A 111,513-nucleotide genomic window follows, 5' to 3' on the forward strand; every position below is an offset into this window, starting at 1 on the left:
TTCTTTCTCACTTTTCCTCACGAGTGCCCCCCCGGGCCGGCGTGCCGCCCCCCGCCCCGCCGGGGCCCGCGCCCCCTGCTGGAGGTGCCGGCCCCCCCCCGCCCCCCCCCCCACGACCAGCGACAGCAACTGGTACTCGTTCGGGGTGGCCGCCGGCTAAAGGGCGCAACTCCGTGCCCGCGCACGGCGCGGCGTCTCCGTCACTCGTCAACCCCGAGGATCGGAACGTCGTAGACGGACATGTCCCGGCGAACCCGAACGTGTTGGACGGGATGGCGATAGCGGCCACCCTCGACGGCGGTGTCCACCAGCACTTCGGCGACGACGTTCGGTTCGACCTGGACATACCGCAGGGGCTCGGGTCGTTGCCAGGACCCGGACCACGACGCCGGCAAGGGTTGTGGCCACGGATGTCGCAGCGGCACGCCGCGGCGCTGTGCGGCCGGCCGGGCCAGCAGCGGGGCGAGCTCGTCGCGTTGCTCGGCGGTCAGCGGTGTCGATCTGCCGCTGTAGCGCAGGCTGCCACGCGAGTCGAACCGGCCGATCAACACGGTCTGCGGTGCGCCCACCCAGCCGGTGACTCCGCCGACGATGGCCTCGGCGGTGGTCCGGACCCGCAGCTTGCGCCACCCGGCGCGACCAGCCTGATACCGCTGGTCCCGCCGTTTCGCCACCACACCTTCGATGCCGGTGGCGACCCAGCTGTCGATCCACTCGCGCGCGACTGCGGGGCTCGTGCTGTGCGGGCACAGCACGAGTTGGGTCGGGATATTGGCAAGCAGGTCCTCGAGCAGCCGCCGGCGTTCGGCAAGCGGCGCCGGCAGCAACGACTCGTCGGCGGTGGCCAGCACATCGAAGACGACGAAGTGTGCGGGAAACTGGCGCGCGAGGCGAAGTGCCTGCCTGCCGGCCGCCGCGCGGCGTTGCAGCAGCGAGAAGCTGGACCGTTCGCGGGCCTCGTCCCAGACGATCAGTTCCCCGTCGAGTACGAGCCCGGGCGGCAATGGCCGCAGCGCGCGGGTGATGTCAGGGAACTGAAGCCCGAGCGGATGACCGTTTCGGGTCTGGAGCTGAACCCGGTTCGCCCGGATCCAGGCCACCTGCCGCCACCCGTCCCACTTCGGCTCGTACGCCCAGTCAGGTCCGACCGGAAGTTCGCGCACCGACGTGGCGAGCATCGGCGCGACGGGATATCGCAGACCCGCCCGGTCGCGACCCGGCTGCGTCACCCCTTGATCGTTGGCTGGCTGACGTCGGGTCGCAGCCAGATTCAGCAGGACGAATACGCTAGCCGAGTGGCGTGAGACCCGAGTGGCTCCTGAGACCGCGCGGGCCGCAGGCTTGTCACACGAGCAGCGCCTCGAGTTCCGGAAGGCGGCCGAACATGTCAGGGAGGCCGCGCACCCCGTTGCGCACGGACTCGTGCGACAGCGCGAGGTCGGGGCCGGTGCTCGCCTCGACACCGGCAAGGCAGCGCAGGATGTTCCATCTCGTGAACTCCAGCCAGCCGCCGATTATGAAAACGAACCAACTGGGCCCTGACGGCGGCAGCGCTCCGCCGCCTGCGACATAGCCGTCAAGGACCGAGCGGAAGATGGCGGGTTGGATGTCGTCGAAGCCGGGCCCCTTCGCGAGGCTCAGCGCGGTCGACCCGAGCTCACCGGACAGGTCGAGCATCCCGGAGAGCTCCCAGTCGAGCACCACCGCCCGACCGTTTCGAGCGAGCAGGTTCCACGGCTTGATGTCCCGGTGGGTCAACACCACGGGACCCGGCCGTTCGCAGGTGTCGACGAAGCGGGCGATCGCGAGGAACGTCTCGACCTGGGAGGCGAGCTCGTCGGCCCACGGCTGCCCGGTCGCCGCCGCCCGCGCGGCGAGTTCGGGCCAGTCCCGCGCCGTCGGGTCGTCGATCGACGCGTGGGTCCACTCGACGTCGAGCGCGTGGATGCGCGCGAGAATCTCACCGATCTCGAACGCGTACGCCGCCGACACCGGCGCTTCGGGCACCTTCTCTCCCTCCACCCACCGGTGGACGAGGGTGTGGTGGCTGGCCGAGATCGGCTCTGGCATCGGAACGCCGGCGGCGAAGGCCGCCCGCTCGAACCTGAACACGTCTTCGACGTGGTAGGTCCAGCCGCGGTCGGCGGCGTTCAATTCCTTCACCGCGAACGAACCCTGATCGGTGTCGAGGCGGTATGTCCGGTTGGCGAACCCGCCGTGGACCCGGATCATCGGACCGGTCGGCGCACCGAGATGCGAGAGGCCGGCGGGCATGTCGTCGTGCGTGCTCACGATACGAAACTAGGGCTCGCCGTTCGACGGCGCACCGGAATTCGGTCGACCGCAACGAGCATCGTGCCGGGGTGGCCGTGTCCAGAGTGGACTCCTGAATCGTCAATACGTGGCTTCGCCGGACCTGGCACACCCGCGGGCGTAGCGTCGGTCGGGGAACTGTTCACGGGGGAGGAACAGCGTGGTGTCTGGGATGTCCGGCATCTGGGCGAAAGTCGGAGTCGCCGTGGCCGGCGGTGCGCTTGTGGTCACGGGGCTGACGGCCGCGACCAGCGCGACCACGAACGCGTCGCGGGCCGCCCCGCCGGCGACCGTCCTCGTGCAGGTCACCGACGGCCATCTGGCCGACCAGACCGGCCGTTCGTTGTACCTGTTCGTCGCCGACACGTCCGGCACCTCGACCTGCAACGACGCGTGTGCGGCACAATGGCCGCCGCTGACCACGCAGGGCGCGGTGACGGCCGGCAGCGGCGTCGACGCGGCCAAGCTCAAGGCGTCGAATCGGCAGGACGGCTCCAAACAGGCGACGTACAACAGCCATCCGTTGTACTTCTTCAGCGCCGATACGGGACCGAACCAGATCAACGGCCAGGGCGTCAATGCCTTCGGCGCGCTCTGGTGGCTGGTCAACCCGAACGGCGACGCCATCACCACCGGCGCCTCGCCCGCACCGGGTGGCGCCGCGAGCTAGCGACCGCCCGGCCCGCCTCGGCGGAGCCGCGCTCCACGCGGCGGCCAACCCGCGGGAGATGCGCGCGACGCCCGAAGGGCTGCTGCGCGGCCGGATGAATGCGAACAAGGACCTCGACCTCGTACGGCAGCTTGGCACCCACCTCGCCGACGCGCCCGGCCGAACTACAATCAGTGCCGTGAAGCTCTTGCTCACCTCAGGCGGCGTCACGAACCCGAGCATCCACTCGGCTCTCGTGGAGCTTCTCGGCAGGCCGATCGCCGACTGCCACGCCCTCTGCATCCCGACGGCACAGTGGGGTCACCCGATGTGCGGTCCGGCTTCGGTACGCAGCTTCATCGCCGCCGAGCCTGAGCTCGACTGGCGATACCTGTCCGGCCTGGGCTGGGCGTCCCTCGGTGTCCTCGAGCTCACCGCACTGCCCACCGTCGGCGCGGAACGGTGGGTCCCCTGGGTCCGCGAAGCCGACGTGCTGCTGGTCGACGGCGGCGACGCGACCTACCTGTGCCACTGGATGCGCGAGTCCGGGTTGGCCGACCTGCTGTCTTCGTTGCCCGACACGGTCTGGGTGGGAGTAAGCGCCGGAAGCATGGTGATGACGCCCCGGATCGGAGACTACTTCGTGGAGTGGCCGTCGGCGCCGGACGACCGCACCCTAGGAGTCGTCGACTTCTCGATCTTCCCGCACCTGAACGCTTTCCCCACCAACACCCCGGCCGACGCGGAGCGGTGGGCGGCCAACATCGGCGTCCCGGCCTACGCCATCGACGAGCAGACGGCCATCAAAGTTGTCGACGGCTCCGTCGAGGTGGTCTCCGAAGGGGAATGGACGAAGTTCGGGTGATTGTCGCCCGGTCCGCGCGATCACCCCGCATGCTCCTGGATCCTTAGCAGCGCGAGCGCGGGCTCCGTGGCCGCGTACAACACGACGCGTCCGTTGGGGCTGCGGGTGAGTAGACCGGCGTTGTGTAGCGCGCGCAGATGTTGGGACACCGCGGCCGGTGACAGCGCGAGACGCCGGGCGAGTTCGGTCGTGGTCGCCGGACCCCGCAGCAGTTCGAGCAGGTGCGCGCGGGTGGCGCCGAGGACGGCGGCGAGTCCGCCCGACGTCGGCCTTGGCCGATCCCACAGGGTCGCCGCCGCCCGCGCGGGGTAGACCGCCACCGGGGCAGGGTCGGCGCGCACGTTCCATAGGACACGGCGGTCGACGAACGCGCTGGGGATCAGGGGTAGCCCGCGTCCGCGCAGATCCAGGTCGAGGTTCCAGGGATCGTCACACACGAGGCGGTCGTCGGCCCAACGCACGGTGGGGTGCAGGGTGTCGAACAACTGCCTGGCGCCACCCTCCACGAGCTGCCGTGAGCGGAAAGCGATGTCGGCCTCCAGCAGCGCCCTGATGCGTGGCCACTGGGGCTTGATGGCGGCGTCGTGCCAGGCGCGCGCGGCCTCGACGAGAGCCTCCAGCACGGCCTGCGGTTCGTGGAGAGCGGCGCGTGTCACCGCCGTTGTGCGACCGGCCGCGGTGGCGGCGAGATCCGCGACGACCTCCGGCGTCGGCGTCCTCAGCACGATCTCCAGCTCGTCCTCGAGTTCGACCAGCGGTCCGGCCGGTGGCGGAGTCAGGAAGTCGGGCATCCAGACGCCCGGTCGGGCGAAAGTCTTGAGCACGTCGACGTGGCCCAGCAGGGAACGCTCGCGAGCGAGCTGCCGCGCGCGACGGATCCACGGCAGATGGATGGCGTACCGCCCGGGATCGCCGAGGGCGTAGAGACTGCGCAGCGTTTCCCACAACGGCGAGATACCGAACCGGATGGCTGCGGCATCCTCGACGTTGAAACGCACCTGAGTTGCCAACGGAACCTCCCGACCGTTCGGCGAGAGCTTAATCCTGGGGTGCTATGGGCAGGTGCTGGTTGGGTCTGCCACATGACCACAACGTCACCCCCGCCGGTCGACCGCGACCTGCTGGACTTCGCTGTTTCCGTCGTGGCCGCCGCTGGAAGCCTGGCCGCCGACTGGTTCTTCCGTGGCGCCACGCGTCGGCGCAAGGACGACGGATCGGAGGTGACGGAGGCCGACCTCGCCGTAGAGGAGCTCATCCGCGGCGAGGTGGCTCGCCGCACACCGGACGACGGTGTGCTCGGCGAGGAGACCGGCGAGTCGCCGGGCCGCTCCGGCCGGCGGTGGGTGATCGATCCGATCTCCGGCACGGCGTACTTCAGCCGCCGGATGCCGCTGTTCGCCCAGCTGCTCGCGTACGAGGACGAATTCGGCTGCGCGCTCGGCATCATCGGCATGCCGGTCCAACGGGAGATCGTGTTCGCGGGGCGAGGACTGGGATGTTGGCTGCTGTCCGGCAGGGACACGCCGGTCGCTCAGGCACGGCGCACCTGGGTGAGCGACCGGCCCACGCTCGACGGTGCGTTGACGTTGACGTCCAACCAGCACACCTGGACCCATGAGCTGCTCGGCGCCCTGCACGGCCGGGTCACCTTGGCCGGCGCGGTCCATCACCACGTGCTGCACCTGGTCACCGGGCGCGTCGACATCGCGGTGGGCACTGCCCAGGCATACGACGACCTCGCGCCGCTGCCGGTCCTGGTGGCGGAGGCGGGAGGGGTGGTGACCGACCTGCTCGGCCATCCGGTCCCCAGCGGCGCGGGCACGATGCTGGCCGCCAATCCCGCCGTTCATCGCGAGGCGCTCGCTCTCGTCGCCGGCCTGCCGCACGCGTCCGGGCCAACGACATGACCGTCGACCACCTGCTGATGCGCGGACGCGCGCTGGAGTGGGCGACGCTCGGCTGGAACGTGGCCGGCGTCGCCGTCCTCGCCGCTGCCGCCTACACCGCCCGATCGGTGGCCCTGGCGGCGTTCGGCCTCGATTCGCTCATCGAGATCGGCGCGTCGGCAGTGGTGCTCTGGGAGTTGTCCGGTGTCGGCGAGCAACGACAACGCACCGCCCTGCGGCTGATCGGCGTCGCCTTCGCCGCACTCGCCGTTTACCTGGCCATCCAGTCCACCGTCGTTCTGGTTGCCGGCTACCACCCCCGACACAGCAGGATCGGCATCACCTGGACGGCCGCTACGGCAGCGGTGATGTTCGCCCTGGCGTCCGGAAAGCGGCGGACCGGGGTCGCGCTGGACAACCCCGTGCTGCGCGCCGAAGGCCGGGTAACCGCGGTAGACGCCATCCTGGCCACCGCGGTGTTGGCCGGGCTCGCCGCGAACGCCGTCGCCGGCTGGTGGTGGGCCGATCCACTCTGCGGCTATGTGCTGGTCTACTACGCCACACGAGAGGCCTGGATCAATGTGTCAAAACCCCGGTGAGGGGCTCGATGCCGCGAACGTCCAGGTCCACAGTGGGTGTTCGGTGTCGCTGGTGAGTGGGTCTGCTCCGGTGGGTTCGAAGCCGGTCGAGCGGGCGACTGCCGTGCTCGCGGCGTTGTTCGGGTCGATGCGGAGTATGACGTGGTCCATGGCGAGCTGTTGGTAGGCGTAATCGGTGATCAGGCGTACTGCCCGGCTGGTCAGTCCCTGTCGACGGTGTTGGGGGCCGACGGCGTACGCGAGTTCAGCGGTCGTCCCGTTTGGGTCGCGTCCTTGAGGGCCGGTCGGGAAGAGCAGGATCTCGCCGAGTGTGGCGTGGCCGTCGTTGGTGATGGCGAGTTGGAGGCTGTGTCCTTCGGCGCGCCGGATGCGGGCCTGGACGAGGTATTCGTGTGCGGCGGCCTCGTCGAATGGGGAGGGCAATGGTGTCCACCGGTCGACCTCGGCGTCGTCGAAGAGGTGCGGCATTGTCGCGAGGTCGGCGTCGGTCCATTCGCGAAGGGTGATACCGAGTCCGGAGAGGCGCACGGCGGGCGGGAAGCGGTTGGTCACGGGTTCTCCGGTGTGTGGTTGGAGGCTTGGCGCCAGGCGGCTTTGCGGAGCAGGCGTAGACCGTTGAGGGCGACGAGGATGGTCGAGCCTTCGTGTCCGGCGACGCCCAGGGGCAGGGGCAGTGTTCCGATCAGGTCCCAGGCGACGAGGGCGACGATGACGGTCGCGGCGATGACCAGGTTCGCGGTGACGACGCGGCGTGCGCGTCGGGCCAGGGCGATGACGGTGGGCAGGGTGGCCAGGTCGTCGTGGGTGATGACGGCGTCGGCGGTATCGAGGGCGAGGTCCGAGCCGCGGCGGCCCATGGCGACGCCGACGTGGGCGATAGCGAGGGCGGGCGCGTCGTTGACGCCGTCTCCGACGACGAGGGTCCGCGATCGGAGTGCCCGTACTGCGGTGACCTTGTCGTGGGGGAGCAGACCGGCGCGGATGTCGCTGATGCCGACGTCGGCGGCGAGTCGGGCCGCGATGGTCGGGTTGTCGCCGGTCAGCATCAGTGGCGGCTGACTGGTCAGGTCGGTGATCCGGGCGACGGCGTCGACGGCCCTGATCCGAATCTGGTCGGCCAGGCCGAGGACGCCCACGGGACGGTGGTCGAGGTGGACGACGACGGCGGTGCGGCCGGCCGTTTCGAGTTCGGAGACCGCTGCGCCCACCGTCGGGTCGCCACGGTCGTCATCGCTGGGGCGGGTCACGGCGACGTGGTGTCCAGCGACCCGGGCCGTGACGCCCACGCCGGGTGTCGAGGTGAACCGGTCGTGTGGTGGAAGGGTGGCCCAGCTCCGCCGGGCAGCGTCCACAATGGCGCGCGCGAGGGGGTGCTCGGACGGGCTTTCCGCGGCGGCCGCCAACGCGAGGACGCGGCTCTGGTCCACTCCGGCCGTGGCGAGGACGCGGACCTCGGTGAGCTGCGGGCTGCCGGTGGTCAGCGTGCCGGTCTTGTCGAACGCGACCTGGTCGACGGTGGCGAGACGTTCCAGGACGACAGCGGATTTGACGAGTACGCCGTGGCGGCCGGCGTTGGCGATCGCCGCTAGCAGTGGCGGCATCGTCGCGAGGACCACGGCACACGGCGAAGCGACGATCATGAAGGTCATCGCGCGCAGTAGTGTGAGTTGGAAGGCCGCGCCCAGGATCAGCGGCACGGCGACCAGGGCCACGGTGGCGGCGACCATCGCGGTGGAGTAGCGCTGTTCGACCTTCTCGATGAACAGCTGTACCCGGGCCTTGGTGGCGCTGGCCTCGGCGACCAACGCGACGATCCGGGCGATCACCGTGTCCGTCGGGGGTCGGGTGACCCGTACCGTCAGCGCGCCCGTGCCGTTGAGCGTCCCGGCGAAGACTTCGTCGCCGGGCCGTTTGTCGGCGGGCATCGACTCGCCGGTGATGGTGGCCTGGTCCACCGCGCTGGTGCCGTCGACGACCTGACCGTCGGCGCCTATCCGGTTGCCCGGCCGCACCAGGATGAGGTCGCCGACCCGGAGGTCGGCGGCGTCCACAGTAGCCTCGCCATCGCGGGTAAGACGATTCGCGGTCTGGGGGGCGAGATCCAGCAGGCTGTTGACGGAGTCCGCGGTGCGTTTGGTCGCGACCGCCTCCAGCGCACCCGAGGTGGCGAAGATGACGATCAGCAGCGCGCCGTCGAGGACCTGCCCGATCGCGGCGGCGCCGATCGCCGCCAGGACCATCAGCAGGTCGACGTCGAGACGTCGTTCCCGCACCGCCCGGATGCCCGCCCAGCCCGGCTCCCACCCGCCGGCGACGTAGCAGGCCAGATACAGCGTCCACGGCAGCACACTCGGCAGCCCGCCGAGGTCGCTCGCGAGTCCGAGCAGGAACAACACGGTCGCGGCGGCTGCCCAGCGGACTTCCGGGAGCGACCAGACGCTGGTCCGGCGCGGGCCGCCGCGCGCTGGGTGCGTCGCCGGCTGAGGTGGTGCGGATACGGTCGCGATCACGACGCCATCGTATATGCGCACTCATGCAGGTACGCAAGTAAGCAGGTAGCGGTATGCTCGGCGGCATGCATGACGAACTGCCCGACTTCGAGATGCCGAACGAGGAGCAGGTGCACCTGGCGGCCGAAACGTTCCGGCTGCTCGCTGACCCCACCCGGATCAAGGTCCTGTGGGCGCTGCTGCAGGGCGAGTCCTCGGTCGCCTGCCTGGCCGACCTCGCCGGCGCCGCCCCGACCGCCGTCAGCCAGCACCTCGCCAAGCTCCGCCTGGCGGGCCTGGTCAAGGGCCGCCGGGAAGGCACCTTCGTTTACTACTCAGCCGCCGACGAACACGTCCGCGGCCTGCTCCGACAGGCGCTGTTCCACGCCGACCACATCGATCGCGGCGGACCCGAGCCGCTGAGCGCGGGAGTTTCCGTGCCCCCGGCACAAGCCATCAAGGGTTGATGCAAGCGCGGGCGATCGCCGTTCACTGTCCGAGAGTGCGGTAGTGGAGGTGCACGACGCCGTTTCGGAAGCGGCGCTCGTCGAGGAGCTCGAGGTCGGTGCGCATGCCGGTCGGCAGTCCTGGCTTGCCCCCGCCGACGACGACGGGCCAGACGAACAGCCGGCACTCGTCGACCAGCCCGGCCTTGAAAGCCTGGGTCGCGAGGTCGGCACCTCCGACGGTGAGATCGCTGCTGGCTGTGGTCTTCAGTTCGTGGACCGCGGCGGGGTCGAAACGGCGTTCGATTCGGGTGTCGGCGGTTGACACCTCGGCGAGGGTCGTGGAGTAGACGACTTTGCTCGCCGCCTGCCAGGTACTCGCGAAGTCGGCCGTGAGGTCGGACTGCGCGGCCAGCGCCGCGTCGGTCTCCCAGACGGCCATCGACTCGTACAGCCGCCGCCCGTAGAGAAACGTGCCCACCGGCCGCAGGAGGTCGGTGCATAACGCGAAGACCTCGTCGTCCATCGGCAACCAGGCGAACGCGCCGCCTTCGTCTTCGATGTAGCCGTCAAGCGACACGTTCGTCACGTAAATCAGCTTGGCCATGCGTCTACCTCTCGATGGTTTGCTGCAACAGCCTGGATATTCATCAGCGCGGCGTCCAGCTTGGTGAATGCTTGGCGCCAGCCCTCCTCGCTGTGGTGCGCAAGGCGTTCGGGGAGCCACTGACGGATTTCGAGTCGCGTCCGTCCGTCGGCCTCGTCGTGGAACTCGATCCGCAGTCTCGTCTCGAACGGCTCAATGCCCTCCTGCAGCCGGCCGCTGACGTGCATGACGCCTTCGAGTAGTTCGCCGTCGGCGACGTCGGTGAGGTCGACGTGGACGTGCACGCGTAGGCCGGGTTCGGCCGCATTGACCTCCGTCCAACGTTGATAGCCGCCCGGGCGCACGTCGAACTCGATCTCGTCGCGCGGCAATGAGTTGCCGGTCGGGCCCCACCACGCCGCCAGGTGGTCGGGCTCGGTGAAGGCTCGGTAGACGAGCTTCCGCGGCGCGTCGAACGTGCGGGAAATGACGAGCTGCGCAGTTTCGGTGTTCATCGCAGATCCCTGGGGTCGTCGGCGATCCGGTCCGTTAGCTGTCCGGCGGCCTGCACCGCGGCGAGGTGGGCATCGAGGCGGGTGAGGGACGCGTCCCAGAACCGCCGGTAGCGCTCGATCCAGTCGGCCGCCTCGCGCAGCGGGGCTGCTTCGAGGTGGCTCGCGCGCCATTTGCCCGACCGCGACCGCGAGATGAGCGCGGCGCGCTCGAGCACCTTCAGGTGCCGTGACACCGCCGGCATCGAGATGGACAGCGGAGCGGTGAGCTCGGTGACCGTGGCGTCGCGTGCGGCCAACTCGGCGATGATCGCCCGTCGAGTCGGGTCGGCAAGCGCCGAGAACACCGCGCTGAGCTGATCGGCGCCAGCCATCGGAAGCTCCCTTCACTTAACCGACCTGTTAAGCGTATTGAGAAGCGAAAGACGTTGTCAACGAGTCGCAGGTGCTCCTGGCCTGAACGGGCTCGGCGACATGCGCCTTGCTTCTCGGATTAGATGCCGTGTAACTTAATGACACGACATCGATTCCGGCGTCGAAGCTCGGAAGGGGCACGTCATGAGTTCAGACCCGATCCACCGCGTATCCGTGGTCAGCACCGGCACCGTCGCCATTCACCCCGAGCACGTCGGCCCGACGCGGAAGCCCCTGTATTGGTGGCTGTTCACCTCGCGGCGGTGGACGCCGCCCCGGCCGATCAACGCCTACGTCATCGAGCACCGCGAGGGCCTCGTCCTGTTCGACACCGGCCAGGATCGGGCCTCGGTTACCGACCCCAACTACTTTCCCAAGGGATTCAACGGGCTCGTCTATGACCGCCTGGCGAGGTTCGCCATCGAACCCCACGAGACCCTCGGCGCCCGGCTCAACAGCCTCGGCCACGACATCGCCGACGTACACACGGCGGTGTTGTCCCACCTGCACCAGGACCACATCGGCGGCCTCCCCGAACTCGCCGGCGGGAACACCACCATCGTGACCTCGCCCGCGGAGTGGCAGGAGATGATGCGCCCGTCGCCGGAACCCCGAGGATTCCTGCGCTCGCACATCATGCTGCCCCGGCTGCGCTGGCAGCAGATCCAGCCCGAAGCGATCAACGACCTCGGCCCCTTCACCTCCGGGCACGACCTGTTCGGCGACGGCGCCATCGTGCTGCTCCCGACGCCCGGCCACACGCCGGGATCCCTGTCCATGCTGATCCGCCGGCCCGGGCGACCGCCGCTGCTGATGGTGGGCGACCTGACCTACGACGCCCGCCTCCTCGCGGCCGGTAACATCCCCGGCGCCGGCAACCGCCGGCAGATGCGTGACACCATCGGCATGGTCAACGCGCTGCGACAGCGACACCCCGACCTTGTCGTCCTCGCCGCACACGACCCCAACGCCGCCAACCTGCTCGCCGCTGCCCAGAAGGCCTCGCTACGACGATGACCCCGGCCGAGGAACTCCGATACCTGATCCTCGCGATCCAACGCGAGGGCAACCGCCTCTACGCCGCCGACCTCCGACCGCTGGACCTGACGCCGTCACAGGCCGAAGCGCTACGGGTGCTGGCCGATCATCAACCGCTGAGCATGAGCGGCCTGGGCGAGCTGCTGGTCTGCGAGACGGGCGACAACCCCAGCCGACTCGTCGACCGACTCGTCCGCACCGGGCTGATCAACCGCGAACCAGACCCGACCGACCGACGCCACGTCACTCTCACCCTCACCCCAGCCGGCGGCGAACTCGCCGCCCGGGTCGCCACCGTCGAGGAACGCCTGCACCACACCATCGAAACCCTCATCACCGGCCAACCCGTCGAGCAGACCCTCGCGCTACTGCGAACGTTCGCCAACGCCTTCCCGGCCGGCCAGGCCCTCGCCCGTCGACGGGAACACCGCAAGGGTCCGCCAGCGTGACCGCCCGACGCCCGGACGCGGCTGCTGCTGGATCGTGAGCGGGCAGCGCAGAACGCCAGCCGACCCATTTGTGGAGCCAAGGGACTCGAACCCCTGACCCCCACACTGCCAGAGGCGGACTCGCCGAAGCGCGGTTCCCGAGGTCGCCGTGACCAGGCACGTCGTGCCTGCTACCGGCTATCCGACGCCGTGAGTTCCGTGATTCCCCGCTGTATCTGGCACGTGCCTAGAGTTCCGCCTGCCAGTGCTCCGCGGTCTCGTAGACCGGCACGACGTTGATCGCCAGGGGTGCCTGCACGCCCTCGGAACGCCAGATTTCCAGCACCTTCTGCGGCTCGGCCTCAACGGGGAAGGCGCCAGCTTGGTGCACGATGTCCTCCTCGTCGGCCGCTAGTTGTACGGGCTCGTACATCAACCGCGGTTCAACACTCGGCGTCACCAGGCCAATGTGGACAAATGCGCGGGCCGTCACACGAGGTGCCCGCTTTGCGGGCCGCCCGCTCAGTCCGTGCCCGTACCCTCGCCTGCCCGACTTCGACCGCTGGAAGCGGGCGCTCGCCAACCCGGAATCCCCGCGTCCACGGATCTTCACCTTCACGATCTGCGACACGCTTGAAGCCGCTCGGAGCGGCGCGACCCTCGTCGAACTGAGGGAGAATCGGGCACTCGTCATCCCGCGCCGCCATGATCTACCAGCACACGACCGGTACCAGGCCATCGCCGACGCCCTGGACGCCTTGATCGACGCCGCGCGCGGACCAGCCGAAGACGCTTCTGGCCCGGATCGACCACGGACACAAACGACGAGCGACCGCCCTGACCTCGCGCGCATCGCGCACAGCGCCCACCGCACCGTAGGGTCCTTGGGTCGCCCCCGGAATAGGAATATGCGACACAAATGGGTCGGCTGGATTCCCCTCGCGAAGCGAGCAGAAATCCAGCCGACCCATTTGTGGACCTAATGTGGCGGCATCCGAACTGCGTACGCGCAGCTCAGGGGCCAATCGTGGTGGCACCACCAGTCCGTCGGCGCGCGATTGACGCCAACGACGGACCGCCGCCGGCCGCGGCGTGACCACTCGCGCGGCAGAGCTTTGCTGACCGTGGACGGGATCGGCTTTTCGGCCGATCTCAGGGCGCCTCGGCGGCCGTACCGTCGGGCGTCGTGATCAAGCTCAGAGTGGCCGCTGTCGTTCTGCTCGTCGCGAGCCTGGCCGGGTGTTCGACGGGGGATCCGGCGACATCGGCAGTCACGCCAGCGGCCAGCCCGGCTGACCCGCCGGCCGCCCTGGCTCAGAAGATCAATGTTGTGCTGACCGCCCAGAGCGCGGCGTTGACCGAGGGCGACGAGGCCGGTTTCCTGGCTCCGGCGAAAGGCAACGCCGAGGTCGAGGCGACGCTGAAGCGGCGGTTCGCCGGGCTGCGGGCGATGCGGGTCGGCGAGGTTCACCAGCAGGTCAGCTTCGGGCCCGAGCCGTCCGGCACACCGGGCCGCTGGAACGCGCAGATCCGCTTCGACTACTGCCTCGGCGGCACGGGTTGCGGTGTCGACGGGCCCCAGCTTCTCAGCTCGTGGGAGGAAACGCCCGAGGGCGTGCGGTTGGTCGATCTCGACCCCAGCTCGTACGGGCCGCGGCCGTGGGAGGTCGACGACCTGGCCGTGCAGGTCGGTGAGCGGGCCATCGTCGCCGCGCCCAAATCGCACGCCGCCGACCTTCGTGGGCTGCTGCCGATCGCGGACCGGGCGGCCGAGGTGGCTGACACGTTCGCGCTCGGCGGCAACAAACCATTCCGGTACGTCGTCTACCTCGCGCCCAAGGAACAGTGGAAAACCTGGTTCAGCAACAACATCCGGGAGGACCGGTACGCGGGTTATGCCCTGATCAGTCGCGAGGAGGGCACCGACCTCGTGCTGAACCTGGCCGACCTCTCGAGGGAGGACGCCGACAGTCTGCTTCGGCACGAGATGGCGCACCTCGCCACGATCACGCACGCCCCGCGCAGCGACACTGACGGCTCCGCGTGGTGGCTCGCCGAAGGGATCGCCGAGGTCGCCGGCGAGCAAGGCCAGGGTTCGGACGCGGACGACTACCGGGGCACCGACGTACGCGCGTTCCTGCGCGCCACCCCGTCCTACAAAGGCAATCTCGCGACCGTCGGCCCGGCCCAGAACGACACCGCCAGTCAAACCAGCGCCAGGTACGGCCTGGGCTACTACGCCAGCCGTTGCATCGACGAGAAGTACGGCCGCAAGAAGCTCCTCGCCCTCGCTGACGCCCTGTTGCGCAACGACAAGGAGGCCTCAGCGGTCAGCCCGGGCATCCTCGGCACGAAGTGGAAGACGGTCGAGTCCAACTGCTTCGCGTACACCCGCCGGGCAGTTGGGCTTTAGCCCATCGGTTGATCCAGATGGCGACAACTCCGTCCTCCGTCACTGCAACACCAGCGTGAGGCTGTGCGCATGGAGCTGGAAAAGGATCGCGTCGATGTCGATGGCGCCTGCCTGGCTGGGGGTGTGTGCCGAGCGCTTCGCGTGGCCGGGTAGCCGAGTTCTGGCACGGTTTAGGCACAGTGCGAGAACAGCCTTGAATCGAAGATCGCCTTGGTTTCGACCCTACGCATTCCGTGGGGGAGCGCCAATCACAGCGTGGGGTGGCTTGGTCCGTGTCATCGGGCCCAGATGCTCGTGACTCTTGAGCCCGCGTAGGGCGGATTTCCTTGATCAATATCGGTGACCTTGGGGTCCACCTCTGCGGGTCACGCGATGTCGCCGGGCATCGGTCTAGAAGGGCGGGTCGGCGTCCGGGCGGGCGAGAAGAGCGGTGGGCTTGGGTAGCGGCAGGGGTGGGATGTCGTGGCTGGTGAGGTGAGTCCAGGGCCCGATCGGTCGCCTGCGGGCAGCTGGCCTGCCACCTTCTGCGCCGGAGGCCGAACATGACAGGCGGTCGTCTTGCTCGCCAAAACGACCCGGGGTCGGAGGAAACCTTATACGGATGACGGTTGCGATTCTGGAAACCAGCTGGCAGAGTGGTTTCATGGCGGGGAAGGAAGTCGGGGCACGGATAGCCGAGCTGCGGGCGGCACGGGGGATGACTGGCACTCAGCTGGGTGTCGCACTCGGGTTGTCGAAGTCGCAAATGTCGAAGATCGAAAACGGCAGTCGCAAGTTGGACGTCGGTGAGCTCGCAGTTGTTGCTGATGTGCTCGAGGTGACGCTGGCCGAGATACTCGGGCTGAACCGGAAGGGTCCGCTCGCGCTGGCCGCGCGTGTTATGAACGCACCGACCACAGACGAGACCGCGCCGGCTCGACGCCGCGTCCGACAGGTTCTCGAGACTGAGGCGGCACTGGCGGATGCGACGGGGCTGCGTCCGTTGGAACCTTCAGCGGCAGGCCGGAGGGTTCTGGAGCTAGCCCGCGCTGAGTCCGTGACCACCGCCTCGTCACCCGAAGAAGGTGTCCGGCTGGCACAGATCGTGCGAGCCGAAATCGGGCTAGGGTTCGCACCCGTTGCCGATCTGGCGGCGCTCTGCGAGCGCCACTTCGGACTGAACGCGGTGACCTGGCCGATCGGGAAGACTGTCAGCGGGTTGTGCGCGCACGGAGCCGACATCGCTGTCGTGCTCGTGAGCTCCTCATATCCGCGTGGCCATCAGCGGTTCACCGCTGCCCATGAACTCGCCCACCACATCCTGGGCGACCCACGCGAGGTGATCGTCGAAAGCGACGTTTTCGCGGCCACCTCTCCTGTGGAACGGCGCGCCAACGCGTTCGCCGCGGCCTTGCTGATGCCAACCGAGGGCCTTCGCGCTGTCGTCGCTGGCCGGAAGATTGACGAGGGCGTGCTGACTGAACTCATGCACGAGTTCGAAGTCAGCTACACCGCGCTGCTCCACGGATTAGCCGACCGTCGGGTAGGGCTTTTGAGCGCTGCCGAGCGGGACGAGTGGAGAGCTCGGAGCGTGACCAGTGTGCTGCGGGTAGGTGGTGACACGAATCCACAGGCATGGACCGACGCATCCTGCGAGCGACGCATTCCACCGCGGTTGTGGGCCTCTGCGCAGCAGGGATACCGAAACGGCCGCGTGGGCCTCGGCGTCCTGAGCTCGCTATTCGACAAAGATGCCGATGAGCTTTACATCGAGTTGGTGGATGCGGAGATTCTGCCACCGGCGGTGCGAGACGACTTGGCCGACCTGTGATCCCCAGTTCTGACGCGTTGCTGTTGGACACGTGCGCGATCATCAACCTGTCGTACTGCTCACCGATCGCCACCATGTTCCGCGATCGCTACAAAGGTCGTGGCGGATGGGCCGAGGCGGTTCGTATCGAACTGACCAGGCAGCGGACACGGAAACCTCCGCATCCGCAGTCCGGGCGTGCGTGCAACTGGGCCACCTCCTGGCTCGGTGAGCCATTCCGGGTTATCGATCGACAAGGCCAAGCGGCCGTCGTCGAGATCCAGGAGTCGATCGCCATGGGCAGTGACGACGACAGCCTGGATCACCTTGGTGAGGCCGTCAGCATCTACCTGCTGTCACTTGCGGGCGGAGGTCGACTCATCAGCGACGATCACGGCGCCCGAGACGTTGCCCGCAGCCGCAGCGTCAGGGCGGCCTCCACCGTGGGTGTCTTAGCGGAGCTACTGAGTCGCGGCATGGTTTCCCGCGACGATGCTGGCACCTACCTCGACGTGCTGCGTGCCCAGAACCGGATGCGTGTCCCACTCACCACGGTCGACCTGCTCGGTCGTTCGCTGGCATCGTGGGCCTAGCTGCACAGAAGCGGCCGCAGCAGATAAGGAAGGCACGACGACCACCCGCCGCAGGCTCCGCCCAGGGTCTGAACCTCACCCGTCCCGGGAAGAGCGCCCACGACACCGTGGGGTCCGGGGGTCGCCCCCGGAATAGGAATAAGCGACACAAATGGTTCGGGTCGTTTCTCTCCGCGAGGCGGACAGAAACGACCCGAACGATTTGTGGAGCCGAGGGGACTCGAACCCCTGACCCCCACACTGCCAGTGTGGTGCGCTACCAGCTGCGCCACGGCCCCAAATCGCACCCGGTGTCCCGGGCACTCGCGCAATATTACACATGCCCCACGCCGGGGTCATCTTCCAGGGGTGGCCCTAGTTGAGGGCGACATCCGCCGGGAAGTGGGCGACCGCCGACAGGATGCCGCCCTGGCGGCGCAGGACCATCGGCCACAGGTCGTCGGGCCGGTCGACGAAGGCGTCACCCGGCAGGGCGTCGAAGACGAACCACGAGCCGCTGGCGATCTCTTCCTCCAGTTGGCCCGGCGACCAGCCCGAGTAGCCGGCGAAGACGCGTATGCAGGTCAGCTTCTCGCGCAGGGCGTCGGGGTCGATGGACAGGTCGAGCGTGCCGATCGAGCCGGAAACCGGATGGAAGCCCCGCATCCGCGGCCGCTGGGCGCGCATCCGGGCCAGGCAGATCGCCGACTCGGGCTGCACCGGGCCGCCCTCGAAGAGCACGGCCGGGTCGCGGGCCAGGGTGCCCCAGCTGCCCAGCACGTCGGAGACCGGCACCTCGGTCGCCCGGTTGAGGACGACGCCCAGGGCGCCGCCGGGCTCGTGGGCGACCAGCATGACCACCGTGCGGTCGAAGTTGGGGTCTTTGAGTGCCGGCGTGGCCACCAGGAGCCGACCGGTCATCGACTCCATCGATCGTCCCCCGATCGCCTGCCCTTCGCCGTGCACGCGCTACCCCCTGAACCCGCCGGAGGACGCCGACGGCCCACGGCCGCACGGGACTAGGACACCAAATGTGACCGTCCACGCGCAACACCACGTCCGAGCCGTCGTTGCCATGCCTCGCACCCTAGCCTGACCTACGGCCATGGTTAAGGCTGACAGCCTCGGCGAGAGGGATGAAAGTGACAGCACGTCCGGAGCTTGCGGTTATCGGCGGTTCGGGTTTGTACGCGCTCCTCGACAACGCCGTCGAGCACGACGTCGACACCCCGTACGGGAAGCCGTCCGACCCGATCACCGTGGCCACTGTCGGAGACCGGACCGTGGCGTTCCTGCCCCGGCACGGCCGCGACCACCGTTTTCCGCCGCACCGCATCCCCTACCGCGCCAACCTGTGGGCTTTGAGGGCGCTCGGCGTACGCCAGATCCTGGCACCCTGCGCCGTCGGTGGCCTGCGCCCCGAACTCGGTCCGGGCACGTTCGTGATCCCCGACCAGCTGATCGATCGCACCACCAGCCGCGTGCAGACCTACTACGACCAGGGCGCCGTACACGTCTCGTTCGCCGACCCCTACTGCCCGGTCGGCCGCGAAACGCTGGAGGCGGCCACGCGGAAATACGACATCACGCCAGCAAGCGGCACCATGGTCGTGATCGAAGGGCCCCGCTTCTCCACCCGCGCGGAATCCCGCTGGTTTACCAGCATCGGCGGCGCGGTGGTCAACATGACCGGCCACCCCGAAGCCGTCCTGGCCCGCGAACTCGCCCTCTGCTACACCGCGATCGCCCTGGTCACCGACCACGACGCGGGTGTCGACGGCGACCACGGCGTCACGCAGGAAGAGGTCTTCCGAGTGTTCGGCGAGAACACCGCCCGGCTACGCGGCGTGCTGATGGACGCGCTGGCGACCATCCCGCTCGACCGCGACTGCCCGTGCGGCCACGCCCTCGACGGCCTGAAACTCCCGATCGACCTCCCCTAGATCACCCCGACCGGCAACACGGTGCCGTTCAACCCGTCGAGCACCGGGCGGTCGCCGAGTGGCTCGGTCAGCGTGACGCTCACCGGTTCGAGCAGGAGTTGGTCGGTGCAGGTCTCGCCGGTCCGGGTGACCGCGCCGGTGACCACCACGGCGGTGGCGCGTTCGACGACGATCGGGGTGATGTCGCGGTCGCAGGCGCCGACGCCGAGCCGGTAACGCAACGTGAGCCCGTCCACGCCGGTCATGTCCTGGGTGCTGACCATCTCGGCCGGCGGCTTGCGGTCGGCCGGCGTCGCCGCGGGGGAGGGCACCGGTGCCGGGTCGGCGACCGCGTCGCGGATCACCGCGCGGCCGCCGGAGATCTCGAACCGCCACGCCGGCACGGTGGCGACGCCGCGGCTCGTCCGGATCTCCATGGTGGTCAGCGACGCCCCGGACGTGCTCATCGCCAGACAGTCGCCGCCGGCCGGTGCGGAGACCGAGCCGTCGGGGCCGGCGCTCGGGTCGGGCGACGGCGGCACGGTCGGGCCGGTGCAGGGCGGTGGATCACCAAGATCCATTTTCTGGTACGCCTCGGCGGCGCTCAACAACGGCATCGTCAACGACCCGTCGTGGAACAAGACCGTGCCGGGCTTCGGGCGGGTCGTGGACAGCGTGGTGTTGGCCTGCCAGTAGCCGGCGCCGAGCGCCCGCTTCTCCCCGTCGGTCAGGTCGCCGTCGATGCTCGTCGGCTCCTGCAGCGGCACGTAGCCCTGCCGCCAGGCATCACCGCTCGGCGCCCAGGCGTCGGCGACCTCTTCCGCCCAGCGCTCGACCGTCTGGTGGTCGCCGGCGGGCGGCGCGAGCCCGCCGCCGTCGCCGGCACCGCCGGGCGAGGCACACGCCGACAGCGCCACGACGACAGCACAGACAACGGCGGCGAGACGACCCGCCCGCGGAAGACTCATGGTGGTCAGACGACTACGCGGGCCGACCGGTTCCCGGAGATCACCCGATCAGGTCAGGTTTCGCCCCCGATGTCGGTCTCGTAGGCGTCGTAGACCACGTCGGCCCCGCGTTGCCGGTGGCGGGACAACGCCCGCAACACCTCCCCGCCGCACGCGCGGATCTCACCCGACCGGGTGGCGGGCACATCGGCGCGCCGCTGCAACGCCGAGAGCGCCACCGCGATCGCCGCGTGCTCGCGAATCAACCGCTTGACGCGGTGGGTCAACCGCGGCGCGTGCTCGAGCAACTCGGCATAGAGCCCGTCGTCGCCCTCGGTCACCACGATGTGTTCCGCGAACGCCGCCCGCAACGTGTGCAGCCGGGTGCTCACCCGCTCCCGCCAACCCGGCTCGGCCATCGGCGACGCGATCGCCTGCTCGAACATCTGGATGTCACGCAGCAACGCCGCCCGGTGCCGCCGAGCCACCTGCAACGGAACCGCATCGGTGAATATCGGTTGTGTGCCGCCCATCGCACACCTCCTGCCGGTCGCGATCCATGACCCGTCCTCAGCCGCCTTGCCACTTCGCGGCAACGCGCCTTGCGGTCGCGATCCATGACCCGTCCTCAGCCGCCTTGCCACTTCGCGGCAAAGCGCCTTGCGGTCATACCTCTGCACCGATGGTGACGGCGCCCACACCGCGCTGTAAAGGGCAATGGCGGAACCCGTTCGTACCACCGTGATCTTGCGACCCCAATCGCACCGCCCAACCCGCTAGCGTGGCTGACCATGACCCGCTACGGCGCGATGTACGGACCCGACATCACCTTCCTCGGCGTACCTCCGTGTGATCTGGAAACGCCCGCGGCCTGGACCGATGCCGACGTGGTCATCCTGGGTGCGCCGTTCGACGGCGGCACCTCGCACCGGCCCGGCACCCGGTTCGGCCCGTCGGCGATGCGCAAGGCCTGCTATCTGCCGCACGACGGGTCGCGACCGGCACTCGCGTTGCGCACCGACGGGCTCAAGGACATCACGGTGTACGACGCCGGCGACGTCGAATGCTTCTCCGGCGACATCGCGCGCAGTGTCCGGGTGATCGAGGAGGCCGTCGCGACGATCGCCGGCGCCGGCGCGATCCCGGTCGTGCTGGGCGGCGACCACACGATCACGCTGCCCGACGTCACCGGCGTCGCGCGCGCGAAGGGCTTCGGCCGCGTCTCGGTGGTCCACTTCGACGCGCACGCCGACACCGGCAACAGCGAGTTCGGCTCGCTGCTCGGCCACGGCCAGCCGATGCGCCGGCTGATCGAGTCGGGCGCGGCCCGCGGCGACCGGTTCCTGCAGATCGGGCTGCGCGGTTACTGGCCCGGCCCGGCAACGCTCGACTGGATGGCTTCGCAGGGCATGCGGGCGTACGAGATGAGCGAAATTGTCGCCCGCGGCCTGGACGCCTGCCTGACCGAGGCGTTCGCGACCGCGGTCGACGACTGCGACGGTGTGTTCCTGTCGGTCGACATCGACGTGGTCGACCCCGGGATGGCGCCGGGCACCGGCACGCCCGAGCCCGGCGGTCTCACGTCACGCCAACTGCTGGACGCGGTCCGCCGGGTCTGCCTGGAACTGCCGGTCGTCGGCGTCGACGTGGTCGAGGTGTCGCCGCCCTACGACCAGGCCGAGGTGACCGCGTTCCTGGCCAACCGGGTCGTGCTGGAGGCGCTGTCGGCGATCGCGTTCCGCCGCGGCGGCGGCGTCTGGGACCCGGCGCGACCGTTGCTCGACGGGCGGCGTACCGAATGAAATTGGTCACCGGCGATTGTCCTAAGCGGCCGCACGCGGTCTGATCGGTGGATGGTCGAGGTCACCGGCACCGCCCAACGGGCCGCGTGGCAGCGCAAGGTGCTGCCGCCGGTGGAGCAGGTGCGACCGGGCCTCTGGTCTATTCCGGTGCCGATGGCCGGCAGTCCACTGCGCTACGTGCTGGTCTACGCGCTGGCGCTGCCCGACGGCGTGGCCCTGGTCGACGCCGGCTGGCCCACCGACGATGCCTGGACGGCGCTGGTCGAGGGCCTGGCCACGTGCGGCTACGCGATGACCGACGTGCGGTCGGTGCTGATCACCCACTGGCACGCCGACCACCTGGGCCTGGCCGGGACGGTACGCGAGGCGTCCGGCGCCTGGGTCGGCATGCATCCGCTCGACGCCGCGGCCGTCAAGGGCCGTGGCGGCAACGACCGGCGGGCCTGGGTCGAGGGACTGAGCAGGTGGGTACGCGCCCGCGGCGGCGGCCCGGACGACGTGACCGAGACCGTCGTGACGGCCGGCGACTCCCGGGGCACGCGCGACCTCGCCGAGCCCGACCGGCTGATCGACGACGGCGACCACCCGCTCGGCCCCGACTCGGTCCGTGCCGTGTGGACACCCGGCCACACCGCCGGGCATCTCTGCTTCCTCGACGAGGGACAGCGGTTGCTGCTCGCCGGCGACCACGTGCTTCCCCGGATCAGCCCCAACATCACCCTCCACCCCGGACAGAGCAGCGACCCGCTGGGCGATTTCCTCGAGTCGTTGACGCGCACCGCCGCGCTCGACGTCGCCGAGGTGCTGCCGGCCCACGAATACCGCTTCGCCGGGCTACCCGATCGGGTGACCGCGCTGCACGAACACCACGCTCACCGGCTGGCCGAGGTGACTTCTCTGCTGGCCGCCAGCCCTGAGGCGACCACCTGGGAACTCGCGGCCCGGCTCACCTGGTCGCGCCCCTGGCCGCAGGTGCAGGGCATGATCCGGCGTTCCGCGGTCGGCGAGACCTACGCGCACCTGGCCCACCTGGCCCGGCGCGGCGGGGTCGTGCGGCTGGACGGCGAGGTCGACCACTGGCGGCTAGCCTGACCGGATGAACTGGACCCTCGAAGTCGTCGTTGTCCCGGTCTCCGATGTGGACCGCGCCAAAGAGTTCTACGCCGGCAGGCTCGGCTTCGTGGTCGACCACGACACGGTCGGCCCCAATTTCCGCATGGTGCAACTGACGCCGCCCGGCTCGGGCTGCTCGGTGGTCATCGGCATAGACAACGGAATGGCACCCGGTTCGCTCAAAGGCCTGCAGTTGGTCGTCAACGATCTCGACGCGGCCCGCGCCCAACTGGTCGCGCGCGGCGTCGAGGTCAGCGAGATCAGCGTGTACGGCGAATCCGGCCCCCGCCCCCGCCGGGACGACGACGACCTCAACAACGTCGGTTTCGTCTACTTCGACGATCCCGACGGCAACTCGTGGGCGGTGCAGCAGATCACGAGCCGGCCGTGACCGGCCGCCAGCCGCTGACCCGCACCAGTACGCCGGCCGAGGTGTGCACGAGCGGCTCGCCGGTCGGCGTGGGCAGGCCGGCCGCTTCGACCAGGTTCTGATCCAGTTCCTTGAGCGTGCCCCGCCGCAGCGGCCACGGACCGTGCTGTGCGTCCGCGGCCACCATGGTCTTGCCGCGCACGCTGTAGAGCCGGAAGCGCGCGGTGAGGAACAGGTCGTGCGGCGTCGGCTCGTCGATCGGTTGTCCGACTTCGACGGTCGCGTCACACACCTTGTCGCGGTCGGCGTGCCGTCGGCTGCGATAGGTGTGCAGCGGCCCGTCTATTCCCACCGACATGCGCGACCAGTGGTAGGGGAGCATGTAGGTGGTGCGGGCGACGACCACCGGCGCCAGGCGGTCGGCGTCGAGCGAGAAGAACCAGATGCCGGCCCGCCCGTCGGGCCCGCGCACATAGGTGCGCACGTTCGTCTCGGGAAAGCGCGAGAGCCAGGGGAGCGCGGGCACGAACGGCGCGCGTACGCCGGCCATCACGAACGGAATCAGCCCGACCCAGGCATCCCCGTCGTAGGTCTCGACGGTCAAGCCGGGCGGCAGCAACGCCTGCACGGCGGGCGCGGGATAGCGCCAGTGCAGAAACGTCAGATCACGCCAGGTCTGGAACATGACCGCACGCTCGACGACCGGCGATTCGCTCACCGCGCAAGCGTACGCGGCTGTTGGTCGACCGGGCGTTGCCGACGATGGCGCCGGCCCGGCGTTGTGGGTTGCGGTCGTTGCCGCGGGAGGATTTCGTCCTTATCTGATGCATGCGGATTACTCTCGAAAGGGATGGATCCGCGATATGGCATTGTCGGTCGACGCGCCGAGTGCGAGGTGCTCGACCAGGTTCTGACTGACGTCAACGCCGGTGAGCACGCGGTGTTGGTGTTGCGCGGGGAGGCCGGTGAGGGCAAGACGACCCTCCTCGACTATCTGGGCGAGAAGGCCGATGGCGTCAGCATCATTCGGGTTACCGGCGTCGAGTCCGAGATGCAGCTCCCGTACGCGGGTCTGCACCAACTGTGTGTGTCGATGCTCCACCGGGTGAACGACCTTCCCGATCCGCAACGTGATGCGCTCTGTGTCGCGTTCGGGCTCATCGAGGGCGATGGCACGCCCCCGGACCGGTTCCTGGTCGGGCTGGCGGCGCTGACACTGCTCTCGGAACAGGCGAGCAGTCAGCCGCTCGTCTGCATCGTCGACGACGTCCAATGGCTCGACATCCCCTCGGCCCAGGCCCTGGCCTTCGTGGCACGACGGTTGAGGGCCGACCCGGTCGCCCTGGTCTTCGCCCAGCTCGAGCCCAGCGACGACGACGAGCTGGTCGGGCTGCCGGAACTCGTGCTGACCGGACTCGGCGACCGGGACGCGCGGGCGCTGCTGGCATCGGCCGTTCCCGCATTGCGCGACGAGCGCGTGCGGGACCGGATCCTCGCCGAGGCGCGCGGGAATCCGCTGGCCCTGCTGGAGCTACCGGCCGAACTCACCTCGACGGAACTGGGCGGATGGACCGGGCTTGCGGAGCGGGACAGCCGCTCCGGTCCGGTGGAGCAGAGCTACGAGCGGCGGGTGTGCGCCCTGCCCGCACCGACCCAGCGGTTCCTGTTGCTGGCCGCGCTCGAACCCGTTGGTGATCCGACCGTGCTGTGGCGGGCCGCAGCGCGGTTGGGTCTCGACGAAGATGTCGCCGCGCCGGCGGAAGCCAGCGGGTTGATCAGCCTGGGTACCCGGGTCCGCTTCGCCCACCCGCTCGTCCGGTATGCCGTGCACCGGTCCGCAAGCCGTCGTGACCAGCAACAGGCGCACCGCGCGTTGGCCGACGTGACCGATCGGCGGGCCGACCCCGACCGGCGTGCTTGGCACCTGGCGGCCGCCGCGACGGCGCCGGACGAGGAACTGGCCGCGGAACTGGAGCGGTCCGCCGAACGGGCCCGGGCCCGTGGCGGTATGGCCGCCGCGGCGATCTTTCTGCGGCGAGCCACCGAACTCACGCCCGACCTGACCCGCCGCGGGCAACGAGCGCTGGCCGCGGCCGCGGTGGCGGTGGTCGCGGGCGCCCCCGACGAGGCGGAGGAGCTGCTCGCGACGGCGGAGATGGCCGACCTGAAAGGGCTGGAACTGGCGCAGCTGGAACGGCTGCACGCGGAGTTGGTGTTCGCCCGTAGCCGCGGCTCGGACGCACCGCGGATGTTACTCGAAGCGGCGCGGCGACTGACCCCGCTTGACGTTCCGATGGCCCGGGAGACCTACTTAGAAGCGTTGCTGGCGGCGATGTTCGCCGGCGCCGGGCGCCTGGAGCCCGAGGAGGGCATGCGCGCCGTGGCCGAGGCGGCCCGGTCGTTGCCTTACGATCCGGACTCACAAGATCTGGTCGAACTTCTTCTCGACGGCCTGTCCACCCAGTTCACGCAGGGGTACGCGGTCGCGGTAGCGACATTGCGGCGGGCGCTCGCCGTCAACCGGGCCCGCGACGGGGTTACCTTGATCTGCCTGACGTCGTCGCTGGTCGCGATGGAACTGTGGGAGGCGTCGGCGTGGCTCGATCTGCTGGGCCGGCATGTGCGCGGAGCACGCGAGACGGGAACGTTGAGCCTGCTGCCGATGGCGCTGGACTATCTGGCCAGCTTCTATGTCCAAGCTGGGGATTTCGCCACCGCCACCGCGCTGGACGAGGAGGCCGCCGCGCTCAACGCCGCCATCCACGTTGTGCCGCCGCCCTACACCCCCACAATGATGGCGGCATGGCGGGGTGATCGGACTAGCACCGGGAAACTCACCGAAGTCGGCATCAAGGACGCGTTCCCGCGCGGTGAGGGCAGTGCGTTGGTGCTGACGGAGTACGCCTCCGCGGTGCTCAACAACGGGCTGGGTAACTATGCCGAGGCGCTGGCCGCCGCACAGCGGGCCAGTGCCGGAGACCAGTTGGTGGCCAGATCGTGGGTGTTGCCCGAGCAGGTGGAGGCGGCGGCGCGGCTGGAGCTTTGGGACGTCGGTGAGCAGGCGCTGGCTGCGCTCGTCGAGCGGACGCGGGCGAGCGGAACGCCCTGGGCGATGGGCACCGAGGCACGGGCGCGGGCGCTGTTGAGCCGTGGACCGGAAGCCGACGGTCTCTACAACACGGCAATCGACCGGCTCCGGGAGAGCGGGATGCAAGCGCACCTGGCCCGGGCGCACCTGGCGTACGGCGAGTGGCTGCGCCGCAACAACCGCCGCGCGGACGCCCGCGACCAGTTGCGGCGCGCGCACGACCTGCTCTCGCACATGGGTGCGGATGCCTTCGCCGAGCGGGCCCGCAACGAGCTACTGGCGACCGGCGAGACAGTGCGCAAGCGCACCCCCGACACCGCACTCGATCTCACGCCTCAGGAGGCGCTGATCGCGTCGCTGGCCCGGGACGGGCAGACCAACCAGGAGATCGGCGCGGAACTGTTCATCAGCCCCCGTACGGTCGAATGGCATTTGCGGAAGGTCTTCGCGAAGCTCGCCATCGGCTCACGCCGGCAGCTCAGGGACGCACCGCTCGACGCGCGCATGGCCGCCGCTTGAGACGCCCTGGAATCGGACAGCCTTTGACCCCGTCGGCCGCTAGGTCCGATTCCGGGCGACCGGCGGCCACCCCCGTGGATCCTCGGTCCGATCCCCGGCATCCGGGAACCCGACCGGGGCCCTGGCGACCCGCGTTGTCGACAGGCCCGACGGGGGCCTCCCGAAACGACAGTGGTGGGGCACTGCACGACAGCCAAACCGCGAGGAGCCCCCCGGTGTCGACCGCGCTGCCCACGACCACGCCTGACTACAGCGTCGCCCAGGCCATCGCCCGCGACGAGTTGCGCCTGCGCTATCAGCCGATAGTGCGGACCGAGGACGGCGCGGTGGTGGCCGTCGAGGCCCTGGTGCGCTGGGAGCACCCGACCCTCGGGCTGCTCACCCCCGACCGTTTCCTGCACATGGTGCACCGCGACGGTCAGCTGCCGCTGCTGGACCGCTGGGTGCTGCACCGCGCCTGCCAGGACCTGGTCGACCTGGGCGCCGCGGCGCCCGAACACGTCAACGTGAACCTTTCACCGGCCACGCTGGCGACCGACTTCACCGAGTCGGTCACGACCGCGCTGGAGCGGACCGGTCTGGCCGCGCACCGGCTGCGGCTGGAACTCTCCGAAGGCGCCGACCTGAGCACCCTCACCCACGCCGGGAAACACCTGGAATGCCTGATCGAGCGCGGCGTCGGCGTAGCCCTGGACGACATGGGAGCCGGCGCGACCGACCTGCGCTACCTGTCCCGGCTGGCGTTGCACGGCATCAAGATCGACAAGCAGTTCGTCGCCGGAATGCTGACGGACCCGCGCGACCACGCCATCGTCAAGCTGCTCACCGACCTGGCCCACGGCCTACACCTGCACGTCACCGCCGAGGGCGTCGAAACCGCCGAGCAGCTGGGCGCCCTCACCCGCCTGGGCGTCTCCTACGCGCAGGGCTTCCATTTCGCCCCGGCGCTGACCCTGCCCGAGTTGACCACCATGCTCGCGGCGTGACGGCCGCGGCCAGCGCGATGGCGTGATGCTGGCGCTCTTTCTCCAGCGTGACCTTCTACCGCTCGATTTTCGTGCTGGGCCAGCAGTTCCTCGTGCCCTTGCCCTCGGCGGTTGATCCGTTGACGGTCCAGCCAACCCCGGGCCGTGACCGCGCCACCGTCCTTCCGGACCATCGTATTGATCTGCTCCTGAATCCGGGCGATCTGCGCCTGGTAGGCAACCGCGTCGGTCAACGGATGTCGATACTGGTAGACGCCGGCCTCCTGTAGAAACGCGGTCACCACGATCTCCCTGGACCGGCCAGTTCGGCGGTCACGCGTTCGTGGTCGCGGCGCGACGACTCGGTCGCGAGCAGCGCGTCGTGATCGAGGGCGGCTCGCTTGCGGAGGCGGCGCGATTCGAGGTCGGCCTGCTGGTCGGCGACCGCCTGAGCAAGGGCCATCCGTTGCTGCTCCAACTCATGGATCGGCAGCAGACCACGATGGTCCATTTCGGATCGTAGTGCCGCTAGCTCTCCGGCGAGTCGGTCGCGGTCGGCACGCAGCGATTCGCCGTCCCGCTGTAAGCAAGCGCCGCCGTGCAGGCGATCTCGTCCGAACGTGACGCGGAATCGTCCGCATGGTCAGGTGTTGACGCGTGTTCAGATCTGTTGTGTCCCGTGCGTTGCCGCGTAACTTGGGTTTGGCGTGACGAGCTTAAGGAGTTCGGGGCATGGCGACAGATGCCGTCGACGAGCCGGTTCCGGCCGTGCGTGGGCAGCGTGTTCTCGACCTTCTCGACAAGGCGATCGGCATCCAGGGCCCATTGGTGCGTAAGAACATCGCCCGGGCTCGGCAGCGGAATCCAGAAGCCACACCTGCAGAGGTGATCCGCAATCTGGAGCGGATGTATGTCAGCGCTTTGGCAGGCACGGGTGCCGCGGTCGGTGGTGCGGCGGCGGCGCCAGGCGTCGGCACGGGAGTCGCGCTCGCATTGTCGGCGGGCGAGGCGCTGTCGTCTCTCGAGTTGACGGCACTCTTTGCGCTCTCGGTCGCCGAGGTGCACGGAGTTCCGATCGACGAGATCGAGCGTCGCCGGACGATCGCGATGGGGATCATGCTCGGCGGGTCCGCCGCCGAGACCATCGGCAAGGTCGCCGAGCGCACCGGGCAACACTGGGGGCGGCAGATCGTCGCCAAGGTGCCCGTCGAGACGTTGCGGCAGATCAACAAGATCCTCGGGAAGAACTTCGTCACCAAGTACGGGACCAAGCAGGGGATCATCGTGCTCGGTCGGGTGGCGCCGTTCGGCATCGGCGCCGTGATCGGTGGTGGCGCCAACGCCGCCGTCGCCGCAATGGCCGTCAAGGCGGCCCGCCGCGCGTTCGGCCCGGCCCCGGCGTCGTGGTCTTCGGCATAGGTCGTGTCCTGCTGCTCGTCGCGCCCTGGTGCGGCCTGGCGGCGTCTCGGGATCGCCGAGATACGACACCGGCGCCGAGAACCCGGCTCGGCTCAGGATGATCGCCAGGACGCGGCCTAGTTGCGTCTCAAGACGTCGGCGACCTCGCCGCTGCCGACTTCGGAGAGCAGCGCCAGTGACGCGTGCCATTGTTCCCGTGCGATGGTGCCCAGGCCGTTGGCGCGGGCGATGTCGCCCAGCAGGCGCAGCACGCGGCCCTCGCCCAGGCGGTGGCCGGTCGCCCGGTGGGTGACCAAGGCTTGCTGTCCATATTCGACAGCCCGGTCGATGTCGCCCGTCTGCAGGTGGATGTTTCCCAGCAGGAGGAACGCGTTGCCGGCCGGGATGCGGTGGCCCGCCCGCCGGGCGTCGGCCAGTGCGGCCGCCGCAACCGCCAACGCCTCGGTCAGGTCGCCGGTGTCGCGTAGGGCGGCGGCGAGGCCGACGTTGGCGCGGGTGCGGACATACTCGCTGCCGGCACCGAGCAGGGCCAGGCCGCGGCGGTGCTCCTCGACCGCCCGGTCGGGGCGGCCCAGCCAGTGGTGCACGGTGCCGAGCAGCGAGAGGATGTCGCCCTCGGCCAGCGGGTCCGCCGCCTCGCGGGCCTTCTCCAGCGCCGCTTCCGCGTTGGCCAGCGCCTCCGCGAGCTCGCCCCGGTCGCGCTGCACCGTGGCCAGACCAGCGAGCAGGTGCGCCTGCGAATGGGCCTTGCCCACATCGGACTGAAGTTCCATCGCGGCTCGGAAGCGGTCGGCGGCGGTCGGCTCGCCGAGCAGGTGTTCGACCGCGGCCAGGTTGTTGAGCGCGATCATCTGGCCGATCCGGGAGCCGATCTCCTCGTGCATGGCCAGCGCGGTCGCGCAGTAGTCGGCGGCCCGGCGCAACTCGCCCAGGTCGTGGTAGAGGCCGCCGAGGGTGATCAGGGTGCTGGCCTCGCCCGGGCGGTAACCGTTGGCGCGATGGAGTTCCAGTGCCCGCTCGCTGTGCCGGGCCGACCCCGCGAAGTCGCCCATGTTCTTGAGCACCACGCCGAGGTTGCCGGCCGCCGCGGCCTGCCCGTGCGACCAGCCGGCGCGGTCGCTCAGGTCGGCGGCGGCGTCGAACTCGCTCGCCGCCTGGGCCAGGTGGCCCTGGCTCTGCCGCGCCAGCGCGATGCTGGTGCGCATCGCCGCCTGCGCCCGCAGGTCGCCGGCCGACTCGGCGGCGGCCAGGCTCGCCTCGACCGCGGCGAGCCAGTCGACCGTGTGGCTGGTCTGCCAGAAGTAGCCGCGCAGCGCGTCGGTCAGCTGCCACGCGGCGCGGGCCGGGCCGGCCGTCGCGGCGTGCCCGATCGCGGCCAGCAGGTTGCGGTGCTCGGCGTCGAGCCAGGCCAGCGCGGCCGGGTTGGCGGCGAACTCGGCGACCGCCGGCAGCTCCCCCAACGGCAGCCGGACCATGTGCGGGTAGAGCCGCCGCCCGGCGGCGTCGGCGGTGGCCAGGTAGTGGGCGTGCAGGCGACCGACCGCCGTGCGGGCGTCGTCGGGGTCGGTCAGCTCACGGGCGTACGCGCGGAGCAGGTCATGCAGCCCGTAGCGGCCCGGCCGCAGCTCGGTGACCAGGTGGGCCGCGACCAGCCCGTCGAGTGCGGCGGTGACGTCGGCCTCGCCGGCCAGTGCCGCGGCGCCGGCCGCCGAGACGTCGGTGCCGGGCACGGCACCGAGCAGCCGGAACAGGCGGCGCTCGCCCGGCGGCAGCCGGTCGTAGGAGGCACGGAAGGCGGCTCGTACGCCGGACAGCTCGTCGCCCTCGATCGTGAGGTGGTCGAGCGGACCCTGGTCGAGCGCGCGGACATAGCCGTCGAGAGTGGCCGCCGGCGACGCGTCGAGCTGCGCGGCCGCGATCCGCACCGCCAGCGGCAGGTGGCCACAGGCGCGAACCAGGGCGAGCGCGGCATCCGGCTCGGCGTCGACCCGGGCCGCGCCGATGATGGTGCGCAGCAGCAGCACCGCCTCGGGCTCGGTGAGCAGGTCGACGGTGAGCCGGCGGGCGCCATGGCTGGCGGTGAGGCCGCCGAGCTGGGACCGGCTGGTCACCACGACCACGCAGGTCGGCGAGCCGGGCAGCAGCGGGCGGACCTGCTCGGCGGTGGCGGCGTTGTCGAGCACGATCAGCACCCGGCGGCCGGCGAGCTCGCTGCGGTAGAGGGCGCCGGCCTCGTCGGGGTCGGCCGGGATGCGGTCACCGGGAACGCCGAGGGCGCGTAGCAACCGGGCCAGCGCGTCGACCGGGCTCACCGGCGCGACGGCCTCGTAACCGCGGAGGTTGACGAAGAGCTGGCCGTCGGGGAACCGCTCGGCCACCCGGTGCGCCCAGCGGACGGCGAGCGCGGTCTTGCCGACCCCACCGGCACCGTCGATCGCGGAGACGACGACCGTTGATCGGCCCGCGCCGAGGAGCGCGTCGAGCTGGTCGAGCAGCGCGGCCCGACCGACGAAATCCGGGACGGCGGCGGGCAACTGCGAGAGCCGGGCAGGCGGCGCCGGCCGCAGCGCCGGGTCGTCGCGCAGGATCGCGGTGTGCAGCTGGCGCAGTGGCTCGCCGGGGTCGAGGCCGAGCTCGTCGCGGATCCGGTCGCGGAGCTTGTTGAAGACGCCGAGCGCCTCGGTGCGCCGCCCCTCGCGGAACAGCGCGGTCATCAGGTGGCCGGCCAACCGCTCGTCGAGCGGCGCGCTCGCGCACAGCTCGGTCAGCTCGCCGACCAGTTCGGCGTGCCGGCCGGCGTCGAGGTCGGCGACGATGCGCAGGTCGACCGCGGTCTTGCGGGCCTCGTCGAGGCGGGCGCCGAGCCGCTCCCGCCCCGGCCCGATGCCGTCGAGCGCCGGACCCTGCCAGAGGGCCACCGCCCGGCGGAGCAGTTCGCCACGCGACACGGGATCGGCCGTCTGCCGCGCCCGGGCGACCAGGTCGCTGAACCGGTGCGCGTCGACCGCGTGCGGCTCGACCTGGATCCGGTAGGCGCCGTTGTGCAGCTCGATCCGGGCGCCGTCGCCGAGCAGCGCGCGCAGCCGGGAGATGTAGGTCTGCAGGACGGCCCGGGCCCCGCGCGGCGGCTCACCCGACCAGAGCAGCTCGACCAGCCGGCCCACGGGCACGAGTTGGCCCGGCTCCAGCAGCAGGATGGCCAGGACGCAGCGTTCCTGCCGGCGGCCGATCCCGAGGGTGGTGTCGCCATCGACGACTTCGACCGGACCGAGCAGGCGGAACTCCACGCCGACCGACTGTATAGCTGCCCACCACGGTGGGGAAGCCCGGGTGGTAAGCGATCCGGTAGGTGCGCTCTGCCACGCTGTGACGTGACGGGGGGCAGCGAGCCGATGGCTCGCTGCGGTCGGCTGCGGCGGCGGAAACCCTAGAGCCCGGCGTCTCGGGCCCGGGCCACCGCCGCCGCGCGGTCGGCCACCCGGAGCTTGGCGAAGACGTTGGAGACGTTGTTGCGCACCGTCTTCTCGGTCAGGCCGAGCCGGGCGGCGATCGCCGGGTTGGCGGCGCCCGTCGCCATCAGCGTCAGGATCTCGCGTTCGCGGGTGGTCAGGTCCGGGAACGGGACCGCCGCCGGTGCCGCCGCGCCGGTGCTGAAGAAGCGGGTCAGCCGGGCCGCGATGGCCGGGCCGAAGATGGCCTCGCCGTTGGCCACCACCTGGATGGCGCGCAGGATCTCGGCCGGGTCGGCGCCCTTGAGCACGTAGCCGCGGGCGCCGGCGCGCATCGCCGCGAAGACCGAGTCGTCTTCGTCGACCATCGTCACGACCAGGATGGCCACCGCCGGGGCGGCACGCAGGATGTGCCGGGTGGCCTCGACGCCGCTCAACCCGGGCATGCGCAGGTCCATCACCACCACGTCGGGGCGTTCGGCCAGGGCGACCGCCACCGCCTCGTCGCCGTCACCGGCCACGCCGACCAGCGTCACGCCCGGCGCGTCCTGGATCAGCGCGCGCAGGCCCTCGCGGAACAGCGGGTGGTCGTCGGCGACCACGACCCGGACGGTGGTCATGGCACCGCCAGCGGCAGGTCGGCGACCACCAGGGTGCCGCCGGACGGGCCCGGGCCGATCACGAACGAGCCGCCGACCTCGGCCGCCCGCTCGCGCATCGAGGCGATGCCCACCCCGGCACGGTAGCCGTCAGGGATGCCGCCGCCCGCGTCGGCGATCCGCAGCACCAGCCGGTCGGCCGACGAGACGGTCACCGATACGGGCGCGCCGGGCGCGTGCCGGCTCGCGTTGGCCAGCGCCTCCAGCGCGATCCGGTAGGCGGCCACCTCGACCGCCGCCGGCAGCGGGGGCAGGTCGGCCACGTCGACATCGGCGCAGCCGAGCCGCAGGGCCTGTTCGCGGACCGCACCGGCCAGACCGAGTTCGTCGAGCACCGGCGGGCGCAGGTCGTAGACGATCCGGCGGATGTCGGCGACCGCGCGCTGCGCTTCGCCACGCAGCAGATCGAGCCGGTCGGCGTCGTCCTGCGCCCCGGCCGGCAGCGCGCGCCGGACCGTGTCGATGCCGAGCGCGATCCCGGCCAGTGTCGGGCCGAGGCCGTCGTGCAGGTCGCGGCGCAGCCGGCGGCGCTCCTCCTCGCGCGCGGTGACCAGCCGCTCGCGCGACTGCCGCACCTCGGCGGCCAGCGTCACCGCGTGCGCGACGACGGCCACCTGCCGGCTGAGGTTGGCCAGCAGCGCCTCGTCGGCCAGGCTGGAGTCGGCGTGCCGGCTCTGCAGCACCAGCCGCCCGATCGTCTCACCGGCGAACGGCAGTGGCAGTTCGCGGACCGGTTCCGGGCCGCGCCGCCCGTGGGTGGCCACCACCGCGCCGCCGACCTCGATTTCCACATAGGACAGCCGGAGGGCGTCGGCGACGGTGCCGGCCGCGGCGCCGAGGGCCTCGCCGGGTGCGCCGGCCGCGTCGAGCCGCTCGCCGAGCCGGGCCAGGGCGGTGATGGGTTCGTCGCGCAGGCCGTACACCCAATGGTTGACCCGTCTTTGCAGCACGTCGCGCAACGGGAGCGCGGCCAGTGCCGCGATCGCACCGCCGGCGACCCGGCCGACCGCCAGGGCGACTCCGGCGTAGACCGCCAGCACCACCGCGGTCAAGGCGCCGTAGACCAGCGTGCGGCTGACCACGACCCGGGTGTCGAACAGCCCGTAGCGCACGATGCCGACCCAGGCCGCGACGCCGAGCACGATCGGGCCGGTGTTCTCCAGCACCGTGATCTGCTCGGTGTCGCCGCTGGTCATGCCGACGGCCAGGCAGGCGAAGAACGTTGCGGCGCAACCGAATCCGGCAAAGGCCGCCAGCCGCATCGCCGCGCCGCGGTCGCCACCGGCCGCGCGGGCCTTGCGCAGCAACGACCACGCGGCCAACGCGATCATCGGTCCCAGCAACAGGACCACGACCAGGAGGGCGTCGACCCAACCGCCGAGCGACAGCGGGTTGGGCACCCCCGGCTGGTCGATCAGGGTCGGCGAACACAACCCATACACCAGGAGCAACACCAGGGCGATGGCGTACGCACAGGCCAGCGCGCGGCGGCGGCCGGAGCCCAACCGGCCGTCGGGGAACAGCAGCACGCCGAACAGCGCGGCCAGCGGGATGGCGAGCACCGTCAGCCCGCCGGACACCAACTCGGCGGCGAGGCCACCGAGCAGGTTCAGCAGGTTGGCCAGCGGCAGGGCGGCGCCCGAGACGAGGAAGATCCAGCCGACCGGGTTGCCCGGCTCGCGGCGGGCCATCGCGGCACCGACCAGCGCGACCGGCAGGTAGGCGGCCGCACTCGCCGTCAGCCACGCGTCGAGGCCGGTGACCGGGCCGCGGACGGCCAGCAGCACGCCGGCGATCGCGGCGGCCACGGCCACCGCGACGCCGAACCGGATCGCCGCCTGTCGCATCACTGTTGATTGTGCGGCCGCCGGCCGGGCCGCGAAATCGGCCCGACCGGCGGTCATCTCAAGCCGCCACACGTTCGGGGACCGCCTTGGCCGCGGTCCGCGCCGGCAGGTCCCACTCGGCGTCCGGGGTGCGGGCCAGCGTCACGGCGCAGGCGATGGTCGCGACGGCGAGCAGCCCGTAGGCGATCGCGTCGACCGCGGGCCCGACGCCCATCGCGACCGCGTGCAGGAATGGGCTGGCGCCGAAGAGGATGCCGACCCAGGCCGGCACCGCGCGGGACCGCCACAGCCCGATCCCGAGCACCAGCATGCCGAGCAGGTGGCCGAGCACGAACACCATCAGCAGCGTGTTGTAGACGGCGTCGCCGCTGACCGCGTCGAGTAACGCGGCGACGGTGTCCCGGTCGTGCAGCCGGGAGCCGAACCAGTAGGCGGCTTCGAGCCCGCCGATGCTGGCGACCCCGGCCGACCACGCGAGGAAGGCCAGCGCACCGCCGACGGCGGCCAGGCGGGGTGCGCCGCGCCGGTCCCGGCCCGCCCGGGAAATGCAGGGGTGCCCGCCCCCGTTTTGGCGGGCACCCCTGGGTCCTCAGCGGACGGCGACGAGTTCCCGGTCGGGGGTTGTCTCGGTCAGGCCGACCCGGGAGTGGATCCGGGCCAGCCAGGCCGGTGCCCACCAGTTGTAGCGACCCAGCAGCGTCATCGTGGCCGGCACCAGCAGCATGCGGACGATCGTCGCGTCGAGCACCACGGCCAGCACCAGGCCCAGGCCGACCGAGCGGATCGGGACGAAGCCGCCGGCCACGAAGCCCGCGAACACGACCGCCAGCAGGAGGGCCGCCGCTGTGACGATGCCGCCGGTCAGCTGGAGGCCCTCGGACACCGCGACCTCCGGGCGGGCGCCGGCCAGCCAGCGCTCGCGCATCCGGGACAGCAGGAACACCTCGTAGTCGACGGACAGGCCGAACGCGATGGCCGCGACCAGGACCGGGACGGTCAGGTTGGTGCCGTCCAGCGGGGACAGGCCGAGGTGGCCCTGCTGGAAGACCCAGACCACGGCGCCCAGGGCGGCGCCGATGCTGAGCAGGTTGGTCAGCACCGCCTTGATCGGCAGCACGATCGAACCGGTGAACAGGAACAGCAGGACCAGCGTGCCGAGCGCGACCAGGGCGATCGCCCATGGGAGCCGGTCGGCCAGCATGCCGCGGTAGTCGATCAGCCGGGCCGCGTCGCCACCGACGAGCTTGTCGCCGGGCAGGGCGCGCACGGCCTTGGCGACCTCGTCCTGGTAGGGCTGGTCGACGTCGGCCTGGACCAGTGCGAGGTTGCCGAGGGCGCTGACCTGGACCTCGCGTACGCCCGGCATGGTCTGGATCCGGTCGCGCAACGTCGTGGCCGCCGCGCTGTCGGGTGCGTCGGGCACGATCGCGGAGACCTCGTCGGGGCGGATCTCGTCGGGGTAGTGCACGGCCATCTGGTCGTGGAGGGCGCGGGTCTGGGTGCTCGCCGGCAGCAGCCGGGCGTCGCCGGTGGCCAGCCGCATGTCGAGCACCGGGATCGCGATGAACAGCATCGCGGCCAGCACGGTCAGCGCGGTGACCAGCGGGCGGCGTTGCACGATCCGGGCCAGCCGGGCGAAGACGCCGGCGCCGGCCGGCCGTGGGGCGCGGGCCTTGATCCGCTTGCCGACGAGCGCCAGCAGGGCGGGCAGCAGGGTCAGCGCGGCCAGCATGTCGAGCACGACGACGGCGGTGCCGGCGACGCCCATCGACCGCAGGAACGGGTCCGGGAAGACGGTCAGGCCGGCCAGGGCGATCGCGACGGTCAGGCCGGAGAACAGCACGGTACGGCCGGCGCTGCCGGCGGTGCGCAACACGGCCGGGCCGACCTCGGGGTCGATCGCCCGCTCCTCGCGGAACCGGTAGACGACCAGCAGGGCGTAGTCGACGGCGAGCCCGACGGCCAGCATCGTGACGATCTGGATCGAGTAGACGGACACGTCGGCGACCTGGCTGAACGCGAACAGGATGCCGAACGTGCCGCCGACGCCGACCACCGCGATCAGCAGCGGCAGCCCGGCGGCGAGCAGGCCGCCGAACACGATCAGCAGGAGCAGCAGCATGATCGGCGTGCTGAAGATCTCGGCGCGGGCCACGTCGCGGGCCGCCTGCTCGCTGAACTCGTCTTCGCTGAGCGAGCCGCCGGACACCGTCACGGTGCTGCCGGCCAGGCCGGTGCCGGCACGGATGCGTTCCGCCGCCTGCCCGGCGACCTCGTCGGCGCCCTCGGCCAGGTCCATCGTGACGGTGAAGAGCATCGCCCGCCCGGTTTCCGGCGCCGGCACCGGCGGGCTCACCTCGGCGACGCCCGGCATCGCCCGCACGTCGGCGCTGACCCGGTCGATCGCGGCGGCGACGGCCGGATCGGCGGCGTCGACGCCGCTGACGATCGCGGTGATCTGCTCGGGCTCCGGCGCGAGGGTCGCACCGAGGTCGCTGGCCCGGTCCGACTCGCTGCCGGGCACCACGCCGACGTCGCCGACGAGACGGTCGAAGACGCCGACACCGACGGTGAAGCCGGCGCCGACGACGGCCAGCCAGATCAGCAGAACGATGACCGGGCGGCGTACGGAGAAACGTGCCAGTGAGGTTGTCATGCCGTCGATCCAACGCATTTTCGGCGTGCGGCGGATCGCCGTCCGGAGTGGACCGTCCCTCACTCGCCGGAGCGAGGAACGACCAGTCCGGTCTCGTACGCGAGGACTACGGCCTGCACCCGGTCGCGCAGGTCGAGCTTGGTGAGCAGATTGCTGACGTGGGTCTTGACGGTGTGCTCGGTCACGAACAACTCGGCCGCGATCTCCGAGTTGGACAGCCCGCGCGCGACGGCCCGCAACGTTTCGGTCTCCCGTGCGGTGAGAGCGTCGAGCCGCCTGGTCGGCACCGGCTTACGGGGTTCCCGGGCCACCACGTCGGCGATCAGCCGCCGGGTCACCGTCGGCGCCAGCAGCGCCTCGCCACCGGCCACCACCCGCACGGCGTTCACCAGGTCGTCTCGGCGCATGTCCTTGAGCAGGAACCCGCTGGCGCCGGCGCGCAGCGCGTCGTAGACGTATTCGTCGAGGTCGAAGGTGGTCAGCACGAGCACCCGGGTGGCCGAGGAGGCGCAGATCCGGGCCGTGGCCGCGATGCCGTCGACGTTGGGCATCCGCACGTCCATCAGCACCACATCGGGCCGCAGCCGCTCGGCCGCGGCGACCGCCTCGGCGCCGTCGGCGGCTTCGCCGACCACGGTGATGTCGGGCTGGGCGTCGAGGATCAGCGCGAACCCGCCCCGGACCAGCTCCTGGTCGTCGGCCACGAGCACGCGGATCTGGTCAGCCATGCGGCTGCACGGGCACCACGGACTGCACGAGGGGGAGCGTAGCGTGCACGACGAATCCGGGGCCGTCGACCGCCGCTCCCGTGCGCAGGGCGCCGCCGCACGCGACCACCCGCTCCCGCATACCGATCAGGCCGTGCCCACCGGGCGCCGGCGGCCGGCGGCGCGGCCCGCGGCCGTCGTCGCGCACGTCCAGCACCAGCGCGGCCGGCTCCCAGCGGAGGCGCACGTCGACCTGGGCGGCGCGGGCGTGCCGGACCACGTTGGTCAGCGCCTCCTGCACCACCCGGTAAGCGGCGACCGCGGTGTCGGGCGGCACGGGCCGCCGCTGGCCGTCTTCGGCGAAGCTGACCACCAGCCCGGCGGCGCGGGCCTGCTCGACCAGCGGGCCGATCGCGTCGAGGCCCGGCTGCGGCGCGCGGGAGGCCGGCTCCGAGCGCAGCACTCCGAGGGTGCGGCGCAGTTGGGTGAGCGCGTCGCGGCCGGCGTCGGCGATCGCGTCGAACGCCCGCTCGGCCGCGCCCGGATCGCGGCGCACCACTACCGGCCCGGCTTCGGCCTGCACGACCATCAGGCTGACCGAGTGGGCGAGGGTGTCGTGCATGTCGCGGGCGATCCGTTGTCGCTCCCGCGAGGCTGCCTCGGCGTAGTCGGCGGCGAGTTGCTGTGCCCGGGCCTCGAGGGTGGCGATCAGGTCGCGGCGGGACCGGGCGATCGCGCCGAGGCCGTAGGCGCCGCCGAAGAGGATCAGCGTGGCCGCGACCGGCAGCGGGTTGCTCTTGGGCGTGAGCGAGATGCCCAACCCGACGATCGTGCCGCCGATGCCGACCAGCCGCCAGACCGGGTTGCCCAGCGCGGCGAAGGTGTAGGTGGCGACGAGCTGGCCGTAGGGCACCTCTTTGATCAGGTCGTTGACCGCGAGCACGGCGGTGGCGGTGCCGGTGACGAAGGTGACCGGCACGGGCCAGCGGCGCCGCCAGACCAGCGGCAGCGAACTGAGCGCGGCGAACAGATACATGCTGGGCGTGTCTTCGGCGTCGACCACCGGCGAGGCGATCGTCGCGAGATAGCAGAGCAGGGCGATGATCGCGTCGACCGCCAGCGGCGGGAGGCCGTAGGCAGCGTCGGCGGCCCGGCGCCTGAGCTCCGACAGCTTCCACACGCTGGCAGTATCCGACGCGCCGCCCGCCCGACGCCTCCCTCCCAGGAGGGAGACGGATTTTGTTCGGGACGATGTCGAAACCGGCCCGCGCCCGTTCGACCAACGGGTAGGAGAAGGACGACACGAGGAGGAACGTCGTGAAGGTCATGGTCATGATCAAGGTGGTCGGCACCGACGAGGAGCGGGTGGTCGGCAACGCCGAGATGCTGGAACCGATGGACGAATACAACGACAAGCTGACCAAGGCCGGGATCCTGCTCGACGCCGCGGGCCTGCGGCCGAGCGCCGAGGCCAAGCAGGTGGTCTTCGAGGGCGGGACCACGTCGGTGGTCGACGGCCCGTTCACCGAGGCCAAGGAGATCGTCGCCGGATACTGGATCTGGGAGGTCGGCACGGTGGAGGAGGCGCTCGAATGGGCGCGGCAGTGCCCGGTCGACCCGACGGTGGGGCGTGGGCGGCTGGAGATCCGGCCCTACTTCGACGAGGCCGATGTCCAGGCGCTGCGGGATTGAGCGCCCGGCCGGGGGAGGGAGCGGTGATGGACGCGCGGCGGACCGTGGACGCGGTGTGGCGGGTGCATTCCGCGCGCCTGGTCGCCGCCCTCACCCGGCTGGTGCACGACGTGGGGTTGGCCGAAGACTTCGCGCAGGACGCCTATCTGGCGGCGCTGGAGCAGTGGCCGCGCGAGGGAATCCCCGACGAGCCCGCGGGCTGGTTGCTGACCACGGCCCGCCGCCGGGCGATCGACATGATCCGGCGGGAGCGGGTACGCGACGAGAAGTACGCCCTCCTGGCGATCGACGAGGAGGCCGGCACCGGCACCGACAGTGAGTTGCTCTCGCTGGTCTTCGTCGCCTGCCACCCGGTGCTGTCCCAGGAGTCCCGGGCCGCGCTGACTCTGCGGCTGGTCGGCGGGCTGAGCACGGAGGAGATCGCCCGCGCGTTCCTGGTGCCGCCGGCCACGATCGGGCAGCGGATCTCCCGGGCCAAGCGCACGCTGGCCGCGGCCGAGGTGCCGTTCGCGGTTCCCGACCCCGACGACCTGCCGGCCAGGCTCGACGCGGTTCTGGAGGTCGTCTACCTGATCTTCACGGAGGGCCACTCAGCCACCTCGGGCGACCGCTGGATCCGCCGCGACCTGGCCGAGCGGGCGATGCGGCTGGGCCGGATGCTGGCCGCCCTGATGCCGGCCGAGCCCGAGGTCAACGGCCTGGTCGCGCTGATGGAACTGCAGGCGTCGAGATTCGCGGCCCGGGTCGGCCGGGACGGCCAGCCCGTGCTCCTCGAGGATCAGGACCGCGCCCGCTGGGACCGCACCCTGATCGCGCACGGTCTCGGTGCGCTGGCAAGGGCGCGGGCGCTGCGCAAGCCGCTCGGCCCCTACACGGTGCAGGCCGCGATCGCCGCGTGCCACGCCCGCGCACCACGCTTCGCCGACACGGACTGGAACGCGATCCTCGCGCTCTACGACGCGCTCACCCAACTCGCACCGTCGCCAGTGGTCCGCCTCAACCGCGTCGTCGCGGTGTTGCAGGTGGACGGTCCGCAGGCCGCTCTGGACGCGATCGACGAGCTGCGCGACGACCCGAGGCTGAGCCGCTATCACCTGTTCGGCGCGATCCGCGGCGACCTGCTGCTCCGGCTGGGCCGGCACGCCGAGGCCGCCGACGAGCTCGAGCGGGCGGCGGGGCAGGCACCGACCCGCCAGGAGCGCACGCTGCTGATGGAACGGGCGGCCGCCGCGACCCGCTGATCGCGGCGCGCCGCCGACGGGCATATCGACGCCCATGAAGCCGCGTCGCTCCCCGCGTCCCCTTCGGGCGGCACCCCGGAGCATAGGTCCGGCATTCGGGGGAAAGCGACCCAAATCGGAACCCGTCGAGGAGGGAATATGACCACCACGCTGCCGATGCTCGAGACCTACCCGAACCCGATCGAGCTGGATCGAGCAAAACTCGCGGAAACGATCGACGCGCTGGACGACTGCGCCGAGGCCTGCACGGCATGCGCCGAGGCCTGCCTGGGCGAGCCCGACGTGGCCGAACTGACGATGTGCATCCGCACGAACCTGGACTGCGCCGACGTCTGCGCCTCGGCGGCGCGGGTGCTCACCCGCTGGACGGGCTATGACGCCTCGATCGGAAGGGCGATGCTGGAAGCCTGCGCGACGGCCTGTGCGGTCTGCGCCGCGGAGTGCGAGCGCCACGCGGCAATGCACGAACACTGCAGGATCTGCGCCGAGGCCTGCCGCACCTGCGACCAAAGCTGCCGCGCCCTGTTGGCGACAATGGCTTAGGCCTTGTTCCGGGGCGGCGCCCCGGAACCTCAGGCGGCCGCCGCCCAATCCACGTGATACTCGAACACCTGACGCTGCGCATTGCTCGTCGAGGCCAGCTTGAGCACGGCGGGCATGACGGCGTCCCGGATAACCCTGCCCACCGGCCCCGCGGCCTTGCTGCTGTTGTTGCGGGCGGCCGCCTTGACGATCCGCTCGACCCGCGGCCGCCGCGACGCCTCGTAACGAGCGAACGCGTCGGCGGGATCCGGGTAGTCGCGGAGACACTTGGCCAACACCAAGCCGTCCTCGATGGACAACGAAGCGCCCTGCCCGGACGTCGGCGTCGGCGCGTGCGCGGCGTCACCGACCAACACCACGCGCCGCGAATGCCACGACCGGAGCCCACGCACAGACGAGATCGCGTCCATCGGCACCAGTTCCGGGGTCGTGCCGATCACCTCGACCGCCGGCCCGGCGTCCCCGTCGAACAGGTCGAGCAGGCGCGACCGCCAGTCGATGCCGGCCAACTCGCCGCGGGCGGGCTCGGCAGGGTAGGGCACGTTCGCGAACCACCAGACCTCGTCGCCCGGTGCGACCACGTAGCCGAAGAAGGCGCGCCGGCCGAAGATCATCTCGTAGTGGCCGGGCGGGGCGGAGACGGCTGCGCTCGGTGGGGCGAAACCGCCGTTGCCGACCAGCCCCGCATAGGCCGGCGCCGGGGCCGAGGGATCGAGGACCCGTCGCACGGCCGAGTGGATACCGTCGGCACCGACCAGCACGTCACCCTCGGCCGTGCTGCCGTCGGCGAACTTCGCGCGCACGCCGCCGGCGCTCTCGGTGAAGGAGACCAGCCGCTTCCCGGTCAACACCGGAATGTCGCGTGCGACCGTCTCGGACCGCAGCGCCCCGTCGAGGGCCGCGCGCCGCAGCGTGAAGGACGACACCCCCGGCGTCCGCATCGTGCCGAGTTCCTTGCCGGTGGTGCTGCGCAGCGTGATCCCCGGCGTCGGAAAGGCCGACGCCAGCGCCGCCCCGTCCGCGCCCAACACCCGCAACGCGTCGACACCGTTGGGCGCCAGCGTCAGGAACGCGCCCCCACGCGGCGCGGTGGACGCCTCGTAAACGGTGGCGTCGATCCCGGCCTTGCGCAGGGCCATCGCGGTCGCCGGCCCGGCGATGCCGCCGCCGATGACCAGTGCGGTACGGATCATGACTCGTCCCCCCTCTGCCCCGAGTGGAAGGCGGCCCACTGTGGACCCCACCCCGCCTCCGGATCGGTGATCTGACCGATGAACCGCTCGACGAAGGAGATCTCGGCGTCGAGCAGGGTGATGCGGAATTCCTCTTCGACCAGGAACAGCGGGTGCAGCCCGCCGGCCAGCGCGCCGTCGACGAGCGTCCGGGTCTCGGCCCGCTGCTCGGCCAGCCGGTCGGCCCGTAGCCGGAGCAGCGTGACCGCCTCGTCGGGCGGCAGGGCGGCGATCAGTGAGAGCGCGGCGACGAAATGCGGGTATTCGTGGTCGGGCTCGCCGACGAGTTCACGCAGCCAGTCGTGCAGTTCGGCGCGGCCGGCTTCGGTGATCGCGTACACCGTGCGCTCGGGTCGCTGCCCTTCCCGGCTGGTCTCCTGCTCGGCGATGAAGCCGGCCTTGGCGAGTTGCGAGATCACCATGTAGAGCGAGCCGTGGTTGAACCGGATGCTCCGGGCGTCGCCGTTGTCGCGCAGCGTGCGCGACAGCTCATAGGGGTGCTTGGGCCCCATCGTCAGGTAGGACAGCACCGCCAGGGCCAGCAGGTTGCCGACCTTCCGCTTGCTCGCCATCGCACGCCTCCATTAGTTGAGTCCAACTATCCACGATTGAATAGTCAGAGTCAACTAATGGGCGTCAGAGCCGGGCGGCGAGGCCGTCCAGCAGGCGCTCCAGTCCGTACTCGAAGGTCGTCTCCTGGAGCGCGCGGATGTCCAGCGGCGGCGCGCCCGGCCCGCCGTCCAGCCGGGGATAGGCCTCCCGTTGCTCCTCCAGGAAGGCGGCCACCGATTTGGTCAGGTCGGCCTCGGTCATCCCGGAGCGGGCCACCGCGGTGTGCCACGCCGCGGCGGTGATCGCCGCACCGATCGCGTGCGAGCTGAGCGCCGATGCCGCGTAGGTGGCCTCGGCCTGCGAAAAACCGGCCCGATCGAGCAACGTGATCATCGACTCGGCCAGTGCCATCGAGTTGGGCCCGACGTTGGGTCGCACACCGAAGAGGCTGGCGATCCAGGAATGCCGGAGCAGCACCTCCCGCAGGTCGCGGGCCATGGCGCCGGCGGCGGCGCGCCAGTCGTCGACGGGGTCCGGGATCCGGACCTCGCCCATCACCGCGTCGATGGCCAGGTCGAGCAGATCGTCCTTGTTGGCCACGTGCCAGTAGATCGAGGTCGCGCCGGAGCCGAGCTTGGCGCCCAGCCGGCGCATGCTCAGCCCGTCGATGCCCTCGGCGTCGAGCAGCTCGAGGGCCGCCTTGACGATCTGGTCGCGGCTCAGTGCCGGCGTGCCACTGCGGGGTCGCGCGGGGCGGGTCCACACCGAGCGCTCGAACGGGTCTGGCATCCGCTCATGGTAGCCGGGCTCGCACAGTGTACGAGTGAGTAGTACGGTGTTCTATGAAGTCGCACAGTGTACGAGGAGGTCCTCTCATGTCCACCTCTCAACGGGAGCCACGGCGCTGGCTGATCCTCGCCGTGCTCTGCCTGTCGCTGCTCGTCCTGGTCATCGACAACACGGTGCTCAACATCGCGATACCCACGCTGATCAGGGATCTGGGCGCCACCAACGCCGACATCCAGTGGATGATCGACGCGTACATCCTGGTGTTCGCGGGCCTGCTCCTGACCGCCGGCAGCCTCTCCGACCGCTACGGCCGCCGGCGCGGTCTGGTGATCGGCCTGGTGTTCTTCGGCGCCGCCTCGCTCGCCGCGTCGTTCGCGCAGTCACCCGGTCAGCTGATCGCGGCCCGCGCGGCGATGGGCGCCGGCGGCGCGTTCCTGATGCCCGGCACCCTCTCGATCCTGACCACCGTCTTCGACGACGACGAGCGCAAGAAGGCGGTCGCGGTCTGGAGTTCGGTGCTGATGCTGGGCGCGCTGGGCGGTCCCACCGTCGGCGGCCTGCTGCTGGAGCACTTCTGGTGGGGCTCGGTGTTCCTGGTCAACGTGCCGGTCGCGGTGCTCGGCATCATCGCCGCGTTGCTGATCATCCCGGAGTCGCGCGGCCCGGCCCGCCGCGCCGACCTGGTCGGCGCCCTGCTCTCGATGGTCGCTCTCACCGGTGTGGTCTGGGGCATCATCGAGGCGTCCCGCGACGGCTGGGGATCCGGCCCGGTCCTGGCCGCGTTCGCGGTGGGGACCGTCGGCCTGGTCGGCTTCGCGCTGTGGGAGCGCCGCGTCGCCGAACCGATGCTGCCCATGGCGCTGTTCCGCAACCGCGACTTCAGCGGCGCCAGCCTGTCGATCGTGCTGCTCGCGTTCGCCGGCGGCGGCATCCTGCTGGCGCTGACCCAGTACCTCCAGTTCGTGCTCGGGTTCTCGCCGCTGAAGGCCGGCCTGGCCCTGGCGCCGATGATCGCCGCGGTCATGGTGTTCAACGGCATCGGCGTGGTCCTCGACAAGCGGTTCGGCGCCCGGGCCGCGATCGTCACCGGCCTCGCGTTCCTCGGTGCCGGGTTCGGGTTGCTCGCGTCCACGTCGGCCGGTGACGGCTACGGCCATCTGGCGCTCGTGCTGGTGGTGACCGGCGCCGGCAGCGGCATGGTCGGTCCGTCGGCCTCCGGCACCCTGCTGGCCGCGCTGCCCAAGGACCGCGCCGGCGTCGGCTCCGCGGTCAACGACACCGTGCAGCAGGTCGGGCAGGCGCTCAGTGTCGCCGTGCTGGGCACCGTGCTGACATCGGCGTACACCTCGCGGATGCCGGCGTCGGCGCCCGGGGAGGCGCGCCACTCGATCGGCGAGGCGTTGGCGTCGGCGACGTCCACCGGCGACACGGGTCTCGTGGGGATCGCCCGCGCGGCGTTCGTCGGCGCCATGTCGATCACGTCGTGGGTCGGCGTCTTCGGAGCGGCCGGCGCCGTGCTGGTCGTGCTGTTGGTCATCCGCCGCTCGGACCCCGCGGCCGGCGCCGGGCAGCCGGTGCCCGCCGAGCCCGAGCGGGCCCCGGTGGCACACGGCTGACCGCCGCTCCGGTTGCGGTCCCCGATGCGACGTAGTTGGCTCGTCCGCCATGGGGACCGCGACGGCACGGCGGCCGCTGGTCGCGTTCCTGACGGCCGAGGGCGCGTCGCTGGCCGGCAACAAGATGACGATGCTGGCGTTGCCCTGGTTGGTGTGGACCACCAACGGTTCCCCGACCAGGGTGGGCCTCGTAGCGTTCGCGCAGACCGGTTGCTACGTGCTGGTGCGGCTGGCCGGGGCGCCGGTGATCAACCGGTTCGGCCGCAAGCGCTGCGCGGTCGCCGGCGGCCTGGCCAGCGCCGCCATCCTCGCCGCCGCGCCGTTGACCAGCCACCTCGGCGGGCTGCCGTTCCCGGCGCTGGTGGCGATCGTCGCCCTGCTCGGCGCCGTGCAGAGCCTGACCGACGCGGCGAAACGGTTGATGGTGCCCGACCTGGTCGCGGCCAGCGGCGCACCGCTGGAGCGGGTCACCTCGCTCTACGCCGGGGTGGAGCGGCTCTCGTTCCTGCTCGGCACGCCCGCCGCCGGCGTGCTGATCGCCGTGCTCGGCCCGGTCGACGTGCTGCTGGTCGACGCCGGCGCCGCACTGTTCGCCGCTATGCTGATCGCGGCACTGGTGCCGGCGGTGACCCGGCCGGAACCGAGCGCCGGGGGATACCTCGGCTCGATGCGCGTCGGGCTGGGCTACGTCCGCACCGACCGCTTGTTGCTGGCCATCGCCGCGCTGCTCTTCTTCACCAACCTGATCGACCAGGCGACCATGGCGGTGTACGTGCCGATCTGGATCGACCAGGTGGTCGGCGACCCGCTGGTGCTCGGCACGATCGCGGGCACCTACGGCCTCGGCGCGGTGCTCGGCTCGCTGCTGTTCGCCTGGCTCGGGCCGCGGCTGCCGCGCTATCCGACGTTCGCCGTCTCGTTGCTGCTGGCCGGCTCGCCGCTGCTGTTCGGCCTGGCGCTGACCACCAGCCTGCCGCTGCTGCTGGGCATCTGCGTGTGGGTCGGCGCGATGTCGGCGTCGATCAACCCGATCATCACCAGCGCGATGTTCGAGCGCGTGCCGGCCGACCTGCACGCCCGGGTCTTCGGGTTCACCGGGTCGCTGGCCTGGGCCGGCGTTCCGCTGGGCGGGCTGCTCGGCGGGTTGGCGATGGGCGTGCTCGGGCGTACGCCGGGATTGTTGTTCTCGGCGTTCGTCTATCTCGCGGTCACCCTGCTGCCGTTGGTCTTCGTGCGCCCGTGGCACCAACTCGAACGGCAGCCGGCCTGATCACCTCGACCTGCGCTCCACGTGCGCCTCGCTGCCCGGGAACACCAGGTTTTCGCTGCCGTCCGGCCAGCGCACCAGGTATGGCGGGCTGCCGTCGGCGTGGCGGACCTCGAGGATCTCGCCGTCGCGTCGCGGGTCGCCTACGTGGATGCCCTCGACGACGAGCCGGTCACCTACGACTGCTTGCATGGCGTGCCTCCGTCCCTCCCTCCCAGCTTGACTCGGTGGTGGGCTGTAGTGCAACACTAGAGTCCAACTTTAGCCAACTGGAGGCGCCATGCACGCTGTTGAAGCGTCGGGGCTGGTCAAGGCGTTCGGCGCGACCAGAGCGGTCGACGGCATCGATCTGACCGTCCCGGCCGGCTCGGTCTACGGGTTCCTCGGGCCCAACGGGGCCGGCAAGACCACGACCATCCGGATGCTGGCCACGCTGCTGCGGCCGGACGGCGGCAGCGCCCGGGTGTTCGGCCACGACGTGGTCACGGAGGCCGCGGCCGTGCGCGAGCGGATCAGCCTCACCGGCCAGTACGCGTCGGTCGACGAGACGCTGACCGGCCGGGAGAACCTGGTGCTGCTCGGCCGGCTGCACCGCATGTCCAAGGCCGCGGCCGTCGCGCGGGCGGCCGAGCTGCTCGACACCTTCGGTTTCACCGACACCGCGGATCGGCTGGTGCGCACCTACTCGGGCGGCCAGCGCCGCCGGCTCGACATCGCGGCCGGCCTGGTCGTCGCGCCCGACCTGCTCTTCCTCGACGAGCCGACCACCGGGCTGGACCCGCGCGGCCGCAACGACGTGTGGAGCCTGGTGCGCGGCCTGGTCGCCGACGGCGCCACCGTGCTGCTGACCACGCAGTACCTCGACGAGGCCGACCAGCTGGCCGACCGGATCGCGGTCATCGACCACGGGCGCCTGGTCGCCGAGGGGACCGGCAGCCAGCTCAAGGCCTCGGTCGGCGGCGGCACGCTGCGGGTGCGGCTGCGCGAGCCCGCGCAGCGCGACGCCGCGTGCCAGGTGTTGTGCCGGGTGCTGGGAGAGACCCTCGCGCTGGACGCCGATCCCGCCGTGGTCACCGCCCGGCCCGACGCGGCCGGCGCTGCCGCGACCGCGCTGGCCGAGCTGTCCTGGGCCGGGGTCGAGGTCGCCGAGTTCGCCCTTGGCCAACCCACCCTCGACGAGGTGTTCCTGGCCCTGACCGCGACGAAGGAGAAGGTCGCATGACCGCGCTCGTCTTCGGCGGCCGGGCGATCACGAGGTTCCGGCGCACCCCGATCCAGTTGCTCGACGTCGCCGTCCACCCGGTGGTGTTCACGCTGATCTTCACCTTCCTGTTCGGCGGGGCGATCGGTGGCTCGATCGACGCGTACATCGGCTATCTGGTCCCCGGCATTCTGGTGATGACCTTGCTGGTCACCACCGGCACCACCGGCGCGGCGCTGAGCGCCGACATCACCACCGGTGTGTACGACCGGTTCCGCACCCTGTCGATCCGCCCCGGCGCGGTGCTGGTCGGCGCCCTCATCGGCGACGTCGTCCGCTACACGCTGGCGTCGGTGGTGGTCATCGCGCTCGGTCTCGCGCTCGGCTTCCGCCCGGCCGGCGGGGTGCCCGGCGTGTTGGCCGCGGTGGCACTCGTGCTGCTGTTCGCGGTCAGCCTTTCCTGGCTCTGGACGCTGCTGGCGCTGGTGACCAGGACCCCCGGCGCCGTGCTCGCGTTGACCCAGGCGGTGCTCTACCCGCTGTCGTTCTTCAGCAACATCTTCACCACGCCCGCGACGCTGCCGGGCTGGCTGCAGGCCTTCGTCGAGGTCAACCCGGTGAGCCAACTGGTGACCGTGGCCCGGGCGCTGATGGCCGGCACCGCGCCCGGGGCGAGCCTGGCCTGGCTGCTGCTGGCCTGCGCGCTGCTGACCGCCGTGTTCGCGCCGCTGGCGCTGCGCCGGTTCCGGTCAGCCGGGTGAGGCATGATGCGGTGATGGATCAACGGCTGCTCTGGGAGCAACACTGCTGCCTGCCGCTCGTGCCCGCCGCCGATGTCGGCGAGCTGGCCCGCTACGAGCGGCCGGGCGGTGCGTACGTGTCGGTCAACGTCGGCTTCTCGCCGCACTCCACCGAGCTGGTCTTCGAGCTGCTGCACACGTGGCGGCGCGAGGTGACCGCGCACGACAAGCTCACGCTGGTCGACCGGGTGGCCGACATCGACGCGGCCACCCGTGCGGGCCAGGTCGGGGTGGCTTTCGACCTCGAAGACTCCGGGCCGCTCGGCGGGCGGCTCGAGCGGGTCAAGGAGTTCTACGACCTGGGCGTACGCACCCTGCTGCCGACCTACAACGTGCGTAACGCGGCCGGGTCCGGCTGCACCGACGCGGTCGACGAGGGGCTCACGGCGTACGGGCGGGATCTGGTCCGGGAGATGAACGCCGTCGGCATGGTGGTCGACGGTTCGCACTGCAGCGTGCGGACGGGCCTGGACCTGTCGGCCGTCACCGAAGCGCCGATGGTCTACAGCCACTCGTGCATGCGTGGCGTCTGGGAACACGAGCGCAACATCACCGACGACCAGGCCCGTGCGTGCGCCGAGACCGGCGGCGTGGTGGGCATCACCGGTGTCGGCATCTTCCTCGGGCCCAACGACGCCAGCCTGGAGGCGTTCGTCCGGCACGTCGACTACGCGGTCGAGCTGATCGGCCCGGAGCACGTCGGCATCTCCAGCGACTTCTCGTTCGACCTCGACGACCTCAACCGGGAGATGATGGCCAACCCGGAGCTGTTCCCGGAGATCTACACCCGCTGGGGGCCGATCACCATCATGCCGCCGGAGGACCTGCTCCGGGTCGAGCAGGCGCTGCTCGATCGCGGCTACCCGGACCACGCGGTCGCCGGCATCCTGGGCGGCAACTTCCGCCGCGTCGCGGAGCAGGTCTGGCGTTAGTCCTTTTTCAGAGCCGCCTCGACGGCGCCGATCCGGTCGGCGACCAGGCCGATCGCGCCGACCGCGCGGGTCATCGGGTCGTCGCCGGTGCCGCCGAGCGCCTTTTCCCGGAGGTAGGCGGCCTTGACGGCCTCCCACCGGTCTTTTTGGGCAGGCGTGAGCCGGCCACGCAGGGCGGCCAGCTTGAGCAGGTTGGCCTCGGCGGCGGCGGCCAGCGTCTGTGCCTCGCCCAGGTAGTGGTCGTCGAGGACGGCCTCCAGTTCCTCGTCGTTCATCACCGGCAGGATCCGCTCGGCCAGCTTGTTCATGTTGCGGTAGGAGCCCTGCAGCAGGAACGGCGGCTCGGTCCGCGCGGCGTCGTCCTGCCCGGCGGAGGCGATGTAGGCCCGGTTGACGGCGAGCACCACGTCCTGCACCCGGAGGAGCTTGGTCAGCACCGAGCGGATCTGGTTGAGCTCGACCGCCGGATAGGGATGCGCGAGCTGGTCCGGCAGCACCGAGGTGTCGCCGCGGGCCATCCGCACCAGCAGCTCCACGTCGCCACGCTCCCGTGTGGACAGTGGCGCCAGCACCGGGTTGGCGGTCAGCGAGTTTTCCACGTAGCTGAGCGCGAACAGCTCCTCGCGCCCGGAGAGCACGTCGCCCAGGTTCCAGACGTCGGCCCGGTTGGCCAGCATGTCCGGCACCCGGAACCGCTTGCCCGACTCGGTGTAGGGGTTGCCGGCCATGCACACCGCGAACCGCTTGCCGCGCAGGTCGTACGTGCGGGTCCGGCCGTCCCACACGCCCTCCATCCGGCGCTGCGCGTCGCACAGCGAGATGAACTTCTGCAACAGCTCCGGCGAGGTGTGCTGGATGTCGTCGAGGTAGAGCAGCACGTTGCTGCCCATCTCCAGCGCGAAGGAGATCTTCTCGACCTCTTGCCGGGCGGTCGCGTTCGGCGCCGAACCCGGGTCGACGGAGGTGACCTCGGCGCCCAGGGCCGGGCCGTTGACCTTCACGAAGACCAGGCCCAGCCGGCTGGCGACGTATTCCATCAGGGTGGTCTTGCCGTAGCCGGGCGGGGAGATCAGCAGCAGCAGGCCCGACTGGTCGACCCGCTTGGCGTCGCCGGCGGCGCCGACCTGGCGGGCCAGGTTGTCGGCGATCAGCGGGAGGTAGACCTCGTCGAGCAGGCGGTTGCGCACGAAGCCGGACATCACCCGCGGCTTGTGCTCGTCAAGCCGCAGCCGTTCGGCCGCGCGGGCCGTCACCGCCGCGCGCAGCCGCTGATAGCCGCGATAGGCGGGCACCCGACGATCACGGAACTCGCGGGTACGGGCCAGCGCCTCGTCCAGGCGCACCGTGAGCCGCCGCTCGGCGATCCGCGGGTGGGTACCCAGTAGACCGTCGACGGTCGCGGAAAGCTCGGCCGCCGAGTCGTAGCGGGGCAGGTCGCCGCCGCACAGCTCGATCGCCACGGCCTCGGGTAGGTCGGGATCGTCCTTGGCGTAGGCCGTCAACCACGCCTCGACGAGTTGGTGCCGGGCGGCCAGGTCGGTGCCGAGCGCGCGCAGGTCGTCGTCGAACTCGCGGGCCCGTGGCCGGCCGAGCGCCTTGCGAAAGCCGGCGACCAGGCTCCTGGCACCGGCGCTGGTGACGAAGCCGGTCGAGCCGGCGGCCAGTTCCTCGAACAGGTATTCGCCGGCCAGCGGGTGGTCGACCAGCCGGTGCGCGGTGATCGCGGCGGCGAACTCGGCTCGCAGATCGTCGATCGCCGGCGAGCCGCCGAACACCGCTCGGGCCCGGGCCAGCGAGGCGGCGCGGCGGGTCCATAGTGGCTTATCGCCTTCGGCCGCGCCGAACGCCCAGAAGAGCTGGGCTGCCGCCCGCGCCGCTGGGGGATAGCGCAGCAGCCCGGCCGCGGCGTGCAGGCGCAGCAGCGCATCGAGGATGGCGGTGGCGTCGGCGTCGTGGATGCCCCGCTCGTAGCCCTCGTCGATGCGCTCCTCGGCGGCCCGCCGGACCAGCTCGGCGAGGGTGCCGCCGGCTGCGGCCGCGTGCAGCCCGTCGAGGTCGTGGGCACGCTCGGCCAGGATCGAGGTGGCCAGGAACTCGGCGCGGCTGACCGCCGGCGACTCGGAGACCAGCGGCTGGCCCCAGAATTCGGCGGTGGTGGCGAACTCCGGGTCGTCGACCGCCTCGCGGAACTCGGTGCCGGTGACCGCGACCGCCATCGCGCCCTCGTGCGGCACCAGGGCCAGTTCGATCGCCTGGGTGTTGACGGCGAACCGGTGCCGGCCGAGCTGGATCGTCTCGCCGCCGTCGCGGAACAGGTCGATCCGGTCGCGCAGCGCCCGCCCGGCCTCCTGTCGCACGGCCTTGACGCGGCCGTCGAGCTCTTCGCCGCGGACGGCGTCGCCGAGCGCGCGCAGCTCGTCGGCGACCGAGCGGAGCTTGGCCACCATCGGGTCGGCGGCGAAGTAGGTGTTGACGTCGTCGAGCTTGTCCATCGTGGACGCACGACGGCGGATGCTGGTGAGGATCCGGTCGGCCGACTCGACCAGCCGGTCGGCGCGGCGCGAGCGCTCGTCGACGAGGGCCTGCTTGCGCGCCGCGAACGCCTCGTAGACGTCGGTGCGCTTGGTCGACAGCTCGGTCAGGAAGTCGTCGAACTCGCCGTAGCGGGACTCCAGGTTTTCCGCCTGGAGCAGCAGCCGGCCGAGCTGGTCGTCGCACGCCTCCGGCGTGGAGGCGGCCGCCAGCGCGCCGGTGACCGCCTGGTTGAGCAGCGCGAACTCGGCCGCGAAGCCCGCGCGGCCCTCGACCGCGGCCAGCTCGCGCCGGCGGGCGTCGAGGGTGGCGCGGGCCCGGTTGACCCCGCCGAGCACCTCGCCGATCCGCTCCAGGATCGCGGTGCGCACGGTCGCGTCGGCGATGTCGAGGGTGCCGACCACGTCCGTCACCAGCCGCAGCGCGTCGCCCTGCTCGGTCAGCAGCTCGCCGACCGGCGCCGCCGCGGCCACCGTCGGCACCTCGGCGCCCTCGGCGGTCAGCCGCTCGACCTCGGCGTGGTAGCCGGCGAAAGCGTCGTCGCGCTTGAGGAACTCGACCGCCCGGCGGGCGGCACCGTCGAGCTGGTCGGTCAGCTCGGCGGCGAGCGTGCCGATCCGGGCCAGGTCGACGTAGCGCAGTTCGCGCAGCGTCTCCAGGTGGCCCTGGGCCCGGCGCAGTTCGGCGAGCTGCCCGATCCAACCGTCGGTGCTGGCGGGCACCTCGCCGTTGACCCGCCGGACCAGCGACCCGATGTCGGTGGCGGCCTTCTCCAGCGCGGTCGCGGCCGCCGCGGTCAGCGCCTGCACCTTCTCGTACTCGTCGAGCACCTGCTCGGCGGTCGCCCGCACCTCGACCAGCGGCGTGCGCAGGTCACCCAGCTCGGCCTCGCCCAGCCAGTGGTAGTGGTCGAAGACCCGTACGCAGGTGGCGATCAGCGCCTCGAACACCGGCACCGACGGGCTCATCTCGCCGATCATCCGGGCCACCGAGAGCGCGTCGGAGATGCCGCGGACCAGGTCGGCGTTGCCGACGCGGGCCAGCGGACCGGTGCCGGCCGGCTGGCGCGCGGCGTAGGCGTCGGAGACGAACGGCGTCTGCCATACCTGCATCGGGTGCACCCGGGTCGGCTCGTCGGAGGTGGCCCGAAAGATCACCAGGGTGCCGTCGTCGAACACCGAATAGCCGTGGCACGACAGCGGGGTCGCGACCTCCTTGCGGATCACGTTGTAGGGCAGCAGCAGGCTGCGCCCGTCGGCCAGGGCGTGGAAGACGTAGAGCACGTCTTCGCCGTTGGGCGACCGGATCACCCGCTCGAAGACCAGGTCGGCGGTTTCGGTGTCGAACGTCTTGACCACGCCGGTGCTCAGGTAGAACCCGCCCGGGAAGATGATCCCATGGTCCTCGGGCAGCCGCTGGCAGGCCTGGCCGATGCCGTCGAGCCGCACGACACCCTTGGTGCGGGTGTTGAAGACCAGATAGCGCCAGGCATTCTCCTTGTAGGGGCGGACGCGCAGCAGGATCAGCGGCCCGACCCGGGCCCAGTGCACGTCGGCGTCGGCCAGGCTCTGCAGCGGCTGCTCGACGGGCTCGGAGTAGATGCCCTCGCCGGTCTCGGTGTTGTCCTCGACCTTGAGCGTGAGGTCGCCGCCGACCGTCTCGACGAACACCTCGCCGGCGATCGAGATGTGCGGAAAGCGGCCCTGCACATGGTCGTCGCGGGTCGTCTCCACCCACTCGAAGTCGTGGCTGGACGGGAACGTGTGGTCGCGCTCGCCCCGGTTGTCGACGTAGCTGACGTTGCCGTCGGGTGCCACCGCCCAGCGCAGCACCCGGATGTCTTCGGTGCGCGGGCCGGTCTGGAACACCGCCAGCAGCTTGCCCTCGACCTCGCGGAGGGTGGCCAGCCGGGTCTCCCGGTAGTAGCGGTAGAGCTCGGCGAAGTCGCGGTGGAACGTCTCGTCGTCGAGCAGCCCGGGCACCTCGGTGGCCGGCACGTCGTCGAACCGGAACGCCTCGCCGTCGCGCAGGAAACGGTGCAGGGAGAACACGTCGCCGACCGTGGTCTCCGGCTTGAGGCCGAGGAACACGTTGTAGCCGAACAGCATCAGGCCGGCGGCCGGCACGATGTCGCGCGGCACGCAGTTGTGTTCGGTGCGGACCCGGTCGGTGCCGACCAGGCGCAGTTCCGCGCTGCCGAACTCGGCGAGCCGCCGGGTGTTGAGCTCCTCGGCCCGGCGGGCCAGTTCGGCGGCCCGCGCGGCCAGCCGGTCGCGCAGCACCTCGTAGGTGCCGGCGTCCAGACTGGCGGTCGCGGTTGCCGTGTCAGCCACGGGCGTTGGCGTTGAGCGCCGCCACCGGCGCGTCGGCCACGCCGAGCTTCTCCGCCGCGGTCAGCAACTCGCGCAGCTTGCCCGTCTCGGCGCCGCCGGCCTTGATCTGCTGGAGCAGAAAGGCCGACAGCGTCAGGTTGCTGATGTCGGCGGTGTTGACCTTGCCGAGCAGCTTGCCGAGGTCGTCGGCGAAGCTCGACGAGCCGTCGAGCCAGGGGCCGGCCAGCGACGTGGCCACCGTCGAGTTGCCGACGAAGCCGTCGACGCTCTTGCCGACCGAGATCGCACCGATCAGCCGGTCGAAGAAGATGCTGTCGCCGCCCACGATGTCGATGTCGGCCTTCTCCAGACCCTTGCCGATGATCGACGCCTGCGCCTCGGCGACCTGCCGCTGCACGTCGATACCGGCCAGCCGGATCTCCTTCTCGGCCTCCAGCCGCAGCCGGTATTCCTCGTGCTCGCGGGTCGCGTCGTCGAGCGCCGCCATCGCCGCCGCCTTCTCGGTCAGACCTTCGGCCTCGCCCTTGAGCTTCTCGCGCATGCCCTCGGCCGCCGCGATCGCCTTCTCCCGGTCGACGATCGCCTCGGCCCGGCCGACCTTCTCGATCGCGTCGGCGTCACGCTCGCGCACCTGCACGTCGGCCAGCCCCGTGGCGGCCGCCTCGGCCTGGGCGCCCTCGGCCAGCCGGATCTTGGCGCGGGTGTCCAGCTCGGCGGCCTGCTGCCGGGCCTCGGCCAGCACTAACTGCTCGCGGGCCCGGAACTTGGCCGCGGCTTCGGCCGCCTCCGCCGCCTTGATGTCCTTGACCAGGTTCTCCTGTGCCATCGCCTCGGCCTGGATGATCGTCGACTGGCGCAGCCGCTCGGCCTCTTCGACCACCCGCAGCCGCTTGATGATCTCTTCCTGCTCGGCGACCGTCTTCTCCACCGCGATCCGCTCGCGGACCACCTCGGCGATCGCCCGCTTCTCGACCTCGACCTCTTTGTTCTTGGCGATCGTCGACAGCTCGGTCTCCCGCTCGCGGCCGATCACCTCGAGCATCCGATCCTTCTCGATCCGCTCGGTCTCGATCGCGATGACCCGCTCGCGGTTCTTCTCCGCGACCGCGATCTCTCGGGCCTGGTTCTCCCGCTGGACGCCGAGTTGCTCGTCGGTGCGCAGGTTGGCGGAGTTGTAGCGCAGCCGCTGCTCCGCCCGGACCAGCTCGGTCTCCGCCTCTTCGCGGGCCTTCATGGTGTCGATCTCGCGGCGCTGCTTGATCTCCGCGTCGGCCTGCCGCCGTTCCAGCTCGAGGATGGCTTCCTTGGCGTCGACGTTCTGGCGGGTGATCTCCTTCTCCTCGTTGCGCCGGAACTCGTTGGTCCGCACGTTCTCCGCGGCGGTCAGCTCGGTGATCTTCCGGATGCCCTGCGCGTCGAGGATGTTGCGCGGGTCGAGCTGGTCGAGCGGGGTCTGCTCCAACACGTCGATCGCGGCGTCTTCGAGTGAGTATCCATTGAGGTCGGTGCCGATGACGGCGATGATCCGGTCGCGGAACTCGTCGCGCTTGGTGTAGAGGTCCACGAAGTCGAGCTGCTTGCCGACCGTCTTAAGGGCCTCGGAGAACTTGGCGCTGAACAGCTCCTGGAGCGTCTCCCGGTCGCTGGCGCGGGCCGTGCCGATCGCCTGGGCCACCTTGACCACGTCTTCGGCGGTCTTGTTCACGCGTACGAAGAAGGTGATTTTGATGTCGGCCCGGATGTTGTCCTGACAGATCAGCCCGTCGTTGCCGAACCGCTCGATGTCGATCGTCTTCACCGAGATGTCCATGATCTCGGACTTGTGGAACACGGGCAGCACGACCGCGCCGGTGAACGTGACGTCGACCTTCCGGGTCTTCGAGATGATCAGCGCCTTGCCCTGCTCGACCTTGCGGAACAGCCGGCTGACCAGCAGCAACGTGCCGAGGACGACGAGCACCAGCACGAGCAGGAGGACGAGGAACCCGAGCGAGATGACGTCCATCAACGGTCCTTCGGTCGATTCGAGAGGTCGGCCGGCACGACCCAGAAGAACTCGCCGGCGGAGTCGTAGTCGTAGATCACCGCACGCGTACCGGCGGCGAAGCTGTCGGCGCCGGTCTGGCGCACCTGGACGATGGCCGACGACCCGTCGGCGGCGTGCACCTCGGCCTGGCCGAAGTCGGTGCCCACCCGCCCGGTGCGGATGACACACTCGCGCCCGACGAAGTCGTGCCGCGACGCCTCAGGCCCGGTCGGGAACAACCGCCGCAATGGCCGGCGAAGCTGGTTGGCGACCACCCAGGCGACCGCGAGGCTGGCGGCCAGCACGAGGATGTCGAGGAAGACGTTCTCGGGCAGCACAACGGTGCCGACCAGACTGGCGAACCAGGCCACCGCGATCACAATGGACAGCACGACGGTGCCCGCTGTGCCGCCGAGCCCGAGCCGGTCGAGCAGGTCGTCGAGCCCACCGTCGGTGTCGGTGTCGAGCCCACCCGCGAGCACCACGATCCAGTAACAGATCACGACGGCGAGCAGGACGGTGAAGACGACGGACGGAAAGCCCAGAGCGGTGTCGATGAAGTCGCCCACCTGTCGAAACCACCCCCATGAATGTTCCTCAGGATGATGGCACGGGCGCACAAACATGGGCTCATCCGAATGTCGGATGAGCCCATGATCGAATTGGTCAGCATGGGCAGGTCGCGGCCTTGGGTTGTGCGGGCACCGGCATCGCCGTCGCCGCCCGCTTGACGTCGGCGAGCATCCGCTGGCGTTCGGTCGGGCCGATCACCCGGCCGCGGACCACGACGGAGTTGATGCGGGTCGTGTTGCGGATGTCGCGCAGCGGGTCGGCGTCGAGCAGGACCAGGTCGGCGACGTTGCCGCGTTCGATCGTGCCGCGGTCGCGGGCGCCCAGGTAGCGGGCCGGTTCCACGGTCGCGGTCTGTAGGACCCGCATGGTGGACAGACCCGCCTGCGACAGGCGGGCCAGCTCGTCGTGCAGACTGAAGCCGGGCATCAGGTAGGACGTGCCGTTGTCGGTGCCGGCCAGCAGCGGGACCCCGGCCCGGTCCAGGTCGTTGACCAGGCTCAACCGGCGTTCGAAGAGCTCGCGGCCGCGGGCGTCCTGCTCGGGCGTACGGCCGTTGAGGTAGATCAGTTCGAGGGCGTAGGCCCAGAACTCGCGCGTCGCGGCCGGGAAGTAGGCGTAGCGCGGGTCGTTCATGGGTGTGTCGCCGGGCATGTCGGTGAACGTGTGCAGCACCAGCGTCGGGGTGACCCGGGTGCCGTTGCGGGCCAGGCGGGCGAAGACGCCGGCCGCCTTGTGCCGGTCGTAGCTGCGGGCGGCCGCGTACTCGTAGGGGTGCATCTTGTTGAGCCAGCCGTTGTATTCGCCGCCGGCGATCGGCACCGCGGTGATGTCACGGCGCAACTCCTCCTCGCGGCTGGAGGTGTCGTACCAGATCTGGAAGAGGTGTTCGACGCTGGCCAGGCCGGCGTCGCTGGCCTCGGTCAGCTGCACGAAGTCGGAGACGTGGCCGAGGAACGGGATCCGCTGCCGGCGCGCCTCGTCGGCGATGGCGAAGAACGTCGGCCGGGACAGTCGCGTGTAGACCTTCACGAAGTCGGCGCCGGCATCCTTCTGCGCGCGGACCGTGGCCCGGCCCTCCTCGGGCGTCGCGGCCGCGATGTAGGGCGCGCCCAGGCCCTCCCACAGCGACGGTGACCCGTCGACGATCGGGCTGCCGACGGTCCACCTCGGGCCGAGCCGGGTGCCGGCCTCGATCTCGCGGCGCCACCGGCTGGTGTCGTCGTTGGCGGTCATATCGCGCACGGTGGTGATGCCGTTGGCGATGTGCAGCGGGGGCTCGATGGCCTCGCCGTCGAACGTATGGTTGTGCATGTTGGCCAGGCCTGGGATGAGAAACCTGCCGCGCCCGTCGATCACCTCGGCGCCGGCCGGCACGCCGATCCGCCGGCTCGGCTCGACGGCGAGGATGCGGCCGTCGCGCAGCACGACGGTCGTGTCGCGCTTGGCCGGAGCGCCGGTCGCGTCGATGACAGTGACGTGGGTGATGGCGGTGACCCGGTCGGCCGCTGAAGGCTCGCGCGGTGCCGCGCTGGCCCGGCCAAGACCGACGGCGGCGCCCGTGGCGAGCCCGGCGGCGCCGGCGAGGACCGTACGGCGGGAGATGTCGCTGCGCTGCATGTCTCTACCCTTTCGATTTCGTGACCGGCTGTCGGCATTCACGATCTCCCACCTGCCCACGCTCGGTCATTGCCGTGAGCGGGCGTATCGACGGTAGGGACAGCCTTACCGTGGTCAGTCCATGCCGCGCCGCCCCGGTGTCCAGAAGGGCTTGACCATGACGGCGCCGCGCGGCCACCGGCGGTCGCGCAGGCAAGTGTTGGCGGATCGCCTGGCAGGTGCGTGCCTCACCCGCGATGTAGACGGTGCCTTCGGTGGCCAGGTCGCGATGCCGGATAGCGTCGAGAATCTGTCCATCGTGGACCCGGTCGAGTTGGCGGGCAGCGGCACCTCGCCGGCCGGTCCGCTGGCCTTTAACACCCCGTCGACCGCGGCGTCGTCGGGGAGTGCCCGGAGCATGGCCGCGAACGGCACGGCGGCGGTCTCGTCGCCGGTGAACACGTGCGGGCCGTTCGCGTCGCGAAGCACGAGCCGGCCCTCGGGCCTGCTGAGGCTGACCGGGTCGCCGGGGCGGGCGGTGCGGGCCTAGACGCTGCCCGGCCCGTCGCCGTGGTCGAGCACGGCCAGGTCGATCAGCCCGCGGTCCGGGTCGAGATCCCAGATCGAGTACGTGCGGCGGGCGTCGCCCGGGTTGCGCAACCAGCGACTCGGCGGGGTGACGTTGACCCGGATGTGTTGGCCGGGTCGCCAGGCCAGCCCACGCAGCGACTCGCCGGCGAGGCGGATCGCCCGCATGCGGTCGGTCAGCGGCGCGACCTCGGTGACGGCGGCGCGAAGGAAGAGGGCCATGGCGCGCTCCCGGCTGCCGGCTGGGATTGACCGCCACGATCGACGACATCGCGGCGGAGGCCGGGCTGGGCAAGGGCACGATCTACGAATACTTCGACTCCAAGGCCCAGATCTTCACCGCCCTGCGGGGCCGCTACATCGAGCGGACCGTGGCGGCGGGTGACCGGGCGATGCCGGCGCAGGGCCCGGTCATCGAGCAGATCCGGGCATTCGTCGCCGGCATGTTCGGGTTCGCCGTCGCCGACGCCCAACTGGTCTCGCTGCTCTTCCACGAGGCCGGCATCGACGAGGCAGACGAGTTGGGGCCGGTCGCCGCGCGGCTGGTCGGTCTGGTCCGTGCCGGCGTCGCGGCCGGCGAACTCGGCGTCGCCGATCCCGAGTTCAGCGTCGAGTTCCTGCTGCACGGCCTGCACGGGGTGCTGGAACACGCGCTGGCCCGCGGTGTGCCGACCGAGCAGGTGCTGGCCAAGCTCGCCGCACCCATCACGGCGCTGCTCGATCCGCGCTAATCCGGTTGCCCCCGGTCGTAGCGTGTTTGTGTGATCAAGCGGGACGAGTTGCGGCAACAGGTACGCACGACGGTCAGCGGGCTGATCGCCGACGGGATCGAGGCCGGCGTGCAGGTGTGCGCCTACTTGGGCGGCGAGGTGCTGATCGACGAGGTCGCCGGCCTCGCCGACCGGCAGACCGGCCGGCCGCTGACCGCCGACACGCCGATCTTCAGCTTCTCCACCGGCAAGGCGCTCACCGCGACCGCCGTGCACGTGCTGGCCGAGCGCGGCCAGATCGACTATGACCTGCGGATCGCCGACGTGTGGCCGGAATACGGGCGGCACGGCAAGGAGGGCACCACGCTGCGGCACGCGCTGACGCACAGCGCCGGCGTGCCCGCGCTGCCGGCCGACATCACCCGGGCCGACCTGACCGACTGGGCCGGGATGTGCGCGCTGCTGGCCGACGCGACACCACTGTGGACACCCGGCACGGCCTACGGCTATCACGCCTGGACGTTCGGCTACCTGATCGGTGAGACGGTCCGGCGGGCGACCGGGCGGACGCTGACGCAGGTGCTGGCCGACGACGTCGCCGGGCCGCTCGGGGTCGCTGGTGAGCTCTTCCTCGCCGTACCCGATGCGGATCTTCCTCGGTTGGCCACCCTCGAAGACCGCAACCTGGCGGCGGCGATGGCGGCGGCCAGCCAGTTCATGGTCAACTTCGACCGGATCGCGCCGCCCGGCGTGCGGCCCGATCGCGCGCTGGGCAACGACCCCGGCGTGCTGCGCGCCGAGATCGGCGCGGTCGGCACGATGACCGCCCGCGCGGCGGCGAAGATGCTCGCGGCGCTGATCGGCGAGGTCGACGGCGTCCGGCTGATCTCGCCGGAGCGGCTCCGCGAGGCCACCACGCTGGCGATGACCGGCGACGACTGGGCGGTCGGCTTCCCGGCACCGCGCGGGCTGGGCTATCAGCTGCAGGAGGACTTCTTCGGCGCCAGCGGCAACGGCGGCAGCATCGCCTACGCGTTCCCGGAGATCGGGTTGACCGTTGCGGCAACCAAGAACCTGCTGTCCGCCGGAGCCGAAGACCCGATGGAAGACCTGCGCAAGCTCATCCGCGGCGCGGTCAGTTAGACCTCTCCCGAGCTGCCCGAGCAGGTGAGCAGTAACCGGCGCGCGGATGTTCGCGCCGGCCTCGTGTCACTGCTCCGGCGGCACGAGCGCACTCGGATCGCTTACATAGATCGCGACGAAAACGCCCGAGAGTAGGACGCCGACGGTGCCGGCTGCGAGGGCCAGGGCCGCCAATGCTCGCGTTTCCGGCTGCCGCAGCCCACGAATGCTCAGCAGAATCGCGGCTATACCGGCTACGCCGCCGACGCCGAAGCAGCAGGACAGGGGAATCGAGAGGCCGCCGACGATGAGCGCGGCAACGACAGATGGCCTGCCCAATCCGACGTCTGGTCCCTGTTGGACAATGGGCTGCTGCTGCGGATCCCAACGGAACTGTGGCGGTAGGTCCGCGAGTTGGGCCAGCAACTCGCCCAGCCATTTGGCCTCGTTCGCACCCGCCATTCGGTGTTCATACTCGGCCAGATCCAGATAGCCCTGCTCGAGCGCACCCGTGAGCAAGTTGACCACGTGGGTTCGCTGGGCGGTTCCGACGCGCTCGTTCATCGTGCTTTACCCGGCATTCACGTGATCCTGCCAAGCCGGGAACGTGAAGTCCTCCTACGCTCGTCTCGTTGACGGGACCAGTTCGGCGGGTGTTGATGGCGCTATGACCGGCGGAGGGCGACGACCGCGATGTCGTCGCCGACCGGAGGGGTGGCCAGGGTCATCAACAGGCGGTCGGCGTAGGACTCCAGATCGGAATCCACCAGGACGGCCGCCGCGGCCAGGTCGGCCAAGCCGTCGTCGATGTTGCGGGCCCGGCGTTCGACCAGGCCGTCGGTGTAGAGGACCAGCGTGCCACCGGGTGGGAGGACCAGTTCGAGGTCGGCCGGGCGCGGTGCGGCGATGCCGAGCAACGGCGCGGGATGGTCGACGTATGTGGCGACGCCGTCGATGACGAGCACCGGTGGCAGATGGCCCGCGTTGGCCAGCCGGATCCGGCCGGTGGCGGGCTCGATCGTGAGCACGCAGATCGTCGCCAACTCGCCCGGCAGCAAGGTGAGCAGCAACTGGTTGGTCTTCTCCAGCACGGCACCGGGCGGGTGACCCTCGACGGCGTACGCCCGGACCGCGTGCCGGAGTTCCGCCATCACCGTGGCGGCGTAGAGGGAGTGCCCGGTCACGTCGCCGATCGCGGCCAGCAGATGGCCGTCGATCATCGTCAGCTCGTAGAAGTCGCCGCCGACCTCGGTCTGCGCGCTCGCCGGGACGTAGCGGACCGCCAGGTCGTAGCCCGGTACCGCCGGTATCCGTTGCGGCAACAGGCTGCGCTGCAGAGTGAGCGCGATCCGATGCTCCTCGTCGTAGGTGCGCTGCGCCTCGACCGCGGCCGCCACCGACTGGACCAGCAGGCGCAGCACGTCGGCCTGCTGGCGCAACGCCGTGGCCGGCACCGCCACGTGCAGCGGCGGGCGGTCGCCGCGCAGTCGGGCCGTGCCGACGGCGACCTCGTCGGTAGGCCAGTCGAGCTGCGGCCACTGGGTGGCCGGGTCGCTGCGGACCGCGGCACCGACCGGCACCACCGCCGTCGCGGCCGGCCATTCGCGGATCAATGGCGGCGAGTGCGGGTCGGCCACGGCCGCCACCAGGCGGTCGCCCGCGGAACTGCCCGCGGTGACCGTGTCGGCCGCCACCACAGCCCCGCTGCCGAAGATCTCCGCGGCCCCGATCGCGGCCGCGGTCAGCAACTCGGCGAGGGTACGCGCGCTGTTGACCGCCACCGTCGTCTCGGCCAACCGGGTCAGGCCGGCGGCCAGCGTCTCGGCGTGCCGCCGCGCCCGGTAGTAGCGCAGCACGGCATGCGCGGTCGCGATCAACTCGTCGGGCTCGATCGGCTCGGCCAGATAGGCGTCGGCGCCGCGGGTCAGGCCCTGCGCGCGATCGGCCACGTCGACAGCGTGCGCGGACACGTGGATGACGGGTGTCGCCGCCAGCGTCGGGTGTGACTTGATCCGTTCGGATACCTCGAAGCCGCTCATATCGCCGAGTCGCACGTCGAGGACGACCAGGTCGATGTCGCCCCGCGCGACCCGTTCGAGCGCGGCGGCGCCGCTGTCGGCCTCGACCACGGTGAGACCGGCCCGGGTCAGCCAGCGGGTCAGCAGGTAGCGCTTGGCGTCGCTGTCGTCGACGACCAGGACGGTCGTCGACTCAGGATGCTCCATGATCGCCGCCCGCCGGCAGCCGGACCGTGAACGTGCTGCCGGCGCCCGGCGCGCTGGTCACCGTCAGCATGCCGCCGAGCAGGGTGACCAGGCGGCGGGCGTAGGGCAGGCCCAGGCCGGTGCCGGTCGCGCCGGTCGGCGAGCGGCCGGGCACCTGGTAGAACTCCTCGAAGATGCGGTCGTGCAACTCCTCGGCGATGCCGACGCCGGTGTCGGTGACCTGGATCAGCCAGTCGTCGCCGGCCCGCGACGCGCTCATCCGGACGGAGCCCGCGGCGGTGAACTTGAGGCCGTTGTGCAGCAGGTTGCGCAGCACCTGGGCGAGCAGCACCTCGTCGGAGCGGATGGTCGCGGGCGGCGACGGGTCGACGACGACCAGCTCGACGGCGCCGGTCGCCATCGCCCGGACCGTGCCGCGGAGCTGGCTGAACAGCACACGCAGGTCGACCTCGGCCCAGTCGGGCTGGATCGTGCCGGACTCCGCCTTCGCCAGGTCGAGCAGGTCGTTGACCAGGCGCAGCAGGTCGGCCGCGGAACCGCGGATCAGCGCCACCTGGCGGGCCTGCTCCTCGGTCAGCGGGTCGGAGTCGGCGTCGTCGAGCAAACGGGCGAGCCCGATCACGGCCGTCACCGGCGCCCGCAGCTCGTGGCTGACGTTGGCCAGGAAGCGGGTCTTGGCCTCACTGGCCGCGCGGAGCTGGGCCGACCGCTCGTCGAGCTCGGCGTAGAGCGCCACCACGCCCCGGTTGGTCTCCTCCAGCTCGCCGGAGAGCTGGTTGTAGAGGGCCATCACGCCGCGGTTGGTCTCCTCCAGCTCGGCGTTGAGCCGGGCCAGGTCGTCGCGGTGGGCGCGGGTCTCCTCCAGCGCGGCGAGCAGCTGCTCGTTCTGCTCGGCCATCTCGTCGAGCGGGGTGCGCGGCGCCAGCGCGGACAGGTCGTCACGGATCCGGTCGAGGTCGTCGGCGGTCAACCCCGCCGAGCCCGGAATCCGTCGGCTCATCCTCACCACCGTGGTCGTCGGTCCATCCTGGACAGTGAGGTCGTCGACCAGCCGGCCGAGGGTGGGCAGCCGCACCGTCTTGGCCGGCTGAACCGCGACAACCTCGACCCTGAGTGTCCCACCGTCGACGCCGAACCACACTTCGGCGCCGATCGCGGGCGGCCCGTCGCGGTCGGTGAACAAGGTGCGACCGACCTCGCTCAGGGCGGTGGCCAGCCGCACCTGGTCCTGGTGTTCGAGACCGACCGCAGCGGCCACCTCGCGGGCCCGCTGCCGGGCCACGAACACGTCCGATTCCGTACGCAACATCACGTGCAGCAGCCGGGTGGTCATCGCCGGGCCCTCGCCACGAGCACGCACGCGTCGTCGCGCCGGGTCCCGGCGTCGCGCAGCACGGTCGCGGCGACCACCTGCGGCGCCCGTTCCCGCAGCCCGGGGTAGTCGTCGAGATTCCACCGGTCGACCACGCCGTCGGAGTGCATGACCAGCAAGGCGCCCGGCCCGAAGGGATAGCTGAACTCGCGCGTCGCCCGGCGCTGGTGACCGGCGATCCCGGGCAGCGAGACCAGGCCGCGCCGCGCCGTGTCGTCGACCACGAAGCCGGCGATGTTGCCCAGCCCGGCGAACCGCACCTCGCCGTCGTCGAGTTGGGCGACCGCGATCGCGGCACCGCGGGTGTGCCGCACCGCGCGGTGCAGGTGCTCGACGACCGCCGCCGGTGGGCCGGCCGGTGCGGCCTGGAAGGCCTGCACGGTGGCCGCGGTGGCGGCCGCGGCCATCGGACCGTGCCCAAGACCGTCGCTGACCAGAACCTGGGTGCGCCCGCCGGCGGAGCGCACCGCGTAGCCGTCGCCGCACACTTCCTCGCCGCTCATCGCCCGGCTGACCGCGGCCGCCGTGGCCGGTGCCGGCGGCGGCCCGGGCCAGACCTGCGCGAGTATCACCGTGCCCCGTCCCTCGACCGAGCTGACGTCGAGCGTCCCGGCCTGGCGGGCGATCGCGCCGAGGCCGATGCCGAGCGTCCCGGTGGTCGAGTGGCCGTCGCGGGCGAACCGGGTCACGTCGGCCATCCCGGGACCGGTGTCGACCGCGAGCAGTTCCACGCCGGCCACCTCCGCCGAGCGCACCCGGCGCACCAGCAGCAGGCCGTCGTCGGCATGCTTGACGAGGTTGCTGGCCAGTTCGGTGGCGACGATAGCGAGGCCGCTGAGGGAGTCGGTGCCGAGCCCGACCTCGGCGCCGAGATCCTCGGCGGCCCGGCGCGCGGCGCTGACCGCGCTGACCTCGTCGAGGCGGAACCACAGCCCGCCGTCGATGAGGCCGCTGTTGCGGCTCACCGCTACCGCGCCCACTTCAGGACGGTGATCCGGGTGCCCCGGCCCGCCGCGGTGTCGATGTCGAACTCGTCGACCAGTCGGCGCGCGCCGCTGAGCCCGAGGCCAAGCCCGCCGCCGGTGGTGTAGCCGTCGGTGAGGGCCAGGTCGAGATCGGCGATGCCGGGACCGTCGTCGGTGAACACGATCCGGATGCCCTTGCGCCGCCCGCTGTCGACGACGGTCACCTCGGCGCCGCCGCCACCGCCGTACACGAGCGTGTTGCGGGCCAGTTCGCTCGCCGCGGTGACCAGTTTGGTCTGGTCGACCAGCGACAGCTTCGCCGCGACCGCCGCCGTCCGCACCAGTTGCCGCACCCGAACCACGTCCTGGTCAGCGGCGATGGTGACGACCTCCGTCTGGACTTCGGTGGTCACGGCGCGGGGTGACCGTCGAGATCGAAGTCGAGTTCGACGGAACCGTCCTCGCGCGACTGGGCCAGCAGTTCCATGCCCCGCTCGACGTTGAGCGCCGTGCGGATGCCGTTGAGCGAAAGCCCGAGCTCGACCAGTGTGATCGCGACCGCCGGGCGCATGCCGACGACCACCGTCTCCGCATCGAGGACGCGGGAGATCGAGGCGATCGAGGAGAGCATCCGGCCGACGAAGGAGTCGACGATGTCGAGCCCGGTGATGTCGATGATCACACCGTGGCAGCCGGTCGTGACGATCCGATCGGCCAGGTCTTCCTGCAGCGCCAGCGCGGTCTGGTCCTGCATGTCGACCTGGATGGAGACCAGCAGCAGGTCACCGATCTTGAGGACCGGGACGCGTTCCATCAGTTGCTCCGGGCCTTGCGACCCGCCTCGATCATCCGCAGTGCGTGGCGCAGCGCGTCGGCCAGCGTCGCCTTGGTGGCGATGTCGCCGAACTCGATGCCGAGCGCCACGATCGTCTGGGCGATCTGCGGGCGGATGCCGGAGATGATGCATTCGGCGCCCATCAACCGCGCCGCCACCACCGTCTTGAGGATGTGCTGGGCGACCTGGGTGTCGACGGCGGGTACGCCGGTGATGTCGATGATCGCGTACGGCGAGCTGGTCTCGACCAGCGTCTCCAGCAGCCGTTCCATCACCACCTGGGCGCGGGCCGAGTCGAGCGTGCCGACCAGCGGGATCGCGACCACGCCCTCCCATAGCTTGACCACCGGCGTGGCCAGCTCCAGCAGCTGCTCAGCCTGGTCGGCGATCAGCTCCTCGCGGGTCTTGGCATAGGTCTCGAAGGTGAACAGGCCCAGCTCGTCGACCATCCGACCGGCCGCGATCACGTCCGCGACCGCCTGCCGGTCACCGTCGTGCACGTCGAGCGTCTCGAACAGGGCGGTCTTGAGGCCGAAGATGGTGACCGCGGTCTCCGAGGCGCTGAAACCCTGCCGGGCCCGGCTGCGGGACAGATCGACCAGCGTGGCGCGCAGGCCGCCCGCGTCGTCGCCGGCGAGATCGAAAGCGCCGCCGTGCAGCGACTCGATGATCGCGCGGTGCAGATCCTGCACCTGCTTGTGCAGCTCAGCCCTGGTCAGCCGGCCGCGCAGCGGTGCCGTGACGGCGTCGGTCCAGGTCTCGGTCAGCTTCTCGGCCTGCGTATCGAGCAACGCCAGCAGGCGGCCGCTCTCCTGCGCGGTAAGTCCCATCCATACCCTCCCCAGGGACAGGCCGGCCGGTCCAGGATGCCGCCAGCGGGCGAACCGTACCACCGTTCCATCGAATCCGTGCTGGGCGGCAACTACCTGCGAACCCTACGATGCGCGCATGTCGGACGAGAGCTTTCGGACGCGGGTACGGGGTTGCCTGCTCGGCGGGGCAATCGGTGATGCACTGGGCAATCCGGTGGAATTCCTATCTATCCACCGGATCCGCGAGCGCTTCGGGCCGGACCTGTTGACCGACCTGATCGGCGACCCGGCGCTGATCACCGACGACACGCAGATGACGCTGTTCACCGTCGAAGGACTCATCCGGGCCAACGTGCGCTGGGACCGGGGCGTCTGCCATCCGCCGTCCGTCATCCACCGGGCCTATCTACGCTGGCTCGACACGCAGCGGCTGCCCGCGCCGCCGGCCGACGTCGACGGCTGGCTCGCCGGCCAGCCGTTCCTCTACGCGCGCCGGGCACCCGGCAACGCCTGCCTCTCCGGCCTGGCCGCGGGCCGGATGGGCACCCGCGACGAGCCGGCCAACCCGGATTCCAAGGGCTGCGGCGCGGTGATGCGCTCGGCGCCGTTCGGTCTCCATCCACGATGGACGGTCGAGCAGTCGTTCGACCTCGCGGTCGACTGCGCGGTGCAGACGCACGGGCATCCGTCCGGCTATCTCGCGGCCGGCGCGTTCGCGGCGATCACGCACTACCTGATCGGTGGCCGCAGCCTGGTCGAGGCGGTCGCGGGCGCGCTGGTGCTGCTCCGGACCCGGCCGAAGCACGACGAGGTCACCGCCGCTCTGGAAGCGGCCGTGGCGCTCGACCGGGCCGCGACCCCGGAGTTGGTCGAGCGACTCGGCGGCGGCTGGGTGGCCGAGGAGGCGTTGGCGATCGGTGTCTACGCGGCCCTCGCCCACCCGAACGACGTGCGGCGGGCGTTGCTGGTCGCGGCCAACCACTCCGGCGACAGCGACTCGACGGCCGCGATCGCCGGCAACCTGCTCGGCGCCTGGCACGGCGAGGCCGCCCTGCCGGCGGACTGGGTGTTCCGCCTGGAGGGCCGGGGCACGATCCTCGAGGTGGCCGACGACCTCGTGCTGGAATACACCCAGCGCGACCAGTTGCACGGCGACCACGGCCCCTACACGAGTTGGACGACCCGCTATCCGGGCAGTTGAGACCGCGGGTTCCGGGGGCGGCGCCACCCCCGGAGACCGTCGGTCACGCAGGATGCACGGCGAATCGGCGGGCTGCCGCGTCGATGGCGGCGATGCGGACCGCGACCACCGAACCCTCTTCGATCGGGGTCGACCACTCGCGCGCCGGCGCGAAGCCGTCGAACTCGCCGATCCGCACGAACGCGCCGAACGGCACGACGCTCACGACATCGCCGTGCACGACCGCGCCGACCGGGTAGCGGGAAACGAACGCGGCCCAGGCCGCGTCGGTGTCAGACATGTATTCACCTCCTCTCGATCACGCGGGTGCGGTGAGAAGAGGTGCGGCGGCGGGCCACGGGCCCGCCCGGCGATCAAGAGATGGCCGGGTAACCGTTCGAAGCGAAGCCCGTGCGAAGGGCCGACCCGGCAGTCACCCGGCCATCATAGAGGCGTCAGAGCGTGAGCGTCCACGAGTTGAGGTAGCCCGTGTCGGCCGCCGCGGCGTCGCGTACGCGCAGCTTCCACGCACCGTTGCGGGCCTCGCTCGAGAGGTTGACCGTGAAGGTCCCGTCGATGTTGTCGGCGCTGCCGCCCGTCCGGTTGCGCAGCGTGTAGAGGCTGCCGTCGGGCGCCACCAGGGTCACGACGAGGTCGCCGCTGTAGGTGTGCACGATGTGCACCTCGACCAGTGACGTGGTCGAGGCGGTGCCGGCGCAACCCGACACGGTGATCGTGCTCTCCACGGTGGACACGTCGGGGATCGTCAGGTCGGTGCCGTTGGTGATGGCACCGCAGCCGCCGACCGGGTTGACCGTCCAGGTGTATGACGTGCTGCCCGAACCGCCGGCCGACGCGGTGGCGGTCACCGTGACGCTGTAGGAACCCGCGGTCGTCGGGGTGCCGCTGACCGTGCCGGTCGACGACGAGATCGACAGGCCCGGCGGGAGGCCGGTCGCCGACCAGGTGTAGGGCGCGGTGCCACCGGAGGCGCTGTGCGTCGCGGAGACCGCCGTGCCGACCGTCGAGGTCCGGCTTCCCGGGTTGCCCACCGCGACGCCGCCACCGCCGGGGCCGCCGCCGAGGGACACCGCGGCCGCCAGGATGTCGGCGGCGAACGTGCGCACCTCGGTGTACACGCCGGGCGCGTTGGGCTGGGCGCAGCCGATGCCCCACGAGGTGATGCCGACCTGCACCCACTCGTTGCTGGCGTCGCGCTTGAACATCGGGCCGCCGGAGTCGCCCTGGCAGGTGTCGATGCCGCCGCCGGGCAGCACGCCGGCGCAGATCTCCTCGTTGGCGATCAGGCCGGCGTACTCGCCGCCCTGTGCCGCGCAGGTGCTGTCGCTGATGAACGGCACCGTCGCCTTGCGCAGGTAGCGCTGCTGGCCGCCGCCCTGCACCGTGGCACCCCAGCCGGCCACCGTGAACGACCCGCTGTGCAGCGAGGTGTCGGTGGCGACCCGCAGCAGCGGGCTGTTGATCGGGCTGGCCAGGCGGATCAGCGCCCAGTCCTTCCCGTTGCCGTTGTAGCCGGGTGCGCGGTAGACGTAGTTGGACTGCCGGGTGGTGCGGGCCGGGTCCTGCAGGTCGACGGCGCCCCAGGTCGCCGTGATCGACGTGTTGGCGCCGGTGCCGTTGACGCAGTGGGCGGCGGTCAACACCAGGCTGGTGGTGTACATCGCGCCACCGCAGCCCATCGAGAGCCGGACCATCCACGGGAACTCGCCCTGCGCGGCGGTCGTGCCGCCGACGATCGGTTGCGGACCGGTCGGTACCGCCGGTGACGCACCGGCCGGCCCGGCGAGCGCGCCACCGCCGGCCACCAGTGCGATCGCGGCGACGGCGCACAGCGCCATTCGTCGAAGTCGGGTCACAGCTTCCTCCCCATCGAACCTCGTGAGTATCCGGGGAATCTAGCTTCTTCGATCCTTGATCGGTCATCCCGAATGCCAAGGGGGTGCCGTGTGATGCCCGGCATCCCCCTTTGCAAAGTTTTGCAAAGGAAGATCAAGGAGCGATGTTCTGGTTCAGGTGGAAGATGTTGTTCGGGTCATAGGTCCGCTTCAGCGCGACCAACCGGCTCAGCTTCGCCGCCGGGAAGGCCCGCCGAACGCCGGCGGCGCCTTCGTCGCTGAGGGTGTTGAGATACATGCCACTGGAGTACGCGGAGAGCGGCGCCACCGCCGACCGGGCCGCCGCCATCCGGTCGCCGTCCTCCGCATCGTCGTCCCACCGGGCCGCCGCCACCAACTCGAAGAGCGTGCCGCGCTGGCCGTACGCCGCCTCGTCGTCGGGCACGTCCTGGATCGCCCCGCCGTAGGCCTGCAGTGACATCGCCGGCCGCAGCGCGGGGTCGGCGTCGCCCCGCGCGGCGAAGGCCGCGGCCGCGTCGGCCGGGAAGCGGTCGAGGTAGAGCCCTTTCCAGTAGCGGCGGAAGTGGTGGCCGTCGACCGCGTCGTCGATCGTCTGTAGCTCCAGATAGGACAGTTCGCGCACGCTCTCGCCGCGGGCGCGGCCCAGCCCGGCGAAGTCGGCTGTCAGCCGACGGCCCTCCGCCGGGTCGCCGATCCAGACGAAGCCGACGTCGACCATGCCCGAGGTGCCGACCGACGCCTGGAACGTCGCCTGGCGGGGCGCCGCCGCGCTCAGGTCGCGCCAGCCTTCGAGCACCGCGACCGCGTCGGCCGGGTCGAACAGGTAGCTGGCCAGCAGCGCGCGGGTGCCGACCGGGTGCAGGCGGAACTCGAACGCGGTCACGATGCCGAAGTTGCCTCCGCCACCGCGCAGACCCCAGAACAACTCCGGGTGCTCGTGCCGGCTGGCCGTGACCACCGCACCGTCGGCGGTGACCACCTGGTAGGACTCGACGTTGTCGCAGGACAGCCCGTACTGCCGGGCCAGCCAGCCCATCCCGCCGCCGAGGGTGAGGCCGCCAACCCCGGTGTGCGAGACGTTGCCGGCCGTGGTGGCCAGGCCGTGCTCCTGCGCCGCCCGGTCGAGCGCGCCGAGCAGGGCGCCGCCCTGCACCACGGCGCGCCGGGTGCGCGGGTCGACCGTGACCCCGCCCATCGGCGTCAGGTCGATCATCAGACCGTCGGCGGGTACGGCGAGCCCGAGCACGCTGTGGCCGCCGCAGCGCACACCGATCTCGAGGTCGTGGTCGCGGGCGTAGCGGACCGCGTTGACCACGTCGTTGACCGTGCCGCACCGCACGATCAGCCGGGGCCGGCGGTCGACCATCGCGTTCCAGACGGAGCGCGCGTCGTCGTAGCCGTCGTCGGTGGGAAGCAGGACCTGGCCGGTGAGGGATGCTGGCGTCGTCGTCATGACACCTACGGTGCCAAGAATCGGTACAGCCAATAAGCTCCGATTCCGTGGTGGATTCCTGGACCAATTCTTCGACCGCGACAGATCTGCTGATCACGGTGGACCGGGCGGCGCCGGTCGCGTTGCACCGCCAGATCGAGGCCGGGATCCGCGACCGGATCCGCTCCGGGAGGCTGCCGCTGGGTGCGTCCCTGCCGCCGACCCGCACGCTCGCGACCGACCTCGGGGTCTCCAGGGGGATCGTCGTGGAGGCCTACCAGCAGTTGGTCGCGGAGGGCTACCTGAGCAGCCGGCCCGGCGGCTACACCCGGGTGGCGGCCGGCCCGGCGGTGGCACCACCTCCGGTGCGGCCGGCCCGGGCCAGCGGCGTCCGGGTCGACTTCGGCTACGGGCGGGCCGACGTCGCGCACTTCCCGCGGGCCGCCTGGTTGCGGTCGCTACGCCGCGTGCTGACCCACGCGCCCGACGAGCGGTTCGGCTACGCCAGCGGGCAGGGCGTGCCGGAACTGCGGCTCGCGCTCGCCGACTATCTCAACCGGGTGCGTGGCACCGTCGTCACGCCGTCGACGGTCGTCGTCACCAACGGCTTCGCACAGGGCATCGCGCTGGTCGTGCAGTTGCTGGCCCGGCGCGGCGCCCGTCGCATCGCGGTCGAGGACCCGTCACCCGACGACGACGCGCGGGCGCACGCTCGCGCCGCCGGCCTGGAGGTGGTCGGCGTGCCGGTCGGCCCCGACGGCGTCGACGTGCGGGCTCTCGACAGGGTCTCGGCGGATGCGTTGGTGCTGACCCCGTCGCACCAGTGGCCGACCGGCGGCGTGCTGCCGGCCGCGGCCCGGGCCGGGGTGCTGCGCTGGGCCCGCGAGCACGACGCGGTGGTGGTCGAAGACGACTACGACGCGGAGCACCGGTACGACCGTGCGCCGGTGGGCGCGTTGCAGGGGCTCGACCCGGACCGGGTGATCTACGCCGGCACGGCCAGCAAGACGCTGGCACCCGGGCTGCGGGTGGGTTGGCTGGTGTCGCCGCCCGGATGGGTCGACGACCTCGCGGCGGCCAAGGTCGGCGCCGACCGTGGCTCGTCGGCGATCGACCAGTTGGCGCTGGCCGACTTCCTGACGCATGGCGAGTTCGACCGGCATCTGCGCCGGATGCGCCCGGTCTACCGGCGGCGCCGGGACGCACTGCTGGCCGCCCTGGCCGCCCACCTACCCGGCTTCCGGCCCGCCGGCGTGGCCGCCGGGCTGCACCTGGTCGCCTGGCTCCCGCCGGGGCTGAGCGAGGAGGCCGCGGTCACCGCCGGCCTGTCCCGGGGCGTCGCCGTCTACGGCGTCGGCCGCTACCGCCTCTCGCCCGGTCCGGCCGGCCTGATCTTCGGCTACGCCACTCTCGACCCGCCCGCGATCCAGGACGGGATCGCGCATCTCGCCGCCGCCCTGCGCGGGCACCCGGGCTGCTGAGCTGCCTGAGGGTCACGGTGCCTAGCGGGGCCGGCGGCCAACCACCTCGTCGTCTTCGAGCTCACCGGTCTCGACGAAGCCCAGCCTGGCGTAGAGGGCCCGGGCGGCGGTGTTGTCCGGCTGGTAGGAGAGCGCGAAGCTGGGCGCGTCGATCTCGGCCAGGGCCGCGCTGACCGCCGCGCGCCCGAACCCCTTGCCCTGATGCGCGGCGTCGACGGTGACGCCACCGAGCCAGGCCGCGGTGCCACCGGGCGTAAACCGGTTTGCGGGGGCTGTTAGACAGTTCGCATGACGACCGTACGATCGGCCACCTACGACGACGCCGGCCCCCTGCTCGCCATCCGCGCTCAGGTCTTTCCCTGGCAGGTCAACACCGTCGCCGGGCTGCGGCACGGCTGGGAACTCGCGATGCGCAACGCCAAAGGCGCCCAGTTCGCGGTCGACGACGAGCAGGGCATGGTCGGGTTCGCCCGCGCCGGCCTCAACATCTGGACGTCGGAGGAGGGTGCGGCCAACGCGACCGTCATCGTCCGGCCCGACGCCCGCGGCCGTGGGATCGGCACGGCCCTGCTGGCCGCCGCGGAAGACCACCTGCGTTCGATCGGCGCGCGCAAGGTCGTGTTCAACGCGCTCGACGAGCCCGACACCTTGCGGTTCGCCGAGAAACACGGCTTCACCCTCACTCACGAGGTGCGCTACCAGCGCCTGCTGCTGGCCGACCTGCCGGCGCCGTTGCCGTTGCCGGCCGGGGTGACCACCCAGACGGCGGCCGAGGCCGGCCCCGAGGCGCTGTTCGCCGTCGACGTCGAGTCGATGGCCGACGAACCGGGCGACACGCCGTTCGACAACGTCGAATACGACCAGTGGCTCGAAGATGTCTGGTCCGACCCCAACATCGACCGCGACCTGTGCACGGTGGTGCTGGTCGACGGTGAGCCGGCGACGATGACCTATCTCTACGCCGACCGCGACACCGGCCGCTTCATGTCGACCGGCACCGGCACCCGGCGCGCCTTCCGCGGCCGCGGGCTGGCGAAGATCGCCAAATCGGTCGCATTCCACGCGGCCCGGGACGCCGGGTTCACCGCGGGATACACCGGCAACGACGAGGTCAACCTCCCGATGCTCGCGATCAACAAGTGGCTGGGCTACCAGGTCGTCGGCGGCGAGCGCTCGTGCGTCAAGGCGCTGTGAGCGGGCGAGGTTGCTGAGCGGGCGAGAGTAGCGCGGCCCGGCTGGTTCGGGTCCGGATCCGGGGTTCGCCCGGGTCCGGCCCGTTGCTCTTCCTACGGTGGAAACCGGGGGGAGATCGGCCATGCTCAGAAATGCCTTGTCCCTCGCGCTCCTGGCACCCGCGCTGCCCGTCGCGGCGGCGCCGGTCGCGGCCCACCAGCCCGACTCGAGCCAGGTTGACGTGGCGGTGACCAGCACCGGAAAGCAGGACGCGGTTTACCGCGTCGCCGTTCGCAACCGCACCGAAGCACCGACCGAGCTGACCGTCCGGCAGAGCGTGCCCGACGGGGCCAGCATCGTGTCGACGAGCCCGGCACCCGGGCTGGGCGGTTCGCCCGGCCCGGGGTCGCCGAGCGAGTTGGTCTGGCCGGTCCGACTCGGTCCGTTCGAGAGCACCACGGTGACCGCGACGTTCCACCCGTCGGGTGTGGCACCGCTGTCCGGCGCGGCGTGCGCCTACGCCGGTTGGAACGGACAACCGGTGGACTGCTCCGCGACGGTGTGGACGCCGGAGCGCCCCGCGGTCGCGGCACCCGTCGTCGCCCCGCCCTGGTGGCGGCAGTGGTGGGTGCCGGCGGTCACCGCCCTGGTGGTCCTCGCGACCGTCCTGTTCGTCCGCTATGGCTGGCCGCGAGCGGCCGCCCGGGTGGCCGCGCTGAGCGACCGCGGTCGCGCCGGCGTCGCCGTGGTCACCGCGCTCGTCCTGCTGGTCGGGCTCGGCGTGCTGGCGGTGGCGTTGGCCCTGCCCAGGCTGGCAGCCGCGAGTTCCGCGACACACCGGATGCCCGCGTCCGGCTGGCACGGCCCCACGGCGACGGGGAAGATCGGTGTCCGGTTGCGGGACAGCACGTTCGAGTTCACCGCCTACCGCTTCGTCTGCGCGCCGGCCGGTGGTGGGCAGCGCTGCACGGCGGTGGTGGGGCTGACCAACTACGGGCCGGCGCCCGAATACTGGCATGGCAGCCTGCAACGCCTCGGCAACACGGCCGGCGACCCACTCGGCACCGACGCCATCGCGACCCGGGTGGCCAACGGCGGGCGCGATGTCTTCGACAAGCCCGTCGTGCCGGGACACCGCCTGATCGCCCAACTCGTCTGGTCGATCCCGGCCGCCGCCACGCCGACGACGATGGAACTGCGCAGCGGCGCCTTCGCACAGGGCGTGCGGATCAGCCCGTGAACCAGGTCATCGCCTGGCCGTGCGATCGGGTGTAGGCCAGCGGCGTGCCGTCGAGGCTCAACACGTTGTGCAGCCCGCTGTCCGGCGGGTCCGGCAGCGGGCCGGTGGCCAGCACGTCGGCGGACTCGTTGGCCAGCCAGTGCCCGAGCAGCGACCGGACCAGGTCGACAAAGGCCGACCGGCGCGGTTCGGGCACCTGGTAGAGCACCGACGTGTGGAAGACCACCAGGGTCGCCGCGGCCGGTGCCTGTGCGGCCAGCGCCGGCAGGTCGTCGACCAGGTCGCCGCGGACCAACAGCGGCGGCTCGGCGGCGGCGACCGCCGCGGCCGCCCGCAGCCGCTCCCGACGATGCGCGTGCTCGGGCCAGATCAGGGCCTCCAGCCAGGCCACGTCGGCGGCCTCGGTCACGTCGAGCGGGTTCAGATCCAGGCCCGCACGCCAGACCACCGACGGGCGAGCGGCGGGCGGTGCGACGCCGACGGCCGCGCACTCCAGCACCGGTTCGCCGGAGCCGAGGACCTGGTCGCCGTAGCGGTAGGCGTAGCGGTCGGGGTAGAGGCACAATCCGGCCGAGGCGCCCACCTCGAGCAGGGCCAGCGGCTGCGGCAGGGCGGCCAGCACCGGCAGCAGCACGGCGCAGCGGCCGGCCTCGTTGGTCTGGGTCGCCCGGTCGCGCATCGCCGCCTCGATGGTCGGCCAGTTGGCCAGCACGAAGGCCCGGAACTCGGCGACGTCGTCGACCGGGCCGCCGAGCCAGCGCACGACGCCGAACAGCAGGTTGGGCTGGCGTTTGGCCTCTGGCAGCAGGTCGAGCAGCGCGACCAGTTCGGCGTCGGCGCAGACCCCGTGGGCCAGCCGTTCGTAGGCGGGTGAGACGCCGTGCGCCTCACCCGCCGCGAAGTTCGCGTACACCGTGGCAGTCGACATGACCGCCATGATTCCTTATCTAGCAGGGCCCCAGGTCGCGCCATTGCGCGGTCCAGCCGGGCTCGGAGCCCTGCGTCCACCAGTTGGCCTGCCAGAGGTGCGTGCGGCCGGAGCGGTCCGGGTGCTTGACCCGCTGGCCTTCGAGATAGACCGTGCCCCAGTTCCAGGCCGGCGCGCCGGAGCAGTTGACCGGCGGATTGGTCGGGTTCTGCGTGGGTGGCTGGGTCGGCGGGTTGGTCGGGTTCTGCGTAGGTGGCTGGGTCGGCGGGTTCGTCGGGCAGTTGGAACCGCCGACCGTGTCGGTGTGCGTCGTGCCGGCCGACCGCAGCCCGGACACCCGCGAGCCGACCTGTGCCGGCGTCAGCGCCTCGCTGCCGGCGTAGTAGAGCCAGTCGACCTGCTGGTTGTAGACGCTGCGGCCACCCGCGTGCGCGGCCAGGTCGATGAACCAGAGGTTGAAGTTGATCGACATCGGCGTCTCGGGGTAGTACTTGTCGCCATGGTCGGCCACCTGCGCGCCGTCGACGTAGTAGCGGACGTGCCCGCCCGACACGGTGAACTGCAGGTCGTGCCAGCCGTTGAAGCTCTGCCGCTGCTCGGCGTGGATGTTGTCGGCGACCCAGGGCTCGTTCTGGTAGGTCTCCCAGGTGGTCTGGTAGAAGATCGGGCCCTGCTCGCCCCAGCCGCCGTTGGGCAGGTACTCGAAGTCGATCTCGCCGTAGTTCGGGTCGAGCGGGCGGTCCAGCGGTGTGATGGTGAAGAACGTCTCCACCAGGTGGTCGCCGTCGGTGCCGGACGCGGGGGTGTCCGCGAACCGGACCCGGGCGGCGTACGTACCCTCGAAGAACTTGCGTTGGTGGAGCATCTCGGCGTGTGAGGTGCCGCCGGCCGTGCCGTCGGTGGCGGCCGAGAGCTGCAGCACCTTCTGGCCGTCGACGGTCGGGAAGGACACATTGGACGCCGGCCAGCTGGCGCCGGGCACGCCGGGGCCGCCGGCGTTGGTGCGGACGGTCCAGTTACGTGCGGCGATCGCCGGGTCGCTCGACGACGAGTAGGCGAAGTCGTCGAACAGCGCGCCGCAGGGTGCGGCTGCGGCCGGGCCGGCGCCGCTGACCGCGGCGATGCCGGCGGCCGCGGCGATCAGGGCCGCCGCGGCCGCGCCACCCAAAAGTTGCGGGATGCGGGACATGAGCTTCCTCCTCAAAGGACAGAAGCGGATATGGGGGTACGCGCGCGCGACGATGCGCGGCGTGTTGGAACCGGGCTGTTTACCTGACCGCCCCCGCGGTCAAGCCGGATCTGATCTGCCGTTGGAAGATGACGTACGCGGCGAGCACCGGGAGCATCGCGATGGTGAGGCCGGCGAACAGGCCGCTCCAGTCGCTGCGGTAGCCCTGGCTCACCGAGAGCGCGGCCAGCCCCTGTGCCAGGACGTAGCGGTCCGGATCGGGGTTGAGCACGAGCGGCAGCAGGTACTGGTTCCACAGGCCGAGGAAATTGAAGATGCCGACCGTGACCAGGCCGGGGCGGGCCAACGGGAGCATCACCCGGAAGAACACGCCCCAGTGCGAGCAGCCGTCCAGGAACGCGGCCTCGGCCAGGGCGGTCGGCAGCGTGCGGAAGAACGCGTGCAGGAAGAAGATGGTGAACGGCAGCGCGTAGGCGGTGTAGACGAGGATCAGCCCGGGATAGGTGCCGAGCAGGCCGAGTTGCTTGACCACGAAGAACAGCGGCACGAGCGCGAGGAACACCGGGAACAGCAGGCCGGCGACGAACACGAAATAGACCAGCCGGTTGCCGCGGAACGGATAGCGGGCCAGGGCGTAGGCGGTGGTGGCGCCGAGCGCCATGGTGAGCAGCAGTGCGCCGCCGACCACCAGCGCGCTGTTGCCGAAGTACCGCCCGATCTGGGCCTGGTTCCAGGCTCGCGACCAGTTGTCGAAGTGCGGCGTCGCCGGCAGCGTCCAGGGCGAGGTCAGGATCTCCCGGTCGGTCTTGAGCGAGCTGACCACCGCCCAGAGCAGCGGCAGCGTGACGACCAGCGCCCAGGCGACGAGGAACGCGTGTGCCCGTCTCATGCCAGCTCCACCCGTTCCTTGCGGCCGGCCCGCATCGCGATGACCGCGAGCGTGAGGGTGAGGAAGAACAGCGCGACGCCCATCGCGGCGGCGTAGCCGAACCGGCTGAAGGTGAACGCGTTGCGGTAGAGGCCGAGCCCGATCACCTCGGTGGCGTCGTCCGGCCCACCCGGCCCGACGGTCATCACCTGCACGACCGCGAAGCCGTCGAGGGCGAGCACGCCGAGATAGACGAACGCGACCTGGACGGTGTCGCGCAGCAGCGGCAGCACGATCCGCCACAGGGTGACGAGCCGGCCGGCGCCGTCGAGCGTCGCGGCCTCGATGATCTCCGTTGGTATGGAGCCCATCGCGGCCGCGAACAGCACCATGTAGAAGCCGACCGACGACCAGATCAGCACCGCCATCACCGCCCACAGCGCCAGGTGGGGGTCGCCCAGCCAGGTGTGCGCCAGGCTGCCCAGCCCGATGCCGCGGAGCAGGCCGTTGAGCAGGCCGTCGTTGGGGTGGTAAACGAACTGCCAGAGCAGCGCGATGATCGGCAGCGAGAGCAACTGGGGAAAGAAGTAGGCGGTCTGGTAGGACGTGGCGCCGCGGATCGCCGAACCGCGGCGCCCGCCGAACGTGACCAGGACCGCGAGGAGCAGGCCGAGCCCGATGGTGACCGCCGGCACGACGACGAGCATCACCCCGTTGTTGCGCAGCGCCGCCAGGAACAGCGGGTCGTGCGCGAGGCGGGTGAAGTTGTCGAGACCGACGAAGTTGACCTGGCCGGAAACACCGGTCCAGTCGGTCAGCGACAGGTAGAACGCCTGCGCGTAGGGGGAGAGGACGAACACCGCGTAGAGCGCCAGCGCGGGAAGGATCGCGCCGGCCAGGAAGCGGTGCCGGCCGTGCCGGGTCGGTGTCATCGCTACCGCTGGTATTTCTTCGTGGCGCTGTCGGCTGCGACGGCGTCGGCCGCCTTCTGCACCCGGGTGGACCACTGCGCCGGGGTGATCCGTTTGGTGGCCAACTCACCGGTGGCGTCGTCGACCGCCTTGGCCAGCGGGGCATACCAGGTGCGGAACCGGTAGGTGAAGGTGTTGGGGCCGGCGGCGTCGACCGCCGTCTTCACCGAGCCCAGGCCGCTGCTCAGGGTCAGCCCCTCCAGCGCGCCGGCCACGCTCGGCATCGTGCTGTTGAGCTCGGCGAACCGCTTGGCCGCGGTGGTGGAGAACAGGATACGCAGGAAGTCGAGGCCGCCGCGCGGGTTCTTGGCCTTGGCCGGCACGATGAACGACTCGCTGCTGGCCGCCTGCAACGCGGTCTGCGGCAGCTTGTCGCCGCCGGACAGCGCCGGGGTCGGCGCCATCACCATGTCGAAGCCGGCCGGCGTGACGCCCTTCTGCTCGGCCTCCAGCCACGATCCACAAGGGATGAACGCGACCTGGCCCTGCGACCAGGCCGCCTGGGCCTCGGTGTGCGAGAGGGCCTCGCTGCCGGACAGGATGTAGCCCTTGCCGGCCAGCTCGGCGATCGCGGTGGCCGCGTCGACCAGCGGCGCCTGTTTCCACGCGCCCGGTTCGAGGTTGTCGACGGCCTTGACCAGATCGGGGCCGCCGGCCTTGGCCGCCATCGCGAGCAGCGGGTCGTTGAGATACTCCGGATATTTGCCCTGGTAGGTCCAGGGCGCGACGCCGGCCTTCTTGATCTGCTCGCAGAGCGCGAGCATCGCGTCCCAGGTGGTCGGGAAGGTCCAGCCGTTCTTCTCGAACAACGGCTTCGAATACCACAGACCCCAGACGGTGTACGTGAAGTTGAGCGCCTGCACCTTGCCGTCGAACGTGCCGTCGTCGGCCACGCCCGGCAGCAAGGTGTCGCGCACCTTCTTGCCCGGATCGTCGAGCGCCGGCGCGTCGAGCAACTCGGCCAGGTCGGTCAGCTTGCCGGCGCCGACCAGGGTGGCCAGGTCGAGCCGACCGGCGCCGGTGTTGTCGACCACGTCCGGCGGGGTGTCGGCCACGAACCGGGGCTGCAGCGCCTCGCCGACCTTCTGGATGCCCTTGTGGTCGACCGTCGCGCCGGCGTGCTTCTGCTTGTAGAGGGCCTCGGCGTTGACCGCGTACTCGTCGCCGTAGCCGCCCTTGAAGATGACCACCTCGAGCGGGGTCTTGTCGGGCACGCCGAGCGGGTTCTCCGCGGTCCTCGCGCCCGCGCCGGCGTTGGTCGTCTCGTCGTCGCCGCCGGTGACGCAGCCGCCCAGGATCGGCAGGGCCGCGCCGGCCACCGCCGCACCGAGCACCGCCCGCCGGTTGGGGTAACGTCTGAGCTGGGAAGAGAGGTTCATAGCTGGGTCTCGCCTTCTCGATCAGGCGGTACGCCGGATGCGCCCGGCGTACCGCGCTTCAAGCTCTCGGTTGTGTTCGTCGCCGCCCGGCACGTTGTAGGAGAGGTAGACCGGTGGGGTCTCGCCGGCCTCGACCATCCGGGCCACCACCTCGCACACCACCTGCTGCGCGAGCACCGCACCGGTGACCGACGAGATCGCGCCGACCGAAGGTGCTTGGTCGGGAGACAGCGCCGGGTCGAGCGGGAGGGCCGTGTCGCCGTAGGGCGCGCCGTTGTCGAGCACCACGTCGGCCAGGTCGGCCAGGCGCTTGCCGGACGGGTGCTTGGTTGGCACGGCGAGGCTGTGTGTCAACGACGTGACCGCGACCAGGCCGTGCCCGTTTTCCTTGACCAGCCGGGCCAACTCGACCACGACACCGTTGACCCCCGAGTTCGACGCGATCACGAACACGTCGTCGGGCTTGACCGGCGCGAGTTCGTAGAGCCGGCGGGCCACGGACGGGTCGCGCTCCAGGAACGGCTCGTCGAGGACGGACCGGTCGGCGCCGCCGAACAGCACCAGGTCGCGCAGCGCGATCCGGTTGCTGGCCACCAGGCCGCCGGCCCGGCCGGCGATCTCCATGGCCAGCGCCTCGGAGTGGCCGGCGCCGAACGCCTGCACCACGCCACCCGCGCGCAGCGCAGCGGTTATCAGGTCGGCGGCACGGCGTACCGCGTCGCTCTGGGTCCTGGCGACCTGGTCGATCGCGGCCGTGACGGCCGCGAGATAGCTCTCCGCGCCGATCGTCATGATCCCTCCGGGGTTCTCGTGCGCTTGCGGGGTAGGCGGTGCGCGTCGACGGCGCGGGCGGTCACCTCGAACGCTTCGGTGGTGCGCTCGTAGGTGCGCTGCGCGACGGCGACGTAGATCAGGTCGAGCACCAGGAGTTGGCTGTGCAGCGCGGAGAGCGCGGCGAGCCGGAACGTGGTCTCCTGCACGGCGGTGGTCATCACCACGTCGGCGACCTCGGCCAGCGGCGAGCGGGGGAACGAGGTGATCGCGACCGTCAGCGCGCCGTGGTCGGCGGCCTCGCTGAGCACCTCGATCACCTCTCGGGTCCGTCCACTGTGTGATATCCCGACGGCGACGTCGCCCGGGCCGAGGAGCGCCGCGTTGGTCAGGGCGGTGTGCGGGTCGCAGCGGTGCCAGCAGGGCACCCGGATGCGCTCGAGCCGGAACGCCATCTCCCGGGCCGCGTTGCCGGAGCTGCCCAGGCCGAACAGTTCGACCCGTTGCGCGGTGGCGACCGCGGCCGAGACCCGCTCGACCGCGGCCAGGTCGACCTGGCCTGCGGTGTCCTGGATGGCCCGGGCGTCGGCGCTGGCGACCACGTCGAGCACCCGGTCGAGAGGTGCGCCCGGGGTTATCTCGTGGTCGATGTCGGTGTCCCAGCGGGCCTGTGCGGCGCGGCCGGTCTCGGTGGCCACGGCCACCCGCAGTTCGGCGTAGCCGCGATAGCCGAAGAACCGGCAGAAACGGGTGATGGTCGCGGTCGACGTGCCGGCGCGCTCGGCGAGGTCGACGATCGTCGTCCGCGCCATCTCCTCTGGCTCGCCGAGGATCTGCTCGGCGACCCGCTGGAGGGCATCCGGGAGCGTCGGCAGTTCGGTGCGCACCCGGCCCAGCAGCCCGGTCTCGGCCATGCGGGCATTCCTTTCGATCGTGTTCGATGGTGAACAAAATTATTGCCGTGATGGCATCCGCGTCAAGATGTTTTACATAGATGATCGCGAACTCTTGCTTTGGCGGTCGACCGGGGCGGAGCATGTGTGGCGTGACAGAGGCGCTGGTGATCGGCGGCGACTGCGGCGGCACCAGCACCCGCGTCGTGGTGACCACACTCGACGGTGTCGTGGTCGGGCGGGGCAACGGCGGCCCCGGCAACCCGGTGGCGCGGCCGCCGGAAGAGGCCGCGGCCGCGCTGGTCGGCGCCGTCGGCGCGGCTCTGGGAGATCTGGAACCGCACCGGGTGGCCGCTGCTGTGGTCGGGGTGGCCGGCTACAGCCGCCTGGACACGCCCGAGGGTGCGGCGGTCTACGCGGCGGCCTGGCAGACGACCGGTGTCCCGGTCTCGCTGCGCACGGTCGGCGACGCGGTGGTGGCCTACGCCGCCGGCGGCCACGACACCCCATCCGGCTCGGTGCTCATCGCGGGCACGGGGGCCATCGCCTGCGAGATCGTCGACTGGACGGTCGGCCGACGCGTCGACGGCCTCGGCTGGCTGCTCGGCGACGAGGGGTCGGGTTTCTGGTTCGGCCTCGAGGCGGCCCGGCACGCCGCGCGGGCGTTGCACGCCGGCACCGCCGACGACCTGACGTCGGCGGTGCACGCCGCGGTCGGCGGGGTGGGTCCGGGCGGGTTCGTGAGCGCGTTCTACGCGCTGGCTCGCGACAAGATGGCCGCCCTCGCGCCGATCCTGTTCGACGCGGCCCGGGCCGGCGACCCCGCGGCCGGTGCCATCGTCGCCGACGGAGCCCGCCGGCTTGCCGGCACGCTGCTCACGCTGGCCCCGGGCGACGGGCCGGTGGTCCTCGCCGGCGGCCTGCTCACCGGCGTCCCCGAGTTGCGAGCGGCGGTCCAGGCCCGCCTGCGCGAGGCGATCGGCCGCGAGGCCGTGCTCGCCGGCGACGCGGCACTGGCCGCGGCCCGCCTCGCGGCGGTCAGCCTCGGAGCCTGATCGGCTCCGACGGCCCACGCCGGCCGGCCCTTGCGGCGGTCAGCCTCGGAGCGTGATCGGCTCCGACGGCCCGCGCCGGCCGGCCCTTGCGGCGGTCAGCCTTCGAGGGTGATCGTCTCCCGCGGGCTGCCCGGTTGGGCCGGATCCGCGAACGGCTGGCACGGCACGTCGTTGATCGTGACCGGGCCGGGGCGGGTGCCGCTGATCCGGACGCAGAGGCGCACCAGGGCGTGGGTGTGCGGGCCCAACAGGCCGGCGTCGCCGCTGTCGTCGAAACCGGCGTCGATCTCGACCTGGCCCGGCCCCGGGGTGCGGCTGGCGAAGACGAAGCCGGTGCCGCTCTGGACCTGCTCGACCGCGTCGGCCAACAGGTCCTGATCGTCGGCGGGCTGGTAGTCGACGCCACCGAGCAGGGCGGCCACGTTGTCGCGGGCCTCGTGGGCCCGCGCGCGGGCTCGCTGCGACGCCTGGTCGAGCGCCGCCTCCTGGGCCGAGCCGCACCCGGCCACGACGATGACGAGGCACAGCGCCGCGAGGAGGCGGAGGAGCCTCCTCGCGGCGCCGCGGTGAACGTGTCGGGTCATAGCCCCATCTTGTTCTGGGCCGTGTCGGTGAACACCTGGCCGTAGATCGCCGCGCCCGGCGTCTTCGGGTGGAACGACTGTTGCGAGACGCCGCGGGTGTTCCAGTCGACCGGCAGCCAGTCGGGCAGCGGCCCGTTCTCACCCTTGGTCAACTGGGTGACGATGCCGTGGATGTTCTCCGGGTTGCCGCAGATGCCCTTGCCCGCGAACGCGCTGATCGGGTTGGCGAACCAGATCGGGATGTTGTTGGGCGCGGACTTCATCTCGTTGACCAGCGAGTCCATCATGCCGGCGAGCTCGTCGCCCATCTGGTTGAGCCAGGGCGCCTCCTCGGTGCCGATGCCGATGATGCACTGGCCCAGGCCCTCGAGCAGCTTGGGGTAGCCCATCAGCATGATCTTGGCGTTCTTGGCCTTCTTGTGTATCTCCTGGATCACCGTCTTGATGGAGTCCTTGACCTTGCCCTGGATCAGCTCGTGCTCAGCGTCCGCCATGTTCTTCGTGTCGCCGTCGAGCGTCGAGTCCTGACATAGCTGCAGGAATGTGCCATAGACGCATTGCTCGAACACCGGGCTGAAGCGGGCGTCGTTGCCACCGATCGAGAACACCACGAGCGTCGTGTTGTCGTCGAGGAAACCCGAGTCGAGTTGTGGCACCTCGCCCCAGTTGTCGGTGCCCAGCTGCCCGAACGCGTTGGACGGTGGCGAGCTCACCGAATACCACGGCAGCATCCACTCGGTCTCGGCCCAGGCGCACGCGCCGAAATGGAAGTCCAGCGTGAAGTCGAACTCGTCGGCCCGCTGCCCGATGGTCTTCGAGTTGTCGGAGAGCTTGCCCTGCCGGGGCCAGGCGTTGCGCGACCGGTGGCAGACGTTCCGCGTCTTCGTCACGTCGCCGTCGGGCGTGAACTCCGTGACCTTGTAGTCGGATTCCCGGTAGTAGTCGGCGCCGTCGGTGCTCGACGCGCCCTCGCCCGACGTGTAGGAGTCACCCAGCGCCACCACCTGGTGCCGCGGCTTGCCGGGCAGCTTCTGGAAAGCGATCGCGTCCCAGGCGATGTCTTCGTCGCCATCGCCGTCGTGCGTCATGTTCGACAGTTCGACGAACGGGATGCCCTCGAACTTGAAGGCACCGAGCGAGACCCACCGATGCTCACGGGTACGTTGCGGCAGGTAACGCTCGATCGCCGGACCACCGCCGCCGAGGTTGATTTTGTATTGCGCCTGTCTGGTGTGCGCGCCCTGGTCGGGCATGTGCACCATCACCCGGGCCCAGGTGTTGCCGAGGCTCTGGTTGAGCGTCCACCTACCGGTGACTTTCATCTTCTGGTTATTGGAAGTGTCCGTCCTGGTGTGTGCGAAGTAGAAATGCCCGGCGAACCCGCCGCCGATCTGGTGGAAGTCGACTTTCGACGGATACAGGTTGCCGTCGTTGCCGAACGCCCAGGTCAACGAGCCGGAATTGGTGAAACCGCGGTCGCAGTTGGGCCTCACCGAGGGCACGTTGTCGCCGACGTCGTCGATGACCAGCGTGTTGGGCGGCAGACCGAGGTTCGACGAGCAGCGCGGCGCGTACGAGGTGGCATCGTCCTGATAGGCGTAGCCCGGGTCGAAGCGGAGCACCTCGTACCCCATCTGGTCCGGGTTCTTCCAGGTCGTCGGCTGGTTCCACCAGCAGCGCAGGTCGTACTGTCCGGCCAGGTTCTGGTGTGCGCACGGCCCAGCCGGCTCGCTGGCCAGATCCGGCGCGGTCGGCTTGATCTTCTGGCCGGGGAAGCACTGGTTGCTGGCCGTGCAGAACAGGTCGACCGGCGGCTTGACGGCGGCACGGTTCGCCACCGAGGTCCACCAGGACGCCCGGTATCCCGAGACGTAGGTATCCGGCCCCTCCAGCAGGTCCGGCGGATGCCCCGCGAAGCCGAGCACCTTCTCCGGGTAGGGCCAGCGCTGGGGTTGCCGGGCGTCGTCGTAGCCGGCCTCCAGGAACGCGGAGCGGTTGGCCGGGTATCTCGGGTTGACCGGGTTGTTGGCCCAACCCACGCCCCACGGCTGTCCGCCGCCGGTGTCGGGGTAGAAGCCGCTGTTGTAGGCCCAGATGGCGAAGAACCAGCTCTCCAGCTTCGCCGGGTCGCCGTTGCCGATGATCAGCCCACCGCCGCGGGTCTGGTTCCACTTGTCCTGCAGGATCCGCACCCCGGCCGCGATGTTGGCGGCGAAGTCGAGCGCGACCGCCCGCTGGTGGTCGTAGGGCAGCGCCACCTCGCCGGGCTTCGTGAAGCCTTGCGCGCGCATGCCGTCGGTGACCTGGGCGACGCCGTAGCCACAGTCGGCCTTGTCCCAGTGGATGTCCCAGTCGTTGGCTGTGTCGGTGTCGTAGATCTCCCGCCCGTAGAAGTTGCCGATCAACGGGTTGGCGGTGACACCGGGCACGGCCACGTTGGAGGCCTGCCAGAGGTTCGACTCCTGGGCCAGGATGCCGAGGAAGACCTGCGCCGGCACCCGGCCGCCGCCGGACAGCGGAATCTGCGGGAACAACTGCAGCGGCGAGTACGCCGGCATGTCGAGGTTCTTCCAGTTGGCCGGGCGGGCCGCGTACGGCGTGTTGGTGATCGCCTGGTCGACCGCCCACTCGACCTGCCGCGGCTTGGGCTGCAGGACCTGGTTACGCGGGTCGTTGCGCTGCACCGAGCAGTAGGCGTCGGTGTCGACGGGATTGTTCGGCGACCCAGGCGACCAGGTGCCCCGGCCGAGGGACAGGGCCGGGCTGAGCGCGTTGCCGGCGCCCACCGGGTCGGGGGCCGACGCACGGGACTGGACGCCGGAGGGCTGACCGTCGGCGGCCGGCAGCACGCCGAACGCGACGTTCTCACCCGTGCCGAGCACCTTCGCCTCGATCCGCACCGGCCGTGGGCCTGCCGGGTCCTCGGTCCCCGACAGCTTGGTGACGCCGTTGATGGCGACCCGCCCAAGCGACGACACCTCGGCCCGCGGGTCGGCGGCGATCCGGGTCACCTCGGCCGGCAGCGTGGCGACACTGCTCGGCGTGCCGGTCAGGAACACCCGGCCGTGGGTGCCGGCGGCCACGCCGACCGTGCTCAGCGTGCCCGTGGCCAGCGTGCGTGTCCTGCCGTCGGCGCCGAGCCGCCGCACCCGGGCGTTGTCGCGGTCGCGATCGAGGTAGACGACTCCGCCACCGGCGTCGGCTTTCACGTCGAAGGCGGTACCGCGGGTCTCGGCGACCGTGGTCAGGCGGCCGTCCGGCGCCACCTTGACCAGCCTTCCGCTGCCCGCGGCGACGATGCCGGTGCTGGTCGGCACGGCCGAGGTCAGCTCCGTCGCCACTTCGGTCGACCGGCCCAGTTTGGTGGCGCTCGCGTCGAGTTCGATCAGCCGCGAGCGGTTGCGCGACGTGCGCTCGTCCTGCTCGCCGCCGAGTTGGGTGACGACCGCCTGCTCACCGGCGCCACACCCCGGGTTGAAGTAGGCCAGCGTCGACAGGATGGGCAGCTTGGTGACCCGGCCGCTGGCCAGGTCGACGACCGCGGTGAACCCGCCCCGGTCGAACAGGTCGACGCGGTTGGTGAAGGAACGCGGCGCGTAGACCACGACCAGGCGGTTGCCGGAGGCGGTCAGGCAGGCGTTGCCGACCCACTGGTCGCTGTCGAAACCCTGCTCGACCAGGGTGGTGACGGTGCGCCACTGATAGCCGGTGCTGGCCTTGGCGACCAGGACGTGGAAGCCGGCGGCGTCACCGGTGGTGGTCCAGGCCAGATCGGCGGAGGTACGCCAGTCGGGCGGCAGCACCCGGGCTCGGTCGGCCGGCGGCACCGCGCCGGGTGGCGGCGGGGTCGGCTCCGCCGTGGAGCCGGTGCCGGGGTCGGGCGGCGGCTTCGGTGCCGCCGAGGCAGACATCGGGACGAGGATGGCGAGCGCGGTCAGGGCGGCGAGCGGGATGGCGCGCAGCCACGATCGACGACACATCCGCGACCTCCTTCTGGTGGAGGGCGTCGTTGAAGGACGTGCCGGACGATCTCAGCCGGATCTATCCGCGACCTATCGCGCGCTACATGCGGATGCGGGCGTTCCCCGGGTCGTACATTGGGCGCAGCGAGCAGCGGGCCGGGACGATCCGGTCGGCGACCTCGACCGTCCACTCGCCACCGTCGAGCCAACCCTGGTCGAGCGCCCCGCCGTCGGCCCGGTCCAGCATCGCGAGGCCCACCGCGCCGCCCAGCGTGAAGCCGTAGGAGGCGGCGCGGACGTAGCCGACCGGCACGCCGTCGCGGCGGACCACCTCGCCGTGGAACATCAGCGGGTCGGGGTCGGTCAGCAGCACCTGCACCAGGCGGCGACGCAGTGGGCCGGCGGCCTTGCGAGCCAGCACCGCGTCGCGGCCGACGAAGCCGCCGGGCTTGTCGAGGGCGACCGCGAAGCCGAGGCCGGCCTCCAGCACCGAATCGGTGTTGTCGATGTCGTGCCCGTAGTCGCGGTAGCCTTTCTCCATCCGCAGGCTGGACAGCGCCTTGAGACCGGCGTGCCGCAGGCCGACGGGCGCGCCGGCCGCGGTCAACCGGTCGTAGACGTGCACCGCCTGCTCGGCCGGGACGTAGAGCTCGTAGCCGAGTTCGCCGAGATAGGTGATCCGGACGCAGAGCACCCGGGCGAAGCCGAGGTCGATCTCGCGTGCGGTGCGGAACGGGAACGCCTCGTCGGACAGGTCGGCGCTGGTCACCGACCGGAGCAGTTCCCGCGAGCGCGGGCCCTGGATGTTGAGCTGGGCGTAGCCGCCGGTGACGTCGGTGACGAACGCGTGCCGACCCGTGAACGCACGCTCCATCATGGATAGTGCGTGCCGGTGTGCGGTGTCGGACGCGACCACCCAGAACGCGTCGTCGTCGAGCTTGGTGACGGTCAGGTCGGCTTCGAGGTTCCCGCCCTCGTTGAGCCACTGGGTGTAGGTGATCCTTTCGGGCTCGCCGTTCACCGCGCCGGCCGACAGGTGGTCGAGCGCGGCGCCCGCCTCCTCGCCCCGCACGAGGTATTTGGACATGAACGACATGTCCATCAGGATCACGCCCTCGCGCGCGGCGCGGTGCTCGGCTTCCCAGTAGGGGAACCAGTTCTGCCGGCCCCAGGAGAGTTTCTCGACGTTCGGCTCGGCGCCCTCCGGCGCGTACCAGTCGGCGCCCTCCCAACCGCTCACGTCGCGGAAGTAGGCGCGCTGGGCGACCAGCCGCTCGTGCACCGGCGAGAGCTTCGCGCCGCGCGCGGTCTTCATCGACAGGCCGGGGAAGTGGGTGGCATAGACCTTGCCCAACGACTCGACCGTACGCGTCGCGCGATAGTCCGGTGTGGACTGATAGCGCTCCAGCCGGTCGATGTTCATCCCGGTGACGTCGATGTCAGGCTTGCCGTCGACGATCCACTGCGCCACCGACCGGCCGATCCCCCCGCCGGTCAGGATGCCGATCGAGTTGAGGCCGGCCGCGACGAAATAGTTGCGCAGTTCCGGCGCCTCGCCGACGATCGGCGACAGGTCGGGCGTGAACGACTCCGGGCCGCAGAAGAACGTGCGCACGCCGGCGTCGCCGGTGATCGGCACCCGGGCCATCGCCTTTTCCAGGTAGGGCGCCATCCGGTCCCAGTCCGGCGGGATCGTGCCGAACGAGAAGGTTTCCGGCACCCGGTCGACGTGCCAGGGCGCGCACTCGGCCTCGAAGAGCCCGACCATCAGGCCGGCGCCCTCCTCGCGGTAGTAGCCGTAGGAGGACGGGTCCTCCAGCACCGGCAGGTCGCCGGAGACGCCGTCGATCGGCTCGGTGATCAGGTAGTAGTGCTCGGCGGCCTGCAGCGGCACGCTCACGCCGGCCTGCTCGGCGAGTTGCCGGGCCCACACGCCGGCGCAGTTGACCACGTACTCGGCTTCGATGTCGCCCTGCGGTGTGCGTACGCCGGTGACGGTCCTGCCCTTGCGCAGGATGCCGGTGACCGGCACGCCCTCGATGATCGTCGCGCCGCGCAGCCGGGCGCCCTTACCGAGCGCCATGGTCACGTCGACCGGGTTGGCCCGCCCGTCGTCGGCGACGTAGAAGCCGGCCAGCAGGTCGTCGGTGCGGGCGAGCGGGAACAGCTCCTTGATCTCGCCGGGGCCGATCTCCTGCACGTCGATGCCGCAGTAGCGGTTGAACGCCGAGACCCGGCGGTATTCCTCCAACCGGTCGGCGTCGGCGGCCACCTCGATGAAGCCGACCTGCTTGAGCCCGGTCGCCTGGCCGGTCTCCACCTCCAGCCGCGCGTAGAGGTCGCGGGTGTATTTCCGCATCTCGGTCGAGGTCTCCGAGAGCGAGCCGAAGGTGACCATGAGGCCGGCGGCGTGCCAGGTGGTGCCCGAGGTCAACTTGTCGCGTTCGAGCAGCACGATGTCGGTCCAGCCGAGGGCGGCCAGATGGTAGGCGACCGACGTGCCGATCACCCCACCGCCGATCACCACGACGCGCGCACGCTGCGGAATAGCCACGCCAGCCTCCTTCAATTGCCGACGATGGTAGACACACCCCCGTGCGGAATGAGGTGGCACGGTGAAGATCACGACGCGGAACGCGACGTTTCAGCAGTGGCACGCGCTGTTGACCAACCGGAGCAAGCGGCACCGGGCGGGCGAGTTCCTGGTGCAGGGGGTACGCCCGATCAGCCTCGCGGCCGAACACGGTTGGGAGATCCGCCAGTTGATCTTCCCGGCCGGCCGACGGCTGTCCACGTGGGCGACCGGGTTGTTGGACAAGGTCCCCGAGTCCGTCGAGATGGACCCGGAGCTGCACGCCGAGCTGGGCGAGAAGGAAGACGCCGAGTTGGTCGCCGTGGTCGGGTTGCCGCCGGACCGGTTGGACCGGCTCGGCCACCATGTGCCCGATCGGGCCGGGGCGCCGCTCTACGTGCTCTTCGACCGGCCCGCCTCGCCCGGCAACGTGGGCACGCTGATCCGGTCGGCCGACGCCTTCGGCGCCGAGGGGCTGATCGTCAGCGGGCACGCCGCCGATCCCTACGACCCGCGGTCGGTGCGGGCCAGCACAGGGTCGATCTTCGCGTTGCCGGTGGTGCGGGTGGCGGCGGCGGCCGAGGTGCTGGAGTGGGCGGCGCCGCTGCGCCTGGTCGGCACCGACGAGCGGTCGACCACCGAGGTCGCCGACGCCGACCTGCGCGGCCCGACGCTGCTCCTGGTCGGCAACGAGACGCAGGGACTGAGCAGCGCCTGGCGGCAGGCCGCCGACGAGATGGTGCGCATCCCGATCGGTGGCGCGGCGTCGTCCCTCAACGCGGCGGCCGCGGCCACGATCGTGTTGTACGAGGCCGCCCGCCAGCGCACCCGCCGCGAGCCCTGAGGGGCCCTCCTGTCGGCCACGGCCGGCCAGGCCGGCTGTGCCGGTCACTGGCGCGTACATGCCAAAACATGTAGCCACATGCTTTGGCATGTACGCGGCGTCAACCCTCCGCCCGGACCGCGACACCCCGGACGGCCAGGCCGGCCGTGCCGGTCACCGTCGTGGCCGGCCTGGGCGGCCCAGGGCCCGCGTCCCCGGCTCAGCGGACGCCGACCACCGCGGCGTCGGTGCCGCCGCGCCAGGCCAGGCCGACCTCGGCGAAGCCGGCGTCGCGCAGGGCGGCCTGGTGCCAGGTGGCCGGCGGGACCCAGTCGTTGTGCTCGGTGCTGGGGAAGATCTTCTGGCGTTCGGCATAGCGGGGAGCCAGCGTCTCGTCCCGGCCGACCAGCTCCCACCACGCCGGCCAGGAGGTCGCGGCGCCGGCCGCGTAGCGCGCGTCGCGGCGCTCACGGGCCCGGTCGCGCAGCGTCTTGCTCAGGCCCGGCAACCCTTCGTCGGGCATGTGGTCGGCGTTGATCAACACGCCGCCGGGCCGGAGCAGCCGGCCGACCTCGCTGTAGAGGGCGGCCAGTCGCTCCTCGTCGAGCCAGTGCAGGGCGGTGGCGCTGAGCACAGCGTCGTAGTCGTCGTGCGGCAGGTCGGCCGACCACGACGGCGCACGCAGGTCGGCGCTGACGATCGCGGTGCGGTCGTCGAGGCTGGCCCGGGCGATCGTCAGCAGCACCGGGTCGACGTCGACCAGGGTGGTGGTGCCGCGGGGGAACCGACGCAGGGTGCGCAGTGAGATCGAGCCGGTGCCGCCGGCCAGGTCGAGCACCCGGGGCGCCGGGCCGGCGACGGCCTCGACGATGTCGAGCATCGCGGTGAACCGCGCTTCGCGGTCAGGCAGGAACGCCTCCTGCTGGCGGTCCCAGCTCTCCTGCCACGCGGCCGCGTCAAGGTAAGGACTCATAGCGCTTGACGATAGTTACACACAACCGGTCTTGTCCATTGTTTCCCGTCGCTGCCCAGGGGTATCTCCCGTTTCCGAGAAGGGAGGTCGACGTGACCACACCATCAGGAGGCAACCTCCCGGCCGCCGCGGCCGGCGCGTTCATCGCCGGCGGGCTGACCGATGACGAGACCGAGGCCCCGGAACAGGGCGAAACCGTCGGCGCGAGCGACGCCGAGGCCGACCGCGCCCGGGCCGAGGGAAGGCAGATCCCGGCCGGCGCCACCCGCGACAGCGACGGCGTGCCGGTGGGCGACGCCGACGCCGCCGAGGACGCCCGGCGGACCGGCGCCGACCCCGACCGGGTCTGATCTTGTCGGGCGGGGCGGGTCGCGAGATAGCGTCGGTGAGGTGACAGACACTTCGCCGCATGACCTGCCCCGCACGGTCGGGGAGTTGCGTGCCGCCGGCCACACCTATCGCACGGTCAAGGACGAACTCCGGGCCAACCTGCTGGACCGGATGCGCACCGGTCAGCCCCGGTTCCCGGGCATCGTCGGCTACGACCAGACCGTCCTGCCCGAGGTCGAACGGGCCATCCTGGCCGGACACGACATGGTCCTGCTCGGCGAGCGGGGCCAGGGCAAGACCCGGCTGATCCGGTCGCTGGTCGAACTGCTCGACGAGTGGACCCCGGTGATCCCGGGCTCCGAGATCAACGAACACCCGCTCAACCCCGTGACGCCGTCGTCCCGCCGCTCCGTCGAGGAGAACGGGGACGACCAGCCGGTCGCCTGGCTGCACCGGTCGATGCGCTACGGCGAGAAGCTGGCCACCCCGGACACCAGCGTCGGTGACCTGGTCGGCGACGTCGACCCGATCCGGGTCGCGCAGGGCCGAACCCTCGGCGACCCGGAGACCATCCACTTCGGCCTGGTGCCGCGCACCAACCGCGGCATCTTCGCCGTCAACGAGCTGCCCGACCTGGCCGAGCGGATCCAGGTCAGCCTGCTCAACGTCCTCGAGGAGCGCGACATCCAGATCCGCGGCTACCAGCTGCGGCTGCCGCTCGACGTGCTGCTGGTCGCCAGCGCCAACCCCGAGGACTACACCAACCGCGGCCGGATCATCACGCCGCTCAAGGACCGGTTCGGCGCCGAGATCCGCACCCACTACCCGCTCGAACTCGACCTCGAGCTCGACCTGGTGCGCCAGGAGGCTTCACTGGTCGCCGCCGTACCAGAGCATGTTCTGGAGGTCCTGGCCCGGTTCGCCCGCGGGGTGCGCGAGTCGCCCTCGGTCGACGCCCGGTCCGGTGTCTCCGCCCGGTTCCCGATCGCCGCGGCCGAGACGGTCGCCGCCGCCGCGCTGCGCCGCTCCGGGCTGCTCGGCGAAGACCAGGCGGTCGCCCGGATCGGCGACGCCGAGTCGGTGACCAGCACGTTGCGCGGCAAGGTCGAGTTCGAGAGCGGCGAAGAGGGGCGCGAGGTCGAGATCCTGGCCCACCTGCTGCGTACGGCGACCGCAGAGACCTTCCGGGCCCGGCTCGCCGGGCTCGACCTGTCGAGCTTCGTCAACCTGGTCGCCGAGGGCGACATCATCGAGACTGGCGAGCTGGTGCCGGCCGACGAGATCCTGCGCCAGGTCGGCACCCTGCCGGGCCTGGCCAAGGTGCTCGACCGGCTGGGCCTGGGCGACGCGCCGACCCGCGGCGAGGCGGCCGCCGGCGTCGAGTTCGTGCTCGAAGGCCTGCACCTGACCCGGCGGATGTCCAAGGCCAGCGGCGACGGCCGGACGATGTACGGCAGCCGGGGATGAGAAGCAACCGCTACGGCGCGTGGGCGGGCGGGCCGGACCCGCTCGCCCCGCCCTACGACGTGCGCGGCGCGGTCGACGACGTCGGCGCCGAGGTGCTCGACGGCGGCTCGTTGCGGGACGCGTTGCGCAACCTGTTGCGCCGCGGTCCGGGCGACCGCGGCGGGCTCGACGACCTGCAGGCACGGGCCCGCCGGATGCGCCGCGACGCGATGCGCCGCGGCCAGCTCGACGGCGCGGTCACCAGGGCGCAGCAGCTCCTCGACCAGGCCCTGGCGGCGGAGCGCGAGGAGCTGGCCGGCCGGGACGACGACGCGGCCCGGTTCAACGAGGCGATCCTCGACAACCTGCCACGGTCGACGGCGCGGGCCGTCGAGGAGCTCTCGGACTATCAGTGGGCCAGCGAGGAGGGCCGGCAGCGCTACCAGGAGATCCTCGACGGGCTCCGGCGTGACGTGGTCGAGCAGCGGTTCCGCGGCATGCGCGAGTCGTTGCAGGACCCGGCCGCCCAGCAGGCCGTGGCCGAGATGATGCGCGACCTCAACGCCCTGCTCGAGCGGCACGCCCGGGGCGAGGACACCACCGACCAGTTCGCCGAGTTCATGCGCCGGCACGGCGACTACTTCCCGGAGAACCCGCAAACCGTCGACGAGCTGGTCGACGCGTTGGCTCGCCGGGCCGCGGCCGGGGAGCGCTTGATGCGGTCGCTGTCGCCGCAGCAGCGCGACGAGCTGGCTTCGCTGATGCAGCAGGCCCTGGGCAACGGCGACCTGGCTCGGGAGATGAGCGCCCTGACCGACAACCTGCGTGCGCTCCGGCCCGAGCTGGGCTGGGACCGCCGGGAACGGATGCGCGGCGAGGAGCCGCTGGGCTACGGCGAGGCGACCGGCGCGCTGGAGGAGATCGGTGAGCTCGACGACCTGATCGACCAGCTCGGCCAGGAGCACCCCGGCGCGACGCTGGACGACGTCGACGTGGAGGCGGTCGAGCGGGCCCTCGGGCGGTCGGCTGCCGACGACGTACGCCGGCTTCAGGAACTGGAGCGGGAGATGCGCCGGCAGGGCTGGGTGACCCGCACCGCCGACGGCCTGACCCTCTCGCCGAAGGCGTTGCGCCGGCTCGGTGGCACCGCGCTGCGCCGGGTGTTCGCCGACCTGACCGCGGGCCGGCGGGGGCAGCACGATTTGCGCGACGCGGGTGCGGCCGGCGAGGTGACCGGGGCTTCCCGGCCCTGGGAGTACGGCGACGAGCAGCCGCTCGACGTGGTGCGCACGCTGACCCGGGCGGTGGCCCGGGGCGGCGCCGGGGTGCCGGTCGCGCTGTCGGTCGACGACTTCGAGGTGGTGGAGACCGAGCGGCGCGCCTCGGCGGCCGTGGCCGTCTGCGTCGACCTGTCCTACTCGATGGTCGCCGAGGGCCGGTGGGGCCCGATGAAGCAGACCGCGCTGGCCCTGTCGCACCTCGTGGCGACCCGGTTCCCGCAGGACGCGCTGCAGATCATCGGCTTCGGCCGGTCGGCGGCGCCGCTGTCGCAGGCCGAACTCGCCGCCGTCGAGCCCGACTACGAGCAGGGCACCAACCTGCACGACGCGCTCCGCCAGGCCGGCCGCCACCTGCGCAAGCACCCCGGCGCCGAGCCGGTCGTGCTGGTGGTCACCGACGGCGAGCCGACCGCGCACGTCGACGACGACGGCTATCCGGTGTTCATGTGGCCGCCGACCCGGGAAACGATCGCGGCGACGGTGCAGGAGGTGGACCGCCTGACCCGCTACGGCGCCACCATCAACCTGTTCATGCTCGGCGAGGACGAGGGTTTGAAGCGGTTCGTCGACGCCGTGGCCCGACGCAGCGGCGGGCGGGTGTTCACCCCGTCCTCCGACGACCTGGGTGCCTACGTGGTCTCCGACTACATCCGCGCCCGGCGCGGGCGGCGCGCGGCCCGCGCCGCCTGAGCCAGCCACCGGCGGCGCCGTGCCCGTCCAGGTTCGGTCAGCCGCCGGCGGCGTGCGGCTCGCCTGGCCTGGGCCAGTCGGCGGCTGACCGAACCCGGACGGCAGCGGTCCGCGGCCGTCTGGCGGTATGTCGCCGGTCAGCCGCCGGCCGTGGTCGGTGGTGGGGTCGCGGGGGCGGTGCCGGCGGGTGGGGTCGCCGGCGGGAGGTCGTCGCCGGCGAAGACGCCGGTCGCGAAGAGGATGCCGAGCAGGATGCCGATGGCGGCGATGGCCAGGGCGCCGAGGATCAGCGGGTCGCGGCCGGGTGGTGGTGGGGTCTGTCCCCCGCGGCCTTGCCGGCCGGTCCGGCCCGCGGTGCCGCGCCGGTCGCCGTAGACCGGGCCGCCTCCGGGGCCGGCTACGCCGGGGCCGCCGTAACCGGTGCCTCCATACCCAGGGCCGCCGCCGGCGGGGCTTCCGTAGCTCGGGCCGCCGCTGGTCGGGCTTCCGTAGCTGGGGCCGCCGCTGGTCGGGCTTCCGTAGCTGGGGCCGCCGCTGGTCGGGCTCCCATAATTCGGGCCGCCGCTGGTTGGGCCGCCGTAGACGGCGCCGCCGCTGGTCGGGTCCGGATAGCCGGGACCCCCGCTGGTCGGTTCGCCGCCGTAGGGACCACCCCCGCCGGTCGGACCGCCGCCGTAAACCTGGCCACCCGGACGCTCGTGCGGTTGCATGGCAGGCATAGTCGCCTATCCCGGCACCCGATCGCCAGTGGGTGGGCGGAACGTGCGACGGTACGTGGTCGGCGACACACCGATCGCCGCGTGCAACTGTTGCCGCAACGCCGCCGCTGTGCCGAAGCCGGCCTGCCGCGCCACCTGGTCGACGCCCAGGCCCGTGGTCTCCAGTAGCCGCCGCGCGTGGTCGGTGCGTTGCTGCAACAGCCAGCGGGCCGGGCTCACCCCGGTCTCCTCGCGGAAGCGCCGGGTGAACGTGCGCACGCTCATCCGGGCGTGCCCGGCCATCGTGATCAGCGTCAACGGCTCGCCGAGCCGTTCCAGCGACCACGACCGGGTGGCCGCCGTCGACGCCGCGCCGTCGCCGACCGGCAGCGGGCGCTCGATGAACTGCGCCTGGCCGCCATCGCGCCAGGGCGGCACGACGCAGCGTCGGGCGGCGTGGTTGGCCACCTCGGCGCCGTGGTCGCGGCGGATCACGTGCAGGCACAGGTCGATGCCCGCGGCCACGCCGGCCGAGGTGAGGATGTCGCCGTCGTCGACGAACAACACACCCGGATCCAGGTGTACGGAGGGATGGAAGCGCCGGAAGTCGGCGGCGTGCGCCCAGTGCGTGGTGGCCCGGCGGCCGTCCAGCAGGCCGGCGGCGGCCAGCACGAACGAACCGGTGCAGATCGACATCACCCGGGCGCCCCGGGCGTGCGCGGCGCGCAGCGCGGCGGCGACCTCGGCGTCCACGGTGCCGTCGGTCAGCGGCGACCCGTCGTGGATACCGGGCACGACCACCGTGTCGGCGGTCTCGGTCAGCGACAGGTCGTGGTCGGGGTGCGCCGCGTAACCCGCGGTGACCCGCACCGGCCGGCCGCCCGGCGTGCACATCTCGACCCGGTAGAGCCGCTTCCCGGTGGCGTCCCGGGCGGTGCCGAAGACCTGTGCGGAGGTGCCGAGGTCGAGCCCGACCACGTGGTCGAGGGCGAGGACGGCGATGCGATGGGCCATGGCCGGATTATTGCGCATGATGGCTTCCGGGCCACTCGTGGCCGTACCCCGTGTGCTTCATGCTTCTTTTCGTGCGTCGTCTCCTTCACCCTGCCTGGCTCGTGGCCGCCGTCGCCTTCGTCGCGCTGATCGGCGCGGCCGGGTTCCGCGCCACCCCGAGCGTCCTCATCCACCCGCTGCACGAGGAGTTCGGCTGGCCGCTGGCCACGATCTCCGCCGCCGTCTCGGTCAACCTGCTGCTGTTCGGGGTGACCGCGCCGTTCGCGGCCGCGCTGATGGACCGGTTCGGCATCCGCCGGGTCGTCGCGACGGCGTTGCTGCTCGTCGCGCTCGGCAGCGGGCTGACCGTCTTCATGCGCAGCAGTGCCGAGTTGATCCTCTGCTGGGGCGTGCTGGTCGGGGTCGGCACCGGTTCGATGGCGCTGGCGTTCGTCGCGACGATCACCGGCCGCTGGTTCGTCAAGCGCCGCGGCCTGGTCACCGGCGTGCTCACCGCCGCCGGCGCGACCGGGCAACTGGTCTTCCTGCCGCTGCTCGCCTACCTGGTCGAGGGCAGCAGTTGGCGCACCGCGTCGCTGGTGGTCGCCGGGGCCGCGCTGGCCGTCGTACCCCTGGTGCTGTGGTTTCTGCGTGACCACCCGAGCGACCTCGGCCTGCCGCCCTATGGCGGGACCGAGGTCGTGCCGCCGCCGCCGGCCGGCGGAGCGGCCCGGCGGGCACTCGGCGCGCTCCGAGACGCGTCCCGGACCCGCGCCTTCTGGCTGCTCGCCGGCGGTTTCGCGATCTGCGGCGCGACCACCAACGGCCTGGTCGGGACCCACTTCATCCCGGCGGCGCACGACCACGGCATGGCCGAGACGACGGCCGCGTCACTGCTCGCGCTGATCGGGCTGTTCGACATCGCCGGCACGATCGCGTCGGGTTGGCTGACCGACCGGTTCGACAGCCGCCTGCTGCTCGGCGGTTATTACGCGCTGCGCGGCGGGTCCTTGTTGCTGCTGCCGGCGCTGTTCGGCGACGCGGTGCGGCCGTCGATGGTGGTGTTCATCCTGTTCTACGGCCTCGACTGGGTGGCGACCGTGCCACCGACCGTCGCGCTGTGCCGCGAGTATTTCGGCGATCGCGGTGCGGTCGTCTTCGGCTGGGTGTTCGCCTCGCACCAGATCGGTGCGGCGGTGGCGGCCTCGGCGGCCGGCCTGGTCCGCGACCAACTCGGCAACTACAACCTGGCCTGGTATGTCGCCGGGCTGCTGGCCATCGGCGCCGCGGGCCTGTCGCTGCTGCTCCTGCGCCGCCGCGGTGCGGTGTTCACCGGCGCGCCGGCTATGGCCGGACTACCCGGATCCGTTCGACCGTGACCAGCGCCTGAAGCCGGCCGAGTGGCGTGCCGTCGCGGGCGAGTTGCTGGCCTTCGAGCCAGACTTCGCCCTCGTAGAAACCGGAGAGATCGTCGCGCACCTTTTCCACGCGGAGGAACAAGGTGTGCGGCGCGCCGGTGAACTTCCAACTGCCGGGTGGGCATTCGATCACATTGCCAGCGTCGATCATGATTGCCGCCCGGATGCTGGTTGATTTCGGCGCTTCCGTCTGCCCATGAGTTGAATGTTGGGCTCGGGCCTTCCCAAACGCAATGTTGCGGAGCAGAATTCCGCCCACGCGGGCAGAAGACGCAACGATCTGCGGGTGTCCACTACGGAAACGCTGTTCGGGAAGGAACGAACATGCCGACCGAAGACCACGGTTCGACGGTTCCGCGCCGGCAGCTCGGTCGATATCTGAGAAGGGCTCGCGAAGAAGCGCAGGTCACGGTCAAAGCGGCGGCCGATGCGCTGGAATGGTCGACGCCTCGCATCTGGCGGATCGAAAACGGCACAGTAGGGATGCGTGCCCTCGACGTCAAGGCGATGTGCGAACTCTACGAAGCGTCGCCGGAACTGACCGAGGCTCTGATGGCGCTCGCCCGGGAGACGAAAGCGAAGGGCTGGTGGCAGTCCTATGGAGACGCGCTGCCGAGCTGGTTCGAGTTGTATGTAGGGCTCGAGGCGGCAGCCAGCCGGATCCGTTATCTGCAGTCCGATGTGGTGCCCGGTCTGTTGCAGACAAAGGCCTACACGCGCGAGGTCATCGCACTGGACGACCCGGACCTGGAGGCCGAGGAACAGGAGCGCCGGCTCGCGGTGCGGTTGGAGCGCCAGAACCTGCTCAAGCGCAAGCTGCCGCCGGCACCGACCCTGGAGGTCATTCTCAGCGAGGCGGTGCTCCGCCGGTCGTTGGAGGACCGTGAGGCCATGGCCGGCCAGCTGCGTTATCTGGCTGAAGTCAACGACCTGCCCAACGTTACGGTCCGTCTACTGAAGCTCGAGTTCGGCCTGCATCGCTGGGTCGCTGCGGGCAGCTTCACCATCCTCGACTTTCCCAAGGAGCGCGGCCGCGAGCCGGAACCGTCCACGGTGTACACCGACGGCCCGACCGGAGCGCTCTACCTCGATAAACCCCGCGAGGTTCACTCTTACGAGTCGATCTGGATTGGTGCTTCCGACCGCGCCTTGAACGAGGCAGAATCTAGTCGCGAAATCCGGGCGCTAGCGGAGGAGTACGTACTATGAGTGACGAATTGGTCACCTGGACAAAGTCCACATACAGCGGAAACAACGGCGGCTGTGTCGAGTGGGCAAAGCTCGACAACCAGATCGGCGTCCGCGACTCGAAGGACAAGACCGGCCCCATCCTGACCTTCACCCGCGGCGCCTGGCAGGCCTTCGTCGACGCCACCAACCGCGGCGACTACAAGCCCGGGGCGTAACGCACCGCGGTCGACCGCACGGGTCGCACGAGACCCGCGAGATACTCGCGGGTCTCGTCGTCTGTGGAGTAGATCAGGGTGCCGCGCAGCACCTTGTAGGTGTGCCGCTCGTTGGTTCCGCTGATCCGCGACTGTGATCGGGGCGCTATGACTCGGTCGGCTGACCCTTCGCCGCCTTTGTGGCGTCGCCGCGGACACGGTCGGGCGGGTAGCGGCGGGCGGAATCGGTGAGCTTCGCGTTGGCCGCGGCCACGAGATCGATGCCCAGAACGCCGGCGAGCCTGGTCAAATAGATCATGACGTCGCCGATCTCCGCGCGTACCCGATCGGCGTGGTCCTGGTCTGTCATGACCGCCGCCGACTGCGCGGCGGTCAGCCACTGGAACTCGGCGGTGAGCTCGCCGACCTCGCCGGACAAGGCCATGACCAGGTTCTTCGGGGTGTGGAACTGGGCCCAGTCCCGTTCGTCGGCGAACGCCTCGAGGCGGGCGGTCAGCGCCGCCAGGTCATCGTCCACGAGCGGTAACGCTAGTTGAGCTTCCAGGTGTCGCTGTCGGTGGCGACCAGCAGGCGGACGTCGACGTCGCGGCAGATGGTGTGCCAGGCGTGGTCGTCGACGTGTTCCACCAGGAGGTAGGCCTGCGGGCGCGTGCCGTCGCCTTCGCTGAAGCGGTGGCGGTAGTCGAGGATCTCACCCAGGCCGAGGCGGAGCCGGTCGGCCTCGGTCGGGCCGAGCAGGCTCTTGGCCTCGACGATGTGGAGGCGGCCGTCGGGCGTGCGCCAGGCCAGGTCGGCGCGGGGCTCGGTGGGTTGGAACGGCTTGATGTCGATGTCGTTGAGCTTGGTCATCAACAGCACCAGCAGGCGGTCGTGCTCGTCGCGGGCCGACTCGTGCGCCTGCTCGTTGACGGCGTGCCACTCGGGGAACGCCGGGACCGCCTCCTGGACCCAGCGGTGCCGGGGCTCGGGCGGCTGCCGGGGTGTGTCGAGCGGGTCCGGAAGCGAAAGCGCCTCGGCCGCGGCCCAGGCTTCCTCGGCGAGGTCCGGGTCGTAGTTCTTCTGCCACGCGAACTGGCCGCTGGCGACGAGGCGGGCGTTCATCAGCCGGATCGCCTCGCCGACCGCGGGCTGGTCGAGGAACCAGAGCAGGCCGTCGATGTCGGGGCAGTGGTAGACGGTCGCGTCCTCGGCGAACGTGCGCAGGCCGTCGGAACGGCGGGCGATGCCGAACTTGGTCAGGTCCTCGGTGCGCAGCGAGCCGTCGTCGAGAGCGCGGCGGATGGGCGAGTCGGCCATCCGGAAGACGGTGGTGATCCGGCCGTCGTCGAAATAGCTGACCTCGGCGGCCCAGCACATGCCGACGGTGAGCCGGAACCAGCGTTCGGCGCCATTCGCGTACGGCGTCAGCAGCCAGTGTTGCCCGGCGGTCTCGGCGGCGGCCGGCACGGTGGTCCGCACGATGATGCCGGCGATGCCGAGGGCGACCTCGCGCAGGCTCTTCGCGTCGGCGTCGTTGATCGCTCGGATCAGGCCCGGCAGTCGCGGCCCGGCCGAGGGGAGCGCGCCGAAGGGCTGAGGCTCGGCGTCGGCCCGGACCACCCAGTCGGCCAGCGCCTCGCGTGTCATGTAGGACCAGAAGCCAGAGGTACGGTTCGCGAATTCGGCCGCAAGCGACTGGCTGTTCATGACACTCCAGAAGGGAAAAGACACAGGAATGCGATAATTGCACGCAGACATCCAGTGTCTCCACATTGTCCTTCCTTCGAGGGACGCCCGTGTTCGTCGCTCAGCGGGGCCAGACGGCGAAGTCGAAGGCGTCGGCGCAGAGCACGTGCCGCAGGCTGGTCACGCACGTCGGCGGGACGATCCAACCGTCGGCCCGGCCGATGATCCGGGTACGCGCGGAGTAGGCGTCGAAGAGGCCGAGCAACTGTTGCCGCGGGCCGTCGTACCGCCAGACCAGAAGTTCCGCACCGTCGATCACGCCGAGCGCCCGCCACGGCGCCGGATCCGCGCGGACCTCGCCGTTGCGGGGGTCGAGGACCGCGGTGCCCGGCCCCTCGAAACCGCCGAACGTCTCCGCGACGAACATGTGCTCCTCGTCGACGGGCACCGAGAGGTAACGCTTGGTCGACCGCCACGCCTGTCGCCCGGTCAGCCGGTCGAGCGCGACCGTGCCGCGGTCGTTGATGTGGCAGATGTAGCTGCCGCAGTCGCCGAACGCCGAGTACACCCCGACCACGGGGAGCGGCACCCGCCACAGTGAGCGACCGTCGCCCGTGTCGTACGCGGTGATCATGTTCTTCTGGTCGACGAGCAGCGCCGTGCCGCCGACGACGGTCGCGCTCTCCGGCGGCCCGGTAGCGGTCTGCGGCGTGTCGACGACGATTCGCCCGCTGGCCAGGTCGCGGACCCGCAAGTGGCCGGGCGACACCTCGACCTGGCTGCTGCGCAGCGTCCGGGCATCGCCGGCGATCGTCACGGTTGGTTCGAGCACGGCCGTCCAGCGGGGGGTGCCGTCGGTGACCGACAGCCCGCGCAGCGGGACCCGGTCGCCCTCGGCGGGGCCGTTGACGACCACGACGTCGCCCGCGATGCCGACGAAGCGGGTCTGCCGGTGCCAGACGACAGCGCCGGTCAGCGCGTCGAGCACCTCGACCGACGGGCGCTGGCCGACATCGACGGTGGCGACGACCAGGCGGTCGTCGCCGAGGGTGAGCAGCGAGGAGAGGCCGACGACCCGGACCGACCAGAGTTGGGTGCCCGCGCCGAGGTCGTACGCGCGGATCATGTTGCCGCCGGAGACGTAGGCGCGGGAGTCGTCGAGCGCGAGCGCCTCGGCCGTGCCGACCCGCAGCAACATCGGTGCCAGCGACGAGGGCCGGGCGACGCCGGCGAAATAGACACCGGCGGCCAGGGCCAGCGCGAGCGCGGTGGCGATCAGTCGGGTGCGGGTGCTCCACGGCTGCGGTTCGGGCGGCTGCCAGTCGCGGTCACGCTCGATCTCGATGACATGGCCGTGCCGGCCGGCGGGGCCGAAGCCCACCACCGGCCGGACGCCGAGTTCGTTACTCCTGGTCATCGCGTCAACCCCACCTGCGATGCAGTCTGGCGCGGGGAATGACGGGGGTCCATGAGCCGAACGGCGGACGTTAAAACTCCCGCACCGCGGCGCCGATGCTCGCCGCGGCCGGGAGTATGACCGTCTCCCATCGGTGCAGCCCGAGGGCGGTACATCGACGAGGACCTGGTTAGAGGGTCCACTGCCCGGCGGATGGATATGCCAAACCTCGTTCGCACCATTAATCGGCCGGGTATGGAAGAAGCATGGAGCACTTCACGATCGCCGCCGTCGCCGACCGCAACCCCGACTTCCGCCGGGTGCTGGCGACCGGCAAATACACGCAACTCGTCGTCATGACCATCCCGCCCGACGGAGAGATCGGCGAGGAGGTGCACGAGCACACCGACCAGCTCCTGACGTTCGTCAGTGGGGTGGGCGAGGCCAGGGTGGGCGGTGAGACGAAACCCGTCAACCCTGGCGACCTGGTCTTCGTCAAGGCGGGCACGAAGCACAACTTCGTCAACACCGGCCCCAACCCATTGGTCCTTTACACGGTGTACGGGCCACCGGAGCACTCCCCGGACGCGGTGCACCGGACGAAGGAGGAAGCCGACCGGCTGGAGGAGGCCGGCAAGGACGAGCCGCCGGCTTGATCGGGTAGGTGCTGGCTTGGTCGGTTAGGTGTCTGGGCGGGTAGGTGCTGGGCCTGTCTGGTCGGTCGGCGCTGGCTTGGCCGGTTGGGCGCTGGCCTGGCCGGTTGGGCGCTGGCCTGGCCGGTTGGGCGCTGGCTTGGTCGGTTGGGTGCTGGCCTGGTCGGTTGGTCGCCGGCTTGATCGATTGGGCGCTGGCTTGGTCGTCAGCCGTCGGCGGAGCCGAGCCGTTTCGGGTTAGTTGTCGATGCGGAGCCAGTCCTTGGTGCGTCGGCCGGGCGTGTAGGCGGAGTCGAGCCGTTTCGCTATCACGCCCGGCAGGCCCTGCTCGGCCGCGGCTTCCAGGGCGAACTGCCCGCCGCCGCGGAACGACGGTGGGGTCTGCCAGGCCGGGCCCGACAGCGCCAGACCCTCGAGCAGTTCGCGGCGCTGAGTGTAGGGGAGGTCGACCGTGCGGCGGCCCTCCAACCAGAGCAGGTCGTAGACCAGGTAGCTGATCACCAACCCGGGCGGCAGCCGCCGGCCGGCCGTGGTGGTCGGCGCGGGTCGGACTCGGCCCTGCCGGTCGAAGGCGACGACCTCCCCGTCGAGGACCGCCTCGGTGGGCGCGAGCGCCGCGCCGATGTCGCGTACAGCCGGATAGCCGCCGGTGATGTCCTGATCGGACATCGACATCAGCCGGACCCGCCCGCCCGACACGTAGGCGACCGCGCGGGTGCCCTCCCAGCGCATCTCGAAGGCCCACTCGTCGTCGGGCTCGGGCAACGTGTCGACCGGCGTCGGTCGGGAAGGGCGGATCAGGTCAGGCAGTGGCTCCCATCCGTCGGCCGGCGGCGACATGCGCCGGATCATCCATTCTTCGCGCTTGCCCGGCTCGGGTCGCGCGGTGCGGAACAGCACGTAGCGGCCTTCGATCCGGTCACCGTGGAGGGTGACCATGACCTCGTCGGGCCGCCACTTCTCCGTTTCGTAGGTGCCGGTGTCGAACACGCTCATCCGGCCCCCGCCGTATTCGCCTGCCGGGATCTCACCGTGGAAGCTGAGATACTCCATCGGGTGATCTTCGGTGTGCACGGCCAGGTGGTTGCGGACCTGGTCGCGGGGCAGCCCGCGGGGCACGGCCCAGGAGACCAGCACACCGTCGCGCTCCAGTCGCAGATCCCAATGCAGCGCGCGGGCGTGGTGCTGCTGGATCACGAACCGGTTGTCGGCCCCCGGTTGAGGTGCGTCCGGCGGCACCGGCTCGGGGGTGCGTGCCGCATCACGCTTACGGCGGTATTCGTCCAGCCGGTCGGCCATGGGGATATTGTCCGGGATGGGCGGCCGCCGCGCACCGTCGCCAACGAGCATGCTGACGTGATGAGAGGGTACGCGAGGTCATGACCTCATCGACCGCACAACCAACGGTGCAGCTCCCGGGCAACGTGAGGATGCCGTTGCTCGGCTTCGGAACGTGGCAGGCCCACGGCGAAAGCGCCCACCGCTCCGTCATGGCGGCGTTGGAGGCCGGGTATCGCCTCATCGACACTGCCACCGCGTATGGCAACGAGGACCTGGTCGGCCAGGCCATCGCCGACAGCGGTGTGCCGCGCGAAGACATCTTCGTCACCACCAAACTCCCTGCTGAACGGATCGGTCGCGAGCAACGCACGATCGGCGAGAGCCTGCGCATGCTCGGCATCGACCAGCTGGATCTCTGGCTGATCCACTGGCCCCCGTCGCGCGGCAATCTGGTCGACATCTGGCGCACGATGATCGAAATCCGCGACGCCGGTCAGACCCGCACGATCGGGGTCAGCAACTATTCCTTGGGCCAAATCGACGAGCTGATCGCCGCGACGGGCGAGGCCCCGGCGGTCAACCAGATCAAGTGGGGCCCCCGCCTGTATGACGAGGCCCTGGTCCAGGGCCACCGCGAACGCGGCGTGGCCCTCGAGGGCTACAGCCCCTTCAAGACCACGCGGTTGGGCGACCCCGCGCTGACCACCATCGCCGACGCCCACAACGTCACACCCGCCCAGGTCGTCGTGCGCTGGCACATCCAACATGGAATCGTCGTGATCCCGAAGTCGGTCACCCCGGCCCGGATCCGATCGAACGCCGACGTGTTCGGCTTCGAACTCACCGACGACGAGATGTCGTCGATCGACGCCATGGGGCACTGACCGCAGCCCAACACGTGGCGTCCGTGCCGCGGCGGTGCGGACCGCACCAGGCTGCCGGGCCGTCCGTCGTCCGAGGTGCGTGCGGCACGGGCCCGATTTCCGCGGCTGGGCCCCGCCGCTAGGTCGTCTTCACGGCGTCCCTCAGCAGCGGGTAGTCCTTGAGGGCGATGGCGTTCGCGCTGGCCTGAAGGTTGCCGGTCATCGCGCTCTTGCCCGGGAGCTTCGTCATCGTGCGGACGACCTGGTTGCGTAGCCAGATGCCGGCGCGCGACGCGGGAGCGAAACCGCGGTCGCCGCCCGGCGGGCGCTTGAGGTTGCGGGTCACGAAGTCGCGCATGCCCGCCTCGTACCCGCGGAACGCGGCCGCCGGGTCGGTTGCTGTGGCGAGCTCGCCGGCGAGCACATACGCGCCAACCAGGGCCATGCTCGTGCCCATGCCGAGCGAGCCCGCGAAAGCGGCGTCGCCGAGCAGCGTCGCGCGGCCGCGTGACCAGTGGTCGAGCTGGGTGGCGCCGCTGCGGGCGAAGTAGAAGTCGTCGGCCCCCCACATCTGGTCGAGCAGGCTCGGGATCTCCCAGCCGGCACCGGCGAACACCCCGGCGAGCGTGGCCTTCTGCGTCGCCGTGTCGCGTCGGTCGAGGCCGAGCGTCGGCGACGACCAGGAGAACATCGCTCGGACTTCGCCGTCGCTGCCGACGGGGTAGAGCATCAGGACCCGGCCGCCGACCCCGTTGCCGGCGGGCAGGTTGTACATCACTTCCCAGCCGTCGAGGTCGAGCGTCGTGTGAGCGGCGAAATAGGAACCGTACATCCCCAGGTCACGCACGTATTGGCGGTCGCCTCCGAACGCCAGGGCGCGCACGCCGGAACGCAGGCCGTCGGCCCCGACGACCGCGTCGAAGGTGCGTGGCGGTGCGCGGTGGAACGTGGCGGTGATGCCGTTGGCGCCCTCGTGCAGCGCGGTGAGGTGGTCGTCGAAGAGATATTCGGCCTCCGGCGCCGCCTCATGGAGGATGCGCACGAGGTCGTTGCGGAGGATCTCGATCTCGGCTACCACTCCGCCCGAGTCACCGAAGTCGTCGCCGGCCATCCGCGCGACCGGGGCTCCACGGCGGTCGACGTACACGATGCCGTGTGTTCCGGTGTGGTTGGCCCGGATGGCGTCGAGGATGCCCATCCGTTCGACGACGGTGCGGGCCGCGCCGCGGATGTCGATGGCCTGGCCGCCGGATCGGAGCGCCGGGGCGCGCTCGACGACCGTGGCGGCGATGCCGTGCCGGTGCAGCCAGTGGGCCAGGGCGAGCCCGCCGATGCCGGCTCCTGAGATCAGGACGTTCATGGTTGCCTCCAGGTCTGCGAGGGGACGCGTACAACGTACATGAAGATGGCGTACGTTGTATAGCGCACTAGCACTCGAAGTGTTAGGCTTGCATCGCACTAGTGCAGAGGAAGGATCGGCGACGATGGCAGAGGAAGCGCCCTACCGGAGGATCGCGGCCGAGATCCGGGAGCGGATCGTGCGCGGCGAGCTCGGTCCGGGCGATCGCATCCCGTCGACGCGGGAGATCACCCGCGACTGGGGCGTGGCGATGGCGACCGCGACGAAAGTGATCAACACACTGCGCGACGCGGGTTTCGTGGAGACCCGATCCGGTGCGGGGAGTGTCGTGATCGAGCGGAGCAGCCCGCGAGTCGACACGGTCGTCCAGCACGGCCTTCCACCGCGTGCCGGCGGCTTCCACGGCTCGGCCGAGCCGCGGCCGCGGTCGGGAGACACCGAGCTCACCCGCGATCGGGTCGTCCGGTCGGCGATCGCGATCGCCGATACCGAGAGCCTGTCGATGCTCACGATGCGCCGGGTCGCCGCCGACCTCGGCGTCGCGACGATGTCTCTCTACCGGCACGTGCCGGGCAAAGACGAGCTCATCCAGGCGATGCTCGACACCGTGCTCGGCGACGACCCGTTGCCCGACGAGCCGCCCCCGCACTGGCGGGCTCGCCTCGAGGCGGCCGCGCGGCAGATGTGGCACACGTTCGCCGCGCATCCCTGGGCCGCCGACTCGGTGTCGTTGACGCGTCCGCAGTTCCTCCCCAACCTGCTGCCTTATTCGGAGTGGAGTCTCGGCGCCCTGCGCGCGCTCGGGTTCGGCGTCGACGAGATGATGCACATCCACCTGTCCCTGTTCGGGCATGTGCGAGCGAGCGCGCTCAACCTCAGCGAGGAAATGCGGGCCCGCGACGACACCGGGGTCACCAACGACGAGTGGGCCGACTCGCACGGAAGCGAGATCGAGGCCCTCCTGGCCGCGCGGCCGGAGCGTTTCACCGGCCTGCGCTATGTGGCCGAGCAGGGGTTCGACTACGACATCGAGGCGGTGTTCGAGGCTGGCCTGCGACTGCTGCTCGACGGGGTCGCGGCCGCCGTCACACGGCAGGAGGTGAGCGGCGATGGCCAGGTGGACGTGTCCGTCCTGTGAACGCGAGTTCGGCCGCACCAACCAGTCACACGTCTGCGTGCCCGCCGGCACGGTCGACGAGACGTTCGCCCCACACCGACCGGAATGGCGCCTGATCTTCGACGCGATCCTGGCCCACGTCGAAGACCTGGGGCCGGTCCACGCCGACGCGGTCACGGTCGGCGTCTTCCTCAAGGCCGACCGCACGCTGGCGGAGGTCCGGCCGCGCGCGCGTGCGGTCGACCTGTGGCTGGCGCTGCCGCACGCGATCGACGACGAGCGCGTGCGCCGCACGCTCCGGATGTCGGCGGGCATGGTGGCCAACGTCGTGGCGCTGACCAGCGCGGCCCAGGTCGACGACCAGATCCGGGCCTGGCTCACGGAGGCCTACCATGCGGCCTCCGCCTAGCCTCGGCGGCCCGGTCGACCTGGCGCGGGCTACGTGGTCGCGCTCGCTACGCGGCCGGGCTGGCGTTGGTTGCGCGGCCGGGCTGGCGTTGGCTGCTTGGTCGGGTTGGCGCCGTTTGCGCGACGCGGGTTTCGCTGGGGTCGTGGGCCGGGAGGCTGTCAGGGTTTGGCCAGCCTGGCTGGTGCGCGCCGGTCGCGGGTGGTGACCACCGCGGTGAGGTCCGCTGAGGTGGCCACCCGCGACCGGCGCGCGGTCAGTCGATTACGCGATGGTGCAGGTCGAGCCGTTGAGGGTGAAGGCCGACGGCGAGGTGTAGCCGCCGCCGTGGGTGCCCTGATAGCCGAAGCTGGTGCTGGCGCCGGCGGCCAGCGTGCCGTTCCACGTGAGGTTGCGCGCGGTGACCGCCGTGCCGGAGGTCGTTACGGTGGCGTTCCAGCTGTTGGTGATCGTCTGTCCACTCGGGAGGTTGTAGGTCAGGGTCCAGCCGTTGATGGCGCTCGTACCGGTGTTGGTAACCGTCACATCCGCGGTGAACCCGTTGTTCCAGGCGTTCGACGCATACCGCACGCTGCAGCCGGATCCGCCGCCGCCGGACGCCGAGGTCGTCACGGTGCGGCCCGCGGAGGCGGCGGACACGTTGCCGGCCGCGTCGCGGGCGCGCACCGAGAACGTGTAGGCGGTGTTGGCCGACAGGCCCGTCGCGGTGTACGACGTGCCGGTCGGGCTGCCGACCAGGGTGGCCGTGCCGCCGCCCTGCTGGCGATAGACGTCATACCCGGCCACCCCGACGTTGTCGGTCGAGGCGGCCCAGGAGAGTGCGACGCTCGACGCGGTGACCGCGCCGGCGGTCGGTTGGCCGGGCACCGAGGGCGCCTGCGTGTCCGAGCCGGTCCCGCCACCGTTCACCGCGGCCGAGAAGTTGTTCACTGCGAGCCCGACACCGCCGCTCCACGGCTCGAAGCCGGCCTGGATGCTGGTCAGATACCACGAGTTGGTGATGGCGCCGCGGTTTCGCACGTCGGCGATGAAGTCCAGCACGCTGAAGTTCCACGAGCTGATGGCCGACGGCGCGACGTACGAGATGACGTTGTTGGAGCCGTTACTGCCCTGCCAGACCTGCCAGCTCCGGCCGCCGATAGTC

At 71.1% G+C, this 111,513-nt stretch carries 106 protein-coding genes and 1 tRNA gene (1 of these 107 only partly in view); 44 read left to right on the plus strand and 63 right to left on the minus strand.

All coding sequences use genetic code 11. From position 1 onward, the window contains the following. Nucleotides 1-200: 200 nt before the first annotated feature. Together AB0J74_RS28090 and AB0J74_RS28095 are read right to left on the minus strand one after the other, a co-directional pair. Nucleotides 201-1,229: an ATP-dependent DNA ligase gene (locus AB0J74_RS28090; RefSeq protein ID WP_363453110.1), complete on the minus strand. Its 1,029-nt coding sequence runs from the start codon at nt 1,227-1,229 to the stop codon at nt 201-203. A gap of 115 nt (nt 1,230-1,344) precedes the next feature. After that, nucleotides 1,345-2,292 carry an aminoglycoside phosphotransferase family protein gene (locus AB0J74_RS28095; RefSeq protein ID WP_363453112.1) on the minus strand — a complete coding sequence of 316 codons (948 nt, stop codon included), beginning with the start codon at nt 2,290-2,292 and terminating at the stop codon, nt 1,345-1,347. A 319-nt stretch (nt 2,293-2,611) separates the two neighbouring features. Between AB0J74_RS28095 and AB0J74_RS28100 the strand changes: the two genes are divergently transcribed. Next, on the plus strand, nt 2,612-2,983 hold the full coding sequence (locus AB0J74_RS28100; RefSeq protein WP_363453114.1) for a hypothetical protein: 372 nt from the start codon (nt 2,612-2,614) through the stop codon (nt 2,981-2,983). 178 nt (nt 2,984-3,161) lie between these two features. Continuing rightward, nucleotides 3,162-3,827 (plus strand): Type 1 glutamine amidotransferase-like domain-containing protein, encoded by a 666-nt coding sequence (locus AB0J74_RS28105; protein ID WP_363453116.1) that lies wholly within the window; start codon nt 3,162-3,164, stop codon nt 3,825-3,827. 20 nt (nt 3,828-3,847) lie between these two features. Here AB0J74_RS28105 and AB0J74_RS28110 read toward each other — a convergent pair whose 3' ends face one another. Next, nucleotides 3,848-4,837, minus strand: coding sequence for a metalloregulator ArsR/SmtB family transcription factor (locus AB0J74_RS28110; RefSeq protein WP_363453118.1), 990 nt, complete (start codon nt 4,835-4,837; stop codon nt 3,848-3,850). 72 nt (nt 4,838-4,909) lie between these two features. On the opposite strand from AB0J74_RS28110, the gene AB0J74_RS28115 reads away from it, so the two are divergent. Next, nucleotides 4,910-5,734, plus strand: coding sequence for an inositol monophosphatase family protein (locus tag AB0J74_RS28115; protein ID WP_363453120.1), 825 nt, complete (start codon nt 4,910-4,912; stop codon nt 5,732-5,734). Next, nucleotides 5,731-6,312 (plus strand): cation transporter, encoded by a 582-nt coding sequence (locus tag AB0J74_RS28120; protein ID WP_363453122.1) that lies wholly within the window; start codon nt 5,731-5,733, stop codon nt 6,310-6,312. The genes AB0J74_RS28115 and AB0J74_RS28120 overlap by 4 nt, the downstream gene beginning before the upstream one ends. Here the strand turns inward: AB0J74_RS28120 and AB0J74_RS28125 are convergent. Together AB0J74_RS28125 and AB0J74_RS28130 are read right to left on the minus strand one after the other, a co-directional pair. After that, entirely contained in the window at nt 6,298-6,864 is a 567-nt protein-coding gene (locus AB0J74_RS28125; protein WP_363453124.1) for a GNAT family N-acetyltransferase, read from the minus strand. The two genes, AB0J74_RS28120 and AB0J74_RS28125, sit on opposite strands and share 15 nt — an antisense overlap. Beyond that, on the minus strand, nt 6,861-8,822 hold the full coding sequence (locus AB0J74_RS28130) for a heavy metal translocating P-type ATPase (protein WP_363453126.1): 1,962 nt from the start codon (nt 8,820-8,822) through the stop codon (nt 6,861-6,863). Before AB0J74_RS28130 ends, AB0J74_RS28125 begins: the two co-directional genes overlap by 4 nt. Before the next feature lie 53 nt (nt 8,823-8,875). Between AB0J74_RS28130 and AB0J74_RS28135 the strand changes: the two genes are divergently transcribed. Then, complete coding sequence (locus AB0J74_RS28135; RefSeq protein ID WP_363453128.1) at nt 8,876-9,268, plus strand: metalloregulator ArsR/SmtB family transcription factor; 393 nt, start codon at nt 8,876-8,878, stop codon at nt 9,266-9,268. A gap of 22 nt (nt 9,269-9,290) precedes the next feature. Here AB0J74_RS28135 and AB0J74_RS28140 read toward each other — a convergent pair whose 3' ends face one another. The 3 genes from AB0J74_RS28140 to AB0J74_RS28150 are packed head-to-tail and all read right to left on the minus strand — an operon-like array spanning nt 9,291 to nt 10,719. Next, complete coding sequence (locus AB0J74_RS28140) at nt 9,291-9,854, minus strand: dihydrofolate reductase family protein (protein ID WP_363453130.1); 564 nt, start codon at nt 9,852-9,854, stop codon at nt 9,291-9,293. Then, nucleotides 9,842-10,348 (minus strand): SRPBCC domain-containing protein, encoded by a 507-nt coding sequence (locus tag AB0J74_RS28145; RefSeq protein WP_363453132.1) that lies wholly within the window; start codon nt 10,346-10,348, stop codon nt 9,842-9,844. Before AB0J74_RS28145 ends, AB0J74_RS28140 begins: the two co-directional genes overlap by 13 nt. Then, complete coding sequence (locus AB0J74_RS28150; protein WP_363453134.1) at nt 10,345-10,719, minus strand: metalloregulator ArsR/SmtB family transcription factor; 375 nt, start codon at nt 10,717-10,719, stop codon at nt 10,345-10,347. The genes AB0J74_RS28145 and AB0J74_RS28150 overlap by 4 nt, the downstream gene beginning before the upstream one ends. 184 nt (nt 10,720-10,903) lie before the next feature. Here AB0J74_RS28150 and AB0J74_RS28155 point away from each other — a divergent pair, with 184 nt between their 5' ends. Together AB0J74_RS28155 and AB0J74_RS28160 are read left to right on the plus strand one after the other, a co-directional pair. After that, nucleotides 10,904-11,776, plus strand: coding sequence for an N-acyl homoserine lactonase family protein (locus tag AB0J74_RS28155; protein WP_363453136.1), 873 nt, complete (start codon nt 10,904-10,906; stop codon nt 11,774-11,776). Then, nucleotides 11,773-12,246: a MarR family transcriptional regulator gene (locus AB0J74_RS28160; protein WP_363453138.1), complete on the plus strand. Its 474-nt coding sequence runs from the start codon at nt 11,773-11,775 to the stop codon at nt 12,244-12,246. Before AB0J74_RS28155 ends, AB0J74_RS28160 begins: the two co-directional genes overlap by 4 nt. Before the next feature lie 226 nt (nt 12,247-12,472). Here the strand turns inward: AB0J74_RS28160 and AB0J74_RS28165 are convergent, their stop codons facing one another. Next, nucleotides 12,473-12,685, minus strand: coding sequence for a hypothetical protein (locus tag AB0J74_RS28165; protein WP_363453140.1), 213 nt, complete (start codon nt 12,683-12,685; stop codon nt 12,473-12,475). Between the two features lie 726 nt (nt 12,686-13,411). Between AB0J74_RS28165 and AB0J74_RS28170 the strand changes: the two genes are divergently transcribed. From AB0J74_RS28170 to AB0J74_RS28180, 3 genes are all read left to right on the plus strand, one after another. Continuing rightward, nucleotides 13,412-14,638: a hypothetical protein gene (locus AB0J74_RS28170; protein WP_363453142.1), complete on the plus strand. Its 1,227-nt coding sequence runs from the start codon at nt 13,412-13,414 to the stop codon at nt 14,636-14,638. Between the two features lie 601 nt (nt 14,639-15,239). Continuing rightward, the gene (locus AB0J74_RS28175; RefSeq protein ID WP_363453144.1) at nt 15,240-16,448 is read left to right on the plus strand and encodes an ImmA/IrrE family metallo-endopeptidase; all 1,209 of its coding nucleotides are present in this window, start codon (nt 15,240-15,242) and stop codon (nt 16,446-16,448) included. Continuing rightward, on the plus strand, nt 16,445-17,020 hold the full coding sequence (locus AB0J74_RS28180; protein ID WP_363453146.1) for a hypothetical protein: 576 nt from the start codon (nt 16,445-16,447) through the stop codon (nt 17,018-17,020). Before AB0J74_RS28175 ends, AB0J74_RS28180 begins: the two co-directional genes overlap by 4 nt. Before the next feature lie 205 nt (nt 17,021-17,225). On the opposite strand, the gene AB0J74_RS28185 is transcribed toward AB0J74_RS28180, so the two are convergent. Both AB0J74_RS28185 and AB0J74_RS28190 read right to left on the minus strand, forming a co-directional pair. After that, nucleotides 17,226-17,298, minus strand: a tRNA-Ala gene (locus AB0J74_RS28185). A 76-nt stretch (nt 17,299-17,374) separates the two neighbouring features. Continuing rightward, on the minus strand, nt 17,375-17,965 hold the full coding sequence (locus AB0J74_RS28190; RefSeq protein ID WP_363453148.1) for a YqgE/AlgH family protein: 591 nt from the start codon (nt 17,963-17,965) through the stop codon (nt 17,375-17,377). 170 nt (nt 17,966-18,135) lie between these two features. Here AB0J74_RS28190 and AB0J74_RS28195 point away from each other — a divergent pair, with 170 nt between their 5' ends. Next, on the plus strand, nt 18,136-18,942 hold the full coding sequence (locus AB0J74_RS28195; RefSeq protein ID WP_363453150.1) for an S-methyl-5'-thioadenosine phosphorylase: 807 nt from the start codon (nt 18,136-18,138) through the stop codon (nt 18,940-18,942). Here the strand turns inward: AB0J74_RS28195 and AB0J74_RS28200 are convergent. Continuing rightward, a complete protein-coding gene (locus AB0J74_RS28200) occupies nt 18,939-19,889 on the minus strand; it encodes a hypothetical protein (protein WP_363453152.1) in 951 nt (316 codons plus the stop codon). The two genes, AB0J74_RS28195 and AB0J74_RS28200, sit on opposite strands and share 4 nt — an antisense overlap. A gap of 53 nt (nt 19,890-19,942) precedes the next feature. Further along, nucleotides 19,943-20,401, minus strand: coding sequence for a hypothetical protein (locus tag AB0J74_RS28205; protein ID WP_363453154.1), 459 nt, complete (start codon nt 20,399-20,401; stop codon nt 19,943-19,945). A 258-nt stretch (nt 20,402-20,659) separates the two neighbouring features. Between AB0J74_RS28205 and speB the strand changes: the two genes are divergently transcribed. Genes speB through AB0J74_RS28220 form a run of 3 tightly spaced genes read left to right on the plus strand, consistent with a single transcriptional unit; the run spans nt 20,660 to nt 23,174 of the window. Beyond that, entirely contained in the window at nt 20,660-21,670 is a 1,011-nt protein-coding gene (gene speB / locus AB0J74_RS28210; protein ID WP_363453156.1) for an agmatinase, read from the plus strand. A gap of 51 nt (nt 21,671-21,721) precedes the next feature. After that, on the plus strand, nt 21,722-22,762 hold the full coding sequence (locus AB0J74_RS28215; RefSeq protein WP_363453158.1) for an MBL fold metallo-hydrolase: 1,041 nt from the start codon (nt 21,722-21,724) through the stop codon (nt 22,760-22,762). A 4-nt stretch (nt 22,763-22,766) separates the two neighbouring features. Continuing rightward, nucleotides 22,767-23,174 carry a VOC family protein gene (locus AB0J74_RS28220; protein ID WP_363453160.1) on the plus strand — a complete coding sequence of 136 codons (408 nt, stop codon included), beginning with the start codon at nt 22,767-22,769 and terminating at the stop codon, nt 23,172-23,174. On the opposite strand, the gene AB0J74_RS28225 is transcribed toward AB0J74_RS28220, so the two are convergent. Then, complete coding sequence (locus AB0J74_RS28225) at nt 23,158-23,838, minus strand: DUF2071 domain-containing protein (RefSeq protein WP_363453162.1); 681 nt, start codon at nt 23,836-23,838, stop codon at nt 23,158-23,160. The genes AB0J74_RS28220 and AB0J74_RS28225 overlap by 17 nt on opposite strands. Here AB0J74_RS28225 and AB0J74_RS28230 point away from each other — a divergent pair. The 3 genes from AB0J74_RS28230 to AB0J74_RS28240 all read left to right on the plus strand — a co-directional run bounded on the left by AB0J74_RS28230 (nt 23,803) and on the right by AB0J74_RS28240 (nt 28,015). Continuing rightward, a complete protein-coding gene (locus tag AB0J74_RS28230; protein WP_363453164.1) occupies nt 23,803-26,760 on the plus strand; it encodes an AAA family ATPase in 2,958 nt (985 codons plus the stop codon). The two genes, AB0J74_RS28225 and AB0J74_RS28230, sit on opposite strands and share 36 nt — an antisense overlap. Before the next feature lie 215 nt (nt 26,761-26,975). Then, a complete protein-coding gene (locus AB0J74_RS28235; RefSeq protein WP_363453166.1) occupies nt 26,976-27,746 on the plus strand; it encodes an EAL domain-containing protein in 771 nt (256 codons plus the stop codon). Nucleotides 27,747-27,793: 47 nt separating this feature from the next. Next, nucleotides 27,794-28,015 (plus strand): hypothetical protein, encoded by a 222-nt coding sequence (locus AB0J74_RS28240; protein WP_363453168.1) that lies wholly within the window; start codon nt 27,794-27,796, stop codon nt 28,013-28,015. 8 nt (nt 28,016-28,023) lie between these two features. Here the strand turns inward: AB0J74_RS28240 and AB0J74_RS28245 are convergent, their stop codons facing one another. Beyond that, nucleotides 28,024-28,236, minus strand: a complete 213-nt coding sequence (locus tag AB0J74_RS28245) for a hypothetical protein (protein ID WP_363453170.1) — start codon at nt 28,234-28,236, stop codon at nt 28,024-28,026. Nucleotides 28,237-28,457: 221 nt separating this feature from the next. On the opposite strand from AB0J74_RS28245, the gene AB0J74_RS28250 reads away from it, so the two are divergent. Beyond that, complete coding sequence (locus tag AB0J74_RS28250) at nt 28,458-29,144, plus strand: hypothetical protein (RefSeq protein ID WP_363453172.1); 687 nt, start codon at nt 28,458-28,460, stop codon at nt 29,142-29,144. Between the two features lie 116 nt (nt 29,145-29,260). Here the strand turns inward: AB0J74_RS28250 and AB0J74_RS28255 are convergent, their stop codons facing one another. From AB0J74_RS28255 to AB0J74_RS28285, 7 genes are all read right to left on the minus strand, one after another. Continuing rightward, on the minus strand, nt 29,261-32,431 hold the full coding sequence (locus tag AB0J74_RS28255; protein ID WP_363453174.1) for a BTAD domain-containing putative transcriptional regulator: 3,171 nt from the start codon (nt 32,429-32,431) through the stop codon (nt 29,261-29,263). 140 nt (nt 32,432-32,571) lie between these two features. Beyond that, nucleotides 32,572-33,213: a response regulator transcription factor gene (locus AB0J74_RS28260; RefSeq protein ID WP_363453176.1), complete on the minus strand. Its 642-nt coding sequence runs from the start codon at nt 33,211-33,213 to the stop codon at nt 32,572-32,574. Next, on the minus strand, nt 33,210-35,099 hold the full coding sequence (locus AB0J74_RS28265; RefSeq protein WP_363453178.1) for a histidine kinase: 1,890 nt from the start codon (nt 35,097-35,099) through the stop codon (nt 33,210-33,212). The genes AB0J74_RS28260 and AB0J74_RS28265 overlap by 4 nt, the downstream gene beginning before the upstream one ends. A 58-nt stretch (nt 35,100-35,157) precedes the next feature. After that, on the minus strand, nt 35,158-35,439 hold the full coding sequence (locus AB0J74_RS28270) for a hypothetical protein (protein ID WP_363453180.1): 282 nt from the start codon (nt 35,437-35,439) through the stop codon (nt 35,158-35,160). Between the two features lie 249 nt (nt 35,440-35,688). Next, a complete protein-coding gene (locus tag AB0J74_RS28275; RefSeq protein WP_363453182.1) occupies nt 35,689-37,755 on the minus strand; it encodes an MMPL family transporter in 2,067 nt (688 codons plus the stop codon). Between the two features lie 59 nt (nt 37,756-37,814). Next, nucleotides 37,815-38,483: a response regulator transcription factor gene (locus AB0J74_RS28280; protein ID WP_363453184.1), complete on the minus strand. Its 669-nt coding sequence runs from the start codon at nt 38,481-38,483 to the stop codon at nt 37,815-37,817. Beyond that, the gene (locus tag AB0J74_RS28285) at nt 38,476-39,642 is read right to left on the minus strand and encodes a histidine kinase (RefSeq protein WP_363453186.1); all 1,167 of its coding nucleotides are present in this window, start codon (nt 39,640-39,642) and stop codon (nt 38,476-38,478) included. The genes AB0J74_RS28280 and AB0J74_RS28285 overlap by 8 nt, the downstream gene beginning before the upstream one ends. 146 nt (nt 39,643-39,788) lie before the next feature. Here AB0J74_RS28285 and AB0J74_RS28290 point away from each other — a divergent pair, with 146 nt between their 5' ends. From AB0J74_RS28290 to AB0J74_RS28300, 3 genes are all read left to right on the plus strand, one after another. Continuing rightward, nucleotides 39,789-40,154, plus strand: a complete 366-nt coding sequence (locus AB0J74_RS28290; RefSeq protein WP_363453489.1) for a YciI family protein — start codon at nt 39,789-39,791, stop codon at nt 40,152-40,154. A 26-nt stretch (nt 40,155-40,180) separates the two neighbouring features. Beyond that, entirely contained in the window at nt 40,181-41,395 is a 1,215-nt protein-coding gene (locus tag AB0J74_RS28295) for an RNA polymerase sigma factor (RefSeq protein ID WP_363453188.1), read from the plus strand. Between the two features lie 138 nt (nt 41,396-41,533). After that, the gene (locus AB0J74_RS28300; protein ID WP_363453190.1) at nt 41,534-41,938 is read left to right on the plus strand and encodes a four-helix bundle copper-binding protein; all 405 of its coding nucleotides are present in this window, start codon (nt 41,534-41,536) and stop codon (nt 41,936-41,938) included. A 29-nt stretch (nt 41,939-41,967) separates the two neighbouring features. On the opposite strand, the gene AB0J74_RS28305 is transcribed toward AB0J74_RS28300, so the two are convergent. From AB0J74_RS28305 to AB0J74_RS28315, 3 genes are all read right to left on the minus strand, one after another. Continuing rightward, nucleotides 41,968-43,131 carry an FAD-dependent monooxygenase gene (locus tag AB0J74_RS28305; protein WP_363453192.1) on the minus strand — a complete coding sequence of 388 codons (1,164 nt, stop codon included), beginning with the start codon at nt 43,129-43,131 and terminating at the stop codon, nt 41,968-41,970. Continuing rightward, on the minus strand, nt 43,128-43,742 hold the full coding sequence (locus AB0J74_RS28310; protein ID WP_363453194.1) for a PadR family transcriptional regulator: 615 nt from the start codon (nt 43,740-43,742) through the stop codon (nt 43,128-43,130). The genes AB0J74_RS28305 and AB0J74_RS28310 overlap by 4 nt, the downstream gene beginning before the upstream one ends. 64 nt (nt 43,743-43,806) lie before the next feature. Further along, nucleotides 43,807-44,511: a TetR/AcrR family transcriptional regulator C-terminal domain-containing protein gene (locus tag AB0J74_RS28315; RefSeq protein WP_363453196.1), complete on the minus strand. Its 705-nt coding sequence runs from the start codon at nt 44,509-44,511 to the stop codon at nt 43,807-43,809. Nucleotides 44,512-44,597: 86 nt separating this feature from the next. Here AB0J74_RS28315 and AB0J74_RS28320 point away from each other — a divergent pair, with 86 nt between their 5' ends. Together AB0J74_RS28320 and AB0J74_RS28325 are read left to right on the plus strand one after the other, a co-directional pair. After that, on the plus strand, nt 44,598-46,127 hold the full coding sequence (locus AB0J74_RS28320) for an MFS transporter (protein WP_363453198.1): 1,530 nt from the start codon (nt 44,598-44,600) through the stop codon (nt 46,125-46,127). Between the two features lie 49 nt (nt 46,128-46,176). Next, nucleotides 46,177-47,397: an MFS transporter gene (locus tag AB0J74_RS28325; RefSeq protein WP_363453200.1), complete on the plus strand. Its 1,221-nt coding sequence runs from the start codon at nt 46,177-46,179 to the stop codon at nt 47,395-47,397. Here the strand turns inward: AB0J74_RS28325 and AB0J74_RS28330 are convergent, their stop codons facing one another. Next, the gene (locus AB0J74_RS28330; RefSeq protein WP_363453202.1) at nt 47,398-47,586 is read right to left on the minus strand and encodes a DUF1918 domain-containing protein; all 189 of its coding nucleotides are present in this window, start codon (nt 47,584-47,586) and stop codon (nt 47,398-47,400) included. An 88-nt stretch (nt 47,587-47,674) separates the two neighbouring features. Between AB0J74_RS28330 and AB0J74_RS28335 the strand changes: the two genes are divergently transcribed. The 3 genes from AB0J74_RS28335 to AB0J74_RS28345 are packed head-to-tail and all read left to right on the plus strand — an operon-like array spanning nt 47,675 to nt 50,327. After that, entirely contained in the window at nt 47,675-48,616 is a 942-nt protein-coding gene (locus tag AB0J74_RS28335) for an ATP-binding cassette domain-containing protein (RefSeq protein WP_363453204.1), read from the plus strand. Further along, nucleotides 48,613-49,356, plus strand: coding sequence for an ABC transporter permease (locus AB0J74_RS28340; protein WP_363453206.1), 744 nt, complete (start codon nt 48,613-48,615; stop codon nt 49,354-49,356). The genes AB0J74_RS28335 and AB0J74_RS28340 overlap by 4 nt, the downstream gene beginning before the upstream one ends. Nucleotides 49,357-49,370: 14 nt before the next feature. Beyond that, a complete protein-coding gene (locus tag AB0J74_RS28345) occupies nt 49,371-50,327 on the plus strand; it encodes a membrane dipeptidase (RefSeq protein WP_363453208.1) in 957 nt (318 codons plus the stop codon). Here the strand turns inward: AB0J74_RS28345 and AB0J74_RS28350 are convergent. From AB0J74_RS28350 to AB0J74_RS28375, 6 genes are all read right to left on the minus strand, one after another. Further along, complete coding sequence (locus AB0J74_RS28350; protein WP_363453210.1) at nt 50,324-55,192, minus strand: DNA repair ATPase; 4,869 nt, start codon at nt 55,190-55,192, stop codon at nt 50,324-50,326. The genes AB0J74_RS28345 and AB0J74_RS28350 overlap by 4 nt on opposite strands. Beyond that, nucleotides 55,185-57,197 (minus strand): flotillin family protein, encoded by a 2,013-nt coding sequence (locus AB0J74_RS28355; protein ID WP_363453212.1) that lies wholly within the window; start codon nt 57,195-57,197, stop codon nt 55,185-55,187. The genes AB0J74_RS28350 and AB0J74_RS28355 overlap by 8 nt, the downstream gene beginning before the upstream one ends. Continuing rightward, nucleotides 57,197-57,787: a hypothetical protein gene (locus tag AB0J74_RS28360; RefSeq protein ID WP_363453214.1), complete on the minus strand. Its 591-nt coding sequence runs from the start codon at nt 57,785-57,787 to the stop codon at nt 57,197-57,199. Before AB0J74_RS28360 ends, AB0J74_RS28355 begins: the two co-directional genes overlap by 1 nt. Nucleotides 57,788-57,884: 97 nt before the next feature. Beyond that, nucleotides 57,885-59,408: an amidohydrolase family protein gene (locus tag AB0J74_RS28365; protein WP_363453216.1), complete on the minus strand. Its 1,524-nt coding sequence runs from the start codon at nt 59,406-59,408 to the stop codon at nt 57,885-57,887. Nucleotides 59,409-59,522: 114 nt separating this feature from the next. After that, nucleotides 59,523-59,876, minus strand: a complete 354-nt coding sequence (locus AB0J74_RS28370; RefSeq protein ID WP_363453218.1) for a hypothetical protein — start codon at nt 59,874-59,876, stop codon at nt 59,523-59,525. A 57-nt stretch (nt 59,877-59,933) separates the two neighbouring features. Then, nucleotides 59,934-60,197: a hypothetical protein gene (locus AB0J74_RS28375; RefSeq protein WP_363453220.1), complete on the minus strand. Its 264-nt coding sequence runs from the start codon at nt 60,195-60,197 to the stop codon at nt 59,934-59,936. 26 nt (nt 60,198-60,223) lie between these two features. Between AB0J74_RS28375 and AB0J74_RS28380 the strand changes: the two genes are divergently transcribed. Together AB0J74_RS28380 and AB0J74_RS28385 are read left to right on the plus strand one after the other, a co-directional pair. Next, nucleotides 60,224-60,706, plus strand: a complete 483-nt coding sequence (locus AB0J74_RS28380; protein WP_363453222.1) for a TetR/AcrR family transcriptional regulator — start codon at nt 60,224-60,226, stop codon at nt 60,704-60,706. A gap of 30 nt (nt 60,707-60,736) precedes the next feature. Next, nucleotides 60,737-61,828: a serine hydrolase domain-containing protein gene (locus AB0J74_RS28385; protein WP_363453224.1), complete on the plus strand. Its 1,092-nt coding sequence runs from the start codon at nt 60,737-60,739 to the stop codon at nt 61,826-61,828. Nucleotides 61,829-61,894: 66 nt separating this feature from the next. Here AB0J74_RS28385 and AB0J74_RS28390 read toward each other — a convergent pair whose 3' ends face one another. The 7 genes from AB0J74_RS28390 to AB0J74_RS28420 all read right to left on the minus strand — a co-directional run bounded on the left by AB0J74_RS28390 (nt 61,895) and on the right by AB0J74_RS28420 (nt 68,034). Next, complete coding sequence (locus AB0J74_RS28390; RefSeq protein ID WP_363453226.1) at nt 61,895-62,371, minus strand: DUF1707 domain-containing protein; 477 nt, start codon at nt 62,369-62,371, stop codon at nt 61,895-61,897. Nucleotides 62,372-62,472: 101 nt separating this feature from the next. Further along, nucleotides 62,473-64,032, minus strand: coding sequence for a SpoIIE family protein phosphatase (locus tag AB0J74_RS28395; protein WP_363453228.1), 1,560 nt, complete (start codon nt 64,030-64,032; stop codon nt 62,473-62,475). Beyond that, nucleotides 64,019-65,365, minus strand: a complete 1,347-nt coding sequence (locus AB0J74_RS28400; RefSeq protein ID WP_363453230.1) for a sensor histidine kinase — start codon at nt 65,363-65,365, stop codon at nt 64,019-64,021. Before AB0J74_RS28400 ends, AB0J74_RS28395 begins: the two co-directional genes overlap by 14 nt. After that, nucleotides 65,362-66,384: a SpoIIE family protein phosphatase gene (locus AB0J74_RS28405; protein WP_363453232.1), complete on the minus strand. Its 1,023-nt coding sequence runs from the start codon at nt 66,382-66,384 to the stop codon at nt 65,362-65,364. Before AB0J74_RS28405 ends, AB0J74_RS28400 begins: the two co-directional genes overlap by 4 nt. Continuing rightward, nucleotides 66,372-66,782, minus strand: coding sequence for an ATP-binding protein (locus AB0J74_RS28410; protein ID WP_363453234.1), 411 nt, complete (start codon nt 66,780-66,782; stop codon nt 66,372-66,374). The genes AB0J74_RS28405 and AB0J74_RS28410 overlap by 13 nt, the downstream gene beginning before the upstream one ends. Next, nucleotides 66,779-67,183: an STAS domain-containing protein gene (locus AB0J74_RS28415; RefSeq protein ID WP_363453236.1), complete on the minus strand. Its 405-nt coding sequence runs from the start codon at nt 67,181-67,183 to the stop codon at nt 66,779-66,781. The genes AB0J74_RS28410 and AB0J74_RS28415 overlap by 4 nt, the downstream gene beginning before the upstream one ends. Beyond that, nucleotides 67,183-68,034, minus strand: coding sequence for an STAS domain-containing protein (locus AB0J74_RS28420; protein ID WP_363453238.1), 852 nt, complete (start codon nt 68,032-68,034; stop codon nt 67,183-67,185). Before AB0J74_RS28420 ends, AB0J74_RS28415 begins: the two co-directional genes overlap by 1 nt. Nucleotides 68,035-68,152: 118 nt before the next feature. Between AB0J74_RS28420 and AB0J74_RS28425 the strand changes: the two genes are divergently transcribed. Beyond that, the gene (locus AB0J74_RS28425) at nt 68,153-69,217 is read left to right on the plus strand and encodes an ADP-ribosylglycohydrolase family protein (protein WP_363453240.1); all 1,065 of its coding nucleotides are present in this window, start codon (nt 68,153-68,155) and stop codon (nt 69,215-69,217) included. 43 nt (nt 69,218-69,260) lie between these two features. Here the strand turns inward: AB0J74_RS28425 and AB0J74_RS28430 are convergent, their stop codons facing one another. From AB0J74_RS28430 to AB0J74_RS28440, 3 genes are all read right to left on the minus strand, one after another. Then, entirely contained in the window at nt 69,261-69,497 is a 237-nt protein-coding gene (locus tag AB0J74_RS28430; protein WP_363453242.1) for a S1 RNA-binding domain-containing protein, read from the minus strand. Between the two features lie 154 nt (nt 69,498-69,651). Continuing rightward, nucleotides 69,652-71,073, minus strand: coding sequence for a trypsin-like serine protease (locus AB0J74_RS28435; protein WP_363453244.1), 1,422 nt, complete (start codon nt 71,071-71,073; stop codon nt 69,652-69,654). Between the two features lie 133 nt (nt 71,074-71,206). Beyond that, nucleotides 71,207-72,526, minus strand: coding sequence for an FAD-binding oxidoreductase (locus AB0J74_RS28440; protein ID WP_363453246.1), 1,320 nt, complete (start codon nt 72,524-72,526; stop codon nt 71,207-71,209). Between the two features lie 47 nt (nt 72,527-72,573). Here AB0J74_RS28440 and AB0J74_RS28445 point away from each other — a divergent pair, with 47 nt between their 5' ends. Then, a complete protein-coding gene (locus AB0J74_RS28445) occupies nt 72,574-73,986 on the plus strand; it encodes a PLP-dependent aminotransferase family protein (RefSeq protein ID WP_363453248.1) in 1,413 nt (470 codons plus the stop codon). 21 nt (nt 73,987-74,007) lie between these two features. On the opposite strand, the gene AB0J74_RS28450 is transcribed toward AB0J74_RS28445, so the two are convergent. Next, a complete protein-coding gene (locus tag AB0J74_RS28450; RefSeq protein WP_363453250.1) occupies nt 74,008-74,379 on the minus strand; it encodes a GNAT family protein in 372 nt (123 codons plus the stop codon). Between AB0J74_RS28450 and AB0J74_RS28455 the strand changes: the two genes are divergently transcribed. Then, on the plus strand, nt 74,275-75,180 hold the full coding sequence (locus tag AB0J74_RS28455) for a GNAT family N-acetyltransferase (RefSeq protein ID WP_363453252.1): 906 nt from the start codon (nt 74,275-74,277) through the stop codon (nt 75,178-75,180). The genes AB0J74_RS28450 and AB0J74_RS28455 overlap by 105 nt on opposite strands. 121 nt (nt 75,181-75,301) lie before the next feature. Beyond that, nucleotides 75,302-76,399: a hypothetical protein gene (locus tag AB0J74_RS28460; RefSeq protein WP_363453254.1), complete on the plus strand. Its 1,098-nt coding sequence runs from the start codon at nt 75,302-75,304 to the stop codon at nt 76,397-76,399. On the opposite strand, the gene AB0J74_RS28465 is transcribed toward AB0J74_RS28460, so the two are convergent. The 7 genes from AB0J74_RS28465 to AB0J74_RS28495 form a co-directional block, all read right to left on the minus strand. Beyond that, complete coding sequence (locus AB0J74_RS28465; RefSeq protein ID WP_363453256.1) at nt 76,389-77,327, minus strand: DUF2332 domain-containing protein; 939 nt, start codon at nt 77,325-77,327, stop codon at nt 76,389-76,391. The two genes, AB0J74_RS28460 and AB0J74_RS28465, sit on opposite strands and share 11 nt — an antisense overlap. A gap of 19 nt (nt 77,328-77,346) precedes the next feature. After that, nucleotides 77,347-78,516 carry a family 16 glycosylhydrolase gene (locus AB0J74_RS28470; protein ID WP_363453258.1) on the minus strand — a complete coding sequence of 390 codons (1,170 nt, stop codon included), beginning with the start codon at nt 78,514-78,516 and terminating at the stop codon, nt 77,347-77,349. A gap of 79 nt (nt 78,517-78,595) precedes the next feature. Then, on the minus strand, nt 78,596-79,405 hold the full coding sequence (locus AB0J74_RS28475) for a carbohydrate ABC transporter permease (RefSeq protein WP_363453260.1): 810 nt from the start codon (nt 79,403-79,405) through the stop codon (nt 78,596-78,598). After that, nucleotides 79,402-80,316, minus strand: a complete 915-nt coding sequence (locus tag AB0J74_RS28480) for a sugar ABC transporter permease (protein ID WP_363453262.1) — start codon at nt 80,314-80,316, stop codon at nt 79,402-79,404. The genes AB0J74_RS28475 and AB0J74_RS28480 overlap by 4 nt, the downstream gene beginning before the upstream one ends. Before the next feature lie 2 nt (nt 80,317-80,318). Next, complete coding sequence (ngcE, locus tag AB0J74_RS28485) at nt 80,319-81,734, minus strand: N-acetylglucosamine/diacetylchitobiose ABC transporter substrate-binding protein (RefSeq protein ID WP_363453264.1); 1,416 nt, start codon at nt 81,732-81,734, stop codon at nt 80,319-80,321. Between the two features lie 21 nt (nt 81,735-81,755). Continuing rightward, entirely contained in the window at nt 81,756-82,526 is a 771-nt protein-coding gene (locus AB0J74_RS28490; protein ID WP_363453266.1) for an SIS domain-containing protein, read from the minus strand. Continuing rightward, complete coding sequence (locus tag AB0J74_RS28495) at nt 82,523-83,419, minus strand: MurR/RpiR family transcriptional regulator (protein WP_363453268.1); 897 nt, start codon at nt 83,417-83,419, stop codon at nt 82,523-82,525. The genes AB0J74_RS28490 and AB0J74_RS28495 overlap by 4 nt, the downstream gene beginning before the upstream one ends. Before the next feature lie 131 nt (nt 83,420-83,550). On the opposite strand from AB0J74_RS28495, the gene AB0J74_RS28500 reads away from it, so the two are divergent. Further along, a complete protein-coding gene (locus AB0J74_RS28500) occupies nt 83,551-84,453 on the plus strand; it encodes a BadF/BadG/BcrA/BcrD ATPase family protein (protein ID WP_363453270.1) in 903 nt (300 codons plus the stop codon). A 95-nt stretch (nt 84,454-84,548) separates the two neighbouring features. Here the strand turns inward: AB0J74_RS28500 and AB0J74_RS28505 are convergent, their stop codons facing one another. From AB0J74_RS28505 to AB0J74_RS28515, 3 genes are all read right to left on the minus strand, one after another. Further along, on the minus strand, nt 84,549-85,037 hold the full coding sequence (locus tag AB0J74_RS28505) for a hypothetical protein (protein ID WP_363453272.1): 489 nt from the start codon (nt 85,035-85,037) through the stop codon (nt 84,549-84,551). Then, nucleotides 85,034-89,017 carry a hypothetical protein gene (locus AB0J74_RS28510; RefSeq protein ID WP_363453274.1) on the minus strand — a complete coding sequence of 1,328 codons (3,984 nt, stop codon included), beginning with the start codon at nt 89,015-89,017 and terminating at the stop codon, nt 85,034-85,036. Before AB0J74_RS28510 ends, AB0J74_RS28505 begins: the two co-directional genes overlap by 4 nt. Nucleotides 89,018-89,099: 82 nt before the next feature. Continuing rightward, on the minus strand, nt 89,100-91,553 hold the full coding sequence (locus AB0J74_RS28515; protein ID WP_363453276.1) for an FAD-dependent oxidoreductase: 2,454 nt from the start codon (nt 91,551-91,553) through the stop codon (nt 89,100-89,102). A 61-nt stretch (nt 91,554-91,614) separates the two neighbouring features. Here AB0J74_RS28515 and AB0J74_RS28520 point away from each other — a divergent pair, with 61 nt between their 5' ends. Then, nucleotides 91,615-92,415 carry a TrmH family RNA methyltransferase gene (locus AB0J74_RS28520; protein WP_363453278.1) on the plus strand — a complete coding sequence of 267 codons (801 nt, stop codon included), beginning with the start codon at nt 91,615-91,617 and terminating at the stop codon, nt 92,413-92,415. A 199-nt stretch (nt 92,416-92,614) separates the two neighbouring features. Here AB0J74_RS28520 and AB0J74_RS28525 read toward each other — a convergent pair whose 3' ends face one another. Then, entirely contained in the window at nt 92,615-93,367 is a 753-nt protein-coding gene (locus AB0J74_RS28525) for a class I SAM-dependent methyltransferase (protein WP_363453280.1), read from the minus strand. 92 nt (nt 93,368-93,459) lie between these two features. On the opposite strand from AB0J74_RS28525, the gene AB0J74_RS28530 reads away from it, so the two are divergent. From AB0J74_RS28530 to AB0J74_RS28540, 3 genes are read left to right on the plus strand one after another with little or no spacing between them, the layout of a single operon-like run. Then, a complete protein-coding gene (locus tag AB0J74_RS28530) occupies nt 93,460-93,717 on the plus strand; it encodes a hypothetical protein (RefSeq protein ID WP_363453282.1) in 258 nt (85 codons plus the stop codon). A 40-nt stretch (nt 93,718-93,757) separates the two neighbouring features. After that, nucleotides 93,758-95,164: a sigma 54-interacting transcriptional regulator gene (locus AB0J74_RS28535; RefSeq protein WP_363453284.1), complete on the plus strand. Its 1,407-nt coding sequence runs from the start codon at nt 93,758-93,760 to the stop codon at nt 95,162-95,164. After that, complete coding sequence (locus AB0J74_RS28540) at nt 95,161-97,113, plus strand: hypothetical protein (protein WP_363453286.1); 1,953 nt, start codon at nt 95,161-95,163, stop codon at nt 97,111-97,113. The genes AB0J74_RS28535 and AB0J74_RS28540 overlap by 4 nt, the downstream gene beginning before the upstream one ends. Before the next feature lie 137 nt (nt 97,114-97,250). Here the strand turns inward: AB0J74_RS28540 and AB0J74_RS28545 are convergent, their stop codons facing one another. Then, nucleotides 97,251-97,823: a hypothetical protein gene (locus tag AB0J74_RS28545; protein WP_363453288.1), complete on the minus strand. Its 573-nt coding sequence runs from the start codon at nt 97,821-97,823 to the stop codon at nt 97,251-97,253. Nucleotides 97,824-97,838: 15 nt separating this feature from the next. Then, on the minus strand, nt 97,839-98,843 hold the full coding sequence (locus AB0J74_RS28550) for a helix-turn-helix domain-containing protein (protein WP_363453290.1): 1,005 nt from the start codon (nt 98,841-98,843) through the stop codon (nt 97,839-97,841). A 53-nt stretch (nt 98,844-98,896) separates the two neighbouring features. Here AB0J74_RS28550 and AB0J74_RS28555 point away from each other — a divergent pair, with 53 nt between their 5' ends. Then, nucleotides 98,897-100,183: an MFS transporter gene (locus AB0J74_RS28555; RefSeq protein ID WP_363453292.1), complete on the plus strand. Its 1,287-nt coding sequence runs from the start codon at nt 98,897-98,899 to the stop codon at nt 100,181-100,183. Here the strand turns inward: AB0J74_RS28555 and AB0J74_RS28560 are convergent. Continuing rightward, nucleotides 100,149-100,481, minus strand: a complete 333-nt coding sequence (locus AB0J74_RS28560) for a hypothetical protein (RefSeq protein WP_363453294.1) — start codon at nt 100,479-100,481, stop codon at nt 100,149-100,151. The two genes, AB0J74_RS28555 and AB0J74_RS28560, sit on opposite strands and share 35 nt — an antisense overlap. Before the next feature lie 65 nt (nt 100,482-100,546). Here AB0J74_RS28560 and AB0J74_RS28565 point away from each other — a divergent pair, with 65 nt between their 5' ends. Both AB0J74_RS28565 and AB0J74_RS28570 read left to right on the plus strand, forming a co-directional pair. After that, nucleotides 100,547-101,431 (plus strand): helix-turn-helix transcriptional regulator, encoded by an 885-nt coding sequence (locus AB0J74_RS28565; protein ID WP_363453296.1) that lies wholly within the window; start codon nt 100,547-100,549, stop codon nt 101,429-101,431. Then, on the plus strand, nt 101,428-101,628 hold the full coding sequence (locus AB0J74_RS28570; protein ID WP_363453298.1) for a DUF397 domain-containing protein: 201 nt from the start codon (nt 101,428-101,430) through the stop codon (nt 101,626-101,628). Before AB0J74_RS28565 ends, AB0J74_RS28570 begins: the two co-directional genes overlap by 4 nt. 145 nt (nt 101,629-101,773) lie before the next feature. On the opposite strand, the gene AB0J74_RS28575 is transcribed toward AB0J74_RS28570, so the two are convergent. The 3 genes from AB0J74_RS28575 to AB0J74_RS28585 all read right to left on the minus strand — a co-directional run bounded on the left by AB0J74_RS28575 (nt 101,774) and on the right by AB0J74_RS28585 (nt 104,710). Beyond that, nucleotides 101,774-102,145 carry a nucleotide pyrophosphohydrolase gene (locus AB0J74_RS28575; RefSeq protein WP_363453300.1) on the minus strand — a complete coding sequence of 124 codons (372 nt, stop codon included), beginning with the start codon at nt 102,143-102,145 and terminating at the stop codon, nt 101,774-101,776. 11 nt (nt 102,146-102,156) lie between these two features. After that, complete coding sequence (locus AB0J74_RS28580; protein WP_363453302.1) at nt 102,157-103,254, minus strand: hypothetical protein; 1,098 nt, start codon at nt 103,252-103,254, stop codon at nt 102,157-102,159. A gap of 160 nt (nt 103,255-103,414) precedes the next feature. Beyond that, nucleotides 103,415-104,710 (minus strand): PQQ-binding-like beta-propeller repeat protein, encoded by a 1,296-nt coding sequence (locus AB0J74_RS28585; protein ID WP_363453304.1) that lies wholly within the window; start codon nt 104,708-104,710, stop codon nt 103,415-103,417. Between the two features lie 245 nt (nt 104,711-104,955). Between AB0J74_RS28585 and AB0J74_RS28590 the strand changes: the two genes are divergently transcribed. Further along, nucleotides 104,956-105,345: a cupin domain-containing protein gene (locus AB0J74_RS28590; RefSeq protein ID WP_363453306.1), complete on the plus strand. Its 390-nt coding sequence runs from the start codon at nt 104,956-104,958 to the stop codon at nt 105,343-105,345. 234 nt (nt 105,346-105,579) lie between these two features. Here AB0J74_RS28590 and AB0J74_RS28595 read toward each other — a convergent pair whose 3' ends face one another. Next, entirely contained in the window at nt 105,580-106,641 is a 1,062-nt protein-coding gene (locus tag AB0J74_RS28595) for a DNA polymerase ligase N-terminal domain-containing protein (protein ID WP_363453308.1), read from the minus strand. 131 nt (nt 106,642-106,772) lie between these two features. Between AB0J74_RS28595 and AB0J74_RS28600 the strand changes: the two genes are divergently transcribed. Next, a complete protein-coding gene (locus tag AB0J74_RS28600; protein ID WP_363453310.1) occupies nt 106,773-107,507 on the plus strand; it encodes an aldo/keto reductase in 735 nt (244 codons plus the stop codon). Nucleotides 107,508-107,625: 118 nt separating this feature from the next. Here the strand turns inward: AB0J74_RS28600 and AB0J74_RS28605 are convergent, their stop codons facing one another. Further along, entirely contained in the window at nt 107,626-108,846 is a 1,221-nt protein-coding gene (locus AB0J74_RS28605) for an FAD-dependent monooxygenase (protein WP_363453312.1), read from the minus strand. Between the two features lie 124 nt (nt 108,847-108,970). On the opposite strand from AB0J74_RS28605, the gene AB0J74_RS28610 reads away from it, so the two are divergent. Together AB0J74_RS28610 and AB0J74_RS28615 are read left to right on the plus strand one after the other, a co-directional pair. Continuing rightward, complete coding sequence (locus AB0J74_RS28610) at nt 108,971-109,984, plus strand: GntR family transcriptional regulator (RefSeq protein WP_363453314.1); 1,014 nt, start codon at nt 108,971-108,973, stop codon at nt 109,982-109,984. After that, nucleotides 109,956-110,372 carry a DUF5655 domain-containing protein gene (locus AB0J74_RS28615; RefSeq protein WP_363453316.1) on the plus strand — a complete coding sequence of 139 codons (417 nt, stop codon included), beginning with the start codon at nt 109,956-109,958 and terminating at the stop codon, nt 110,370-110,372. The genes AB0J74_RS28610 and AB0J74_RS28615 overlap by 29 nt, the downstream gene beginning before the upstream one ends. A 261-nt stretch (nt 110,373-110,633) precedes the next feature. Here AB0J74_RS28615 and AB0J74_RS28620 read toward each other — a convergent pair whose 3' ends face one another. After that, a protein-coding gene (locus AB0J74_RS28620) for a cellulose binding domain-containing protein (RefSeq protein ID WP_363453318.1) crosses the window boundary here: on the minus strand, nt 110,634-111,513 show its 3' portion. Its footprint extends 500 nt past the window's final position; only the last 880 of its 1,380 coding nucleotides appear in the window; its start codon lies off the right edge, out of view — the gene reads right to left on this strand; its stop codon occupies nt 110,634-110,636.

Source organism: Asanoa sp. NPDC049573, assembly GCF_040676615.1.
Classification (GTDB): domain Bacteria; phylum Actinomycetota; class Actinomycetes; order Mycobacteriales; family Micromonosporaceae; genus Asanoa.

Excerpts from the sequence above, each read along its gene's own strand:
- AB0J74_RS28115 (WP_363453120.1), top strand. The coding sequence starts at position 4,910 with ATGACCACAACGTCACCCCCGCCGGTCGACCGCGACCTGCTGGACTTC.
- AB0J74_RS28120 (WP_363453122.1), top strand. The coding sequence starts at position 5,731 with ATGACCGTCGACCACCTGCTGATGCGCGGACGCGCGCTGGAGTGGGCG.
- AB0J74_RS28135 (WP_363453128.1), top strand. The coding sequence starts at position 8,876 with ATGCTCGGCGGCATGCATGACGAACTGCCCGACTTCGAGATGCCGAAC.
- AB0J74_RS28140 (WP_363453130.1), bottom strand. The coding sequence starts at position 9,854 with ATGGCCAAGCTGATTTACGTGACGAACGTGTCGCTTGACGGCTACATC.
- AB0J74_RS28145 (WP_363453132.1), bottom strand. The coding sequence starts at position 10,348 with ATGAACACCGAAACTGCGCAGCTCGTCATTTCCCGCACGTTCGACGCG.
- AB0J74_RS28150 (WP_363453134.1), bottom strand. The coding sequence starts at position 10,719 with ATGGCTGGCGCCGATCAGCTCAGCGCGGTGTTCTCGGCGCTTGCCGAC.
- AB0J74_RS28155 (WP_363453136.1), top strand. The coding sequence starts at position 10,904 with ATGAGTTCAGACCCGATCCACCGCGTATCCGTGGTCAGCACCGGCACC.
- AB0J74_RS28160 (WP_363453138.1), top strand. The coding sequence starts at position 11,773 with ATGACCCCGGCCGAGGAACTCCGATACCTGATCCTCGCGATCCAACGC.
- AB0J74_RS28175 (WP_363453144.1), top strand. The coding sequence starts at position 15,240 with ATGACGGTTGCGATTCTGGAAACCAGCTGGCAGAGTGGTTTCATGGCG.
- AB0J74_RS28195 (WP_363453150.1), top strand. The coding sequence starts at position 18,136 with ATGAAAGTGACAGCACGTCCGGAGCTTGCGGTTATCGGCGGTTCGGGT.
- AB0J74_RS28200 (WP_363453152.1), bottom strand. The coding sequence starts at position 19,889 with ATGAGTCTTCCGCGGGCGGGTCGTCTCGCCGCCGTTGTCTGTGCTGTC.
- AB0J74_RS28205 (WP_363453154.1), bottom strand. The coding sequence starts at position 20,401 with ATGGGCGGCACACAACCGATATTCACCGATGCGGTTCCGTTGCAGGTG.
- speB (WP_363453156.1), top strand. The coding sequence starts at position 20,660 with ATGACCCGCTACGGCGCGATGTACGGACCCGACATCACCTTCCTCGGC.
- AB0J74_RS28215 (WP_363453158.1), top strand. The coding sequence starts at position 21,722 with ATGGTCGAGGTCACCGGCACCGCCCAACGGGCCGCGTGGCAGCGCAAG.
- AB0J74_RS28220 (WP_363453160.1), top strand. The coding sequence starts at position 22,767 with ATGAACTGGACCCTCGAAGTCGTCGTTGTCCCGGTCTCCGATGTGGAC.
- AB0J74_RS28225 (WP_363453162.1), bottom strand. The coding sequence starts at position 23,838 with ATGTTCCAGACCTGGCGTGATCTGACGTTTCTGCACTGGCGCTATCCC.
- AB0J74_RS28245 (WP_363453170.1), bottom strand. The coding sequence starts at position 28,236 with ATGGACCATCGTGGTCTGCTGCCGATCCATGAGTTGGAGCAGCAACGG.
- AB0J74_RS28250 (WP_363453172.1), top strand. The coding sequence starts at position 28,458 with ATGGCGACAGATGCCGTCGACGAGCCGGTTCCGGCCGTGCGTGGGCAG.
- AB0J74_RS28260 (WP_363453176.1), bottom strand. The coding sequence starts at position 33,213 with ATGACCACCGTCCGGGTCGTGGTCGCCGACGACCACCCGCTGTTCCGC.
- AB0J74_RS28265 (WP_363453178.1), bottom strand. The coding sequence starts at position 35,099 with ATGCGACAGGCGGCGATCCGGTTCGGCGTCGCGGTGGCCGTGGCCGCC.
- AB0J74_RS28270 (WP_363453180.1), bottom strand. The coding sequence starts at position 35,439 with ATGGTGTTCGTGCTCGGCCACCTGCTCGGCATGCTGGTGCTCGGGATC.
- AB0J74_RS28275 (WP_363453182.1), bottom strand. The coding sequence starts at position 37,755 with ATGACAACCTCACTGGCACGTTTCTCCGTACGCCGCCCGGTCATCGTT.
- AB0J74_RS28280 (WP_363453184.1), bottom strand. The coding sequence starts at position 38,483 with ATGGCTGACCAGATCCGCGTGCTCGTGGCCGACGACCAGGAGCTGGTC.
- AB0J74_RS28290 (WP_363453489.1), top strand. The coding sequence starts at position 39,789 with ATGGTCATGATCAAGGTGGTCGGCACCGACGAGGAGCGGGTGGTCGGC.
- AB0J74_RS28295 (WP_363453188.1), top strand. The coding sequence starts at position 40,181 with ATGGACGCGCGGCGGACCGTGGACGCGGTGTGGCGGGTGCATTCCGCG.
- AB0J74_RS28300 (WP_363453190.1), top strand. The coding sequence starts at position 41,534 with ATGACCACCACGCTGCCGATGCTCGAGACCTACCCGAACCCGATCGAG.
- AB0J74_RS28305 (WP_363453192.1), bottom strand. The coding sequence starts at position 43,131 with ATGATCCGTACCGCACTGGTCATCGGCGGCGGCATCGCCGGGCCGGCG.
- AB0J74_RS28310 (WP_363453194.1), bottom strand. The coding sequence starts at position 43,742 with ATGGCGAGCAAGCGGAAGGTCGGCAACCTGCTGGCCCTGGCGGTGCTG.
- AB0J74_RS28315 (WP_363453196.1), bottom strand. The coding sequence starts at position 44,511 with ATGCCAGACCCGTTCGAGCGCTCGGTGTGGACCCGCCCCGCGCGACCC.
- AB0J74_RS28320 (WP_363453198.1), top strand. The coding sequence starts at position 44,598 with ATGTCCACCTCTCAACGGGAGCCACGGCGCTGGCTGATCCTCGCCGTG.
- AB0J74_RS28325 (WP_363453200.1), top strand. The coding sequence starts at position 46,177 with ATGGGGACCGCGACGGCACGGCGGCCGCTGGTCGCGTTCCTGACGGCC.
- AB0J74_RS28330 (WP_363453202.1), bottom strand. The coding sequence starts at position 47,586 with ATGCAAGCAGTCGTAGGTGACCGGCTCGTCGTCGAGGGCATCCACGTA.
- AB0J74_RS28335 (WP_363453204.1), top strand. The coding sequence starts at position 47,675 with ATGCACGCTGTTGAAGCGTCGGGGCTGGTCAAGGCGTTCGGCGCGACC.
- AB0J74_RS28340 (WP_363453206.1), top strand. The coding sequence starts at position 48,613 with ATGACCGCGCTCGTCTTCGGCGGCCGGGCGATCACGAGGTTCCGGCGC.
- AB0J74_RS28345 (WP_363453208.1), top strand. The coding sequence starts at position 49,371 with ATGGATCAACGGCTGCTCTGGGAGCAACACTGCTGCCTGCCGCTCGTG.
- AB0J74_RS28355 (WP_363453212.1), bottom strand. The coding sequence starts at position 57,197 with ATGGACGTCATCTCGCTCGGGTTCCTCGTCCTCCTGCTCGTGCTGGTG.
- AB0J74_RS28365 (WP_363453216.1), bottom strand. The coding sequence starts at position 59,408 with ATGCAGCGCAGCGACATCTCCCGCCGTACGGTCCTCGCCGGCGCCGCC.
- AB0J74_RS28375 (WP_363453220.1), bottom strand. The coding sequence starts at position 60,197 with ATGGCCCTCTTCCTTCGCGCCGCCGTCACCGAGGTCGCGCCGCTGACC.
- AB0J74_RS28390 (WP_363453226.1), bottom strand. The coding sequence starts at position 62,371 with ATGAACGAGCGCGTCGGAACCGCCCAGCGAACCCACGTGGTCAACTTG.
- AB0J74_RS28395 (WP_363453228.1), bottom strand. The coding sequence starts at position 64,032 with ATGGAGCATCCTGAGTCGACGACCGTCCTGGTCGTCGACGACAGCGAC.
- AB0J74_RS28400 (WP_363453230.1), bottom strand. The coding sequence starts at position 65,365 with ATGACCACCCGGCTGCTGCACGTGATGTTGCGTACGGAATCGGACGTG.
- AB0J74_RS28415 (WP_363453236.1), bottom strand. The coding sequence starts at position 67,183 with ATGGAACGCGTCCCGGTCCTCAAGATCGGTGACCTGCTGCTGGTCTCC.
- AB0J74_RS28420 (WP_363453238.1), bottom strand. The coding sequence starts at position 68,034 with ATGGGACTTACCGCGCAGGAGAGCGGCCGCCTGCTGGCGTTGCTCGAT.
- AB0J74_RS28425 (WP_363453240.1), top strand. The coding sequence starts at position 68,153 with ATGTCGGACGAGAGCTTTCGGACGCGGGTACGGGGTTGCCTGCTCGGC.
- AB0J74_RS28430 (WP_363453242.1), bottom strand. The coding sequence starts at position 69,497 with ATGTCTGACACCGACGCGGCCTGGGCCGCGTTCGTTTCCCGCTACCCG.
- AB0J74_RS28440 (WP_363453246.1), bottom strand. The coding sequence starts at position 72,526 with ATGACGACGACGCCAGCATCCCTCACCGGCCAGGTCCTGCTTCCCACC.
- AB0J74_RS28455 (WP_363453252.1), top strand. The coding sequence starts at position 74,275 with ATGACGACCGTACGATCGGCCACCTACGACGACGCCGGCCCCCTGCTC.
- AB0J74_RS28460 (WP_363453254.1), top strand. The coding sequence starts at position 75,302 with ATGCTCAGAAATGCCTTGTCCCTCGCGCTCCTGGCACCCGCGCTGCCC.
- AB0J74_RS28465 (WP_363453256.1), bottom strand. The coding sequence starts at position 77,327 with ATGTCGACTGCCACGGTGTACGCGAACTTCGCGGCGGGTGAGGCGCAC.
- AB0J74_RS28470 (WP_363453258.1), bottom strand. The coding sequence starts at position 78,516 with ATGTCCCGCATCCCGCAACTTTTGGGTGGCGCGGCCGCGGCGGCCCTG.
- AB0J74_RS28475 (WP_363453260.1), bottom strand. The coding sequence starts at position 79,405 with ATGAGACGGGCACACGCGTTCCTCGTCGCCTGGGCGCTGGTCGTCACG.
- AB0J74_RS28480 (WP_363453262.1), bottom strand. The coding sequence starts at position 80,316 with ATGACACCGACCCGGCACGGCCGGCACCGCTTCCTGGCCGGCGCGATC.
- ngcE (WP_363453264.1), bottom strand. The coding sequence starts at position 81,734 with ATGAACCTCTCTTCCCAGCTCAGACGTTACCCCAACCGGCGGGCGGTG.
- AB0J74_RS28490 (WP_363453266.1), bottom strand. The coding sequence starts at position 82,526 with ATGACGATCGGCGCGGAGAGCTATCTCGCGGCCGTCACGGCCGCGATC.
- AB0J74_RS28495 (WP_363453268.1), bottom strand. The coding sequence starts at position 83,419 with ATGGCCGAGACCGGGCTGCTGGGCCGGGTGCGCACCGAACTGCCGACG.
- AB0J74_RS28505 (WP_363453272.1), bottom strand. The coding sequence starts at position 85,037 with ATGACCCGACACGTTCACCGCGGCGCCGCGAGGAGGCTCCTCCGCCTC.
- AB0J74_RS28510 (WP_363453274.1), bottom strand. The coding sequence starts at position 89,017 with ATGTGTCGTCGATCGTGGCTGCGCGCCATCCCGCTCGCCGCCCTGACC.
- AB0J74_RS28525 (WP_363453280.1), bottom strand. The coding sequence starts at position 93,367 with ATGAGTCCTTACCTTGACGCGGCCGCGTGGCAGGAGAGCTGGGACCGC.
- AB0J74_RS28540 (WP_363453286.1), top strand. The coding sequence starts at position 95,161 with ATGAGAAGCAACCGCTACGGCGCGTGGGCGGGCGGGCCGGACCCGCTC.
- AB0J74_RS28545 (WP_363453288.1), bottom strand. The coding sequence starts at position 97,823 with ATGCAACCGCACGAGCGTCCGGGTGGCCAGGTTTACGGCGGCGGTCCG.
- AB0J74_RS28550 (WP_363453290.1), bottom strand. The coding sequence starts at position 98,843 with ATGCGCAATAATCCGGCCATGGCCCATCGCATCGCCGTCCTCGCCCTC.
- AB0J74_RS28565 (WP_363453296.1), top strand. The coding sequence starts at position 100,547 with ATGCCGACCGAAGACCACGGTTCGACGGTTCCGCGCCGGCAGCTCGGT.
- AB0J74_RS28570 (WP_363453298.1), top strand. The coding sequence starts at position 101,428 with ATGAGTGACGAATTGGTCACCTGGACAAAGTCCACATACAGCGGAAAC.
- AB0J74_RS28580 (WP_363453302.1), bottom strand. The coding sequence starts at position 103,254 with ATGACACGCGAGGCGCTGGCCGACTGGGTGGTCCGGGCCGACGCCGAG.
- AB0J74_RS28585 (WP_363453304.1), bottom strand. The coding sequence starts at position 104,710 with ATGACCAGGAGTAACGAACTCGGCGTCCGGCCGGTGGTGGGCTTCGGC.
- AB0J74_RS28590 (WP_363453306.1), top strand. The coding sequence starts at position 104,956 with ATGGAGCACTTCACGATCGCCGCCGTCGCCGACCGCAACCCCGACTTC.
- AB0J74_RS28595 (WP_363453308.1), bottom strand. The coding sequence starts at position 106,641 with ATGGCCGACCGGCTGGACGAATACCGCCGTAAGCGTGATGCGGCACGC.
- AB0J74_RS28600 (WP_363453310.1), top strand. The coding sequence starts at position 106,773 with ATGCCGTTGCTCGGCTTCGGAACGTGGCAGGCCCACGGCGAAAGCGCC.
- AB0J74_RS28605 (WP_363453312.1), bottom strand. The coding sequence starts at position 108,846 with ATGAACGTCCTGATCTCAGGAGCCGGCATCGGCGGGCTCGCCCTGGCC.
- AB0J74_RS28610 (WP_363453314.1), top strand. The coding sequence starts at position 108,971 with ATGGCAGAGGAAGCGCCCTACCGGAGGATCGCGGCCGAGATCCGGGAG.
- AB0J74_RS28615 (WP_363453316.1), top strand. The coding sequence starts at position 109,956 with ATGGCCAGGTGGACGTGTCCGTCCTGTGAACGCGAGTTCGGCCGCACC.